Genomic DNA, 113,839 nt, shown 5'->3' with positions numbered 1-113,839 from the left:
GCCGCCGACTTCGCCGCCCGGACACCCGGCTGTCTGCACACGGCGACCCTCCATCCGGAGCAGGACACCGGGACGTACGTCCGACAGGCCCTCGACTCCGGTGCCCGGGTCTTCAAGGTGCACCTCCAGGTCGGCGGGTTCGACCCCAACGACGGGCTGCTGGACGACGCCTGGGGGCTGATCGCCGAGGCAGGCGTGCCCGTCGTCATCCACTGCGGCTCGGGGCCCGCCCCCGGGAAGTTCACCGGGCCGGGGCCCGTCGGACAGCTGCTCTCCCGCCGTCCCCGCCTGCGGCTGATCGTCGCCCACATGGGGATGCCGGAGTACGCCGACTTCCTCGACCTCGCCGAGCGGTACGAAGGCGTCCACCTGGACACCACCATGGCCTTCACCGACTTCAGCGAACGGTTCGCCCCCTTCCCCACCGCCGAACTCCCGCGCCTGCGCGCTCTCGGGCTCGACGGCCGGATCCTCCTCGGGTCCGACTTCCCGAACATTCCCTACCCGTACGTCCACCAGCTCGACGCCCTGGAGCGGCTCGGCCTCGGGGAGGAGTGGCTGCGGCACGTGCTGCACCACAACGCGGCCGAGCTCTTCGGCCTGACCCGGCTTTCTTAGGGAATTCACAGGGAAGGCAAAGGGAGATCTCAGTACGCCGCTCCAGCGTGGCACCATGACCGCGACCACGCCCCGGGGGAGCACGGCCCCGCGTACCGCCGCACCTGCCGCCCAGCACACAGCCCCCGCCCCTCCTGTCCGGCGCACGGCCCCCGCCCCTCGCGCCGCGCGGCGCGGCGACCGGACCCGGACCCGGACGGACATGCTCCGGCCCGACGGAACAGCCGTCCGTGTGCTCGTCGTGGACGACGAGGCGTCGCTCGCCGAACTGCTCTCCATGGCCCTGCGGTACGAGGGATGGCAGGTCCACAGCGCGGGCGACGGGGCCGGGGCCCTGCGTGCGGCGCGGGAGTTCCGGCCCGATGCCGTGATCCTCGACGTGATGCTGCCCGACATGGACGGGCTGACCGTGCTCGGCGGGCTGCGGCGCGAGCTGCCCGAGGTTCCGGTGCTGTTCCTGACCGCCAAGGACGCCGTCGAGGACCGGATCGCCGGCCTCACGGCGGGCGGTGACGACTATGTCACCAAGCCGTTCAGTCTGGAGGAGGTCGTGGCGCGGCTGCGCGGACTGATCCGGCGTTCCGGGGCGGCGCAGGCGCGCAGCGAGTCGCTGCTCGTGGTCGGGGACCTGACCCTGGACGAGGACAGCCACGAGGTGACCCGGGGCGGGGACTCGATCCACCTCACCGCGACCGAGTTCGAACTGCTGCGCTACCTCATGCGCAACCCGCGCCGGGTGCTGAGCAAGGCGCAGATCCTGGACCGGGTGTGGTCGTACGACTTCGGCGGCCAGGCGAACGTCGTCGAGCTCTACATCTCCTACCTGCGGCGGAAGATCGACGCGGGGCGCTCGCCGATGATCCACACCCGGCGTGGGGCCGGCTACCTGATCAAGCCGGGGGAGTAGGAGCGGTGCCTGGTCGGTCCGGAGGGGCGGGGCGGCTCCCGCGTCGCGGCGCCCGGCCCGGGATACGTACCCGTACCCGTACCAGCGCGCGGGGGCGTGCCTTTCGGGTCCGGCCCTGGACTCTGAGGACGCGGCTCGTCGTGTCCGCCCTCGCGCTCATCGCCGTCGTCGCCGCCGTGATCGGGGCGGTGACGACGATCGCGTACCGCTCCTACCTGTACGACCAGGCCGACACGCAGCTGCGACACGTCTCGAACCGGGCCGCCGGGCCCCCGCAGGCGCTGCGGGGCACGGTTCCCGGCGGGAGCGGCTCCGAGCAGCCGCTCGACTTCGTCAACGGTCCCGGGGCGCCGCTCGGCACGCTCGGTGCGGCCGTGGTGGACGGCGAGCCGGCCGAGGCCGCCGTCTCCGCGCAGACGGAACAGGGGGCGTACGGGGCGAAGTACAGGGCCCGGGCGCTGGACGCGGCCCAGCGCGCCGCCCTCGCCGCCGTCCCGCGCGACGGCGAGCCCCGTACGGTCGAGCTGCCCGGCATGGACGACTACCGGGTCGAGTACGCCTCCGGGATCCGCGGGGACTATCTCGTCGGCATCCCGCTGACCGACGTCCAGGACTCCCTCTCCACCCTGGTCCTCGTCGAGGTGAGCGTCACCGGCGCCGGTCTCGCCGCCGCCTCGCTGGCCGGCGGGGCGCTCGTCGGGGTCGCGCTCCGGCCACTGCGCCGCGTCGCCGCGACCGCCACCCAGGTCTCCGAACTCCCGCTGCACAGCGGCGAGGTCGCCCTCCCCCAGCGGGTCCCGGACGCCGAGGCCGATCCGCGCACCGAGGTCGGGCAGGTCGGGGCGGCCATCAACCGGATGCTCGACCACGTCCACTCCGCGCTCCGCGCCCGTCAGCGCAGTGAGACCCGGGTACGGCAGTTCGTCGCGGACGCCAGCCACGAACTGCGCACCCCGCTGGCCTCGATCCGGGGGTACGCGGAGCTCACCCGGCGCGGCCGGGAGGAGTGCGGGCCCGACACCCGGCACGCGCTCGGACGGATCGAGTCCGAGGCGACCCGGATGACGGGCCTCGTGGAGGACCTGCTGCTGCTCGCCCGGCTGGACGCCGGACGCCCGCTCTCGTACGAGAGCACCGATCTCGCGCCCTTGGTGGTGGACGCGCTGAGCGACGCCCGGGCGGCCGGGCCCGATCACCGGTGGCACCTCGAACTGCCCGAGGAGACGGTCAAGGTACGGGCGGACGGCGCCCGTCTCCACCAGGTCCTGGTCAACCTCCTCGCCAACGCCCGTACGCACACGCCGGCCGGCACCACTGTGACGGCGCGCGTGCGGGGCGACGGTGCGGGTGCCGTCGTCGAGATCGAGGACGACGGGCCGGGCGTCCCGGCCGCCCTCCTCCCGTACGTCTTCGAACGCTTCGCCCGCGGCGACGCCTCCCGCGCCCGCCATGCCGGCGGCGGCAGCACGGGACTGGGCCTCGCGATCGTCCGTGCGGTCGCCCGCGCCCACGGCGGCGACGTGAGCGTCCGCAGCGCCCCCGGCCGGACCGTCTTCACGGTCGCCCTTCCGTCCCACCCGTAGCCCGTAATCCGGCCAGCAGCCCGGCCCGTGGCCCGTAGAGCGGGGGCGTTCCGAGCCCGACTCACAGGCAGGGCACAGGCTCATCACACGGCCGTGACAGCGGGCCCGGCGAGGGTCTGTGCCATGCGAACCCAGACGACCGCGGGGCCCACGCCCGGCACCCTCCCCGCCCGGGACCACCTGCCCGCCGGTGCCGCCGGGCGGCCGGTCCTCGACGTGGTGATTCCCGTCCACAACGAGGAGAAGGACCTGGAGCCGTGCGTCCTGCGGCTCCACGACCACCTCTCGCGGACCTTTCCGTACGGCTTCCGCGTCACGGTCGCCGACAACGCCTCCACCGACCGGACCCCCGAGGTGGCGGCGACGCTGGCGTCGAAGCTGCCCGAGGTGCGCTCCGTACGGCTCGAGGAGAAGGGGCGCGGGCGGGCGCTGCGGACCGTCTGGTCGCACTCGGACGCGCCCGTCCTCGCCTACATGGACGTCGACCTGTCCACCGACCTCAACGCCCTGCTGCCGCTCGTGGCGCCGCTCATCTCCGGCCACTCCGACCTGGCGATCGGCTCCCGGCTCGCCCGCTCCTCGCGGGTGGTGCGCGGGCCGAAGCGGGAGTTCATCTCGCGCGCCTACAACCTGATCCTGCGCGGCTCGCTCGCCGCCCGGTTCTCCGACGCGCAGTGCGGGTTCAAGGCGATACGGGGAGAGGTGGCGGAGCGCCTGCTGCCGATGGTCGAGGACACCGGCTGGTTCTTCGACACCGAGATGCTGGTCCTCGCCGAGCGGGCCGGGCTGCGCATCCACGAGGTTCCCGTCGACTGGGTCGACGACCCGGACTCGACGGTCCACATCGTCCGGACCGCGACCGACGACCTGAAGGGCGTCTGGCGGGTGGGCCGGGCGCTCGCCACCGGCTCGCTGCCGCTCGACCGGCTGGCCCGCCCCTTCGGTGACGACCCACGTGACCGGCGACTCGTCGGCGTGCCCGGCGGACTGACCCGCCGGCTGGTCGGCTTCTGTGTCGTCGGGGTGCTGTCGACGCTCTTCTACCTGGCGTTGTACTCGGCCTTCCGGCTCGGCCTCGGACCCCAACTCGCCAACGCGGCCGCCCTGCTGGTCTCCGCGGTCGCCAACACCGCCGCGAACAGGCGGCTCACCTTCGGGGTCCGGGGACGCGACCGTGCGGTCCGCCACCAGGCGCAGGGGCTCGTCGTCTTCGGCATCGGCCTCACCCTGACCAGCGGATCCCTCGTCGCGCTCGCCGCGGCCACCGGCGACCCGGCCCGCTCCACCGAGCTGGCCGTCCTGATCACCGCCAACCTCGCCGCGACCGTCCTGCGCTTCCTCCTCTTCCGGCTCTGGGTCTTCCCGGACTGCCGTCCGGACGCGGGCGGCACGTATTCCGACTCCACCGCAAGGACCTCCCGATGACGGCCGATCCGATGACCCCCGCCCAGGCGACACCCGCCGGCGTGACCTCCGCCCGCGTCACCGCCTCGCACGCCCCACGGCCAGGCACAGGAGCGCCCCTCGCCCGCCTCTGGCGCGGGCGGGCCGACGACGCGCCCTGGGTGCGGCCCGCGTTCCTCGCCCTCCTCCTCGTCACGGCCGGGCTCTATCTCTGGAACCTGAGCGCCTCCGGCTACGCCAATTCCTTCTACTCCGCGGCCGTCCAGGCCGGCGGCGAGAGCTGGAAGGCCTTCTTCTTCGGCTCCCTCGACGCGGCCAACGCCATCACCGTCGACAAGCCGCCGGCCGCGCTCTGGCCGATGGCCCTGTCGGTGCGTCTCTTCGGACTCGGGTCCTGGCAGATCCTCGTCCCCGAGGTGCTGATGGGGGTGGCGACGGTCGCCGTCCTCTACGCGGCGGTACGGCGCCGGTTCGGCGCGGGCGCCGGTCTGCTCGCGGGCACGGTGCTCGCGCTCACACCGGTCGCCGCGCTGATGTTCCGCTTCAACAACCCGGACGCGCTGCTCGCCCTGCTGATGACGGTCGCCGTGCTCTGCGTCCTGCGCGCGCTCGAACCGGCGGGCAGCGGGATGACCTGGCTCGTCGCAGCGGGAGTCGCCTTCGGATTCGCGTTCCTCACCAAGACGCTGCAGGCGTTCCTGATCCTGCCGCCGCTCGCGCTCGTGTACGCGGTGTGCGCACCGGTCGGGTTCGGCCGCCGGATCGGCCGGCTGGCCCTCGCCGGGCTCGCGATGATCGTCTCGGCCGGCTGGTGGGTGGCCCTGGTCGAACTGTGGCCCGCGTCCTCCCGTCCGTACATCGGAGGCTCGCAGCACAACAGCTTCCTCGAGCTCACCTTCGGCTACAACGGGCTCGGCCGGATCAACGGGAACGAGACCGGCAGCGTCGGCGGTGGCGGTGGCCGGGGCGGCGGTCAGGGCGGCGGCTGGGGAGAGACCGGCGTCGGGCGGATGTTCGGCGACGCGGTCGGCGGCCAGATCTCCTGGCTGCTCCCGGCCGCGCTGATCCTGCTCCTCGCCGGGCTCGTCGTCACCCGGCGCGCGCCGAGGACGGACACCGCCAGGTCCGCGTTCCTGGTCTGGGGCGGTTCGCTGCTGACGACCCTGGCCGTGTTCAGCTTCATGGCCGGCATCTTCCACGAGTACTACACGGTGGCCCTGTCCCCGTACATCGCGGCGCTCGTCGGCATGGGCGCGAGCGTCCTGTGGGAGGAGCGCACGCGGTTCCCCGCCTCAGCGGCGCTCGCGGTGACGGTCGCGGCGACGGCGGTCTGGGGGTACGTGCTGCTCGGCCGGACGCCCGACTGGCTGCCGTGGCTGCGCTGGGCGGTCCTGATCGCGGGGTCGCTCGCGGCCCTCGGGCTGCTGCTCGCGGGGCGGGTCGACCGGCGGATCGGACTCGGGATCGCGGGGCTCGGTCTGGCGGCGGGGCTCGCGGGCCCCTTCGCGTACACGCTGGAGACGCTGGGGGTCGGACACCAGGGCTCGATCGTGACGGCGGGGCCCGCGGGTGGTGCGATGCGGGGGGTGCCGGGCGGCGGCCGACTTCCGACGGGCGAGGCCCCGGGCGGTGGTGCTCCGGGCGGTGGAACCGCCGACGGCGGTGCTCCGGGCGGTGGTGGTGCTCGGGCCGGGGGTCCCGGTGACGGGCAGCGCATGGCGCCGTGGGGTGCCGGCCCCGGTACGGGGGCCGGTACCCCGCCGAGGGCCGGCGGCGGGCCGACCCGAGGGTTCGGGGGTCCCGGCGGTCTCCTCGACGGCGCGAACGTCGGGACCAAGGCCAGGGCGGCGCTCCTGGAGAACGCCGACCGCCACACCTGGGTCGCGGCTGCCGTCGGCGCCCAGAACGCGGCCAGTTACCAGCTCGCCACCGGGGAGCCGGTCATGGCGATCGGCGGCTTCAACGGCAGCGACCCGTCCCCGACCCTCGCCCGGTTCAAGCAGTACGTCGCCCAGGGGAAGATCCACTACTTCGTCGCCGGCGGCGGCGCGGGCGGTGGGGAGATGCGCACGGGCCCCGGCGGCGGCTCCAGCTCCGAGATCTCCACCTGGGTCGCGGCCACCTTCGAGAAGGTCACCGTGGACGGCGCCACCTTTTACGACCTGACCCGGAAGAAATAATCCCTATACAGCGTACGAGAGCCCTTGTACGGTGTACGAGACCCAGTCCCGTACACCGTACAAGGAGCCTGTCCCCATGACGGCGACGACCGCCGAGTCCCACCCCGCCCCCACCGGCGGGCACCCGCAGCGCTGGCTGATCCTCGGGGTCATCTGCCTCGCCCAGCTCACCGTGCTGCTCGACAACACCGTCCTGAGCGTCGCGATCCCCTCGCTGACCGCAGAACTCCACGCGACCACCGCCGACATCCAGTGGATGATCAACGCGTACTCGCTGGTCCAGTCCGGCCTGCTCCTCACCGCCGGCAACGCCGCCGACCGCTACGGCCGCAAGAAGCTCCTCGCCACCGGACTCGCGCTCTTCGGCCTCGGCTCGCTCGCCGCCGGACTCGCCGGCTCCACGGCGCAGCTGATCGCCGCCCGCGCGGGCATGGGCGTCGGCGGCGCGCTGCTCATGACCACCACGCTCGCCGTCGTCATGCAGATCTTCGACGACTCCGAGCGGGTCAAGGCCATCGCGCTCTGGTCCACGGTCGCCTCGCTCGGCTTCGCCGGCGGACCGCTGATCGGCGGCGTGATCCTCGACCACTTCTGGTGGGGAATGATCTTCCTCATCAACATCCCGGTCGCGGTCGTCGGCCTGATCGCCGTCCTCAAGCTCGTGCCCGAGTCCAAGAACCCGCAGGGCGCGCGCCCCGACCTGCTCGGCGCGCTGCTCTCCACCATCGGCATGACCGCCGTCGTGTACGCGATCATCACCGGCCCCGAGCACGGCTGGCTCTCCACGGACGTGCTGATCCCGGCCGCGATCGGCGTCCTCGCTCTCGGCGCCTTCGCGCTGTGGGAGCTGCGTATCCCGTACCCGATGCTCGACATGCACTTCTTCCGCAACCAGAAGTTCATCGGCGCCATCGGCGGTTCGATCCTGGTCGTCTTCGGCATGGGCGGATCGCTCTTCCTGCTCACCCAGCACCTGCAGTTCGTGCTGGGCTACGAGCCGCTGGAGGCGGGTCTGCGGATGGCGCCGCTGGCGCTCACGATCGTCGGCCTCAACCTCACCGGCATCGGCCCGCGCATCGTGATGAAGCTCGGCACCCCGCCCACCGTCGTGCTGGGCATGTCCCTGGTCGCCGGCGGCCTCGCCTGCATCTCGTTGCTCGGCGGCGGCACGGACGGCAGCTACTGGGGCATGCTCCTCGGCCTCGTCCTGATGGGCGGCGGCATCGCCGTCTCCTCCCCGGCGATGGCCAACGCGATCATGAGCGCGATCCCGCCGGAGAAGGCCGGAGTGGGCGCCGGTATCAACGGCACCCTCGCCGAGTTCGGCAACGGCCTCGGTGTCGCCGTCCTCGGAGCGGTCCTCAACGCCCGTTTCGCGGCGCTCGTCGCCGTCACCGCGACCTCTCTGCCCGCAGCCCTCGCGGCGGCCGGCGGCAGTGCGGAGCGGCAGGAGATCTCCGACGCCTTCGCCTCGGGGCTCCAGACCAGCCAGCTGGTCGGCGCGATCGCCGTCTTCGCGGGTGGCCTGGTGGCGGCGGCCCTGCTCGCGCGCGCCGAACGGTCCGAGAAGCGGGTGGAGCAGGCCGCGCCCTCGGGGGTGTCGGAGCTGTCCGAGCCGTCCGAGCCGTCGGAGCCGTCCGAGAAGAAGACGGCCGGTGCATAGCATGGGCATCGATCGTTGACGAGGAGGAACGCGATGGTGAAGGCAGCCGACCGGGCGAAGAACCCGGCGCGTTCCAGCGTCTGGCTCGAGAAGAGGGCCGCCCGCGCGGGGGGCGGCCCCGCCGGGCTCGACCGCGACCGGATCGTGGCCGCCTCGATCCGGATGCTGGACGAGGAGGGCCTCGCCAAGTTCTCCATGCGCCGGCTCGCGGCGGAGCTGAACGTCACCGCGATGTCGCTCTACTGGTACGTGGACACCAAGGACGACATCATCGAGTTCGCGCTCGACGCCCTCTACGGCGAGATCGACCTCGCCGCCGTCGACGCCGCCGGGGGGTGGCAGGGGCGCATCCGGGCGCTCGCCCTCGCCTTCCGCCGCATGCTCGTCCGTCACGCCTGGGCCTCGCCGTGCGCCGGCTCGTACCTGAACATCGGACCGAACGCCATCGCCGTCGGCACCAAGATCCAGGAGGCGATCAGGGACACCGGCCTGCCGCTGCACGGCCTGCCGGGCGCGATGTCGGCGGTCTTCCAGTTCGTGTACGGCTACGGGACGCTGGAGTCCCAGTTCGGCCGGCGCGCGGCGGAGGCCGGTATGTCGCAGGACGACTTCTTCACGGAGGCGGTCTCGGCCTTCCGCGACGATCCGGAATTCGCGGTACAGGTCGCGGACATGAAGGAGATCCTGGACGAGCGCGTCTCGCACGGCAGCGTCAGCGACATCTGGGAGCGGGACTTCGCCTACGCCCTCGACATCCTGATCGCGGGCATCGAGGTCATGGCCGCCCGGACCGAATGACGAGGCCGTCAGCCGGCCCGCACCGCCTGGATGTCCAGCGTCACCCGCAGCGTCGTGCCGATCGCCGCGATGCCCGCCGACACCACCTGGTTGTAGTGCATCGCGAAGTCCTCGCGTCGCAGCTCCGTCTCCGCCCGGAAGGCCGCCCGGACCCCGCCCCACGGGTCCGGTCCCGTGCCCAGGTACGACAGGTCGAGCGCCACCTCGCGCGTGACGCCCCGCAGGGACAGCTCGCCCGCCACGGTCCACCGGTCCGGGCCCGCCGCCCGCAGCGCCGTGCTCCGGTACGTGATCTCCGGGAAGCGGTCCACGTCCAGGAAGTCCTCGGAGCGCAGGTGCTTGTCCCGCAAGCCGTTGCCCGTGTCGACGGATCCGGCCGCGATGACCGCCTCCACCCGTGACGCCAGGACGTCGGGCGCGATCTCGATCCGGCCGGTGAACTCGGTGAACCGCCCGTGCACGCTGGAGATCCCGAGGTGCTGGGCCACCGCCCCCACCGAGGAGTGCGCCGCGTCCAGGGTCCAGACGCCGGGCGCGGGTAGTTCCGTACCGCCCGCGCGGGCCAGGACGACGGTCCCCACCTCGGCCCGGCCGGCCGCACCGACCAGCGCGGTGCGCGCGTCCGGCGCGTAGCCGAGGGCGGTCACCACGACCGTGTACGGGCCCGGCGACAGTGCGGGCGCCTGCGTCGGATCGGACCGTACGACCCCGTCCGCGTCCGCCACCGCCCGCAGGGCCTGCCCGCCCGACCCGTCGGTCACGGTCACCACCGCGTGCGGGACCGGCCAGCCGTCCCGCGTCCGCACCTGTGCGTGCAGTCCCATCGCCACTACCACTCTCTCGTTCGGAAAACAGCGGGGCGGCAGGCCGTCCCCTTCCTGGGCCCGGATCTCCTCCGGGGCGCGGATCGCCCGCCCTGCCCGCCGCCCCGGACCCGGTCGCGTCTCCGCTCGACGCGCGGCCGGGGGCCGGGGGCCGGTCACTCGCCCGGGTGGGCGAGTTCGATGTCGTGGCCGTCGACTCCGGCGCCGGTCACGGTCAGCCGCCCCGCCACCGGCGGGTAGCCGGTCGCGATGAGCGTGTACTCGCCCGCGTCCAGGTCGGCGAAGGCGTACGTGCCGTCCGCGTCCGTCGTCGCCGACGCCGTCACGTTCCCCGCCGCGTCGACCAGGGTCACCCGTGCGTCGGCCAGCGGCCGGTGGTCGAGCCCCGCGCGGACCGTGCCGTGGACGACCGCTCCGGCGGCGAGGGCCACGTCGAGCCGGGTCGCGCCCTGGCCGCCGATCTCGACGGGCAGCGCCTGCGGACGGTGTCCGGCTGCGGTGACCGCCACCGTGACCGCGCCGGGAACCAGCTCCGCGAAGGCGAAGCCGCCGTCCGCGTCGGTCTTCCCGGAGGCCAGCACCTCACCCCGTACGTCCGTGACGACGACCGTCGCGCCGTCGACGGGCGCCCCGCCCTCCGCGGCGGTGACGGAGCCCGTGAGCCCGCTGGTGCCGGTCAGGAGCACGTCATGGGTGAGCGGGCCGTCGTGCACGACGACCGTGGAAGCCTGCGGCTGGAAGCCGTCGGCGGAGGCGATCAGGACGTACGACCCGGCGCCGGGCGCGTCGAAGGCGTACCCGCCCGTGTCCCGGACGGTCGCGCGGCCGAGCTGCTGCCCGCCGAGCGAGATCAGCGTGACCGTCGCGCCCGGCACGTCCGAGCCTTCGGCGGTACGAACGGTTCCGCTGACGGTCAGGCCGGTGGCCTGCGCCGTGACCGGTGCCGCTTCGGCGGTCGCCGGGGGGTCGGCCGGGAGCTCCTTGGCCGGCTCGTTCGAGCCGCTCTTCAGCGCCACCTCCTTGATGAACAAGGTCACAAGGAAGGCGAGCAGCGCGAAGGGCGCCGAGTAGAGGAAGACATCGGCGACACCGTGCCCGTACGCGCTCTCCATGACGGTACGGATCGGCGCCGGCAGCTTGTCCATGTCGGGGATGCCGCCGCCCGAACCGCCGCCGGCCGTCCCGGCGGCCTTCGGCCCGAGGTCGGCGAGGCCGTCCTGGACGTAGTGGGTGACCCGGTTGGCCAGCACCGCGCCGAGCGCCGAGACACCGATCGCACCGCCGAGCGAGCGGAAGAAGGTGACGACGGAGGAGGCGGAGCCGAGGTCGGCCGGGTCGACCTGGTTCTGCGTGCACAGGACCAGGTTCTGCATCATCATGCCGAGGCCGAGACCCAGGACGGCCATGAAGACCGCGATGTGCCAGTACTCCGTGTCGTAGCGGATCGTGCCGAGCAGTCCGAGCCCGCCGGTCACCAGGACACCACCGCTGACCAGCCAGGCCTTCCAGCGCCCGGTCTTGGTGATGACCATGCCGGAGACGGTCGAGGAGACGAACAGACCGGCGATCATCGGGATGGTCAGGACGCCGGACATCGTCGGCGACTCGTTCCGGGCCAGCTGGAAGTACTGGCTGAAGAAGACCGTGCCGGCGAACATCGCCACGCCCACGAAGAGCGAGGCGAGCGAGGCGAGCGTGATGGTGCGGTTGCGGAACAGCCGCAGCGGGATGATCGGCTCGCTCGCCCTCGACTCGACGAAGACGAAGAGCGCGCCGAGGACGATCGAGCCGCCCACCATGGCGGCCGTCTGCCAGGACATCCAGTCGTACTTGTCGCCCGCGAAGGTCACCCAGATCAGCAGCAGCGAGACGGCCGCGCTGATCACGAGGGCGCCCGCCCAGTCGACCTTGACCTGACGCTTCACGACGGGGAGCTTCAGGGTCTTCTGGAGCACGAGTAGCGCGATGATCGCGAAGGGCACGCCGACGTAGAAGCACCAGCGCCAGCCGAGCCAGTCGGTGTCGGTGATGACGCCGCCGAGGAGCGGGCCACCGACGGTGGCGACGGCGAAGGTGGCGCCGAGGTAGCCGCTGTACCGGCCGCGCTCGCGCGGGGAGATCATGGCCGCCAGGATGATCTGGGAAAGCGCGGTCAGACCGCCGACGCCGATGCCCTGGACGACCCGGCAGGCGATGAGCATGCCGGTGTTCTGCGAGAGACCGGCGACGACCGAGCCCGCGACGTAGATGATCAGGGCTATCTGGACGAGCAGCTTCTTGGAGAAGAGGTCCGCGAGCTTGCCCCACAGCGGGGTCGTCGCGGTCATCGAGAGGAGCGCCGCGGTGACGACCCAGGTGTAGGCGGACTGGCCGCCGCCCAGGTCGTTGATGATCTCGGGGAGGGCGTTGGAGACGATCGTCGAGGACAGGATGGCGACGAACATCCCGAGCAGCAGCCCGGAGAGCGCCTCCATGATCTGACGGTGCGTCATCGGCGCCCCGTCGGGGACGTGGCCTCCATGCTTGGCGTGGCCGCCCCGCACACCGGAGTCGGGTGTGGTCGTAGCCATGAACTTCCTTTGCTTGCCGGCTTGCTTGCTGCTTGCTGCGTGCGTGCTTGCTATGCGTGGTGGGCCCGGCAGTCCCCGAAGGAGCTGCGGAGACGGGCCAACAGGGTGGTGAGCAGCACGACGTCGTCGTCGGACCACTCCGCGAGGGTGCGGGCGAGCAGGTCGGTCACCCGCCGGTCGAGGTCGGCGAGCATCGCCCCGCCCGCAGGGGTGAGGCGCAGGGTGCGGCAGCGCTTGTCGTCCGGGTCGGGCAGTCGCTCGACCCAGCCGCGCTCCACGGTGTGCGCCACATGACGGCTGCTGACCGACATGTCGACGGCCATCAGCTCGGAGACGCGGCTCATCCGCAGACTCCCGTGGTGGTGGAGGAGGGCGAGGACGATCGCGGAACCGCCCGGGCACTCGGCGGGCAGGGCCCGGGAGAGTCCGCGCTTGACGGCGCCGATGGCACCGACCTGGCGGGCCAGGGCCTCGTACCGGTCGTCACGGTTCCGTGTGTCCATGGGCTCCCCACGCCTCCGCACATCTTGTTGCTTAGGGCAACCATAGAGATGGATGGTTGCTTCAGGCAAACTAAATCGGTCAAACTGCGCTAAAGAATCGGCAAAGGTGGGAGGCGTTGCGGGGGATCGGTGCCGGAACGCCCGGGGGCGGGGGCGGGGCTTGGGGCGGCAACCTCCGGTTCGCTAGGGTCCTGCCCCATGGCACACAACCCCCATGCACCGCACGGTCAGGGCCCCGAGGGCAACTACGACCCCTCCGGCAACACGCAGATGTTCCGCGCCTTCGTCGACGAGGGTGCCCCGCAGGGCCGTCCGCAGGCGGCCGCCTCGACCGGCCCCCGCGTCGGCCTGATCGTGGGCGTGATCGCCGTGATCGCGGTCCTGGCGGGGGTGGCCTGGCTGGCCCTGGGCTGAGGGGGACCCGGGGCTGAGGCCGGCGGGGCTGAGTCCGGGCTCTTGTCGGGTTCTGGCTCCGTGGCCGTGAGCTCCTGGCCCTTGGGGGCTCCTGGCGTGTGACCGCCCTCTCTGCGAGGGCGGCGCCCTCCGCCGGCCCCTCAAGGGGCGCCCCTTCCTCGTCGTGTCGGCTCCGTCGATTCCGCTGCGCTCCACCCCTGACCGCCCGGCTCCGGGCGCCTTTCACACTCGGAGGGCGGCCCGGGGCGGGGTCTCAGGCGCCGGCTCCCTCGCCCCGCAGCGCCGAGGGCGTGTGCGGGTCGGAGCTGGGCGGTGGGCGGCCGCACCAGACGCCGGCCGGAAAAGCTCACTCCTCGAGCCCCGCGACGGTCATCGACCCAGGAAAAGGTCGCCGTACCTGTCACACGTGTGCGGTGCGCTCCGTCAGTCGGGTGTGCGAGCGAGAAACGCTCGGCGGCCACCCGATCCGAGGAGTGTCTCCGATGTCCACCCCCTACGTCGTCGTCACCGCCGTCGCCGCGTTCATGGTCGGCTTCTCGGCTCTCTCGGTCTTCATCAAGGCGCCGTGGGTCGCCGAGCCGCTGACCGAGTACGGCGTCCCCCGCACCTGGTGGACCCGGCTCGGAGTCGCCAAGGCCGCGGGTGCCGCAGGTCTCGTGGTCGGCCTGTGGGTTCCGGCGATCGGCCTCGCGGCCGGGACGGCCACGGTTCTCTACTTCGCCGGAGCCGTCGTCACCGTGATCCGCGCCCGCTCCTATCCGCACGTCGCCTGGCCGCTGATGTACGCGACCCCGGTCGTCGCCGCCCTGGTCCTCGCCTGAGGCTCGGCGGGGCGTCACCGCGCCGGGATCACTCCCAGGTCGCGGTGACCTTCTGGGTGTCGACGTGCATGCCGAGCGGCACCCGCCAGGAATCCACGCAGACGGTGTACGTCCGGGTCCGCACCGCCCCCGCCGCGATCGGCGAGGGCAGCGGCTGCGCGGACTCGATCGTCGCCCAGTCGACGTCGAGCGCGCCGATGACGTGCGTGAAGAAGGTGACGGTGCCCGAACGCGCGGCCGTGCCGCCGGTGTTGCGGAAGGTCACGGTGACTCGCTCGCACCACCGCTTGTCCGCGTCCGCGAGGACGGGCGGGGAGACGGTGAGCGTGGCCGGTCTGGCCGGCGCGGGCGGTGTCGTCCCAGGGGCCGGTGTGGCCGGTGGGGCTGACGTGCGGGGCGGGGTGACCGGGCCCGGGCCGGGCGTGCCGGTAGTGCCAGGGGTTCCGGGAGCCCCTGGAAGGGGCGCGCCGGGTCGCGGGTGCCCGGAGGGTGAGGCGCCCGGGGCCGGCGCCGAGGCCGTGCCCGTACCGGCGCCCGTACCCCCGTCCGTACTCTCGCCCGTGGGTGAGCCCGGCCCTCCTCCCGTACCGTCCGGCGAAGGGCGTGACGTGCTGGGGGTCGTACCGCTTGCCGAAGCGGATGCCGAGGGGCCGTCGAGGGGTACCAGGGTGACCTGGCCCGACGGGGGTACCGCGCCCTTCGGGCCGGTGCCGGCGCCGACCGCCGCGTACCCCTCGCCCTCGCCGCCGCCGCAGGCGGTCAGCGCTCCGCCGAGGCAGAGCGCGACCACTGTCAGAAGTGACCTCTGTCGCCGCATGGCGCCAGTTTTGCTGACGAAGCGTCAGTTCGGAACAGGTGCGACCGACTTCAGTCGTCGATCAGGCCCTGGCGCAGCTGCGCCAAGGTGCGCGTCAGGAGCCGGGAGACGTGCATCTGGGAGATGCCGACCTCCTCGCCGATCTGCGACTGGGTCATGTTGGCGAAGAACCGCAGCATGATGATCTGCCGCTCCCGGGGCGGGAGTTTGGCGAGCAGCGGCTTCAGCGACTCGCGGTACTCGACCCCTTCCAGAGCCGTGTCCTCGTATCCGAGCCGGTCGGCGAGCGAGCCCTCGCCGCCGTCGTCCTCGGGGGAGGGCGAGTCGAGCGAGGATGCGGTGTACGCGTTGCCGACCGCGAGGCCGTCGACGACGTCCTCCTCCGACACGCCCAGCACGGCGGCGAGTTCGGGCACGGTCGGGGAGCGGTCCAGCTTCTGGGCCAGCTCGTCGCTCGCCTTGGTCAGCGCGAGCCGCAGCTCCTGCAGCCGACGCGGCACCCGCACCGACCATGAGGTGTCACGGAAGAAGCGCTTGATCTCGCCGACGACCGTCGGCATCGCGAACGTCGGGAATTCCACGCCGCGTTCGCAATCGAACCGGTCGATGGCCTTGATCAGGCCGATCGTGCCGACCTGGACGATGTCCTCCATCGGCTCGTTGCGCGAGCGGAACCGGGCCGCCGCGTACCGCACGAGCGGGAGGTTGAGCTCGATGAGGGTGTCACGGACGTAGGTCCGCTCCGGGCTGTCCGCCGCCGCGCCCTGGTCGTCCAGGGCACGCAGGCGCAGGAAGAGGGAGCGGGAGAGCGTGCGGGTGTCGATGGCTTCCGGCGAGACGACCAGCGGTGCGGCGGGTGCTTCGCTCTGGGCCTGCGGCTGCGGCTGTGCCGGCATCTGAACCGGCGTCTGCGCGAGCGTGGGCGTGAGCGTGAGCACCTTCGAGCTGCCCTGTTCTGCGGACATGCCACCCCCTTGAGGTCGCGGACGGTCGCGGCGGCCACGACCATCGGAGGAACGCAGCCTCCACCTGAATACCGGAGGCGGGGCTGCGGCAAACGCGGTTCCAGCAGAATGTCACATGTCGGCAACACGCTGTAGTGACTTGTCGACACAGCGGAAGCGCAAATCCGCAGGAAACAAGGGGTGTACGGCATTTGGGGTGCCGAAAAGCCGTCAGGGACTGCTCCGAACCGGTCTACCCGTTCCGGCTACGCCTCGATCCTGTTTGCGGATCTCAAGCGGGCGAAGCTGCGGGCGAGGAGCCTTGACACGTGCATCTGCGAGACCCCGAGTTCCTGACTGATCTGGGACTGCGTCAGATTGCTGTAGTAGCGGAGCATCAGGATCCGTTGCTCGCGCTCCGGCAACTGCACGAGCAGATGGCGTACGAGATCACGGTGTTCGACGCCGGCGAGTGCCGGGTCCTCGTAGCCGAGCCGGTCGAGCAGCCCCGGCAGTCCGTCGCCCTCCTGGGCCGCCTCCAGGGAGGTGGCGTGGTAGGAGCGGCCCGCCTCGATACAGGCCAGCACCTCATCCTCGCCGATCTTCAGGCGCTCGGCGATCTCCGCGGTCGTGGGCGAGCGGCCGTGGGCGGTCGTCAGGTCCTCGGTGGCCCCGTTGACCTGGACCCAGAGTTCGTGCAGCCGGCGCGGCACGTGGACGGTCCGTACGTTGTCGCGGAAGTAGCGCTTGATCTCGCCGACGACGGTGGGCATCGCGAAGGTCGGGAACTGGACGCCACGGTCGGGGTCGAAGCGGTCGATCGCGTTGATGAGGCCGATGGTGCCGACCTGGACGACGTCCTCCATCGGCTCGTTGCGGGAGCGGAACCGGGCGGCGGCGTACCGCACGAGCGGCAGGTTGGCCTCGATGAGCGCACCCCGCACCCGGTCGTGCTCGGGAGTCCCCGGTTCGAGACCTTTGAGCTGCCCGAAGAGCACCTGGGTGAGCGCGCGGGTGTCGGCGCCCCGGGTGCTCTGCGGCCGGGGGCGCGGGGCGTCCGGGCCGCCGGCCTCGTTCTGGGGCGGCACTTGAGGCGCTGTACTGGCCGGCACGTTCACGCCACCCCTTTGGCTGGTCTTGCTTCTTGCTGGTCAACTACGGTCAAACTCATCCATCAAAAGCGGTCATAGCATCACAAGACATGTCCACTGTGTGCAAGCACCGCATAGCTACGTGTTGACGGCATATGGGGGTCAAAGGGATCGTTTATACCCAGAAGGCCCCTCGCCGTAACGGCGAGGGGCCTGGGAAGAAGCGGAACGGGGAGCGGAAGACCCCTAGAACTCGTAGTCCGCGATCACCCACGTGGCGAACTCACGCCACAGGGCGACACCCGCCTGGTGGGCGGGGTGGTCCAGGTAACGCTGCAGCGCGTCCCGGTCCTCGACCGCCGAGTTGATGGCGAAGTCGTACGCGATCGGCCGGTCGGTGATGTTCCAGTCGCACTCCCAGAACGTCAGCTCCGGGATGGTCCCGCCCAGCGCCCTGAAGGCCTCCACGCCGACGACCACGCGCGGGTCGTCCCGCTCGACGCCGTCGTTGAGCTTGAAGAGGACCAGATGGCGGATCACGGGGGACTCCTAGTTGATGAGCTCGGTCATGAACTCGCCGACACCCTGGGCGGCGCTCGATATGCCTTCGAACCCTACCTGGACCAGATCGGCCGCCCGGCTGGGGGAATTGATGATCGTGTACAGCACGAAGACCACGACCGCGTACAGCGCGACCTTCTTCGCTTGCGCCATCTGCCGCGCCCTCCCGTGTCTGCGCCCCTGCGTGGTCGCGTGAGTCTAGCCGAGCCTCTTCACCCGGCCTTCAGGGACCAAGGGCCCCGGAATCCGGGCCCTTTGCCGCCCCCGGAAGGGTGACGGCACAGCAGTACGGCTGTCGAGCCCGGCGGACCCGGCAGGAAACCGCGGGGCGAGGAACCGGCCCTCACCGCGGGGTCCGCGCCGCGAGCTCCCCCGGCCGCGGCGTGGGCTCGCGGGACCGGTTCGCGTCGGGGGAGCGGCTTGTCCCCCCGATGCCGCTCCCCCCGTCCTTACGTGAAGAGGCCCCGGCCGCGCGACACGAGGGCGGCCGGGGCGTCGTGCCGTCCATGCGGCGACGGAGAGGCCGGGGTACGCCGAAGGGCCCGGTGCGATGCACCGGGCCCTTCGATCGAAGCGGTAGCGGAGGGATTTGAACCCTCGGTGACTTGCGCCACACTCGCTTTCGAGGCGAGCTCCTTCGGCCGCTCGGACACGCTACCGAGAGAGAGCTTAGCCCAAAGGTGCCCCTGCGATGAAATCCGTATCGCGGTGCAGGTCGTGGGGGTGTTCAGCGCGTGCGGAAGAAGGCCGTGAGCTGCGCCGCGCACTCCTCGCCGCGGACGCCGGCGATCACCTCGGGACGGTGGTTGAGCCGCCGGTCCCGTACGAGATCCCAGAGCGATCCGGCCGCGCCCGCCTTCTCGTCGTACGCGCCGAACACCACCCGTTCGACCCGCGACTGTACGAGCGCGCCCGCGCACATCACACAGGGCTCCAGGGTCACGACGAGGGTGCAGCCGGTCAGCCGCCACCCGCCGGTGCGCGCCGCGGCCCGGCGCAGGGCGAGCACCTCGGCATGGGCGGTCGGGTCGCCGGTCGCCTCGCGTTCGTTGTGTCCGACGGCGAGGATGCCACCGTCCGCGGCCAGCACGACCGCGCCGACCGGTACGTCACCGGCCAGCGCGGCCCGGTCGGCCTCGGCGAGAGCGAGCCGCATGGCATCCCGCCAGGGGTCCCGTACGGGATCGGCCGCCGACCGCCCGGGCATGGTCGGCTCGGGCGGCTCGGGCGCGGGCCGCGGGAGGTCCTCCCGTACGGGATCGGGCGCGGGCTTCTGTACGTCACCCCGTACGGGATCGGGTCCTGCCTCTGTCACTAGCGAACGGTCTCCAGCACCTCCGCGGCGCCCAGCGCGTCCGCGATCTCTGCCAGCGCGTCGCTCTCCAGCGCCAGCAGCTCCTTCTCCGCCACGCCGAGGTCCGCGAGGATCAGCCTGTCGCCGACCGGCGCGGCCGGTACCGCGTCGGCGGCCGGAACCGTGGCCTCCTCGTCGTCGACCTCCAGGTCGAGAGGCTCGCCGTCCTCCGTGCCGTCGAGGTCCAGTGCGTCCAGGTCGGCCGTGTCGTCGTCCGGGTCGTCACCGAGGAGTTCCTTGGTGAGGATCTCCCCGTACGAGGAGCGGGCGGCGGCCGCCCCGTCCGACACGTAGATGCGAGGGTCGTCCTCGCCCTCGACGCGGAGAAGGCCGAACCAGGCGTCCTCCTGTTCGATGAAGACGATGACCGTGTCGTCGTCGACCGAGGCCTCGCGGGCCAGTTCGATCAGATCCGACAGGGTCTCCACATCGTCGATCTCTGTGTCGCTCGCTTCCCACCCGTCTTCGGTGCGCGCGAGCAGTGCGGCCAAGTACACCGTGACTCTCCCACTGATCAGAGGTGTGACGATTTGGCGGTGCCCTCCTGGCGCCCCGCCCAATCGGCATCGTGGCAGAAACAACGGCTTCAGGAGAGGTCTTCGGCTCTTGCGTCGTGCATCAGTCTGATCGAGTCGGTGAACGGGTGGCGGCAGGGCGGGCGCGAGCCCGGCGCACGGCCCCGGCGCACAGGCGGCGCGCGCGCCGTGCCGCGTCACACCGCGGCCGCCACCGCCCTCCGCCGCCGTCACCAGCGAAAGGTCCGCATCCGCATCGCCTGGCGCATCCGTGCCGCCCGCGCACGCCGGGGCTGGACGCGGTCGCGCAGCGCCTTCGCCTCGTGCAGCTCGCGCAGGAACTGGGCGCGCCGACGACGGCGATCCGCGGCCGTCTCGGGCGGCGGCTCGAACGATTCCGGCGCGCTGCCCGGCGCGTCGGAGAGTCCTTCGGCCGGCGCGCCGGTCCGGTCCTGCCGGTTCTGCCGGTTCTGCGGGTTCTTCGGGTCGGGCATGGGCCACACCACCCCACGACTGGGTCTTTGCCCCCACCTTCCCTCCGCGGCGTGGGTTGATGCCAGTGCGGGCTACTGTTGGATCCATGCGTCTCCACGTCGTCGATCACCCGCTGGTCGCCCACAAGCTCACCACGCTGCGCGACAAGCGCACCGACTCCCCGACCTTCCGCCGTCTCGCGGACGAGCTGGTCACCCTGCTCGCCTACGAGGCCACCAGGGACGTGCGCACCGAGCAGGTCGACATCGAGACCCCCGTCACGCCCACGACCGGCGTGAAGCTCTCGCACCCGCGTCCGCTGGTGGTCCCGATCCTGCGCGCCGGGCTCGGCATGCTCGACGGCATGGTGCGGCTGCTGCCGACGGCCGAGGTCGGCTTCCTCGGCATGATCCGCAACGAGGAGACGCTGGCGGCGTCGACGTACGCGACGCGGATGCCGGAGGACCTCTCGGGCCGCCAGGTGTACGTCCTGGACCCGATGCTGGCGACCGGCGGCACGCTCGTCGCGGCGATCCAGGAGCTGATCAGGCGCGGCGCGGACGATGTGACCGCGGTCGTGCTCCTCGCCGCCCCGGAGGGCGTCGAGGTCATGGAGCGCGAGCTTGCGGGCACGCCGGTGACCGTCGTGACGGCCTCGGTCGACGAGCGCCTCAACGAGAGCGGCTACATCGTCCCGGGCCTCGGCGACGCGGGCGACCGCATGTACGGCACCGCCGACTAGCAGGACCAGGTGCGGAGCAGGTGCGTGCCCGGGCTCCGCACAGCGGCGGCCCTCAGCACTTGCCGACGGGTGCGGCCTTGGGCTTGTTGAGAGCGATCAGGGCCGCGTCCGCAACGGCCTTCGGGTCCAGCGTCTTGAAGGCCGTGCCCAGGATCAGGTCCACGTCCGCCGTCGTGCGCGTGTCCGTCTTGGTCGTGGCGGCCTTGAGCTGGGTGCCGAGGACCGGGAACGCGCCCTTCACGGCCCCCTGGCCGCCGAGCAGCAGGCCGGTGCCGGGCACCTTCTTGTCGTAGGCCGCCGGTGCGTTGCCGACCTTGCCGATGGTGAAGCCGCGCTTCTTGAGCTCGTCGGCCGTCGTCTTGGCGAGACCGCTGCGCGGGGTCGCGTTGTAGACGTTCACCGTGATCTGGCCCGGCTTGGGCAGGGCGGGGGCGGCGGGCGGTGCGCTCGCCTTGGCGACGGGCTTGCAGTCGGCGCCTCGGCCGGCTGTCGTCCTCGTCCCGCCGTCGCCGCCCGAGAAGACGTCGACGAGTTGCAGCGTCCCCCATCCGGCCGCGCCGAGCGCGACCACGGCGGCGGCGGCCGCGAGGACGATCCTGCGACGACGCCGGGGGCGGCGCATGCGCGGGTAGGTGTCACCCGTGATGCGGTACTTTCCGCCCATACCGGGGGGAGTGAGCATGCTCATGGGCGCAGCGTAATGCCGTCCGCCGGGGATGCATACTGGATGATCATGTGATCGCGTCCGGATGGGCGGGAAGAGGCTCCGAAAGGGTCAAGACGGAGGGCCGGGGCGAGAGCGCGACGGCGGAAAGCCGAGGTCGGAGCAGGCGGTCGGGAGCCGCGGCCGCCGCTAGTCCATCTCCAGGACGCGGGCGTGCAGGACCTGCCGCTGCTGGAGCGCCGCGCGCACCGCGCGGTGCAAGCCGTCCTCGAGGTAGAGGTCGCCCCGCCACTTCACGACGTGCGCGAAGAGGTCGCCGTAGAAGGTGGAGTCCTCCGCGAGCAGCGTCTCCAGGTCCAGCTGGCCCTTGGTGGTCACCAGCTGATCGAGGCGGACCGGGCGCGGCGCCACGTCCGCCCACTGCCGGGTGCTTTCCCGGCCGTGGTCGGGATACGGCCGCCCGTTACCGATGCGCTTGAAGATCACACGGAAAGCCTACCGGGCAAGCGGCTCCCGGCGCAGCCACGCGGCGCCGGTGGGATGCTGGGGCAAACCGCGACAAACCCGGAATTGGGGTCCTCCGATGAGCGTGAGCGAAGAGTCTCCGGCCGCCGAGATCGCGGCGGGATACGGGTTCGCCGGACCCGCACTCGAACTGGGGGCGCTGCTCTGGGGCGGCGTTTGTCACCCGGACGCGCGCATCCGCATCCCGCTGGCCATGCTCAACCGCCACGGTCTGGTCGCCGGCGCCACCGGCACGGGCAAGACGAAGACGCTCCAGCTCATCGCCGAGCAGTTGTCGGCGCACGGTGTGCCCGTCTTCCTCGCCGACATCAAGGGGGACCTCGCGGGGATCTCGGCGCCGGGCGAGGTGAGCGAACGGGTCGGGCAGCGGGCGGAGCAGGTCGGGCAGAAGTGGGCGCCGAAGGGCTTCCCGTGCGAGTTCTACGGGCTCGGCGGCGTCGGCCCCGGCGTTCCGGTGCGGGCCACGGTCACCAGCTTCGGCCCCGTTCTGCTCTCGAAGATCCTCCAGCTCAACCGGACGCAGGAGCAGTCACTTGCCCTGATCTTCCACTACGCCGACCAGAAGGGCCTGGAGCTGGTGGACCTGAAGGATCTGCGGGCGGTGGTGGCCTTCCTGGTCTCCGACACCGGGAAGCCCGAGCTGAAGGGGATCGGTGGTCTCTCGACGGCGACGGCCGGCGTGATCCTGCGGGCGCTGACGGCGTTCGAGCAGGAGGGTGCGGGCGGGTTCTTCGGGGAGCCGGAGTTCGACACGGCCGAGTTCCTGCGGACGGCGGGGGACGGGCGCGGGGTGGTGTCCGTACTGGAGCTGCCGGCGGTGCGGGACAAGCCGCGGCTCTTCTCGACGTTCCTGATGTGGATGCTGGCGGACCTCTTCCACGACCTGCCGGAGGCAGGGGACCTGGAGAAGCCGAAGCTGGTCTTCTTCTTCGACGAGGCGCACCTGCTGTTCGACGGGGCCTCGAAGGCGTTCCTGGAGTCGATCACGCAGACCGTGCGGCTGATCCGCTCGAAGGGGGTCGGCGTCTTCTTCGTGACGCAGACGCCGAAGGACGTGCCGGCGGACGTGCTGGGGCAGCTGGGCAACCGGGTGCAGCACACGCTGCGGGCGTTCACGCCGGAGGACGCGAAGGCGCTGAAGGCGACGGTGCGGACGTTCCCGGACTCGCCGTACGACCTGGAGGAACTCCTCACGGGCCTGGGCACGGGTGAGGCGGTCGTCACGGTGCTGAGCGAGACGGGCGCGCCGACGCCGGTGGCGGCGACGCGGCTGCGGGCGCCGGAGTCGCTGATGGGGCCGGTGGAGGCGGAGGCCCTGGAGGCGGCGGTGCAGGGGTCGCCGCTGTACGGGCGGTACGGGGTGGCGGTGGACCGGGAGTCGGCCTACGAAAGGCTGACGGCGCAGGCAGAGGGTCCGGCACAGACGCAGGCGGAGGCTGAACGGGTGCCGGAGGCGCCGAAGAAGCGGGAGGCCGCGCCGCGCGAGGAGAGCCGTGAGGCGCCGTCGCTCGCCGAGCAGGTGGTGGGGAGCGGGATCTTCAAGTCCCTGACGCGCTCGATCGGTACGCAGCTGGGCCGCGAGATCAGCCGGTCGATCTTCGGCACGGCCCGGCGGAGAAGGTAGGGGGCGGGGCGGAGGACAGCCTCCACCCCACCCCTCCCCGAAACCCTGAAGAGACGGGTACTACTCGGTGACCTCGTGGTCGTGGCCGTCGTGGAGACCGCCGCCGCTGCCCGCGTCGCCGTCCGTCGGGACCGAGACGACCGGCTTCTTCAGCGAGCTGATGTCGTGCGCGTAGGTGCCCACGGCGTTGGCGATGATGTCGATGTTGACGTCGAAGGCCGTCATGTTGATGTTCGACAGGTTGTCGCCGGCCGCGTGGTAGTTCACGTCGTACGCGACACCCGCCGTACCGCCGAACTTCGCCGCCTGCGCCGCCGTCTTGATGCCCTCGGCGCCGGTGAACGTACCGCCCGACGGGATGCCGACCTCGATGAACGGGCCGTAGTCCGAGCGGCCCGTGAAGTCGGTGCCCTCGTGCGGAGTGCCCTGCTTGTCGAGGAAGGCGTTGATGTCGCGCTCCAGCTGGGCGGAGCCCTCCGGGCCGGGGCCCGCGCCGACGCCGTCGGAGTTGTCGCCGTCGTAGACGAACAGGCCGTAGTTCGGCGAGGCGATCATGTCGAAGTTGAGGTAGAGCTTGACTTCCTTCTTGTCGAGCTCGCTCATGTTCGCGACGTAGTGCTCCGAGCCCAGCAGGCCGTTCTCCTCGGCCGACCACCAGGCGAAGCGGACCTTGTTGCGGACCTTCGCCTTCGACTCGGCGAGTTCCAGGGCCGACTGGAGCAGACCGGCCGAGCCGGAGCCGTTGTCGTTGATGCCGGGGCCGGCGGTCACCGAGTCGAGGTGCGCGCCGAGCATCACGGTGTTGGCGGCGTTGCCGCCCTTCGTCTCCGCGATGACGTTGTTGGTGGTGCGCTTCTCCTGGAGCTGACGGATCTCGAAGGAGAGGCTGACCGGGCCCTTGGCGAGGTCGGCGGCGAGCTTCTCGCCCTCCGCCTGGGTGATGCCGCCGGTCGGGATCTTGCCGGCCGCCGGGTCGCCGAGGGTGCCGGAGAGCGCGCCCGCGGTGTTGTTGTAGATGATCGCGCCCGCGGCGCCCGCCGCGGCGGCGTTCTCCTGCTTGACGGCGAAGGCGCAGCCGCCGCGCTTGATCAGCGCCACCTTGCCGGTGAAGGTGCCCGAGGCGAAGTCGCCGGGCTCACAGCCGCTGGTGCCGTCGGCGTCGACCGGGACGGCGGCCAGGTCGGCCTTGATGCCGCCGACCGGCGTCGACTTGGTGTAGGTCATCGCCTTGATCTCGACCGCGCGGGGCGCGGGCGAGACGACGGAGAGCTTCTCGGCCAGCGTCTCCGTGTAGATGAATTCGAACTTCTGGTACGAGACGTTGAAGCTGGCCTTCTTGAGCTGCTGGTACACGTACGCCGCCGAGGCGTCGTGTCCGAGTGAGCCGGCCGCGCGGTGACCGCCGGCCGAGTCGGCGATCGCCTGGAACTTCTGCAGGTGTTTGTAGGCGCCTTCGGCGGAGGTCTCACGGACCAGCTTCTTCGCCAGCTTCGCGGCGTCCCTGGCCGGTGCGGCCGTGGGATCCGGAGTGGCGGTGGCGGGGGAAGCGGCGGCCAGCAGGAGCGGGGTCGCGAGTGCGGCTGCGGCCAGTGTGGCCGCGGCTCTGCGATGGGATGCGTTCACAGAGGTCCTTCCCGGTGCGAACGAGGTTGAGGGGAAGTTAGCGATCTCTGGTGTGTTCTGTGAACAGATCGGCCGCAATTCCTTCCGGCTTTAGCATGATTGACATCAGGGGAAGTCAACTTCCGGAGGATTTGGCCGCTTTTGCGGCCCGCTTGGCCTCCTGCTTGAACGCCCGGACCTTCGCCAGCGACTCCGGGCCGGTGATGTCGGCGGCCGACCGGTAGGAGCCGGGCTCTCCGTAGGCTCCGGCGGCCTCGCGCCAGCCGTCCGGCCCTACGCCGTACTGCTTGCCCAGCAGGGCGAGGAAGATCTGTGCCTTCTGCTTGCCGAAACCGGGCAGGTCGAGCAGCCGCTCCAGCAGCTGTTTGCCCGTGGCCGCGTCCGTCCAGACGGCCTCCGCCCGACCGCCGTACTCGTCGACGAGGAACCGGCACAGCTGCTGGATCCGCTTGGCCATGGAGCCGGGATAGCGGTGCACGGCGGGCTTCTCGGAGAGCAGCGCGGCGAAGGCGTCGGGGTCGTACGAGGCGATCATGCCCGCGTCGAGATCGTCGCCGCCGAGGCGCCGGGCGATCGTGTAGGGCCCCGAGAACGCCCACTCCATGGGCACCTGCTGGTCGAGCAGCATGCCGACGAGCGCGGCGAGCGGGGAACGCCCGAGGAGCTCGTCGGCCTCGGGCTGCTGGGCGAGATGGATCTCGGTGCTCATGAGTCGATGATCCCGCGCCGACGGCGGACCCGCGCGGGGGCGGGGCCCTCCGGGCGACTGCCCCGTCGGCAGGTCCGTGACCGGATCATGACCGTCCGCGAGCGCACACACCTCACCGGGGCGACCGGGGCGGCGCGAAGCGTTCCAGCGCGGCCAGGACGCGGTCACGGGTGTCGTCTCCCCCGAGATGGCCCGCGCTCTCGACGACCGAGAGGTCGGCGTCCGGCCAGGCGCGGGCGAGTTCCCAGGCGGTGGTGAGCGGGCCGCCCATGTCGAGCCGGCCGTGGATCAGGACGCCCGGGATGCCGGCCAGCCGGTGCGCGTCGCGGAGCAGGGCGCCCTCCTCGAGCCAGGCGCCGTGGGCGAAGTAGTGGGCGCAGATCCGGACGAAGGCGAGGCGGCGGGCGTCGACCCGGTCGGTGTACGGGGTGCCCATGCCTTCCATCGACAGGACCGCGTCCTCCCAGGCGCACCAGTCGGCCGCCGCCTTCTCCCTTACGGCGGGATCCGGGTCCTCCATCCGCCGGGCGTACGCGGCGACGAGGTCGAGGCCCCGCGCGTCGGCGGCGGCTTCCACACCCGCGCGGAAGCGCTCGTGGGCCTCGGGGAAGAACCGGCCCACGCCCTCGTACAGCCAGGCCGTCTCCGAGCGGCGGGTCGTCGTCACGGCGGCGATCACGATCTCCGAGACCCGCTCGGGGTACGCCTCGGCGTAGGCCAGGATCAGGGTGGAGCCCCAGGAGCCGCCGTACAGCAGCCAGCGCTCGACGCCGAGGTGTGCGCGCAGCCGCTCCATGTCGGCGACCAGGTGGGCCGTGGTGTTCACGCACATGTCGGTGGCCGGGTCGCTCGCGTGCGGGAGCGACCGGCCGCAGCCGCGCTGGTCGAACTGGACGATCCGGTACCGCTCGGGGTCGAAGAGCCGGCGGGCGGACGGGGAGGAGCCGGAGCCGGGGCCGCCGTGGACGACGAGGGCAGGCTTTCCGCCCGGGGAGCCGCTCACCTGCCAATGGACGAGGTTTCCGTCGCCGACGTCCAGGAGGCCCTGGTCGTACGCCTCGATCTGCGGGAACATCCGGACGACCCTACCGGCCGCGCAGCCGCGCCGAGGGGTCTTCGCACCACTCCAGGACCGAGGGCCACGCCCCGTATCCGGCCGCCATGTCCAGATGACCGCCGGAGGCGACGAGGTCGCGGTCGAGGGAGAGCGGGTCGCCGTAGTGGACGGCCGCGCCCTCGGCGCAGTACGGGTCGCCCTCCCCGTACACGAGCCGGGTGGGGACCTTGAGTCGTACGGCGCCGAGGTCGAGGCCGGGATCCGTGCCGAAGCCGGCGATCTCGGGGATCGAGGCGGTGACGGCGGGGGAGGGCGGGGCGACGAGGAGGGCCCGGTCGGCGGTGAGCTCGTCGGGCGTCCGGGCGGCGGCCTGCAGCCAGAGAAGCACGGCGAGGCTGTGGGCGACCACGACGAACTCACCCCCACCGGCCGGCGGCCGCAGCTCACCCCGCAGCGCCGCGAGCCAGTCGCCCAGAACGGGCGCGTCCGGCTCGGGCAGCTGTGGATACCGCACCTCGTGCCCACGCTTCCCGAGCCGCCCGGCGAGCCAGTGCTGCCAGTGCCCTTCAGGGCGGTGGTTCTGGAAACCGTGGAGGATCAGGAACGTCGTCATGGCCCGATCGTGGGCCCTGCGCGAGAGCCGGGGAAGGTCGGTTTCACGGTGTGGATGGCCTCCGCAGCTCCCCGAGCGGTGCGACGGGGCAGGGAGTCCGGCACGGGGACTCAGCCGACGTACCGGCGGAGGTGGCGGGCCGTCAGCGTGTCTCCCTTCTCGACCAGGTCCGACGGTGTGCCCTCGAAGACGATCCGGCCGCCGTCGTGGCCCGCTCCCGGGCCCAGGTCGATGAGCCAGTCCGCGTGGGCCATGACCGCCTGGTGGTGCTCGATGACGACGACCGTGTTGCCCGCGTCGACGAGCCGGTCGAGGAGGGAGAGGAGCTGGTCGACGTCCGCCAGGTGGAGTCCCGTCGTCGGCTCGTCCAGGACGTAGGTCGCGCCCTTCTCCGCCATGTGGATGGCGAGCTTCAGGCGCTGGCGCTCACCGCCGGACAGGGTGTTCAGCGGCTGCCCGAGGCGGAGGTAGCCGAGGCCCACGTCGTTCAGCCGGCCCAGGATCGTCCGCGCCTGGCCCTTCGCCGTGAAGAAGTCGTACGCCTCCTCGATCGACATCGACAGGACCTCGTGGATGTTCTTGCCGTCGAGCGTGTACGTGAGGACCTCCGGCGTGAAGCGCCGGCCCTCGCACTCCTCGCAGACCGAGGCGACGCCCGCCATCATCGCCAGATCGGTGTAGACGAGCCCGATGCCGTTGCACTTGGGGCAGGCGCCCTCCGAATTGGCGCTGAACAGTGCGGCCTTCACACCGTTGGCCTTGGCGAAGGCCGTACGGATCGGGTTCAAAAGCCCCGTGTACGTCGCCGGGTTCGAGCGGCGCGAACCCCGGATCGGGGACTGGTCGGCGACGACGACCCCCTCCCGGCCCGGCAGGTTCCCGTGGATGAGGGACGACTTGCCCGACCCGGCGACCCCGGTGACGACCGTCAGTACCCCGGTCGGGATGTCGACGCTCACGTCCTGGAGGTTGTGCTGCGTGGCGCCCTCGATGGAGAGGAAGCCGGTCGGCCTGCGCACCTCGGCGCGCAGCTTCGCCCGGTGCGCGAGGTGGTTCCCGGTCAGCGTCCCCGAGGCGCGCAGGCCGGGCACGTCGCCGCTGTAACAGATCTCCCCGCCCGCCGTGCCCGCCCGGGGCCCGAGGTCCACCACGTGGTCGGCGATCTCGATGACCTCCGGCTTGTGCTCGACGACGAGGACCGTGTTGCCCTTGTCGCGCAACCGCAGCAGCAGGTCGTTCATCCGTTGGATGTCGTGCGGGTGCAGCCCGGTGGTCGGTTCGTCGAAGACGTACGTGATGTCGGTGAGCGAGGACCCCAGGTGCCGCACCATCTTCACGCGCTGCGCCTCGCCGCCGGAGAGGGTGCCGGACGCCCGGTCCAGGCTGAGGTAGCCGAGGCCGATCTCGACGAGCGAGTCGAGCAGCTCGCGCAGGCCGGCGAGGAGCGGCGCCACGGAGGGGTCCTCGATCCGGCGCACGAAGGCCGCCAGATCGCTGATCTGCATCGCCGAGCAGTCGGCGATGTTGACCCCGTCGATCCTGGAGGAGAGGGCCGCGCGGGTCAGCCGGGTGCCCTCGCACTCCGGGCAGTCGCGGAAGACGACCGCCCGGTCGACGAAGGCCCGGATGTGGGACTGCATGGCGTCCCGGTCCTTGGCGAGCATGGTCCTCTGGACCTTCACCACCAGGCCCTCGTAGGTGAAGTTGTTGCTGCCGACTTTCACCTTGACCTGCGGCTTGTGGAGGAAGTCCGCCCACTCCCGCTCGGTGAAGTCGCGCAGCTTCTTGTCGGGGTCGTAGAAGCCGGAGTGGGCCATGATCTGCCAGTACCAGGAGTCCACGGCGAAGTTGGGGACGGTGATCGCGCCTTCGTTGAGGGACTTGGACCGGTCGACGAGCTGGTCGATGTCGATGTCGGAGATCTGGCCGACGCCCTCGCAGCGCGGGCACATGCCCTCGGGGAGGTTGAAGGAGAAGGCCCCCGAGGTGCCGATGTGCGGGGTGCCGAGGCGGCTGAAGACGATCCGCAGCATCGTGTACGCGTCGGTCGCCGTCCCCACCGTGGAGCGGGAGTTGGCGCCCATCCGCTCCTGGTCGACGACGATCGCGGCGCTGAGGTTGTGCAGCCCGTCCACGTCCGGCCGACCGAGGGACGGCATGAAGGACTGGAGGAAGGCGCTGTAGGTCTCGTTGATCAGGCGCTGCGACTCGGCGGCGATGGTGCCGAAGACGAGCGAGGACTTCCCGGAGCCCGAGACACCGGTGAAGACCGTGAGGCGTCGCTTGGGGAGGTCGACGGAGACGTTCTTGAGGTTGTTCTCCCGGGCCCCTCGGACCTGGATGACGTGGTGGCTGTCCGCCTGCTGGTCCGGTGCGTCGGTGGTCATGCGTACGCCCTCCAAAGGTGGTCCCATTCTCCGTACACGGTACTCTATACAACGTACAAAGTGAGGGCGGATTGGTTCAGTGCGGCTCTGACCTGCGAGAATGGGTGACATGGCCAAGGAGCGAAGCAGCGGCGCCGGTGATCCGGCGCGCACCCTCGAACTGCTGTGGCGGGACGGCGCGACCGTCCCCGCGAGCCGGCGCGGGCCCCGGCAGGGCCTGACCGTCGACGCGGTCGTCGAGGCGGCCGTCGGCCTCGCCGACGAGGGTGGGCTCGACGCGCTCACCATGCGCGCGGTCGCCCAGCGCCTCGGCGTCACCCCGATGACCCTCTACACCTACGTCCCGGGTAAGGCCGAGCTGCTCGACCTCATGCTGGACGCCGTCTTCCTGAAGATGCCGCGCACCGCCTCCGGGGTGGACGCGCCGTGGCGCGAGCGCGTGACGGCGGTCGCCGACGAGAACCGCGCGCTCTACCTGCGCCACCCCTGGCTCGCGGAACTGCGCGTCCACCGGCCGCCGCTCGGGCCGGGCGTGATGACGAAGTACGAGCACGAGCTGGGCGCCTTCGAGGGCCTGGGGCTCGACGACGTCACCATGGACTCGGCGCTGACGCACCTCCTCGGCTTCGTCCAGGTCGCGGCCCGTACGGAGCTGGACGCGCGGGCGGTGGACCGGGAGAGCGCGCTGTCCGACGAGGAGTGGTGGGCGGCTCACGAGCCGCTGCTGGAGCGGATGTTCGACGCGGAGCGGTTCCCGCTCGCCTCACGGGTGGGGGAGGCCTCGGCGGTGGCGTACCAGGGCCTCTACAGCCCGGACCACGCCTACGCCTTCGGTCTCGCTCGCGTACTGGACGGACTGGCGGCGCTGATCCCTGCGGACCCGCCGGGCTCAGTCCCCCAGGGTCAGTAGGGCGTCGAGGCCCGCCTTCAGCTCGTCGGCGGAGAGGTTCCGCTCCACGGACAGGTGATGCATCAGGCTCGGCGAGAACGGCGCGAGCAGGAGGTGGGCCAGCAGCGCGCCGTTCGTCTCGGGCCGGAGCCGCGAGATCAGCAGCGTGACGTGGGTGTGCATGGCGAGGTACGCGCCGCTCGTGTAGCGGGCGCTGGGCGCGGCGGCCTGAGCGGCGAGGAGCAGCTCGCGCTGCTCGATGACCCGGTCGACGAGCGCGTCGAGGAAGGCGCGCAGCCGCTCGTCGGCCGGGGCGCCGGGGCCGAGCGGGGGTGGGCCGCTCATGTACGACTCCTGGAACTGCCGTTCCCGGTCGTCGAGGAGTGCCCAGAGGAGCTGGGCGACATCGCCGAAGCGGCGGTAGACGGTGCCGACGCCGATACCGCTGGCGTGGGCGACCTGGTTCATGGTGACGGCGCCGGGGCCCACCTCGGCGACGATGCGGGCGGCCGCGTCGAGGATCTTGCGCCGGTTGCGGGCGGCGTCGGCCCGCTCGGGGGCGGGCCGGTCGGCGGTCGGCAGGAGGGGGAGTCCGAGGCCGGGGCCAGGGCCGGAGGCGAGGGGGATCGGAGGAGAGCCGGGGCCATCCTGCGAGGCGGCGGAGCCCGGGATCTCCGTACCGCCCGCAGGGCTTTTTCTGGTGCTCATCTCGTCCGCCTGCCCTTCGTCCGCATGCCCCCTCGGTCCGTCCGTGACACGAGCATAACGGAGCGCTATCCGCTTCCCCGTGGCTTCCCCTTGCGAACCGGAACAATATCCGTTTAACCTCGTTCCATCGCTGAACCGGAAAGGAATCCGGTTAGTCCGGTCCGGTCGGATCCAGGTCGGATCAGGTCACGGCCCAAGGCTCAAGGGGAGCTCGTCATGTCCGTCAAGGTCGCCGTCATCTACTACTCCGCCACGGGGAACGTCCACGAGCTCGCCCAGGCCGTCGCCGAGGGCGCGGAGAAGTCCGGAGCCGAGGTCCGGCTGCGCCGCGTGCCGGAGCTCGCCCCCGACGCGGCAATCGACGCGAACCCGGCCTGGCGAGCCCACGTGGACGCCACCGGCGACGTCGAGATCGCCACGCTCGACGACCTGGAGTGGGCCGACGCCTACGCCCTCGGCTCGCCCACCCGGTTCGGCAACGTCGCCGCGCAGCTCAAGCAGTTCATCGACACCACGGGCGGGCTGTGGCAGCGGGGCGTCATGGCCGACAAGCCGGCCACCGCCTTCACCAGCGCCCACAACGTGCACGGCGGCAACGAGTCGACGCTGCTCGCGCTCTACAACTCCTTCCACCACTGGGGCTCGGTCATCGTCTCGCCCGGCTTCACCGACCCGGCCGTCTACGCGGCCGGCGGCAATCCGTACGGCACCGCCCACCCCGGCGCGAACGGCGCCCCGGAGGAGAACGTGCTCCAGGCCGCCCGCTACCAGGGCGAGCGGCTCACGAAGATCGCCAAGCGCCTGAAGGGCCTCGCGGTCGACTGACCTTCTGCCGCGTACTCACGACCTGCCCCCGGGACGCAGTCTCCGGGGGTACCCCATCGGGGGCGCGGGGGAGTAATTACCACCCTCGGCGGGGTTGCTTCCAGGAGCATGCGTCACGTCACGCATGACCAGGGCGACCCCAAGGATTCCTCGCGCATGAACACTCCCCCCTCCCCGAACCCCCCCTCCTCGAATCCCCTCTCCCTCGACGCCGACCAGGCTCGCGCCCGACTGGCCGAACTGACCGTCGTCGACGTCCGTACCCCCGGCGAGTACGCCTCCGGACACGTGCCGGGCGCACTCAACGTCCCCCTCGACCGGCTCGGCCGCGCCCTCCCCGCGCTCCAGGCGGCCGCGGGCCGGGGCGAGCTGCTCGTCGTGTGTCAGTCGGGCGCCCGCTCGGAGAAAGCCCGCGCTCAGCTCTCCGCCCACGGGATCCGCGCGCTGGACCTCGCCGGCGGCACGGCCGGCTGGGCCTCCCGCGGCCACGCGCTCGCCCGCCCCGAGGGCGCCCCGGCGCGCGCCGGCTGGGCCATGGAGCGCCAGGTCCGCCTGGTCGCCGGGTCGCTGGTCCTGATCGGCCTGGCGCTGGGGCTGTTCGCGCACCCGGCCTGGCAGTTGCTGTCGGCGGGCGTCGCGGGCGGGCTCGTCTTCTCGGCGCTCACGAACACCTGCGGGATGGCGGTGGTGCTGGGCCGACTCCCGTACAACCGCGGCCCGGCGGCCGGTCCCGGCCTGGACGCGACGCTGGAGCGCCTGAGCCGAGGCCAGGCGGACGCCCGCTAGGTCCTCGTCACCGGCCGTACCTGCCGAGGAACATGTCCACGCCGTCGACGATCAGCCGCTCCGTCAGGTCCTCGCTCAGCTCGGTGCCGTAGTGGCTGAAGACCATCTGCGGGTAGATCAGGAGGGCGTACAGCTGGATGATCGCGACCTCCAGGTCGGGGATCTCCAGGCGGCCCCGGTCGGCGAGCGCGCGCAGCGCGTCGGCGACGGCCGGGTGGTGGCCGGCGGGCCCGTGGTCGCGCCAGGCGCGGCCGAGTTCGGGGAAGCGGTGGAGCTCGGCGGCGACGAGGGAGCGCAGGGCGCGGACCTCGTCGTTCTCGCGGACGGCCCGGACCCAGGCGCGGGCGGCCTCGACGAAGGCGGCGCGCAGGTCCTCGGCGTCGGCGAGGCGGGCGAGGTCGGGGCCGTTCTCGTGGTCGGCGGCCGCCAGGGGTTCGTCGAGGGCGCCCGCGACGACGGCCGTGAAGAGCGCTTCCTTGCTGCCGAAGTGGTTGTAGACGGTGACCTTGGAGACGCCCGCCTCGGCGGCGATGGCGTCCATGCCGACCCCGAATCCCTCGCGCAGGAACAGGGCGCGGGCGGCCCGCACGATGGCCTGGCGCTTACGGGCGGCTCGGGGGCCGCTGGGGGCCTGCTTCGGCGTCTCGGCGCTCATGATCCGACCCTACCAACAACTGAACTCTTGAGTTCATCTGAACTGAACCGTACAGTTCAGTCATGACACCTTCCTCGCACGCGCACGCCCCGGATCACGCCCGCGCCCCGGACCACGCCCACACGGCTGCCCTTTCGCCCCCGCCCACCCATCCCCGCCGCTGGACGGCCCTCGCCCTCATCTGCGTGGCCCAGTTCATGCTGATCCTCGACGTCACCGTGGTGAACGTCGCGCTGCCGCGGATGGCCGCCGATCTGGGGCTCGCCCGCACCTCCCTGACCTGGGTGGTCACCGCCTACACCCTCTGCTTCGGCGGCCTCATGCTGCTCGGCGGCCGGCTCGCGGACGCCCTCGGCGCCCGCCGCACCCTGCTCGCCGGCTTGGCTCTCTTCACGGCCGCGTCCCTGGTGTCCGGCCTGGCGACGAGCGGTCCGATGCTGATCGGCGGCCGCATCGCACAGGGCGTCGGTGCCGCACTGCTCTCCCCGGCCGCACTCTCGCTGGTCACGACGTCCTTCCACGGGGCCGAACGCGCCAAGGCCCTCGGGGTCTGGGCCGCCATCGGCGGCACCGGTTCCGCCGTCGGTGTCCTGCTCGGCGGCGCGCTGACCGACGGACCGGGCTGGCCCTGGGTCTTCTACGTCAACGTCCCGGTCGGCCTCGCCCTGCTCGCCGCCCTCCCGGCCGTCGTCCCGTCAGTCGTTCCGACCCGCGCCCCGCAGGCCGCCCGAGGTCTCGACGCGCCGGGCGCGCTCCTGGTCACCGCCGCCACCGGATCCCTCATCTACGGCCTGGTCCAGGCGGGCGAAACCGGCTGGACGTCCGCGTCCGCGCTGCTGCCCCTGCTGGGCTCGCTCCTCCTGTACGGGACCTTCGCCGCCGTCGAACGGGCGAGCCGCGCCCCGCTGATGGACCTGCGCATGTTCACCCGGCGCCCGGTCCTCGCGGGCTCGTTCCTGATGCTGGTCGCGACCGGGCTGCTGATCTCCTTCTTCTTCCTCGGCTCCGTCCAGCTCCAGCACCTCAGCGGCTTCAGCGCCCTCAGGACCGGCCTCGTCTTCCTGCCGGTCGCCGTGACCACCGCCGTCGGCGCCCACCTCGGCTCCCGCCTGGTCGGCTCCCTCGGCCCGCGCGCCTGCGCGACCGGCGGCATGGCGATCGCCGCCCTCGGCTGCCTCCCGCTGGCCCTGGTCACCCCCGGCTCCAACCCCTGGACCACACTGATGCCGGCCCTCTCCGTGGCCTCCCTCGGCCTCGGCGCGGTCTTCGTCACCGCCACCACCACCGCCCTCGGCCTGATCGACCCCCACGAGGCGGGCCTCGCCTCGGGCATCGTCAACACCTTCCACGAGGTGGGCGGCTCGATCGGCGTCGCCCTGGTCTCCACGGCCGCGGCCACGAGCCTCTCGACCGGCCCCCACCCCCCGACGGCCACCGGCTTCACAGCCGCCTTCACCCTCTGCGCGGCCACCGCCGCGACAGCGGCCCTCACGGCCCCCGCCCTCATCCCCCGCGGCAAACCCCGCCCGACAGCCGGCCCCCACGCCCACTGATCCGCACGCCCCTCAGCGAGACGGACCGTCTTGCTGGGGCGGCGCGATCCTCGTCGGCCGCCCCAGACACTCCCCAAGCGGTTCTACCTGGATAGCTGGTCCAGCGGGTCTAACGGGTCTAGCTGTTCACCCCGACCGGCTCAGACGCGGTGCGGCCGCGACCGGCGCGACGCTCGAACTGGGCGAGATGCGCGACCACTGCGGCGTAGAAGCGGTCGACAGCCTCGTCGACGCTTCGGATGAACCCCGACTCGGTGCTTCCGCGGCTGCCGCCCATCCCTTTGAAGAGGGACAAACGGAATCCGGCGATGGGTGCGCCGTCCTTCGGCAGCAGATCACCGGGCTCCGGGCGCAAACGCTCCAGAGTGCCACGCGGCCCGTTCCGCCCCTCGACCAAGGTCTCCACATGAAGGTCTGCCGGGGCATCGGCGAGCACGCGGACGAGCCGCTTCGCCACAGAGAGCGGATAGCCGCTGTCGGGCGCCGGGACATCGACCGAGGTCCGGAGCTTCCCCGTCCGGAGATCAGCGGTGATCGCGAGAATGCCGTCGGCCCCGTCGATGCGTACCTCCGCGGACAGTCGACCCTCCTCGCACAACCGGTCGGCGAGTTCGGCCCGCCGGGACTTCGGGTCCGTACCGCGCTTGGCCCGTTGCACCGGGAGGGCCTTCTGGCCGAGTTCACCGCCGAGCCGAAGGCAGACCTGGCGGATCAACCTTTCCCAGTTCTCGACGACCTCGACCGCACGGGGATCTCCCTGGCAGATGGTCTCGGTGTCGATGCCGTTGCGGACGGGGACCCAGGAGGACCCCATGTTCTGGAACCCGTGACAGCCGGAGTTCTCGTGCTGGAGATAGTGCAGAAGCTCCTGCAGGAGCCAGGCGTGCGCGGCGTTCCCCACGCCTTCGTGCCTGATCAGCATCTGCGCCTGATGGGCGACCTCGGCCCAGGAGAGATGCCACAGCGCGACCTTGTGCTTGCGCCTGCCGTCCACCTTGACGTCGACCAGCGGACTGCCTTCCAGCGCGACGTCGTTGGAGAGGGTGATGACCGCCTCGTAGCCCCGACGCGCCGCGATGTCCATGTAGTTCTGGACCTGCTCCGCCTTCAGGGCGTTGCCGTTCGTCTTCGTCTCGACGAGAGCGGTCCAGAGCTTTCCGGCACGCTCCACCCGGATCACGCCGTCGGGACGCTTGGGGCTCTCGCCATGGGGGAGGGAGACCTCGGTGAAGGTCTGCATCCGACCCGCCGGGGCGCCGAAGGCCGCAGTGAGCCGACGGCCGAACTCGGGTACCTCGGCCATGACCGAGAGCAGCACGGACGTGGCCCGTACCTCCCGTTCCCGGTCACTCTTGTACGACGGCACGGGGAAGAGGCGGGCCGGCTTCCAGGAGTCGTTCTCGGCGAGGGACTTCTTCGCTGCCTTGGGCAGCGTGACCTTCTTCTTGGCGGTACGCGGTCCACGGCGGCGCTCCGGTGCCGGGGCCTGTTCCGGCGCCGAGGCGGGTACTGCGGCTGCTTCCTGTGCCGGTGCGCAGGGTTGGGCGGGGACGGCGTTGAGGACGGGGCCGGGTACTGATGCGGGAGCGGAGAGTGCCGGCGGCTGGGGAGCAGTGGTGACCGCCCCGCCGACCACCTCTGATGCCACGTCGGACCCGTCAAGGGAAGCGGCGTGGACCCCGGACTGCTCACCTTCCTCGCCCTCTTGCCCCTCCTCCGTGTCGTCGTCCTCGACGACGTCGATGCCGAAGTCGTTCGCCAGACCGGCGAGCCCCGTGCCGTAACCCTGCCCGACCGCACGGAACTTCCACTCCTCGTTGCGCCGGTACAACTCGCCGAAGATGAACGCGGTCTCCACCGTGGCGTCCGAGATGGAGAAACCGAGCAGTGTCTCGCCCGCGCGATCGGCCAGGGTCAGGCGCAGATCGTCCAGGTCGCCGAAGCGGGTGGCGCCGTGGGCGCTGTACTGGCTCGCGGCGACCACGATGCTGGTCACCTCGTGGGGAACGGCGGTGAGGTCGAGGCTGATGCGGTCCTCGCTGCCGTTCTCCGTCGGGGTCTTGCCCAGTAGTTGCACGCTGCCGTCATCGGCGGCCGGGTGGTTGTAGAAGTAGAAGTCGGAATCGCTGCGGACCTTGCCGCTGCTGTCCAAGAGCAGTACGGACACGTCCGCGTCGCCGTCCCCCGTCGCGCTGCTCCAGCTCAGGCTCACGATGACGGAACCCGTGTCCTCGCTCAGAGCGGCCAGGCCGACATTGGCTCCCTTGACCATTTCGTGCATGTGTCCCCCTGGACATGCGGTCGCCGTAGGCGGATACGGACGGCCGCGAAGAAGGTGATGTCCCGATCTGGGCGCCCCAGGGGAACCGTAGCGTCCGGTGCGGGAGTTCGAGGAGAGGATGTGAAATTCGGACGCGAATTCAGGATTCCCGACGACTCTCACCGTGCCAAACGAGCGGCCTTCGTCTCCAGGTAGTGGCGTTCCGGGACGCTGAGGGTGAGGCGGGCCGCCGTGCGGTAGGCGGTGAGGGCGGCCTCGGTGGCGCCGGTGCGTTCGAGGAGGTGGGCGCGGACCGCCTCAAGGCGGTGGTGGTGGGGGAGGCGGGGTTCGAGGGCGGCGAGGGCGGCGAGGCCGGACTCGGGGCCGTGGACCATGGCGACGGCGACCACGCGGCCGAGTTCCGCCATCGGGTCGGGGGAGTCCGCCGACCGGGCCACCAGCAGGTCGTAGAGGGCCAGGATCTGCGGCCAGTCCGTGTCCCCGGCGCGCCGGGCCTCGTCGTGGAGGGCCGCGATGGCCGCCTGGAGCTGGTACGGGCCGGGCGGGCCCTCCGTCAGGGCCTCCTCCACCAGGGCCGTGCCCTCGGCGATCGCCGCCGCGTCCCAGAGCGTACGGTCCTGCTCGTCGAGGGGGATCAGCTCGCCGTGCGGTCCGGTACGGGCCGCGCTGCGGGCCTCCGTCAGCAGCATCAGGGCCAGCAGGCCGGTCACCGCGCCCTCCCGGGGGAGCAGGCGGCGCACGGCCCGGGTCAGCCGGATCGCCTCACGGGCCAGGTCGGCGCGGTGGAGGTCGGGGCCCGAGGTCGCGGTGTAGCCCTCGTTGAAGATCAGGTAGAGGACCTGGAGCACGGTGGCGAGCCGGGCGTCCCGGTCCCCGGGCCCCGGCTGGTGGAAGCGGCGGTCCTTCAGCTTCTGCTTGGCCCGGCTGATCCGCTGCGCGATCGTCGCCTCCGGTACGAGATGGGCCCGGGCGATCTCCGCCGTGGTCAGGCCACCGACCGCGCGCAGCGTCAGCGCGACCCGCGCGGCGGGCGCCAGCACCGGGTCACAGCAGAGGAAGAGGAGCGTGAGGGTGTCGTCGTCGGACGGAGCGGCCCGGGTCTCGCGGAGTTCCAGGCGTGCGGCCGTCTCCTCGCGCCGGGCCCGCGCCTCGTCCGCCCGCAACAGGTCGGTCAGCCGCCGCGAGGCCACCCGGATCAGCCAGCCGCGCGGGTTGTCGGGCGTCCCGCTCTCCGGCCACTGGCGGGCGGCGGCCAGCAGGGCCTCCTGCACGGCGTCCTCCGCCGCGTCGAAGTGTCCGTACCGGCGCACGAGCGCGCCGAGGACCTGCGGCGCGTGGCGGCGCAGCAGGTCCTCGACGGCCTCCTCCTTGCCCATACCGCTCATGCCGGTCATGTTGCCCGGGATCAGGTGGTGAAGAGCTCGGACTCCGGGCGCTCGTCGATCTGCCGGATCACCACCGGGTACTCCGGCGCCCCGGCCGGCTGCGGACACCGAGCCACGCGCGCCGCGATCTCGGTGACCCTCTCCAGGCTCTCGCAGTCGAGAACCCAGTACCCGGCGAGCAACTCCTTCGTCTCCCCGTACGGCCCGTCCGTGACCACCGGCTTGCCCTCCTTGTCGACGGTCACGAACCGGGTCCGCGCGGGCTCGACGAGCCCCTGCGCGTCGACCAGCTCACCGGACTCGGCCAGATCGTCGTTGATCGCGCTCATGAAGGCGAACATGGCCTGAAGGTCCTGCTCGCTCCAGGCGGGGCTCTGCGCGGTGGCCTTGCCCTTCATGGCTTCGTAGTCGGCCTGTGCGCCCTGCACCATGACGAGGTACTTCATGACGTGCTCCCTGGTATCGATCTCGTGCTCGGTTGTCGCTTCCTTTCACAGGGGACGTCGGATCCGGGCGCCGATTCTCGACACCGCGCGGGGGCGGACGCGGATTCCTTCCGAAATCCACCCGCAGAGCCTCCATCAGCCGCTCATCGCGAGCCTCCGCCCGCCAGTTCCCGCTCCAGCGGCGTGCGGAAGCGCGGTGTGACGCGTACGTCGCCGACCCACCCCGCCAGCCGCGCCGCCTCCGCCTCGATCGCGGCCCGCGCCTCCTTGCCGGACGCCTCGACGGACGCCTGGCCCGACGCCTCACCGGCGCCGTCGAGGAGGCGCCAGACGATCTCGCCGTCCGGGCGCTGGGCCCAGCCGCCGACGATCCGGCCGTTCCACCACACCGTGGGCCCGATGTTCCCGCTGCGGTCGTACAGCGCCGCCTTGTGGGCGGGGTCGGTGTACCAGTCGCGGTACTGCCAGCCCATCGCCGTCGGGTCCAGCGCGGGCAGCAGCGCCGCCCACGGCTCCGGCGCCGGTACGGGTTCGGTGTCGCCCGGCAGGACGTGGCCGATGCCCTCCGCCAGCTCCACGGTCTCCGTGCCGATCGCCGCCAGCGCCTTGCGGACGTCGGTGACCTTCCACCCGGTCCACCACTTCAGGTCGGCCTCCGTCGCGGGTCCCGAGGCCGCGAGCCACCGCCGTACCAGCTCGGCGTGCGCGTCCGTTTCGCTCGGGTCGGGGCGGGCCGGTGTCAGCGTCCAGCGGAAGCGGCTGGAGGTCCAGGCGCCCTGCGGCCGGCCGCGGGCGATCCGGCCCTCCATGCCGAGGACGCGCAGGAGGCGGCTGGAGAGCGGCTGCGGGCCCTCCTGACGGGTACCGACCCCGTAGACGTACTCCGCCCGCAAGCGCGGGACGGCCGCTCCCAGTTCGGCCCCGGTGGCCTCTCCCCGTACCGCCAACTCCGCGAGGAGGAGCCGTTCGGTCTCCGCGAGCCAGTCGGCGTCGTACGCGCTGCCGGCGGTCAGGTGCCTGAGGAGCGAGGCGCGTTCGCGGGTGGCGACGTCACGGGTGGTGGAGGCATGCACGGCGGGGACCAGAGCGGTCGGGAAGACGAAGATCGTGTGCCGCATGCCGTGCATCCGGGTCAGTGTCCGGTCCTCGTACAGGGCCCGTTCGAGATCCGCCACGGGGCCCGCGTCGCGCGAGCCCCGCGCGTCACCCACCTCATGCGCGGCGTGGGCCGCCCCCGCGTCGCCCGCAGCTCCCCGCGCAGCGCCGGCAGCCCCGCCCCTGCACCGCGCGCCCACCGCCAGGAACACGCTGGCCGGGTCGGTCGCGTGCAGCGCCACCAGGGAGTTCACCACCTCCACCGCGCTCGACGCCCGCGCGCCGCCGGCCAGCCGGTGGCGTACGGCCAGCCGGGCCCTGCGTTCGTCCCCTGTGATCACCCGCGTCTTCGCACCCATGCCGACCAGCATGGACCTCACCCGGCGGCGCGGTCACCCACGGGACGTCGGCGCAGCGTCGCGTCCGTCAGATACGGCGGGCGCCAGGCGCCGTCAGGATGGTAGAGATTCGTGCCCGGCGGGACGATCTCGTCGATGCGGTCGAGGACGTCGTCGTCGAGGACGAGCGTGGCCGCCTTCAGCAGCCCGTCCAACTGCTCCCGCGTCCGAGGGCCGATGATCACGGACGTCACGGCAGGGTGCGCGGCGGCGAAGGCGAGCGCCAGCTCGGGCAGCGAGCAGCCGATCTCCTCGGCCAGGGCGACGAGCCGCTCGACGGCGTCGAGCTTGGCGGCGTTGCCGGGGATCGTCGGGTCGAAGCGGTGCGGGGTCAGCGCGGGCCTCCCGCTGGTCAGGTCGACCGACCGCCCCTTGCGGTACTTCCCCGACAGGAACCCGGACGCCAGCGGGCTCCAGGTCAGCACCCCCATCCCGTACCGCTGCGCCACCGGCAGCACCGAGGCCTCCACGCCCCGCGCGAGCAGCGAGTAGGGAGGCTGCTCCGTACGGAACCGGCGCAGCCCGCGCCGCTCGGCGACGGCGTGTGCCTCGACGATCTCCTCGGCGGGGAAGGTGGAGCAGCCGAACGCCCGGATCTTGCCCTGGGCGACGAGGTCGCCGAGGGCGGAGAGGGTCTCCTCGATGTCCGTACGGTGGTCGGGCCGGTGGACCTGGTAGAGGTCGATCCAGTCCGTGCCCAGCCGCTTCAGGCTGTCCTCGACGGCCCGGGTGATCCAACGGCGGGAGTTCCCACTCCGGTTGGGCCCCTCGCCCATCGGAAAGTGGACCTTGGTGGCGAGGACGACACCGTCTCGTCTCCGGGGCTCGCGCAGCGCCTTGCCGACGATCTCCTCGGACTCGCCGGCCGAGTACATGTCGGCGGTGTCGACGAAATTGACGCCGTGGTCGAGCGCGGCATGGATGACCCGTACCGAGTCGTCGTGATCGGGGTTGCCCACGGCGCCGAACATCATGGTGCCGAGGCAGTACGTGCTCACTTCGATGCCGGTTCCGCCGAGTACGCGATAGCGCATGAAGGCACCTCCTCGGCGCGCACTCTAGGAGCTGGAGCGGACTCCAAGGCAAGAGCTGGGGAGAAGATTCGATGTCAGGGGCGGGCGAGGGGAGCGCCACACTGACCCTGGGCGTCACGGTCCGCACCGGTCTCGGCCCGGCCTTCCCCTGGTGGCCGGCCCTTGCCACCGGCCTCCCACCACGGCGGCGGCCCTCACCCTCACTCCCCGCATCACCCGCCGCACTTCCCACACCTTGGCGGCCTGAGGGCCTGAGGGGGACCGGTCCCGGCTGTTCTGGACGACGACGCGGCCGCCGAGGGCGCGGAACTCCTCGGCGGCCGGACGTGCTGTCAGTCCCGTCGGATGTGCTCGGGATCGACGTGGCGACGTACGAGGGGGAGCGAGGCGGCCGCGGCGGCGAGCATGACCCCGAGGCAGCTGACGAGCAGCAGCGGCAGCCCACTCCAGTCCCAGTGCACGGCCCCACCGCCGGTGATCAGATAACTCGACTCGGCGAGCCACCCGGTGACGACAGCCGCCCCCAGCCCGACCGCGAGCGGCAGCACCACCTGCACACACTGCGCGGCCCGCAACGTCGCCCTACGCGCCCCGAGCAGAGCAAGCGCGGTGACCTGCCCCCGCCGCTCCATGGCCCGGTCGACGACAGACACGACGAACGCGGCGACCCCGATGACGAGCCCGAGAACCATGCCGGAGGCGAGGAGACTGCGGATGACGGTGAGTTGGCTCAGGGCGTCGACGTTGATGCCGACGGGTTCGACGGCGACGGTGGGGGCGATGGACCCGATGCCGTCGAGGGCGGTGCGGACGGTCTGTGGGGCGGAGTCGGTGGTGAGGACGAGCTCTCCCTCCTTGGGAACCGTGCCGACGGGCAGAAGCGAAGGCGGGATGAGCACGTCGGCGGCCGCGATGTGAGTCACCGGAAAGTTGTCCACGGTGACCGACTCACGTGGAACGGTGACGGGGAGCTTCTTTCCGTTGCTCAGGAGAAACGGAAAGGTGCTACCCGGCTGAGCTTCGTCATTCAGTGGCCTGCTGGGATCCACGAGCCGGAGGACCTTGCCGTCGACGCAGCCTTGCGTCGTTTTCGCGAAGTCGGCGAGCTGTGCGCATGTGCCGACCGCCGCGGCGATCGAACGGTCGTGGACGTCATCGTCGAGACGGACCCAGGAAGTCGTGCCGATGGCATGGGCGCGTACCCCTTTCAGGCGGCTCAACTTCTCCCGTTGCTGAGGCGTCAGTTCGCCGATGGCGAGGGTGTACTCCTGAACGGGCGAGGCGTTGCGGCTGACCTGGCTGAGTTCCACGAGGACTCCCTGCGTAAGAGAGGTGGCGTAGACGAGCAGGACGAGCCCGGTGACCACCCGCAGGGAACTGCCGGGTTCCACCTCCGTCCGGCGCATCGCGAGGGCCAGTGGGAGGGAACGCACGGAGCCGGCGAGCCGGCGCGCGAGCCAGGAGGTGAGCGGGGCCAGGCCGAAGACGAGCCCGGCCCCCGTCAGCAGCACCGCTGCCGGTACGAGGAAGGTATTGGCGGAGCCACCCGACGGATCCCGCCCCATGATGCTCACGACGCAGTAGCCGCTGATGACGCCGAGTCCCGGGACCAGGAGCAGCGTCCCGAACTTCTTGGGCGGCTTGCGCTGGGCGGTCCGGCGGACGTTGAGCGGTGTGAGGGCGGCTTCCCGGGCGTGGTGGCGACCGACGAACCAGGCCAGGGCGGGACAGGCGATCAGACAGATCGCCAGTGTGAGGGCCGTGGGATATCCGTCGGCTGGATACCAGTGGAGGCCGGGGAGGCCGACCCGGGCCATGATCTCGTTGACGACGAAGTACCCGCCGACGCCCAACAGGGCACCAAGGAAGGCGGCCGCCACGGTCTCCCCGGCGTTGACCCGCAGCGTGTCCTTGACGCTCAGGCCTACGAGCCGGAGCGCGGCGAGCCGGCGGGCGCGGGACTCGGCCGAGAGCCGGGCGCATACGGAGAGGAAGACGGCAAGGGGCAGCAGCACCACGCAGGCGAGGGTGAACCGCAGGATGTCGAGCGTGGACTTCTCCACGACGGTGTCAGCGGGCCAGCGGGAGCCGAAGCGGTGCAGCTGTGAGGCATCCGGAATCTGGGCCTTGGTCGTGCCGATGTAGGCGTAGAGCTCGTCGGGCCCGGCCAGCCCGTCCGGTCCGATGGTGCCGGTCACTCTGCCGGGCAGCAGCCCGGTCAGGCCGGGCTCGCGTGCAAGGATCTCGTGCAGCCGGGGCGAGAGGATCACCTCACCGGCCGCGGGAAGGCGGTCGATGCCTGGGGGTACTCGATGCGCTTCCGAGGCGGGGGCCGCGACGAATACCCGGTTCAGGCGCTGCGATCCGTAGGAATCCTCGCGGGTGAGGTACACGATGCCACTTGTCGGCCTGCCGGGCAGATACTCATGCACTGGACTCGGATGGCGGGCGGCGGACCGGGCGTCGTGGGCGGCGAGGATGGCGGGGATCGTGAGGACGGCGGCGAGGCAGGCCACGCCCAGGGAGCAACCGAAGGCCATCAGCAGGAAACGGGCCCGTCCTCGACGACCGCCGCCCCAGAGCAGGCGCATTCCGAGAAGAAAGGGGTTCATGTCGCCACCCGCTGCGTCAGGACGCCATCGGTCATCGTGTACCGGGTGTCGGCGTGCGCCGCCACGGTCTCGTCATGCGTGACGATGACGACGGCGGTGCCCTGATCGCGGGCGAGCCGCAGGAACTCCTCCAGTACGGCAGAGGCGTTGGCGCTGTCGAGGGCGCCGGTCGGCTCGTCGGCGAACACCACGGAGGGGCGGTGCACGAGCGCCCGCGCGACCGCGACACGCTGACTCTGCCCGCCGGAGAGCTGCGAAGTCCTGCGCTGCAGCAGCTCGGTCATGCCGAGCCGCCCCAGCACTTCGCCGGCCACCGCGTGGGCCGGGGCTTTCCGCTGTCCGGCGAGGCGCAGCGGAAGGGCGGCGTTCTCCTCGACCGTCAGCTCGGGCAGGAGCTCTCCGTACTGGAAGACGAAACCGAAACGCTCCCGTCGTAGCGTGCTCAGCTCGTCGTCGGTGAGGGTCGAGAAGGCGGTTCCGTCGAAGGAGACGGTGCCGTGGGTCGCGGGAAGTACCCCGGCGAGGCAGTAGAGCAGCGAGGACTTCCCTGAACCGCTGCTGCCCATGACGGCGACCACTTCACCGGCTTGCAGGGCGAAGTCCGCACCCGTGACGGCCTGGTGCGTTCCGTAGAAGAGATCCACGCCCTCGGCGCGGAGAATGGCGTCCATGATGGTGCGAACTCCTTTGCGCACGGAGGCCGCACGGGGGCGGCCTCCGGAGCCGTCGGTTTAGCGGCCCTTTCGGCTGAACGTCCTCGGGTCCGAGCAGTTGTCGGGGCGAAGGGTTCCGCGATCGCGACATGCGCGCATCTCCGCGAGAGAGGTGTACTGAGCGGCACCGTCCCAGACGACCTTGTCCAGGGAGACCTTCTTCCTCTGTACGCCCTTGAAGCGGTTCCAGTCGTAGCCCTCCACCTTGACCTCCACGTAAACGTTGTGTCCGTCTCCGTGATCGGTGTCGTTCAGCGTTCCTCGGAAGTGGAATCCGCCGTGGTTCCGCCCCTTCGGCTCCCACAGGTATTTCACCTGCGCGAACTCGACCCCCGGGTCCCTGAAGGCAGGGGTCTTGTGCCACGAATCCGCCACAGCGGCCACAGCGGCCCCCGCCCCGCCCAAGAACAGCCCAGCAACCACAGCCGCCGTCGCCAACTTCCGCACGTTTCCTCCAGCATCAGAGCGCCCCCACGTGGGGCGTAGCGGAGAGTATTCCTGTAGCTACGGACAGCACGGATGGGCGGAACGTCTCTTCCTCCTCGGTCCCGCTCGAACCGGTGAAATCAGCGGAATCGCTGGACAGCCCGCCCCATGGCGAGTGCCTACGGGACCGGGACGACCCGTAGGGGTGATCATCGGTGTGGCCGCGTGAACAGGTGCGGCGCCGTCCCCGACGATGCGCGCATGCCCCTTTCCCCCTCCCTGCCGCGGCGTGCCCTCGTCCCGTTCGTGGCCGTCGTCGCGCTGCTGGCCACCTTCGCCTCTTCCGCGTCCGTGGCCGCGGAGTCCTGCGGCTCGGTCGTCACCGCTCCCCTCTCCCCGCCCGTCTCCGCCGACGACCCCTGCCCCAGTGCGGACCCGGTCGTGTGCCGCATCCGTGTCCTGCCGATGGACGAGAAGGTCGAGGCCCAGAGGACCCGGATGCGCTACCACGGGCTTCTGGAGGACATGCACCGCACCGAGGCCGACATGCGCGAGGCCGGGGCGTCCGAGGAGGATCGCCCGGGAGATGGTCGACATGCGTAACCAGGCCAAGGAGATCACCCGCGCGGGTATGACGCCGCAGGAGGTGCGTGTGCTGGAGGAGCGCAACATGGCCAAGTACGGCAATCCTCTGGGGCCCACCGCCGACCAGCTCCACGCCAAGTACGGCTCCTGGGGGCAGGTCATCGACGCCTCGATGCGCACCAGCCACGCCGTCGACCGCGAGCTGAGCCTCGAGTACCGCCCCTGCCCCGTCCAGGAGCCGAGACGGACGAAAGCCGAAGGGCCCCATCTCGAACGGTGGGGCCCTTCAGCATCATGCCCGGCGCCTGCGGCCACCGCGAGGGTGACCGCTACGGCAGTGGCGAGCCGGTGATGGTGCCGTGCACGGTGATGCGGCTTCTCATGCGACGTTGTTGAACTTGGCGCCCTCGCCCGCGTACAGCGACGTCGCCTGACGGCTGAAGACCGCGGTGGTGGAGCCCGTCGAGCGGTAGACGTACGTGCCGCCCGCCCCGTACGCGATCAGGTCCGGGCGCCCGTCGTTGTCGACGTCACCGGCGCCGACGAGCTGGGTGAAGGCTCCCCAGCCACCGCCGATCCGCACGGGGGCGGAGAAGGCGCCGCGGCCGTTGCCCTGGTACAGCCAGAGGACGCCGTCCTTGTCGCGGGCGACCATGTCCCCGGCGGCCGTACCGGCGATGTTCCCGACGGCCGTGAGCTGGTTGTAGATGTTCCACCCGCCACCGAGGCGGACGCGGGCGGCGAAGGGGGTGGTGGCGGAGCCCGTGCCCTTGTAGAACCACAGCGCGCCGGCGGTGTCCGTGGCGAGGACGTCGGTGCGGCCGTCGCCGTCGAGGTCCGAGCCGCCGGTGATCTTGTTGTAGACGCCCCAGCCGCTGCCGACGCGGGCTCGGCTCGTGAAGGTGCCGTCGCCCTTGCCGAGGTAGTGCCACAGCACACCGGAACCGTCGAGGGCGACCAGGTCGCCGACCTCGTTGCCCGCGATGTTTCCGACGGCCTCGATCTGCTTGTACGTCTGCCAGCCCGACCCGATCCGGGTGCGCTGGGCGGGCTTGACCTGGCCGTTCACCGGCCGGTCCAGCAGGTCGTCGCGCCACAGCACGCCGGTGGCGTCCCGGGCGAGGACGTCGGTGGAGCCGTTGTCGGTGTAGTCGTGCGGGTTGTTCGTCCGGGCGACCGTCATGAGGAAGCCCTGGTAGGCGGGCTCGCCGATGCCGTCGAGCGGCGTCGCCTCGGCCTCCACCGCGTACGTGCCGTTCGGCGCGTCCACCCCGCCGATGATGCCGTCCCAGGTGTAGCCGAAGAGGGTGCCGGTGGCCGGGGCGTTCACGCGCGTGCGGAACTCCTTGCCCGTGGCGACGTGCGTGAGCGTGACGTCCAGCGAGGCGTCGGGGCGCGAAAGCGTCCACCCCAGGCTCACCTTGCCGCCGGTCTTGTCGAGGTACGCCACCTCGGGGATGTGGACCTGCTCGATCCTCAGCTCGACCGGCGCCTGGCCGGCTTCCGCCACCTTGGTGACCGTCGGGGCGCCGCCCTCAGCGGCCTCGATCCGGAAGAGCCCGTCGCCGTCGGCGGCCCGTCCGCCGTTCACCACCGCGCTGCCGTCGCCCGCGGCCGCCGAGCCGGAGGCGTGGTCGGCGAGCTCGTGGGTCTCGCCGCTGGTGAGGGAGACGGCCCGGACGGGCGTCGAGGGGTTGCCGTGCACCAGCCAGCTGCCCACGAGTTCGGTGTACCACTCGCCGTCGCGGGCGCCCAGGAGGGTCTGCTTCTCCTCGTGCGTCTTGCGGTCGACGGACGTGACGAACAGTCCGGTTCCGGACTTCCAGTCGAGCCAGGCCACGTGCGAATCGGAGAACATCAGGTTGCTGAAACCGAACCCGGACTCGGTGGAGGAATACGTCTCGGACACCGTCCCGGCCGCCACGTCGATCAGGGCCCGGCCGCCGGTCCGCGCGTCCGCGGGGCCCGTCTCGTACCCGACGAAGGCGACGCCGTCCCGAACCGGCGCGCTGGTGAAGAAGTCGGTGGCGTCCGCGGGCAGCCCCGACACCTTGCGGGTGGTCGTCGTGGCACCGTCCTTGCTCACGACGTGCAGTTCCGCCGTGCCGTCGTCCTTCGTCAGCTGCGCGAGCACGCTCGTGGGGCTCAGCACGGCCACGTAGTTCCCGTTCAGGGCGCCGAGGTCGATGATGACGCCAGGGGCGGACGGGTCGGCCATGTTCCGCAGCGTGAGCGAACGCATCTGGGCGTTCCAGCTGTCGTCGCCGAGGACGACCACGTCGCTGCCCGCCATGGTCGAACCGCCGTTCTCGGGCGTCTGGAGCGGGGTCGGGGTCCCACCGTCGTACGGCGTCCAGAGCAGCTTCGTGGTCCCGTCAGGGGTGAAGGAGCGGGCCAGGAAGCCGGTGGCGCCGACCCCCGAGAGGTCGGCGCCGGACGGGAAGACGGGAAGGGCGGCGGCTGCCTCGGCCGAGGCCGAGCCCGCCACGGAGCCCGCCCCGGCCGCGAAGGCGGCCGGGGCGGTGGCCAGCGTGCCGGCGCCGAGGGCCGTGACGACGAGGATGGCCGTGGCGAGACGGGTGCCGGTGGAGCGGAATTGCAAGGTGAACCCCCACGAGAAGAGCGGACACGGAAGTGCCGTGCCTGATCAGACTCGTGATCGGGTCGAGTGGTTGTACGGGCTCCGGTGACCCGTTCGACATCGTGCCCCGTGAGGCACGGGCGGAGGACAGGAGAAGCGAACTCGTGAGGGGTTGCCCCCACACGCTTGTCGCGCGTCCACGCACGGGCGCGGGGCTCTGCTTCCGAATCCCCTGCCATTGCAGCGCAAGCCGGCCAGGGGCTTGCCTTGCGCCTCGCGGGTTCCGGCAGAGTGTGCGGTGATCGTGGTCCGCGTTGCCGTCACGACAGGGGAGAAGGACGCGATGACATCTGCCGCTGAGCAGGAAGAGATCGACTACGGCGCCCGGTTGGGGTTCTCCCACGGCCTGGTGGTGCAGGAGCTCGGACAGGACGACGATGTCGACGACAGCCTGCGGGAGTCGGTCGAGGAGGCCATTGGCGAGAGCCTCGTCGGTGAGGATCACCAGGTCACGGTCGATGTCGTGCTCCTCTGGTTCCGGCAGGGAGACGGTGACCTCGTCGACATCCTGACGGAGGCGGCCGACCCGCTGTCGGACGACGGCCACATCTGGGTGCTGACGCCGCAGACCGGCAAGCCCGGCCACGTGGAGCCCGGGGAGATCGGAGAAGCTGCCCCGACGGCCGGCCTGTCGCAGACCGGTACCGTCCCGGCGGGGGCCTGGACCGCCTCCCGGCTGATTCGGCCCAAGACGGCCAGCAGGCCCACGGAGCAGTGGGGCACATCGTCTGTCTGATTCCGGCTGCGGCCGGAGGCGAGCACGCTCCCGGAAACCTGCTGAAGGAGGTTGCCGGAAGATCGGTACGGCGATCGAGGGAGCTGCGGGAACGACCGCTGTGGAAGGACCGGGGGCGACGAGGGCTGACGAACGAAGAAGGGCCCCGCAGCAAGCTGCGGGGCCCTTCGACATCGTGCCCGGTGAGGCACTGGCGGAGGATACGAGATTCGAACTCGTGAGGGGTTGCCCCCAACACGCTTTCCAAGCGTGCGCCCTAGGCCACTAGGCGAATCCTCCGCCGCAAACAATACAAGACGTTGAGGGGTGCTCGCGAACGTGATCCACAACGGTTGTCCGGGACGGGGATCGGGGGACCGGGAGGGGTCTGGAATCAGGTACCCTTGGCGGAGCCCCTCACGTGGCGCTATCTGACTGAACTCCCCCAGGGCCGGAAGGCAGCAAGGGTAGGTCGGCTCTGGCGGGTGCGTGAGGGGCGCTTGCGTTCCCGGGGCGGCCGGGGTTCCGGGCCGGTCCGACGTTCCCGGGTTGTCGGTGGGCGCCTATAACCTCGTATACGTGTCGTCTCTCGCGTTGTACCGCCGCTACCGCCCCGAGTCCTTCGCCGAGGTCATCGGGCAGGAGCATGTCACCGACCCGTTGCAGCAGGCCCTGCGGAACAACCGGGTCAATCACGCGTACCTGTTCAGCGGGCCCCGCGGGTGTGGCAAGACGACCAGCGCGCGCATCCTCGCCCGCTGTCTGAACTGTGAGCAGGGTCCCACTCCCACCCCCTGCGGGGAGTGCCAGTCCTGTCGTGACCTGGCGCGGAACGGGCCGGGGTCCATCGACGTCATCGAGATCGACGCCGCTTCGCACGGTGGTGTGGACGACGCCCGTGACCTGCGGGAAAAGGCGTTCTTCGGGCCCGCCTCGAGCCGGTACAAGATCTACATCATCGACGAGGCGCACATGGTCACCTCGGCGGGCTTCAACGCCCTCCTGAAGGTGGTCGAGGAGCCGCCGGAGCACCTCAAGTTCATTTTCGCCACGACCGAGCCCGAGAAGGTCATCGGGACCATCCGGTCGAGGACCCACCACTACCCCTTCCGGCTCGTCCCCCCGGGCACCCTGAGGGACTACCTGGGCGAGGTCTGCGGTCACGAGGGCATCCCCGTCGAGGACGGGGTGCTGCCGCTCGTCGTGCGCGCCGGTGCCGGCTCCGTGCGTGACTCGATGTCCGTGATGGACCAGCTGCTGGCCGGTGCGGCCGACGACGGTGTGACATACGCCATGGCGACGTCCCTTCTCGGCTACACGGACGGGTCGCTCCTCGACTCCGTCGTGGACGCCTTCGCGGCCGGCGACGGGGCCGCCGCCTTCGAGGTCGTGGACCGTGTCATCGAAGGCGGCAACGATCCGCGCCGCTTCGTCGCCGATCTGCTGGAGCGGCTGCGCGACCTGGTGATCCTCGCCGCCGTGCCCGACGCCGCCGACAAGGGGCTCATCGACGCCCCCGTGGACGTCGTCGAGCGCATGCAGGCCCAGGCCTCCGTCTTCGGGGCCGCCGAACTCAGCCGGGCGGCCGACCTCGTCAACACGGGGCTGACCGAGATGCGCGGGGCCACCTCGCCGCGGCTGCAGCTGGAGCTGATCTGCGCGCGCGTGCTGCTGCCCGCCGCCTTCGACGACGAGCGCTCGCTCCAGGCCCGGATCGACCGCCTCGAGCGTGGTGCCGCCGCCGCGCCCGCGCCCGTCTTCACGACCGGCTCGGCCGCGCCCGCGATGGCGTACGTCCCCGGCCCGGAGGCCCACACCCCCGTCGCCCCGCCCCCGCCGCCGGTCCAGCAGCCTCCGGCGCCCGTGGAAGCCGCACGGCCTGACGCACCGCGCCCCGATGCGCCGCGCCCCGGCGCCTGGCCCGGAGCCGCCGCACCGGGCGGCGGTACGCCCGGTGCCTGGCCCGGAGCGTCCACGCCCGCGCCCCAGGCGCCCGCCGCACCGCAAGCCCCCACGCCCCCGGCGCCTGCCGCCCCCGCGTCAGGAGACATGGCCCAGGGCGCCGCCCAAGTGCGGAACATGTGGCAGCCGATCCTCGACGCCGTCAAGAACCGGCGCCGCTTCACCTGGATCCTGCTCAGCCAGAACGCCCAGGTCGCCGGATTCGACGGCACCACGCTCCAGCTCGGCTTCCTCAACGCCGGCGCGCGCGACAACTTCGCGAGCAGCGGCAGCGAGGAGGTCCTGAAGCAGGTCCTGGCCGAGCAGTTCAACGTGCAGTGGAAGATCGAGGCGATCATCGACCCCTCGGGCGGAGCCAACCCGCCGCCCGCCGCGGCGAACTTCGGTGGCGGACGTCCCGGCCAGGCCCAGGCCCACCAGGCGCAGGCGCAGCCCCCGGCCCCCGCCCAAGCCGCACCCCCGCAGCAGCAGTGGGCGCCCTCCCCGGCCTCCGCCGCCGCCCCCTCCGCCCCCGCCCCGCAGAACGCTCCGACCTCTTCCTCGTCCCCGGCGCAGCAGCACCGGGCGCCGGCGGCCGCGCCCGTACAGACACCGCCCCGGCCGCAGCCCGTCGCGCCCGAGGACGACGTGCCGGAGGAGGACGATCCCGACCTCGTCGACTCGGCGCTCTCCGGCCACGAGCTGATCGTTCGCGAGCTCGGGGCCACGGTTGTGGAGGAATACACGAACGAGTAGGGCCGTCTCGCTCGGTGGCCCGCACAAGGGGCATCCCGCCCCGCGGGCTACCCTGGCTGGCGTGAAGGTCCTCGTCATCGGCGGCGGCGCCCGCGAACACGCCCTGTGCCGCTCTCTCTCCCTCGATCCCGACGTCACCGCTCTGCACTGCGCGCCCGGCAACGCCGGAATCGCGGAGGTCGCCGAGCTGCACCCCGTCGACCAGCTGGACGGCGTAGCCGTCGCGCGGCTCGCCACCGGCCTCCAGGCCGACCTGGTCGTCGTCGGTCCGGAGGCCCCGCTCGTCGCCGGCGTCGCCGACGCCGTCCGCGCGGCCGGCATCTCCTGCTTCGGCCCGTCAGAGCAGGCGGCGCAGCTGGAGGGCTCCAAGGCGTTCGCCAAGGACGTCATGGCCGGGGCCAACGTCCCGACGGCCCGCAGCTACGTCTGCACCACCGCGGAGGAGATCGACGAGGCGCTCGACGCCTTCGGCGCTCCGTACGTCGTCAAGGACGACGGTCTCGCCGCCGGCAAGGGCGTCGTCGTGACCTCCGACCTCGCCGAGGCGCGTGCGCACGCGCTCGCCTGCGACCGGGTCGTCATCGAGGAGTTCCTGGACGGCCCCGAGGTCTCCCTCTTCGCGATCACCGACGGCACCACCGTCCTCCCCCTCACCCCCGCGCAGGACTTCAAGCGCGCGCTCGACGGCGACGAGGGCCCGAACACCGGCGGCATGGGCGCGTACTCCCCGCTGCCCTGGGCCGACCCCAAGCTGGTCGACGAGGTGATGGACACCGTCCTGCAGCCGACCGTCGACGAGCTGCGCCGCCGTGGCACGCCGTTCCAGGGGCTGCTGTACGCGGGTCTGGCGATCACCAGCCGTGGCGTACGGGTCATCGAGTTCAACGCCCGGTTCGGCGACCCGGAGACCCAGGTCGTGCTCGCCCGGCTGAAGACCCCGCTGGCGGGCGTCCTGCTGAACGCGGCCAACGGCACCCTCGACAACGAGCCGCCGCTGAACTGGCGCGAGGACGCCGCCGTGACCGTCGTGATCGCCTCGCACAACTACCCCGGCACCCCGCGCACGGGTGACCCGATCGAGGGCCTCGAAGAGGTGGCGGCGCAGGACGCCCCGCACGCGTACGTCCTGCACGCCGGGACGAAGCGGGACGCCGACGCGATCGTCAGCGCCGGCGGCCGTGTCCTCTCCGTCACCGCGACCGGGAAGGACCTGGCGGAGGCCCGCGAGCGGGCGTACACGGCGGTCGGACGCATCCGTCTGGACGGCTCGCAGCACCGTACGGACATCGCGCGCAAGGCCGCGGGGGCGTGAACCCCTAGGCACGTCCGACCGTCATCACCTTTGCCCAAAGCCATTCCATCGAGTGACGACTGGGCCATCCGGATGACGCCCGCCGAACCCCCAACTAGGGTGCGGCGAAGGCGTTCCGGCACTTGGCCCACCGGCATTGCGATGTCAGTGGCGGGTGCCACAGTGGGGGAGTGACCAACACCGCCACGGGCAGTCCCGACGAGGACAGGAGGGGGTGATGTACGGCGTGTCCGGTATCGGTTCCGTTGTCGGCGAGGAGATGGGTGCGCGCGCCGCGCGCACCCGGGCCCTCGCCGTGCTGCGCGTCCGCGGCAGGGCGCTCGGCGTCGCGCTGCTCCCGGCGGCCGCGGCCGTGATCCTGTACGCGGGAGGGGTCACCGGTCACTTCACGGGTGCGGGCTGGGACGCGGCCCGCTGGGTGACGACCGTGATCGCCCTGGTCGTCCTGCTCGCCGCGGCCGCCGTCGCGCTGGTCGTCGCGCGGGCCCGCCCCGCCGTCACTCCGACCGTCGAGCTCGCCGAGACGGCCGCCCCCGACCTCTACCGGCTGGTCCGGGACCTGGCCGAGCGGCTGGGCGTGCCGGCACCCTCCGCGATAGCCCTGACGCCGGACTGCGACAGCTGGCTGGAGGACCGTACGCACCCGTCGCACGAGCGTACGGCCGGTCTGCGGCGCTCGTCCGACGCGCCCGTGCTCGTCATCGGCTCGCCCTTCCTGTGGTGGATGCGCGTCGGCGAGCTGCGGGCGGTGCTCGCCCCGGTCGTCGCCGGTACGGCTCCGGCCGCCCACCCCGACATAGCCGCGGCCCGCCGCTTCGTGCAGGGCCTGGACGCCGCGGTCGCGGTGCCCCGCCGGCCCGGTCTGGACCCGGTCAGCCGGCTCGGCGCCCACGGGGTCGGGCGGGTCGCCCGGGTCCTGCTGCGCGGCTGTCGCGGGCACGCCGTCGAGATGGAGCGCGGAGTCGCCGTGGCGGGCTCCGAGCGTGCACAGGCTGTGGATTACGGCGTCCGGATCGTCGCCCAGGAGCAGGTGGGCCTCGCCTACGCGGGCTGGGACCGGCTCCTGACCCGGGTCGCACTGCCCGCCTGGCGGATGGGCCGCTGGCCCTCGCGCCTCGACGCGGGTGTGGTCTCCGCCCTCACCGAACTCTCCCGCCGCGACCGCCTCGCCGAGGGCTTCACCTCCCGGCTCGGCGAACGGCCGGCCTGTGACCTGCTCGAGGAGCCCGGCGTGGTCGACGAGGCCGCCTCGCTGCTGGCCGCCCGCCTCTTCCACGGCGGCCCGGCGGAGGCCGGACCCGACTGGTCCCCGGTGGACTGGAGTCAGTATCCGGAGGAGGTCGTGGACCGCAAATGGCGCGCCGACGCGGCCCGGCTCCACCAGGTCCTCGACGAACTCGGCGTCCTCCCCAGCGGCCCCGACACCGGCGCGGGTACGGGCCCGGGCGCCGGGAGCGCGACCGCCGACGGGCCGACCCTGAGCCGTGTCATGTCCCACCTCTCGACGGCCGGGCACGACTCCACCGCGCCGGCCTCGGACCCGGCGCACCCTCTCGATCCCGGCGGTTCTCCGCCGCCCCCCGCGCGCGTCGAGGACAGCGAGCACCCGACCGGCGCCCAGGACCTGCCCGCCCAGGATCCGACCGGCGCCCAGGACCCCACCGGCGACCGGCTCCCGCCGGCCCAGGACCCGCCCAACCCCGCCGCCGACTCCCTCGCCGCCGCCCTCACCGCTCAGGTCGCCCGCGAGGAGGCCGCCCGGCCCACCGTGCCCGTGAGCGGCCCGCACGGAGCCGTCGTGACCATGGGCGGCGCGGACCAGCTGCCGCTCTTCCCGCTGCAGCCGCCCCGCACCGGGCGCGACCTGCTCGCCGACCACGTGACCGCGATGGTGTGCTGCGCCGCCGTCGACACCGCGGGCGCCGCTCCCGGCCTCGACTGGCTCGACGGACCCGCGCTCCTCATCGGTGGCGAGCGCGACACCGACCTGACCGCCCGCGTCCTCGCCCTGGTCGAGGACGGCGACGCCGAGCCGCTGCGGGCCTGGCTCACCGAGACCGGCGTCCGCCCCGAGAAGCCCGTCCGCCTCGTGTAGTGACCGCCCTCTCCCGGCCTCGGAAATCCGGAACTCAGCCTTCCCTTCACGTCAATTCGCGACGAACGGTGACGGAGTGCGTGCGTTATGTGATGTGCTGGGGACCGGCACTGACAGCAGTGCATGACACACCTGACTGACACAGCTGGCAGAGCACGTGGCAGAGCACGTGGCTGAGCACGTGGCTGAGCACACGACAGGCACACGGCAAGGCACTGACACGGGGGAGTCGAGGGAGGGGCGCAGCATGGGGGCGGAGCAGATCAGGCGGTGGGAATCGGGTGCGCTCGCCCATGCCGTCACGGACCCCTTCGGTCAGGGCCCCCTGCCCTGGCTGCGCGGGTCGGAGAACTATTTCGGCGACACCGGGCAGGTCGTCCCCTGGTACGCCGACGACACCCTGGCCCGGGGCGCGGGCGGGGGACCGCGCACCGCCGACGACGTGCGCAGCCAGATCAAGGGTTTCGCGTCCGTCGGTGCGGTCGCCCCCGGCGAGGCGATCGATTTCCACATCACCGTGGACCCGCCACAGCAGTTCTCGGTCGACATCTACCGGATCGGTCACTACGCGGGCGACGGCGCCGCCAAGATCACGACGAGCCCCCGGCTCTCCGGCATCGTCCAGCCGGCCCCGCTCACCGCCGACCGGACGGTCTCCTGCCACCACTGGTGGCAGTCCTGGCGCCTGCAGGTCCCGGCCCTCTGGTCGATCGGCGCGTACGTCGCCGTGCTCACGACCGCCGACGGCTACCGCTCCCACATCCCCTTCACCGTGCGCGACGACCACCCCGCCGACCTCCTCCTCGTCCTCCCGGACGTGACCTGGCAGGCGTACAACCTCTACCCGGAGGACGGCCGGACGGGCGCCAGCCTCTACCACGCCTGGGACGAGCAGGGCCGCCTCCTCGGCGAGGAGGACGCGGCGGTCACCGTCTCCTTCGACCGTCCCTACGCGGGCGCGGGCCTGCCCCTGCACGTCGGGCACGCCTACGACTTCATCCGCTGGGCCGAGCGGTACGGCTACGACCTCGCCTACGCCGAGACCCGGGACCTCCACGCGGGCCGCGTCGACCCCACCCGGTACCGGGGCCTGGTCTTCCCCGGCCACGACGAGTACTGGTCGGTGCCCATGCGCCGGACCGCCGAACTCGCCCGCGAGCAGGGCACCTCCCTCGTCTTCCTCTCCGCGAACACCATGTACTGGCAGGTGGAGCTCGGCCCCTCCCCCTCCGGCGTGCCCGACCGTCTCCTCACCTGCCGCAAGCGCCGCGGCCCGGGCCGGCCCGCGCTCTGGCGCGAGGTCGACCGTCCGGAGCAGCAACTGCTCGGCATCCAGTACGCGGGGCGGGTGCCGGAGCCGCACCCCCTGGTCGTACGGAACGCGGAGCACTGGCTGTGGGAGGCCACCGGCGCGGGCGAGGGGGACGAGATTCCCGGCCTGGTCGCCGGCGAGGCCGACCGCTACTTCCCGCGCACCGCCCTCCCCGAGCACGAGGGCCGCATCCTGCTCGCCCACTCGCCCTACCGGGACAGCGAGGGCGCCCTGCGCCACCAGGAGACCTCCCTCTACCGGGCGCCGTCCGGTGCCTGGGTCTTCGCCTCCGGCACCTTCGCCTGGTCACCCGCCCTGGACCGGCCCGGCCATGTCGACCGCCGCATCCAGCGCGCCACCGCCAACCTCCTGGACCGCATCTGCAAGAGGGACTGAGCGGCAGGAGGGCCTAGAGGCCGTGTCCGGAAAGTCCCACCCGGCCCCGCGGGCAGCAGGCGCCACTTTCCGGACCCGACCTAGTCCCGGAGAGGCTCGCCGGGCCCGGGCACTCGCTCCGCGTCCGGGTGCGAGAGAATCGAAGCGCTCCTGGATCAACCTACGCGGAGGAACCGTGTCCGGATTCGTAGAAAAGCCCGAGCCTGTCCAGGTCCCGGGCCTCACCCATCTCCACACGGGCAAGGTGCGTGACCTCTACCGGAACGAGGCCGGTGACCTCGTCATGGTGGCGAGCGACCGCATGTCCGCGTACGACTGGGTCCTGCCGACCGAGATCCCCGACAAGGGCCGGGTCCTCACCCAGCTCTCCCTGTGGTGGTTCGACCTGCTGACCGACCTGGTCCCGCACCACGTCGTGTCCACCGACCTGCCGGCGGGCGCCCCTGCCGACTGGGAGGGCCGCACGCTGGTCTGCAAGTCGCTGAACATGGTCCCGGTCGAGTGCGTGGCCCGCGGCTATCTGACCGGCTCCGGCCTCGTCGAGTACAACGAGACCCGCACGGTCTGCGGCCTCGCGCTCCCCGAGGGCCTCAGCGACGGCTCCGAGCTGCCCGCCCCGATCTTCACGCCCGCCACCAAGGCCGCGGTCGGCGACCACGACGAGAACGTGAGCTACGAGGAGGTCGCCCGCCAGATCGGCGCCGAGACCGCAGCCATGCTGCGTCAGACGACCCTCGCCGTCTACAGCCGGGCCCGGGGCATCGCCCGCGAGCGGGGCATCATCCTGGCCGACACCAAGTTCGAGTTCGGTTTCGAGGCCACCGAACACGGGCCGAAGCTGGTCATCGCCGACGAGGTGCTGACCCCGGACTCCTCCCGCTTCTGGCCGGCCGCGAGCTGGGAGCCGGGCCGCGCCCAGCCCTCGTACGACAAGCAGTTCGTCCGCGACTGGCTGACCTCGCCGGCCTCCGGCTGGGACCGCAGGAGCGAGCAGCCGCCGCCCGCGCTCCCGCAGGAGATCGTGGACGCGACGCGGGCCAAGTACATCGAGGCGTACGAGCTCCTGACCGGCCACACCTGGTCGTAGGCGGAACACGAAGAAGCCCCCGATCCTAAAGGACCGGGGGCTTCTTCGTATGGAGCGGACGACGAGATTCGAACTCGCGACCCTCACCTTGGCAAGGTGATGCTCTACCAACTGAGCCACGTCCGCATGCGCCGTAGCGCGGAGACCACTATACCCAACCTTTCGCCCGCGCGAGACGCACCGCCGTATGACGGTTCTCGGCGCCGAGCTTCGCGGCCGCCGACGACAGGTAGTTCCGGACCGTTCCCTGCGAGAGGGAGGCCCGCTCGGCGATCTCCGCGACCGGCGCCCCGTCGGCCGCCAGCTCCAGGACCTCGGCCTCCCGCGCGGTCAGCGGGGAATCGCCTGAGGCGATCGCGTCGGCCGCCAACTCCGGGTCCACGTAACGGTTTCCGGCGTGTACGGCACGGATGATCTCGGCCAGTCGCTGGGCGCTGACGGTCTTGGGGACGAAGCCGCGCACCCCCGCCGCGAGCGCCCTTTTGAGGTGCCCGGGGCGGCCGTGACTGGTCACGATCATGGTCCTGCACTCCGGAAGCTCCGCGCGCAGCAGTGTGGCGACCTTCACACCGTCGGCTCCCGGCATCTGCAGATCGAGGACCGCGACGTCGGGCCGGTGGGCGCGTGCCATGGCGAGCGCCTCGGGGCCGGTGGCCGCCTGGGCGACGACCACGAGGTCGTCCTCGAGCGCGAGCAGCGCGGCGAGAGCTCCCCTGATCAGGTGCTCGTCGTCGGCGAGCAGCACCCGCACGGTCCCGCCCACGCCGCTTCCCTCGGTCCCGCCCACGCCGCTTCCCTTCGTCCCGCCCACGCCGATTCCTCCCTCTCCCCCGGCCACGCTGCCGCCTGCCTCTCCCCACGTCATGCGGCCTTCCCTCGCCGCGGTACGGGCACGCGCGCCGTCACCAGGAAGGTGCCGCCGTCACCGGGCCCCGCCGTCAGGGTGCCGTCGACGGCCGAGAGCCGTTCGCGCAGGCCCGCGAGGCCCGAGCCGCCGGCCCGGGGCCCCGGTGTCTCCCGTACGCCGTCGTTCTCCACGGTCAGTACCACCGCGTCGTCCTTCCTCCGCAGCGAGATCGCACAGCGCGAGGGGTCCCCGTGCCGCAGGACGTTCGTCGTGGTCTCCCGGACCACCCAGCCCAGCGCCGACTGCACCTCGGAGGGCAGCCCGTCGTCTCCGGCGCCCAAGCCCGCGCCCAACCCCGAGCACAGGCCCGCATCCATGCCCGACCCCATGTCTGATTCCATGGCGCAGGCGATCCCGGCCGCGCTCAGCACGCCCCGCGCGCCCTCCAGCTCGACCCGCAGATCGGCCTCCCGGTAGCCGCGTACCACGTCGCGTACCTCGCGCTGAGACTCCTGCGCGATCCGCTGCACCTCGATCATCTGGTCGACGGCCTCGGGGCGTTCGCGCCGCGCGAGCTGGACCGCGAGCTCGCTCTTGAGGGCGATGACCGAGAGGTTGCGGCCCATGACGTCATGGAGGTCGCGCCCGAAGCGCAGCCGCTCCTCGGCGACGGCGAGGCGCGCCTTGAGCTCCTTGGTCCGCTCCAGTTCCCAGACCATCTTCATCAGCCAGGCGGAGAACCCGCAGGCGGCCACGAGTCCGCCGCCGCCCAGCAGGATGCCGAGCGTGTAGCCGAGGGCCTCCGGGACGCCGACGTCCGTCGCCGCGACCGCGGTGCCGGTCGTGAGCGCGGCGAGCGGTGCGGCGCAGAGCATGTGCCGCACCCGCTTCAGGCACATGACCAGGCTGCCGAGCGTGAACGTGATCGTGCCGGTGATCACGCCGGCGGCGATCGCCCCGTTGGTGAGGACGCCCGTGGCCCGCAGCGCGATGAGGGTCAGCACACCGGCCGCGGTCAGGGCCACCTGCGCGACCGCGAGCCGGACCGGCCGCTCGCGTCGGTCGAGGACCCAGTCGAGGGCGCGGGAGGAGAGGACGCCGTTCAGGACGGCGTGCGTGCAGACGAACACCGCCAGGCCGGCCGCGAGCGGCAGACCGAGCGGGTCACGGTCGGTCTGCCCGATCGGTACGCCCCCGATGGAGGTGATCTCGACCAGGACGAAGAAGTGGAAGGTCCACCGCGTGTACAACTCGACCTTGCCCGCCGCGCTGCGGCGAACCCACCACCCCGTCAACCTGGACACCGTCCAGCCCCCTCACTAGCGACGCGGTTCCCAGCGGAACCACCGCCGGACAGCAAACACGGTGATCACGCTCCAGGCCAGCGTGTTGAGCGCGGCGGTCAGCAGGTCGCCGGTGTCGACGGCCCCGGCACCCTCGCTCACGCCGAACCAGCCGGCCCGGACGAACTCCATGACCCCGCTCATCGGCAGCAGCGCGCAGACCGAGGCGACGGTGTCCGGCAGCGCCTCGCGCGGTACGAACATCCCCGAACCCATCGACGAGACGAGGAAGAACGGCAGCGTGGTGAGGCCCGCGCTCTCGACGTTGCGGGTGATGGCGGTGGTGACGGCGGCAAGGCCGGTGAGCAGCACCACGGCGGCCACCAGTCCGAGCACCAGCAGGTCCGGTCGCTCGGGCGCCGGCACGTCCAGGACGGCGATCCCGCCGACGGTGAGCACGGCGCACTGGAGGAGCGCGATGGCGGCGGACGGGAGGGCTGCCCCGGCGAGGATCTCCACGTCGCGGGCCTCGCCCGTGCGCAGCCGCTTGAGGACCAGTTCCTCGCGCCGGGCCACGTAGGCGGAGACCAGGCCCATGTAGACGACGAGGACGAGGACCATTCCGGTGCCGCCGACGAGGGTGGCTCCCGCGACGCCCAGGGGGAGCGCGTCCGAGTCCATCTGCGCGACCGAGGACCGCAGCACGAAGATCATCAGCAGCGGCATCAGCAGGGCGATGAAGAGGTTGTTCTTGTTCCGCCCGAGGAGGGTGAGCTCCGCCCGGCCCAGCGAGGTCATCCGCCGCGCCGCCGCGGTGCTGCCGGTGGTCGTGCTCGCGGTGGTACTCGCGGTCGTGGTCGCGGTCGCGGCCGTCTTCATCGGGCCCCTGCTTCCACAGTCGTACGGTCCACGGTCGTGCCGTCCACGGTCGTGCGGGAGGCGATCTCCAGAAAGGCCTCTTCGAGGGAGGCCGAACGGGCGTCCAGCCCCTCCAGCCGTACGCCGGTGTCACGGGCCCAGAGCAGCAGCTCGCCGAGCGCGTCCTGGAGTTCGTGGGTACGGATCTCCACGCGCCGGCCCTCGGCCGCGGCCTTCAGGCCGAGCGGGAGCCGGCCGGGCGCCACGCCCTCGGGGAGGACGAAGCGGATCCGGGCGGGCTGGGCGGCGGTGACCTCGGCCGGGGTGCCGGAGAGGACGATCCGGCCCTGGTGCATGATCGCGAGCCGGTCGGCCAGGGACTCGGCCTCTTCCAGGTAGTGCGTGGTGAGGAGCACGGTCGTCCCGCCGTCCCGAAGCGCGCGGACCAGCGCCCAGGTGTCGCGCCGGCCCTCGGCGTCGAGGCCGGTGGTCGGCTCGTCGAGGAAGAGGACCTCGGGGCGGCCGAGGAGCGCGAGGGCCAGGTCGAGGCGGCGCCGCTCGCCGCCGGAGAGCTGCTTGATCCGCACTCCGCCGCGGGCGCCGAGGCCGACCGCCTCCAGCGCCTCTCCGGTGGGCCGGGCACCGCTGGTGCACCCCGCCCACATGCGTACGGTTTCGGCCACCGTGAGGTCGGAGGGGAAACCACCCTCCTGGAGCATTACGCCGATCCGTGGGCGGACGGCGGCCCGCTCCCGGTACGGGTCGTGGCCGAGGACCCTGACCGTGCCGCCGCTCGGGGCGGCGAGGCCCTCCAGGAGCTCGACGGTGGAGGTCTTGCCGGCCCCGTTGGTCCCGAGGAGGGCGAAGACCTCACCCCGGGGGACGGCGAGGGAGATCCCGTTGACGGCTTCGAAGCCGCCGGAGTACGTCCGGCGGAGGTCCTCCGCCTCGATCACGTTGGTCATGGCTCCAGCCTTCCGCCGGACCGGGGCGGCCGGCAGTGCGCGCTGTCATGACTGGACATGACAAATGTCAGACGGAGGAGACCTGCGGCGCAGGGCACGTGACGGACGCGAAGAAGCCCCCGGTCCCAAAGGACCGGGGGCTTCTTCGTATGGAGCGGACGACGAGATTCGAACTCGCGACCCTCACCTTGGCAAGGTGATGCTCTACCAACTGAGCCACGTCCGCATTGCTGCCGCTCAGCTTTCACTGGGCGGTGCGAGCACCACTCTACCTGATCCACGTGAGTGGCCGGTAATGCGATGCAGAGCGGGTGACAGGAATTGCACACTGCGCCTTCCCCCTGGAAGGGGGATGTTCTACTACTGAACTACACCCGCACGCTGCGTGAGGTCCGGCCCTGCGGCCTCGCCCCTCGGCGTGATCCAGACTCTAGCCGATCAGCGGGGGTGCAATGCAACTCCGTTCCTGGCGGAAGGTCGGGCCGTGTCGCCCGGCCGCCTCAGCCGGCCTCGCGGAACGCCTCGTAGACGTGCTTCGGGATCCGGCCGCGGGCGGGCACGTCCATCTTGTTGGACTGGGCCCAGGCGCGGACCGCCGCCGGGTCGGGTGCGAGGGCGGTGTGCTTGTAGGAAGTGACGGGGCCCGCCGAGCCGCCGACGCGGGCCGCCGCGGCCCTGCCCGGCACCTTCCGCCCGGCCGCGAGGTAGGGGGCGAGCGCCTTGCGCAGTTTCTTTGCATTGGCGGGATTCAGGTCGATCTCGTACATCTTCCCGTCCAGGCCGAACGCAACCGTTTCCGCCGCTTCTCCGCCGTCGATGTCGTCGAAGAGAGTGACCACTACTCGCTGAGCCACGGATATCGGTCCTTTCCTGCGGCCCGCCGTGTCGTACTCGGCGCGTGCAACGCCTCTGACGTGCGGCGACGCCGACTTTACGGCTACCCCGGGGCAATGCTGTTCAACTCTGTATTCCTTTGTACAGCGGTGTGCCTCACATTGTGAAGCCCAGCCAATTGCATCCGCGTGTCCCGCCGCAATGGGCCGCGCGATATTTCACTTGAATTTTCCGTGGAGGTCTTAGGTGCCCTTTGTAGGGTCCTCTAGTTTTCTACCCGCGTAGAATTTGGAGGCAGGTACGCTGAGGGAACCGCCCACGCAACACACCACCGGGAGTGCCAGTGGCACGCGTCGTAGTCGACGTCATGCTCAAGCCGGAGATCCTCGACCCCCAGGGACAGGCGGTGCAGCGTGCGCTGCCCCGCCTCGGGTTCGCGGGGATCGCCGACGTCCGTCAGGGGAAGCGCTTCGAGCTGGAGGTGGAGGGGCCGGTCGACGAGGCCGCCCTCGCCCGCATCCATGAGATGGCCGAAACCTTCCTCGCCAACACCGTGATCGAGGACTTCGTCGTCAAGGTCGAGTCCGAGGTTTCCGCCGAGGTCCAGTCGTGACCACACGCATCGGCGTCGTGACGTTCCCCGGAACGCTCGACGATCAGGACGCGCTGCGGGCCGCCCGTCTGGCGGGCGCCGAGCCCGTCTCGCTCTGGCACCGCGACAAGGACCTCAAGCAGGTCGACGCCGTGGTCCTGGCCGGCGGCTTCTCCTACGGCGACTACCTGCGCGCCGGAGCCATCTCCCGCTTCTCGCCGGTCATGGAGACGATCATCGAGCAGGCGAAGGCGGGCATGCCCGTCCTCGGCATCTGCAACGGCTTCCAGGTCCTCACCGAGGCCCATCTGCTGCCGGGCGCGATGCTGCGCAACAACCACCTGCACTTCATCTGCCGCGACCAGAAGCTGCGGGTGGAGAACGCGGACACCGACTGGACCGTGGACTACGAGCAGGGCCAGGAAATCCAGGTCCCGCTCAAGAACATGGACGGCCGGTACGTCGCCGACGAGCGCGTGCTCGACGAGCTGGAGGCCGAGGGCCGGGTCGCCTTCCGCTACCTGGACGTGAACCCCAACGGCTCGCTCCGCGACATCGCGGGCATCACCAACGCCGCCGGCAACGTCGTCGGCCTGATGCCGCACCCCGAGCACGCCGTCGAGCCGCTGGTCGGTACCGGCCGTACCGACGGGCTCGGATTCTTCACCTCGATCCTGAAGAAGCTGGTCAACGCCTGATGACTCTGGACACCGTCAAGCACGCCGACGAGACCCCTGACGTCGAGCAGCCCTGGCAGGAGCTCGGCCTCAAGGAGGACGAGTACGCGCGCATCCGCGAGATCCTCGGCCGCCGTCCCACCGGCGCCGAGCTCGCCATGTACTCCGTCATGTGGTCCGAGCACTGCTCGTACAAGAGCAGCAAGGTCCACCTGAAGCAGTTCGGCGAGAAGACCCCCGCCAACGACGCCATGCTCGTCGGCATCGGCGAGAACGCGGGCGTCGTCGACGTCGGCCAGGGGTACGCGGTCACCTTCAAGGTCGAATCGCACAACCACCCGTCCTACATCGAGCCCTACCAGGGCGCGGCCACGGGCGTCGGCGGCATCGTGCGCGACATCCTCGCCATGGGCGCCCGCCCGGTCGCGGTCGTCGACCCGCTGCGCTTCGGCGCGGCCGACCACCCCGACACCAAGCGCGTGCTCCCGGGAGTGGTCGCGGGCATCGGCGGCTACGGCAACTGCCTGGGCCTGCCGAACATCGGCGGCGAGGTCGTCTTCGACTCCTGCTACCAGGGCAACCCGCTGGTCAACGCCGGCTGCATCGGTGTGATGAAGCACGAGGACATCCACCTCGCCAAGGCCTCCGGCCCCGGCAACAAGGTGATCCTCTACGGCGCCCGTACCGGCGGCGACGGCATCGGCGGTGTCTCGGTCCTCGCCTCGGAGACCTTCGACGACACCAAGCCCACCAAGCGCCCCGCCGTCCAGGTCGGCGACCCCTTCCAGGAGAAGCTCCTCATCGAGTGCACCCTGGAGATCTTCAAGGAGAAGCTGGTCGCGGGCATCCAGGACCTGGGTGGCGCCGGCCTCTCCTGCGCGACGAGCGAGCTCGCGAGCGCCGGTTCCGGCGGCATGCGCGTCGAGCTCGACCGGGTCCACCTGCGCGACGCCACGCTCTCGCCCGAGGAGATCCTCATGAGCGAGTCGCAGGAGCGCATGTGCGCGATCGTCGAGCCCGAGCACGTCGACCGCTTCCTGGAGATCTGCGAGAAGTGGGACGTCATCGCGGTCGTCATCGGTGAGGTGACCGAGGGCGAGCGGCTGGAGATCTTCTGGCACGGCGAGCAGATCGTCGACGTACCGCCGCGCTCGGTGGCCCACGAGGGCCCGACCTACCACCGGCCGTACGCCCGCCCGGAGTGGCAGGACGCGCTCCAGGCCGACGACGCGAACAAGCTGCCCCGGCCGCAGACCGGTGAGGAGCTGAAGGACCAGGTCCTGAAGCTGGTCTCCTCCCCGAACCAAGCGTCGAAGGCGTGGATCACCGACCAGTACGACCGCTTCGTGCAGGGCAACACCGTCCTCGCGCAGCCCGAGGACGCGGGCATGGTCCGGATCGACGAGGAGACCAACCTCGGCGTGGCCATGGCGACCGACGGCAACGGCCGGTACGCGAAGCTCGACCCGTACACGGGCGCGCAGCTCGCGCTGGCGGAGGCGTACCGCAACGTCGCCGCCTCAGGCGCCAAGCCGCTGGCGATCTCGGACTGCCTGAACTTCGGTTCGCCCGAGGACCCGGCGGTGATGTGGCAGTTCGCCGAGGCCACCCGTGGTCTCGCGGACGGCTGCCTCCAGCTCGGCACCCCGGTCACCGGCGGCAACGTCTCGCTCTACAACCAGACGGGCGAGGTCGCCATCCACCCGACGCCGGTCGTGGCCGTGCTCGGTGTGATCGACGACGTCAACCGCCGCACGCCGATCGCCTTCGCGGAAGAGGGCCAGCTCCTCTACCTGCTGGGCGACACGCGAGAGGAGTTCGGCGGTTCGGCCTGGTCCGAGGTGATCCACCAGCACCTCGGCGGTCTGCCGCCGGCCGTGGATCTCGACCGGGAGAAGCTGCTCGGCGAGATCCTGATCTCGGCCTCCCGCGACGGCATGATCGACGCGGCGCACGACCTGTCCGACGGCGGTCTGGTGCAGGCGGTCGTCGAGTCCTGCCTGCGCGGCGGGACCGGCGCGCGGCTGGTCGTCCCGGACGGCCTGGACGCCTTCACGTTCCTCTTCAGCGAGTCGGCCGGCCGCGCGGTCGTCGCCGTCCCGCGCAGCGAGGAACTCCGCTTCACCGACATGTGCGGTGCGCGGGGTCTGCCCGCCACCCGGATCGGTGTCGTGGACGGCGAAGAGATCGATGTGCAGGGCGAGTTCAGCATCGCGCTGAGCGAGCTGCGCACGGCGCACGAGGCGACGATCCCGGCCCTGCTGGCCTGACGCCCGCGCGTACCGGAGGCGTACGTGAGACAGCCCCCGCCCTCGGGCGGGGGCTGTCCGCGCTCACGGTCCCACGGGCTCGCGGCTCCCGGCCCTCAGGGCTCGGGTTCTACTCCGCCTTGCCCCAGAAGGCGTCCGACTGCTCGATGTCCTCGACGCACTCGTCGATGTCGCTGATCTTCCCGTCGACGATGGTGAAGATGAGGGCGCCCTTCATCTCGATGCCCCGGTCAACGCGCTCGGCGAAGAACTTGTTCGCGGCGACGGCGTGGCCGCGGCCGTCGACGTAGATGCCGTCCAGCTCGACCCGCATCTTTCCACCGGTGAGCTCGAACATCTGCCCATACATGCCGATGATGTTGTCCCGGCCCTTGAAGTGCCCGGAGACCTGGCTCTCACCGGGCGCGTGGTGGGTGCAGTCCGCCGTCATCAGTGAGCCGACGGTCTCCATGTCTCCCCGGTTCCACGCCTCGAAACCCTTGCGGACCAGAGCGCTGTCAGGGTGCTCAGCCATGGCTGTTCGACCCCTCTCGTACGTGATGGTGTACTCGCGGCCCTCCCTTTCCAGTCTCCGACTACCCTCGCCCCCATGCCACCGGCCAAGAAGCGCACCCGCAGTTACGACTCCGCCAAGACCCGGGCCGCCGTGCTCGCCCAGTTCGGGAACGTACGGGAGGCGGTGGTGGCCCTCACTCCCGAGCAGCTCGACGGGCCGACCCGGCTCGGGGACTGGACGGTACGGGAGTTGGCCGCGCACCTCACGACGGCCGTCGGCGCGGTCGCCCGTCACCTCGACGAGCCGGAGCCGGCGAAGCAGGACCTCCTGCTGCCGGCCTGGCCGACGGTGACGGCGACGGCCGCCTCGCGGATCGACGAGGACACCCGGGCGATCGACGCGAGCGACCTGCCGGGACTGTACGAGCGGACGGCGGCGCGCTACGAGGAGCGGATCGCGGGCGTCTCGGACGACCGGCTCGTCCCGACCCGGTTCGGTGCCATGCGGCTGGCCGACTTCCTGGTCACCCGGACCGTCGAACTCGTCGTCCACACCGACGACCTGAACGCGGCGGCCGGTCTCGACATCCCGTACGACCGCCAGGCCCTGGCCGCCTGCACCCGCCTCCTCGCCGACGCGCTCGCCGTGAAGGCCCCGGGGGGCGCGGTGGAGGTGCGGATCCCGCCCTACGCGGTGGTCCAGTGCGTGGAGGGGCCCCGTCACACCCGCGGCACCCCGCCCAACGTCGTCGAGACCGACCCGCTGACCTGGATCCGCCTGGCGACGGGCCGTACCGGCTGGGCGGAGGCCCTGAACGCGGCGAAGGTCGTCGCGAGCGGGGAGCGCGCGGACCTCGCCGGGCTGCTGCCGATCCTCCGCTGAGCGCCCGGCGGAACCGTCCGCGCCGCCCGCCCGTCCCATCTCCATGCAGAAGCCGCGCACGACCACCGCCACCGTCCTTGCCTCGCTCCTCGCCCTCGCCGCCTGCGGCACCGAGAAGGCCGGGACCGATCCCGGTGCCACGGGGTCCGGGGCCGGCACGGTCGCCCCCGACGTGCCCGTCACCGGCGTCCACTGGTCCTTCGACAGCGTGACGGTCGCCGGGAAGACGACCCCCGCGCCGGCCGGCGCGCATGTGGAGATCGAGAAGAACGGCCGGGCGAAGGGCAACAGCGGCTGCAACCACTTCGGTGCGGCCGTCGCCGTCGACGGCGACACGCTCACCGTGTCGGTGGCCGAGACGACCGAGATGGGCTGTCCCGCCGACCTGGCGAGCTTCGAGACCACCCTGCACAAGGCTTTCTCCGGCAGTCTCAAGGCGAAGCTGGACGGGGAGCGGCTCACCCTCACCGCGCCGGACGGCAAGACCACCGTGGCTCTCACCTCCGAGCCGGCCGCCCCCCTGAACGGCACCACCTGGACGGTCGACTCGCTGGTCGCCGGGAAGAGCGCCGCCTCGCTGCCCCAGGGCAGCGAGGGGAAGGCCCACTTCGTCATCGACAAGAACGGCAAGGTCAGGGGCAGCCTCGGCTGCAACAGGTTCTCCACCACCGCGGAGATCTCCGGCCGGACGATCGACTTCGGGGAGATCACCACCACCCGCATGATGTGCTCGGGCCCGGAGATGAAACTGGAGACCGAGCTGTACGAGGTCTTCGGCGGCTCGGCGACGTACGAGCTGCGCCACCGCGGGCTCACCCTCACCACGGCGGACGGCAAGGGCTTCGCGGCGGTCGCGAAGGCCCCGGCCGCGAAGTCCTAGTGTCTCGTGGATCTCGCCGGGCTCGCGGTCATCCCCAAGACACGACCTGGCCCGCGGGCAGAGGCTCCCGGCTCCCTGCTCCTGACTCCCCCCGGCTTCCGTACGGCAGCAGACCGGCGTCCGTCCGCTCCCACGCCGTCCGCAACTCGGCGAGCAGCTCCTTCTCGTACGGAGCCCGGTCGGCCTGCTCGCGGGGGTCCCTGGCGAGGTGGAAGAGCTGGTCGCGGCCGCTCTTGCCCCGGTAGTACTTCCACTCGCCCCGGCGCAGCGCCCGCTCGCCCCGCACCCGCCAGAACAGGTCCCGCTCGCCGATCTCCTCGCCCCGCAGCAGGTGCCCGGCCAGGCTGGTGCCGTCGAGCGGGTACGCCGGGTGGGGGCGGGCGCCGCCGAGTTCGAGCAGGGTCGCCGTCCAGTCGGGGGTGAAGACGGGCAGCCGGCTGACCTGGCCGCCGTCGATCCGGGCGGGCCAGCGCAGGAGGGACGGCACGCGGATGCCGCCCTCCTGGAGGGAGCCCTTGTTGCCGGCGAGCGGCCAGTTGTAGGAGAAGCGTTCGCCGCCGTTGTCGCTGGCGAAGAAGACGAGGGTGTCGCGCTCCTGGCCGGAGCGCTTCAGGGCGCCGAGGACCGCGCCGATCGACCGGTCGAGGTCCTCGACCATCTCCTTGTACTTCTCGATCGAGCCACCGTCCTGGTGCCACAGGGCACCGCGGTCGCCCGCCTTGATCCGCCGGACGATCTCGGCGCTCGCCTCCTCGTCGCCGTCGGCGATCCAGGGCCAGTGCGGGGTGGTGAAGTTCAGGTTGAGGAGCCAGGGCCTCTCGTGCCCGCGGGTCACGTACTCGGCCGCCCGCTCGGTCAGGATGCGGGTGTAGTAGCGCAGGTCCTTGTAGGGCGCGTCGCCTTCGTAGAGGTCGTAGTCGCCGCTGCCGCCGAGCTTCGAGTAGTACTCCAGGGCGCCGCCGAAGTTGCCGAAGAACTCGTCCCAGCCGGACCGGGTGGGGGAGTAGTCGGGGAGGTGGCCGCAGTGCCACTTGCCGATGAGGGCGGTGGCGTAGCCGGCCTCGCGCAGCAGGGAGGCGAGCGTGGGGTGGGTGGGCTCCAGGCCGGCGGACCTGTCGGCGATCGGCTCGGCGAGACCGCCCTCGGTGCGGCCGGGGAAGCGGCCCGTGTAGAGGCTGAACCGGGTGGGGGAGCAGGTCGCGGAGCCGGAGTAGGCGTCGGTGAAGCGGACGCCCTGGCGGGCGAGGCGGTCGAGGTGCGGGGTGCGGATGTGGGGAGAGCCGTACGAGGAGAGGTCGGCCCAGCCGAGGTCGTCGCCGAGGATGAACAGGATGTTCGGGCGCCGCGACGTGCGGCCGGGTGCGGCCCTGAACTCGCGCTCCGCCGCCTGTGCGACGGGTGCGCCGGCCCCGAGCGCGGTGGCGGTGACGGCACCGACGGCGGCCCCGCCGAAGGCGCGTCGGGACAGGGGGTTCCTGGGCGTGGGCATGCGGTCTCCTTGGGCGGGCGGGCACGTGAAGGGGCGCCGGCGCGGACGGCCACGGCGAAGGCGTGGGTGCGACGGCGTGCGAGGACGAGACGAGGGGGGTACGCCCGCGGCGTGCGGGGACGACGGGGGTACGCCGCTGTCACCGCCCGGGACCGGGTCCGGGCGGGACTTCACGGACACGGCCTAGCTAGGGGCGGGGTGGGGTCAGACGCAGACGCAGCGACAGATCGCGCTGGCGACACGGACGAGGTCCACGTGTCGGCGCTCCACGAGCGTGACCGAGCGGTCACGAGATGGCTGCATGCAGCGGAGCCTGACGGAAGTCGCGTGCACCTGTCAACGGCGTCCCGACCCCTGGGACGTCTCTCCATGAGGCCGGTTCATGAGGGCTCCGTCACACCGGGCGGCCCGGAATCACTCGTTACCCACTGGTAAGCCACCGCCCGGCCCGAGCCCCCTGGGCTCCGGAATCCGCCTGCCCCTTGGGTTCGGACCTTCCACCGTCTCCGACGTGCCGCTCCGTGGATCACTTCGTGCGATCACACCATTCGGGGACCCTGTCAGTTTCCTCAATTCGGACCAGTGGTCGACCTCCCCTACACTCGGAGACGTGCCACGTGGTGACGGTCGACTCAATCACGATCTGCTTCCCGGCGAGAAGGGCCCCCAGGACGCTTGCGGCGTCTTCGGTGTCTGGGCTCCGGGTGAAGAGGTCGCAAAGCTCACGTACTTCGGGCTCTACGCCCTCCAGCATCGGGGCCAGGAATCCGCGGGAATCGCGGTCAGCAACGGCTCCCAGATCCTCGTCTTCAAGGACATGGGCCTTGTGTCCCAGGTCTTCGACGAGACCTCTCTCGGTTCCCTCCAGGGTCATATCGCGGTCGGTCACGCCCGCTACTCGACCACCGGTGCCTCCGTGTGGGAGAACGCGCAGCCGACGTTCCGGGCAACCGCCCACGGCTCCATCGCGCTCGGCCACAACGGCAACCTGGTGAACACGGCGCAGCTCGCCGAGATGGTCGCCGACCTTCCCAAGAAGGAAGGCCGCTCCACCCGGGTCGCCGCCACCAACGACACCGACCTCCTGACGGCCCTCCTCGCCGCCCAGGTCGACGAGGACGGCAAGCCGCTCACCATCGAGCAGGCCGCCGCGAAGGTGCTTCCCGATGTCCGGGGCGCCTTCTCCCTCGTCTTCATGGACGAGCACACGCTCTACGCGGCCCGTGACCCCCAGGGCATCCGCCCGCTGGTCCTCGGCCGCCTCGAGCGGGGCTGGGTCGTCGCCTCCGAGTCCGCCGCCCTCGACATCTGCGGCGCCAGCTTCGTCCGCGAGGTCGAGCCGGGCGAGATGATCGCGATCGACGAGAACGGCATCCGTACCTCGCGATTCGCGGAAGCGAAGCCCAAGGGCTGTGTCTTCGAGTACGTGTACCTGGCCCGCCCGGACACCGACATCGCCGGACGGAACGTCTATCTCTCCCGTGTCGAGATGGGCCGGCGCCTCGCCAAGGAGGCCCCGGTCGAGGCGGACCTCGTCATAGCGACGCCGGAGTCCGGCACCCCGGCCGCGATCGGCTACGCCGAGGCCAGCGGCATCCCGTTCGGCGCGGGCCTGGTGAAGAACGCCTATGTCGGCCGTACCTTCATCCAGCCCTCCCAGACCATCCGCCAGCTGGGTATCCGGCTGAAGCTGAACCCCCTGAAGGAAGTCATCAAGGGGAAGAAGCTCGTCGTCGTCGACGACTCGATCGTCCGCGGCAACACCCAGCGCGCCCTCGTCCGGATGCTCCGCGAGGCGGGCGCCGCCGAGGTCCACATCCGGATCTCCTCCCCGCCCGTGAAGTGGCCGTGCTTCTTCGGCATCGACTTCGCCACCCGGGCGGAGCTGATCGCCAACGGCATGAGTGTCGACGAGATCGGCAAGTCGCTCGGCGCGGACTCGCTCTCGTACATCTCCCTCGACGGGATGATCGAGGCGACCACCATCCAGAAGCCGAACCTCTGCCGTGCCTGCTTCGACGGCGAGTACCCGATGGAGCTTCCGGACCCCGAACTGCTCGGCAAGCAGCTCCTGGAGACCGAGCTGGCCGCCGGCCCCGCCGCGACCGCGGCCTCCGACGCCCTGCGTCGCCCGTAAGACCCTGCGTTCTCTGCAGTACGACACGAAAGCTCTGAACCCATGTCTCAGAACCCCAGTGCCGAGGGCGGCGCCAGCTACGCAGCCGCGGGCGTCGACATCGAGGCGGGCGACCGCGCCGTCGAGCTGATGAAGGAGTGGGTGAAGAAGACGCAGCGCCCCGAGGTCCTCGGTGGCCTCGGTGGCTTCGCCGGTCTCTTCGACGCATCCGCCCTCAAGCGCTACGAGCGTCCGCTGCTCGCCTCCGCCACCGACGGTGTCGGCACGAAGGTGGACATCGCCCGCCGGATGGGCGTGTACGACACCATCGGCCACGACCTGGTCGCGATGGTCATGGACGACATCGTCGTCTGCGGCGCCGAGCCGCTCTTCATGACCGACTACATCTGCGTCGGCAAGGTCCACCCCGAGCGGGTCGCCGCCATCGTCAAGGGCATCGCCGAGGGCTGCGTCCTGGCCGGCTGCGCCCTGGTCGGCGGCGAGACCGCCGAGCACCCCGGCCTGCTCGGCCCGGACGACTTCGACGTCGCCGGCGCCGGTACGGGCGTGGTCGAGGCGGACCGGCTGCTCGGACCGGATCGCATCCGTACGGGTGACGCGGTCATCGCGATGGCGTCCTCCGGCCTTCACTCCAACGGGTACTCGCTCGTCCGCCACGTGCTCTTCGACCGGGCCGGCATGAGTCTCGAGCAGCGTGTCGAGGAGCTCGGCCGCACCCTGGGCGAGGAGCTGCTGGAGCCGACCAAGATCTACTCGCTGGACTGTCTGGCGCTCACCCGCACGGCCGAGGTGCACGCCTTCAGCCACATCACGGGTGGCGGTCTGGCCGCCAATCTGGCCCGCGTAATCCCGGACGGGCTGCACGCGACGGTCGACCGTTCGACGTGGACCCCGGGCGGGATCTTCGACCTGGTCGGCAAAGCCGGGCAGGTGGAGCGCCTGGAGCTGGAGAAGACCCTGAACATGGGCGTCGGCATGATGGCCGTCGTCCCGGCCGAGTCCGTGGAGGTGGCCCTCGCCACGTTCGAGGACCGCGGGGTCGAGGCGTGGGTCGCGGGCGAGATCACCGAGCGCGGTGACCGTGCGACGGGCGCCGAGCTGGTCGGGGACTACGCCAAGTAGGACATCCGCGGGCGGTCCGGAGTCTCGTCTCCGGGCCGCCCGCGCTGCTGTTCCGGGTACGGCCCGGTACGGCGGTGTGTGGTCGGCGCCCGCGTACGGGCAGCACAGAAACCCGGTCCAGGTATCCCTGGACCGGGTGTCGGTGTGAGCAGCGCCCTTGTTAAGAGGTCAAGCGCGACGCTGGGAGGACGCCCCGGGACCGGACTCGTCGTCCTCGTCCTCGTCGTCCGTGTTGTAGAGATCCGCGTACTGCGCGTACGGGTCGTCTTCCTCGTCGTCGTCCTCGAACGGCTCGCCATTCGGCGGCTGGCTCGAAGTCGAAGCGCCCAGCTCGCTGGCCAGACGCGACAGGTCAGTCCCGCCGCTGCTGTACTTCAGCTGGCGGGCGACCTTCGTCTGCTTGGCCTTTGCCCGGCCGCGCCCCATGGCTCGACCCCCTCGGTGACGGGGCTCGACGGCCCCAGAGTCTTGACACGCGTTCATGGTTCAGAACGGGCTCTCGGTGGAGAGACCGGTCCGTAGGGCTTCAACGGTACCTGCTTCCGTGGCCATACGGTACGCCGCACGCATCACATGACCCGGTACAGAACCATCGAGGTGCCCTGTCCTCGCTGGTCAATCGCGATTTTAACCTCTTCTGGAGGGCCGACCCGCCGACCGGGGTGAGTCATCTCTCGATTGGGGTGAACCTCCAAAGTCCACCACCGCGAGCGATCACGAGCACTGCCCGCCGGGCCGGCCCTGGTCAAGATTCAGCCGCGGCGAGCCTCGGCCATCCGCTGCTCGGCGAGCCGGTCGGCGGCTGCGGCCGGCGGGATCCCGTCCGCCTTCGCACGTGCGAATATGGCCAGCGTGGTGTCGAAGATCTTCGTGGCCTTCGCCTTGCACCGGTCGAAGTCGAAGCCGTGCAGCTCGTCGGCGACCTGGATCACGCCACCGGCGTTGACGACGTAGTCGGGCGCGTAGAGGATCCCGCGGTCCGAGAGGTCCTTCTCGACACCGGGGTGCGCGAGCTGGTTGTTGGCCGCACCGCAGACGATCTTCGCGGTCAGGGCCGGCACCGTCTCGTCGTTCAGGGCGCCGCCGAGCGCGCAGGGGGCGTAGACGTCGAGCCCCTCGACGCGGATCAGCGCGTCGGTGTCGGGGACGACGGCGACCTGCGGGAACCGGTCGGTGATCCGGCGCACGGACTCCTCGCGGACGTCCGTGACGACGACCTCGGCGCCGTCCTGGAGGAGGTGCTCGACCAGGTAGTGGCCGACCTTGCCGACGCCCGCGACGCCGACCTTGCGGCCGCGCAGGGTCGGGTCGCCCCAGAGGGTCTGCGCGGAGGCGCGCATGCCCTGGAAGACGCCGAAGGCGGTGAGGACCGAGGAGTCGCCGGCGCCGCCGTTCTCGGGCGAACGGCCGGTGGTCCACCGGTTGGTGCGGGCCACGACGTCCATGTCGGCGACGTACGTGCCGACGTCGCAGGCGGTGACGTACCGGCCGCCGAGGGAGGCCACGAAGCGCCCGTAGGCGAGCAGCAGCTCCTCCGTCTTGATCTTCTCGGGGTCGCCGATGATGACGGCCTTGCCGCCGCCGTGGTCGAGGCCGGCCAGGGCGTTCTTGTACGACATCCCCCGGGAGAGGTTCAGCGCGTCGGCGACGGCCTCGGCCTCGGAGGCGTACGGGTAGAACCGGGTGCCGCCGAGGGCGGGGCCCAGGGCGGTGGAGTGGAGGGCGATGACGGCCTTGAGGCCGGTGGCGCGGTCCTGGCAGAGCACGACTTGCTCGTGGCCACCCTGCTCCGAGTGGAACAGGGTGTGCAATACGTCGGCAGGAACGTCAGGAACGCCGGTCACATCGGTCACGGTGGTGACTCCCAAGTACGAAGCGGCGGTGGTCGGGTCCCCCCTGCGGGTGGGGGAGGACCGGTTCGGCAAGAGAGTAAGTCCTACGCGTGCGTAGATCCGCCTCAGTGCTGAGGATCACCCCCCGGGGTGTTACCTCCGTGGAAGGATCGCGGCATGTCGGTCGCCTCCTCGGTCCTCGTTCCGTACGCCACCTACCTGCGGGTGTACGAGCCGCTGGCGGCGTTCCCCGAGCCGGAGCGGGGCCACTGGGCGCGGTACGCGCGCCGGGCGGACACCCGCACCGCACAGGACGAACTGCGCCGCTCGCTCGCCGACTTGCTGCCGACCCCGCCCGTGCCGGTGCCGGTCCACGAGAGCGGTGACGCCTTTGTCGCGGACGTCGACGGGGTGGTCGTGGTCTGCCCGTGGCGGACCCGGATGCGGGGCTGGCTGGCCCTGGAGGAGCTGACCGAGGCGGGGACCGTGCCGCGGCCGGTCCTCGACGCCATGGTGCCGCCGGTGGTGCGGGAGCAGGTGGCGGCGGACCACGAGCGCTGGCGGGAGCGGAACCCGGACGCGAGGCCGTGGATCCGTACGGCGGTCTGGCAGGTCCCCGTGCGCTGGTTCGCGCTGTTCGCGGACGAGGAGCGCGCGTACGTGCCGGGGGAGCCGGAGCGGGGCACGGTGACGGTCCTCCGCTACCGCACGCCGATGGTGCAGGCCCGGCGTCGGCTGGCGCGGGCGCTGCGGACCCTGCGGGAGGCGATCGGCGAGGGGCCGCTCACCGAGGGGCTGGTCGATGTGGGCCGGTGGCTGGAGGAGTTCCACCCTCGGGCGCTGGTCGAGCTGGACTACGGCGGCCTGGTGCACGCCCTGTCCGCGGAGCGGCTGGCGGCGGACCGGTCGGCGGCGGACGTGGCGGAGGCGGTGGCGGCCCTCCGGGACGGTGACGGGGACGGCGCGAGCGAGGCGTACGGCCGGCTCGCGGAGCGGTGGCGCGAGGTCCGCAACCTCCAGTTCTCCAACTGACCGTCGACAGGACACCTCGACCTGATGTAAATGATCTTCAAGCACTGTGAAGATCTTTCGGCGCGACGGGACGTAGGGTCCCGATCCGGGCCTTTGGCTCAAGCGTGACGGACAGCACTTACCGCGCTCTTGCGCCCATCACCCATCCTCGTGCCAAAATAGGACAAGGAGTCCGGGGAGGGTTCCTTCCGTCCATCTTTGGGCGGAACGCTCGACATTGCACTCTATGGGGGGTCTGAGGACTCCTGATCGCTCTGTGACTGATCGTCACAGTGGCGTGACTGTCCGTTATGGCATGGTCCATCGACTTCCGCCCGCTGATGAACACCTGCGAGGGCAATTCCATCGGTTTGGCCGACGTGGCTGGACGGATGGTGTAGTTGTAGTGCCGAGGACAAGCCGTTCGTCCTATAACCGACTCGGCTCGCGTCCGCCATTTCGGGCAACGCGGGTCAAGGTGCAGAATTTAGAGGAAAGAACCGAGAAGGTTCGGTTCTCCCGAGGAGGCCGCTCATGACCGCTCGCACCCCTGATGCCGAGCCGCTGCTGACCCCCGCTGAGGTTGCCACGATGTTCCGTGTGGACCCGAAGACGGTGACCCGTTGGGCGAAGGCAGGAAAGCTCACGTCCATCCGCACGCTGGGTGGACATCGCCGGTACCGCGAGGCTGAGGTCCGCGCCCTGCTGGCGGGCATTCCGCAGCAGCGCAGCGAGGCCTGAGGTACGCGCAACACCCCGCTTCACCGGGCATTTCCGGGTCCCCCAACCTGGACCGCCCACCCCTAGCTCTGCCGACTGGCGCCTGCCCCAACAGGCTCTTCGTCACCGATCGCGCTGGACTCCGCCGGGTCCAGCGCGATCTTTTTTGTGTCGGCCCGTGCGCCCTGAGGTGTGGTGCAATTGCACATATTAAATGGGGCCGGTGTAGGGAGGGTATAAGTGAAGCGGTTTCTCAAACTCGTCCGGTGACACCCGTCACACGGGCGAAGTCTTGCCAAGAGCGGCGTCCCACCCCCGGACGAAGCCCAACCCGCCGTCGTTCATGGGCTGATGGGACCTTCGTCCTGGGTGTCGTCCGGGTCCGGGACGGTCGGGGGGCCCGCGTCCGGGACGTCCGGGAGCTCCATGACGAGCCGCAACAGGCGATGGCAGACGGCGCAGTGGCGCGTGATGTGTCCGTAGCGGGACGCGGCCGCCAGATGGGCGCGCAGCAGCGCGCGTGTCTCATGTCTCGACTCACGTGCTGCGGACGCCGCGGCCATGTGCGACACCTCCGGTGTGGGCCCCCGATTCCCTGATGTCTGGGGTACCGGGCGACGGGCGGCGCCGTCAATACACGCGGAGGAAACGAAGAAGGCCCGCACCTCACGGTGCGGGCCTTCTCTGCGGCGATCCTGACGGGACTTGAACCCGCGACCTCCACCTTGACAGGGTGGCGAGCTAACCAACTGCTCCACAGGACCTCGTTCGCAGCTCCGCGAGGGGGCTGCGAAGAAGACTGTACAGCAGGTCAGAGGGTCTGGTCGAACCGGCGCAAGGCGCCACCCCCGGACAGGGCCCGCAGGCCCCCCGCACGGCCGCCGCCAGGGCGTTTCCAGGGCAGTCCCTACGGTGCCGCCGCGTCGATCGCCTTCACGATCCGCTTGTCGGAGACGGGGTACGCCGTTCCCAGCGCGTGCGCGAAATAGCTGACCCGGAGCTCCTCGATCATCCAGCGGATGTCGGTGACCTCCTTCGGCACCGGCCGCCCCTGCGGGAGCTGTTCGAGCAGCCAGGCGTACTCGTCCTGCATCTCGTGGACCTTCTCCATGCGCGTGGTGTCCCGCTGGACCCCCGTCGGCATCTGCTGCAGCCGGCGGTCCACCGCCACCAGGTAGCGCATCAGGTCCGGCAGCCGCCGCATACCCGTTTTCGTGACGAAGCCCGCCGGCATCAGCCACGCCAGCTGCTCGCGGACATCCGCCAGGTTCTTCATCAGCGCCAGGCTGTTCGTCGCCTTGAGCCGCCGCTCGCACGCCTGCCAGGCCGCGAGGATCTGCTGGACCTGGCCCACCGTCCGCACCGTCGTGTCGACGAGGTCCGCGCGGACCTTGTCGTAGAGCTTCCGGAAGGACTCCTCGTCCCAGACCGGTCCGCCGTGGTCCGCGATCAGCTTGTCCGCCGCCGCGGTGGCGCAGTCGTCGAAGAGGGCCTGGATCGAGCCGTGCGGGTTCCGCGACAGGGCCAGCTTCTGCTGGTTGGTCAGCTTGTCCGAGGCGAACTTCGCCGGATTCACCGGGATGTTCAGCAGGATCAGCTTCCGCGTCCCCCGCCACATCGCCCGCTCCTGCTCGGCCTCCGTGTCGAAGAGTCGTACGGCGACGGTGTCGCCCTCGTCCACGAGCGCCGGGTAGGCCTTGACCGGCTGGCCGGCCCGCCGGGTCTCGAAGATCTTGGTGAGGGTGCCGATCGTCCACTCCGTGAGCCCCGTGCGCTCCAGGGACTGCCCGGAGCCGTCCGGGCCCGCCGTGGCCGCCGCGGCGGCCTTGGAGAGGGCCTGGCGGGCCTTGGGGCGCAGCTTCAGCTTGAGCGCCTCCAGGTCCTTGTCCTCGGCCACCTTGCGGCGTCGCTCGTCGACGATCCGGAAGGTGATCTTGAGGTGGTCGGGGACCCGGGACAGGTCGAAGTCCTCCGCCGTGACGGGGACGCCGACCATCCGCTGCAACTCGCGCGCGAGCGTGACCGGCAGCGGCTCCTGGCGGGGGACGGCCGAGTCGAGGAAGCGGGACGCGTAGTTCGGCGCCGGGACGTAGTGGCGCCGGATCGGCTTGGGGAGGGATCGGATCAGCTCGGTCACGACCTCTTCCCGCAGGCCCGGGATCTGCCAGTCGAAGCCCTCGTCGGTGACCTGGTTGAGGACCTGGAGCGGGATGTGGACGGTGACGCCGTCCGCGTCCGCGCCCGGCTCGAACTGGTACGTCACCCGGAACTTCAGCGGCCCCTGCCGCCAGGAGTCCGGATAGTCGTCCTTGGTGACCGCGCCGGCCTTCTCGTTGATGAGCATCTCGCGCTCGAAGTCGAGGAACTCCGGTTCCTCGCGGCGCTTGTGCTTCCACCAGGAGTCGAAGTGCGCGCCGGACACGACGTGTTCGGGCACCCGCTGGTCGTAGAAGTCGAAGAGCGTCTCGTCGTCGACCAGGATGTCCCGGCGGCGGGCGCGGTGCTCCAACTCCTCGACCTCGGTGAGGAGTCTGCGGTTGTCGGCGAAGAACTTGTGGTGCGTGCGCCAGTCGCCCTCGACGAGCGCGTTGCGGATGAACAGCTCGCGGGAGGCCTCGGGGTCGATCTTCCCGTAGTTCACCTTGCGGTCGGTCACGATCGGGACGCCGTACAGCGTCACCTTCTCGATCGCCATGACCGCCGCCTGGTCCTTCTCCCAGTGCGGCTCGCTGTACGTCTTCTTGATCAGGTGCTGGGCGAGCGGCTCGATCCACTCGGGCTCGATCTTCGCGTTGACCCGGGCCCACAGGCGGGAGGTCTCCACCAGCTCGGCGGACATGATGAAGCGCGGGGGCTTCTTGAAGAGCGCCGAGCCGGGGAAGATCGCGAACTTGGCGCTGCGGGCGCCCAGGTACTCGTTCTTCGCGCCCTCCTTCACGTCCTTCATCCCGATGTGGGACAGGAGGCCGGCGAGGAGCGAGACGTGGACGGACTGCTCCGGGGCGTCCTCGTCGTTGAGGTGGATCCCCATCTGCTTCGCGACCGTGCGCAGCTGCGCGTAGATGTCCTGCCACTCGCGGATCCGCAGGAAGTTCAGGTACTCCTGCTTGCACATCCGGCGGAAGGAGGACGAGCCGCGCTCCTTCTGCTGCTCGCGGACGTACCGCCAGAGGTTGAGGAAGGCGAGGAAGTCGCTCGTCTCGTCCTTGAAGCGGGCGTGCTGCTGGTCGGCCTGGGCCTGCTTCTCGGCGGGGCGCTCGCGCGGGTCCTGGATGGAGAGCGCGGCCGCGATCACCATGACTTCCCGTACACAGCCGTTCCGCTCCGCCTCCAGGACCATCCGGGCCAGGCGGGGGTCGACCGGCAGCTGGGAGAGCTTGCGCCCCTGCTGGGTCAGCCGCTTCTTCGGATCCTTCTCGGCGGGGTCGATGGCCCCCAGCTCCTGGAGGAGCTGCACGCCGTCGCGGATGTTGCGGTGGTCCGGCGGGTCGATGAAGGGGAACTTCTCGATCTCGCCGAGGCCGGCGGCGGTCATCTGCAGGATGACGGACGCCAGGTTCGTACGGAGGATCTCGGCGTCCGTGAACTCCGGTCGGGAGACGAAGTCGTCCTCGGAGTACAGCCGGATGCAGATGCCGTCGGACGTCCGGCCGCAACGGCCCTTGCGCTGGTTGGCGCTGGCCTGCGAGACGGGCTCGATCGGCAGCCGCTGGACCTTGGTGCGGTGGGAGTAGCGAGAGATGCGGGCGGTGCCCGGATCGATCACGTACTTGATGCCGGGAACGGTCAGCGAGGTCTCGGCGACGTTCGTGGCGAGGACGATCCGGCGGCCGGAGTGGGCCTGGAAGACGCGGTGCTGCTCGGCGTGGCTCAGGCGGGCGTAGAGCGGCAGGATCTCGGTCGAGCGCAGCTGCTTCTTGATCAGCGCGTCCGCCGTGTCGCGGATCTCGCGCTCGCCGGAGAGGAAGACGAGGATGTCGCCCGGGCCCTCGGCCTGGAGTTCGTCGACGGCGTCGCAGATCGCCGTGATCTGGTCCCGGTCCGACTCCTCGCTGTCCTCTTCGAGGAGGGGGCGGTAGCGGACCTCGACCGGATAGGTCCGGCCGCTGACCTCGACGATCGGAGCGTCGCCGAAGTGGCGGGAGAAGCGCTCGGGGTCGATGGTCGCGGAGGTGATCACGACCTTGAGGTCGGGCCGCTTGGGCAGCAGCTGGGCCAGATAGCCGAGCAGGAAGTCGATGTTGAGGGACCGCTCGTGGGCCTCGTCGATGATGATCGTGTCGTAGGCGCGCAGCTCGCGGTCCGTCTGGATCTCGGCGAGCAGGATGCCGTCCGTCATCAGCTTCACGAAGGTCGCGTCGGGGTTCACCTGGTCGGTGAAGCGGACCTTCCAGCCGACCGCCTCGCCGAGCGGGGTCTTCAGCTCGTCGGCGACCCGTTCGGCGACGGTGCGGGCCGCGATCCGGCGGGGCTGCGTGTGGCCGATCATGCCCCGCACGCCCCGGCCGAGCTCCAGACAGATCTTGGGGATCTGCGTGGTCTTTCCGGAGCCCGTCTCACCGGCGACGATCACGACCTGGTGGTCACGTATCGCCTCCAGGATCTCGTCCTTCTTCTGGGAGACGGGCAGCTGCTCGGGGTACGTGATCGCGGGCACACGGGCGGCGCGCCCGTCGACGCGCTCCTTGGCCTTGCCGGCCTCGGCGGCGATCTCGTCCAGGACGGCCTCACGGGCCTCGGGCTTGCGGATGCGGCGGGCGCCCTCGAGGCGGCGGCCGAGCCGGTGGGCGTCCCGCAGCGAGACCTCGGCCAGGACGGACTGGAGGGCGGCGAAGGAAGTAGACATACGGAATCCAGGATCGCACCCCGGGCCGAGAACCGGCGAACCGATTTAGCAGAGCGGGGCGGTGGCTCGGTGACGGCCGTTCCGGGGCCCGAGCCGGGCGGCCCGTACTATTTCGGGCAGTCCACCCGAGACAGCCGAGAGGTCCCCATGTCCCGCATCGCCCGCGCGTCGGCGGCGTTCGCCGCGCTGCTGGGCGTGGTGCTGGGACTGCTGGTCTGCGGCGGAACCGTGGCGGCCCCGAGCCCGGCAGCGGTGGTCGTCGACGCCGGAGCGCCGCCGGGCTGTGGCCAGGGGCATCCGAGCGAGGGGGCGGCGAGCCCCGCCGTACCGCCCCGGCCGTACGGCAACGGGGGCGGCGAGCTGCCGCCCGCGCCGGTCCGGGGCGCGGGCGAGGACGTACGGCACCTCCTGACCGGGCCGGATCCGGAGCCCGAGCCGCCCGGACTCGTACCACCGTCACCGATGGAGCTGTCGATCCTGCGGGTCTAGACGGAACGGTCACCTCCGCCGTCCGTCCTTGTCTTCCCTCTCAGGAGCGATTGCGCATGTCCAAGTCCACGTCCACGTCCGGGCCCGCCTCGGGGACCGCCTCCCGGTCCAAGCCGATCATGATCGTCTCCGGGGTGGCGGTCGCCGCCGCGCTGCTCGGGCTCGTCTCGTACACCGCCACCAAGCCGTCCGGTTCCGGCGGCGACGGCGGTGCCTCCGTCGCCGAGGTCTCCGTCGACCCGACCGCCGGCGTCTACCCCGAGCTGGAGGCGTACGCCCGCCGCGACGCCTCCGACAAGCTGGCCCTCGGGCGGGCCGACGCGCCCGTCGTCCTGATCGAGTACGCCGACTTCAAGTGCGGCTACTGCGGGAAGTTCGCCCGGGACACCGAGCCGGCCCTGGTGAAGAAGTACGTCGAGGGCGGCACCCTGCGCATCGAGTGGCGGAACTTCCCGATCTTCGGAGAGGAGTCGGAGGCGGCGGCGCGGGCCTCGTGGGCGGCGGGGCAGCAGGGGAGGTTCTGGGAGTTCCACCGGGCCGCGTACGCGGAGGGCGCCAAGGAGAAGGGCTTCGGCAAGGAGAGGCTGGCGGCCCTGGGCAGGCAGGCGGGGGTGGGGGACCTCGCCCGGTTCGCCCGGGACACGGACAGTGCGGCGGCCCGTGCGGCGGTGAGCGCCGACAAGGAGCAGGGGTACTCGCTCGGAGCGACCTCGACTCCCTCGTTCCTGATCAACGGCCGGCCGATCGCCGGAGCGCAGCCGACGGAGACCTTCACGCGGGCGATCGACGCGGCGGCGAAGGCGGCCGAGGCGACGGGCAGGAAGGCGGCGGGTGGGGAGTCGGGCGAGAAGCCGAAGAGCGGGGAGTCGGGCGGGAAGCCGGCGGCCGGGCGGTGACCGCCGACATCGGCTATCTGGCGGCCTTCCTCGGCGGCCTCCTCGCCCTGCTCAGCCCGTGCAGCGCCCTGCTGCTCCCGGCCTTCTTCGCGTACTCGATCGACTCGGCCGGCCGGCTCCTCGCCCGTACCGGGATCTTCTACGCGGGTCTCGCCACGACGCTCGTCCCGCTCGGCGCGGCCGGGTCCTTCGCCGGGCGGCTGTTCTACGGCCACCGGGACCTGCTCGTGGCGCTCGGCGGCTGGCTGATCATCCTGCTCGGGACGGTCCAGATCCTCGGCATGGGCTTCGCCTCCCGCCGGATCGCCGAGGTCAGCGGCCGGATCCGGCCCACCCGGGCCGTCTCCGTCTACGCCCTCGGCCTCGTCTACGGCCTCGCCGGCTTCTGCGCCGGCCCGATCCTCGGCAGCGTCCTGACGGTGGCGGCCCTGAGCGGCAGCCCGGCGTACGGCGGGCTGCTCCTCGCGGTGTACGCGCTGGGCATGGCGGTCCCGCTGTTCCTGCTCGCGCTGCTCTGGGAGCGGTACGAACTGGGCCGGCGCCGCTGGCTGCGCGGCCGGACCCTCCGTGCCGGCCGCTTCGAGGCGCATTCGACCACCTTGCTGTCCGGCCTCTTCTTCGTCCTCCTGGGGACGGTCTTCCTGGTCTTCGACGGCACCACGGCGTTGCCGGGGCTGCTCTCGGTGGACGACTCGTTCGCGGTGGAGGAGCGGGTGGCGTCGCTGGGCCGGTCGGTGCCGGACGGGGTGCTGCTGATCGCGGTCGTCGCCGTGGTGGCGGTGATCGCGGTGGTGCTCGCGGTCCGGGGCGGGCGCGGCGGACGGCGCGAGGAGGTCTGAGCCGTACGGGAGGGGGCGCCCGCCTCCTCCCGCAGGGGGCCGGGGCGTCGAGACTTTCGTACGTACACACGAAGAAGGCCCCGTCCACCGGACGGGGCCTTCGATGGTGGCTGGGGCCGGGGTCGAACCGGCGACCTATCGCTTTTCAGGCGATCGCTCGTACCAACTGAGCTACCCAGCCACGAGATCATTTCTGACCTCAGCGATCCTGACGGGACTTGAACCCGCGACCTCCACCTTGACAGGGTGGCGAGCTAACCAACTGCTCCACAGGACCTTGCAATGTGCGAGAACAAGTCTCGCACACAGTTGTGCGTGCCCCCAACGGGATTCGAACCCGTGCTACCGCCTTGAAAGGGCGGCGTCCTGGGCCACTAGACGATGAGGGCTAAGGGCCCACCTGGGCGCTTCTCAGCGCGTCGGGGACGTGAGAAGCATATGGGATGCCGACCGCTATCGCCAAAACGGTTTCCGCCGGGGGTGGGGCTGGGCTCCCGGACGGCCCCGGTCTCAGCCCCAGCCCAGCGCGTGGAGGCGTTCGTCGTCGATGCCGAAATGGTGGGCGATCTCGTGGACCACGGTCACGGCGACCTCGTGCACCACGTCGTCCCGGGTCTCGCAGTAGCGCAGGGTGGGGCCCATGTAGATGGAGATGCGGTCCGGCAGGACACCGGCGTACCACTCCCCGCGCTCGGTGAGGGGGGTTCCCTCGTACAGCCCGAGGAGCTCCGGATCCGAGGGGTCGGGTTCGTCCTCCACGAACACGGCCACGTTGTCCATGACCCGCGTGAGTTCCGGCGGGATCGTGTCCAGGGCCTCGGCCACCAGCTCTTCGAACGTGTCGCGTGTCATCTCCAGCACACCGTCATTGTCCTTGACGGCCGCCCGGTTGGGGGCCGCCGGGCGGAACTGCTCCGCCGCGCCCACGCGTGGCGTCGGAGAACCCCGTGTGGCATCGGAGTGGCGATCACGAGCGGACGGTGGCCCCACGCGCGGACCGCCGGTTCCGCGGGGCGTGAACCACGCCTACAGGCGCGCTCGCGCCGGTGCCGCCTCGCAGTCGTGGCCGTGCTCGGGATGTCGGGCAGCGCCCTGCCGAATCCGACACCGTGCACGGCGTGGGCGACCTGATCGACGTGGGCGGCGTACGGACCCTCGAAGACCTCCTCGACGACCTGAGCCTTCTCAGCGGCGACGGGAGCCGGGCAGCCCCACCCCGCCGGGCGACCGCCGGTCCCGGAGCGACTCCGGGGCCGGGGGTTGTGTCGTGGAGGGAGGCGTGTCCCTTGTGGTGCGCGGGGAGTTGGGCAGCGAGACGCGTTCCTTCCCGCCCGTTGTGTCCTGGAGGTGCCCTCCATGCCCCATTTGCCCACCCGTGTGAGATGGGCCGCCGCCGCGCTGGCGGTCGCCGCCTGCGCCGGTATGAGCGGCTGTATGAGTGTCAGTGACGAGGGCGCGAAGCCGGCGCCCAGCAAGTCCGCGGGGAAGCAGGGTGTGGCCGCCGAGGCCGGCGGCGGGGTGGGGCCGGCGGACCGGCGCGGCGCCGGCGCTCACGACGCCTCCGGCAAGGGCGGCCCGGAGGCGGACGGCGCGGGCGAGGAGTCGCCGGTGCCGAGCGGGTCGCCGTCGTCCGGCGGGAAGCCCTCGGCGGGTGCGCCCGCGGGGTCGTCGGGCGGGGGTGGGGGCGGCAAGCCGAATCCCGGCCAGGTGCCCGGCGGGGCGGGCGGGCCAAGTGCCCCCGCCGGCGAGACGTCCGCACCGGTCGAGCCGCCGGAGCCGACCCCGACCCCGGAGCCGACCCCCGAGCCGACGGTGGAGCCCACTCCCGAGCCGACCCCCGAGCCGACCGATCCGCCGACGTCGACCCCCGGCGCGGACACCCACATGGGTGCCATGAAGGCGGCGGACAGCCCCGGCGGGACGGCCGAGCCGGAAGCATCTCCGCAGGTCGGGCCGGTGTGACGCACGCCGGTTTGCCATGAGGCGGGAAGGGTGCGTATGGTTATAGATCGTTTGATCCCATTGCCCGGCGCCGAAACAGAAGAGCGCCGTGTGGCGCGTACTCTCCCTAGCCGTGGCTGACCGCATTGAGGCGGTCGATTTGCGAATTTCACGGAGTTGACGGGCGCGTGCCGAGACTCCGGAAGGTTTCGCATTTCGCATGTCCATTTTCAGTTCTGACCACGCCGTCCTGCCCCAGAGCGACGAGATCGTCGAGGCCCTCGAGGCCACCGAGATCGTCGAGACCGAGGCCGCCGCTCTCGAGTCCCCCCTGAACGAGTCCGCTCAGGACGCGTCCGCCGGGACCGAGTCGGCCGAGGACGAGTCCTCCGAGCCCACCGTCACGTTCGCCGACCTCGGCCTGCCCGAGGGCGTCGTGCGCAAGCTCGCCCAGAACGGCGTGACCACCCCCTTCCCGATCCAGGCGGCGACCATCCCGGACGCCCTGGCCGGCAAGGACATCCTCGGCCGCGGCCGTACCGGCTCCGGCAAGACGCTCTCCTTCGGTCTGCCGACCCTGGCGCAGCTCGCCGGCGGCCACACCGAGAAGAAGAAGCCCCGCGCGGTCATCCTCACCCCGACCCGTGAGCTCGCGATGCAGGTCGCGGACGCCCTCCAGCCGTACGGCGACGTGCTCGGCCTGAAGATCAAGGTCGTCTGCGGCGGTACGTCCATGGGCAACCAGATCTACGCCCTCGAGCGCGGCGTCGACATCCTCGTCGCCACCCCGGGCCGCCTGCGCGACATCATCAACCGTGGCGCCTGCTCCCTCGAGAACGTCCAGGTCGCGGTCCTCGACGAGGCCGACCAGATGTCCGACCTGGGCTTCCTGCCCGAGGTCACCGAGCTGTTCGACCAGATCCCGGTCGGCGGTCAGCGCATGCTCTTCTCCGCGACCATGGAGAACGAGATCGGCACGCTGGTCAAGCGTTACCTGAACAACCCGGTCACGCACGAGGTCGACAGCGCCCAGGGCAACGTCACCACCATGACTCACCACGTCCTCGTCGTGAAGCCGAAGGACAAGGCGCCGGTCACGGCCGCCATCGCCGCCCGCAAGGGCCGCACGATCATCTTCGTACGGACCCAGCTGGGCGCCGACCGTATCGCCGAGCAGCTCGTCGAGTCGGGCGTCAAGGCGGACGCGCTGCACGGCGGCATGACGCAGGGTGCCCGTACCCGCGTCCTCGCCGACTTCAAGGACGGCTACGTCAACGCGCTGGTCGCCACCGACGTCGCCGCCCGCGGTATCCACGTCGACGGCATCGACCTGGTCCTGAACGTGGACCCGGCCGGCGACCACAAGGACTACCTGCACCGCTCGGGCCGTACGGCTCGCGCCGGCCGCTCGGGTGTCGTGGTCTCCCTGGCCCTCCCGCACCAGCGCCGCCAGATCTTCCGTCTGATGGAGGACGCGGGCGTCGACGCCTCGCGCCACATCGTGGGCGGTGCGGGCGCGTTCGACCCGGAGGTCGCCGAGATCACCGGTGCGCGTTCGCTGACCGAGGTCCAGGCCGACTCCGCGAACAACGCGGCCAAGCAGGCCGAGCGTGAGGTCGCCGACCTCACCAAGCAGCTGGAGCGTCTGACGCGCCGCGCCGTCGAGCTCCGCGAGGAGGCCGACCGCCTGGTCGCCCGTTCCGCGCGTGAGCGTGGCGAGGACCCGGAGGCCGCGGTCGCCGAGGTGACGGAGGCCGCCGAGGCCGAGGTCGCCGCCGTGGTGGCCGCTGCCGAGCCGGTGCGCGAGGAGCGCCGCGAGGAGCGCACGCCGGCGTTCCGCGACGAGCGGGGCAACTACGAGCGCCGTGACCGCGGTGGCGACCGCGGCGGTGACCGTGGTGGCTTCCGCGGCGGTGACCGTGGTGGCGACCGTGGCGGCTTCCGCCGCGACGACCGTCGTGACGACCGTGGTGGCCGTTCGTTCGAGCGTCGTGACAACGACCGTCCGTCGGGTGGCGGCTTCCGCCGCGACAACGACCGTCCCTCCGGTGGCTTCCGTCGTGACGACCGCCCGTCGGGCGGCTTCAACCGTGACGACCGTGGTGGCGACCGTGGCGGCTTCCGCCGCGACAACGACCGTCCCTCCGGTGGCTTCCGTCGTGACGACCGCCCGTCGGGTGGCGGCTTCCGCCGCGACAACGACCGTCCCTCCGGTGGCTTCCGTCGTGACGACCGCCCGTCCGGTGGCTTCAACCGCGACGACCGTGGCGGCCGTTCCTTCGACCGCCGTGACGACCGTCCCTCGGGCGGCCACCGCGGCAGCGACCGTCCGTTCAACCGCGACCGTCGTGACGACCGTCCGTCGGGCGGCTTCCGCCCGGGTGGCGGCGACCGCCCCTACGGCCGTCGTGACGACCACCGCGGCGGCGACCACCGCGGCACCGGCTCGAACAGCTCCTCCTTCGCCCGCCGCGACGACAAGCCGCGCTGGAAGCGCAACGGCTGACCTCGCGTAGAGCCTGAACGGCGCAGAGCCTGAACGGCGCAGAGCCTGAACAGGGCCCGTACGACACCTCGGTGCCGTACGGGCCCTGTCTCTTTGCGCGGGTTCGAAAGGGTGACGTCACCGTGCTCGGGGTCGCCCATGGCGAGGGCTCGGGGTTCGCGGACCGCTGCGGGTGCGCTGACGCGCCACGACCGCCGCTGCGGAACGGCGTTCTCGCCGAGCGGCCCCCGGGCCTCCCTCGGCAGCGGCCGGAACTCCAACCCCCTGACTTCCTGGGGCTGTCTGACGGGCGGACGTGCCGGCGCGTACGCCGGCCGGCAAGCTGTGGCTGTACGCCGACAACGAGGCGGGCGGATTCGCGCCGCGCGTCAGGATCGCCACCGGACGGCAGACCTACGCCGCCCTCGTCGGTGTCTGCGATCTGAACGGCGACACGTTCGGTGACGTTCTCGCCAGGGACACGGCCGGTGCCCTGTCGCGGTACTACGGCACGGACGAGGGCACGCTGGGCGCCCGGGTGAAGCCGGTACGGGGTGGCGGATCCACGCCACGCTGACTGCCGTCGGCGGCCTCACCGCCGACGGCAAGGGGGACCTGGTCGCCCGTGAGACGGCCGGTGTCCTGTGGCGGTACAACGGGACGGGTACGGGCGTGTCCGGCGCCCGCGTGAAGCTCGGCGGCGGTCGGCCGACGTAGAAGACCCTGTCCCGACCGCCCCGGTACCCCCGCCCCGGGCCGCCCCGCGACGCTCCGGCCCTTTATGGGGTCGGAGCCGACGGGGGACGGAGGCTATGCTGCGGGTGCGGGCCGTTAGCTCAATTGGCAGAGCAGCGGACTTTTAATCCGTTGGTTGTGGGTTCGAGTCCCACACGGCCTACCGAACGGCCCCAGGTCAGAACGTTTCTGACCTGGGGCCGGATTCGTTTTCGGCGGGCGGAACGGTCAGTGGTCGTCGTCCGCCAGAGCCGCCCCGTCCGCCAGGCCCGCCGGCAGCAGGGGGGCCAGGCGTTCCGGGTCCGCCAGAATCTGGATCTCGACGATGCGGTCGTCCACGACCGTGAAGGCCATGAGGGCCGCCGGGCGGCCGTCCACCACGGAGACGATGCCGGGGGCGCCGTTGACCAGGACCGTGCGGTGGGCGCGGCGGAAGCGGGCGAAGGTGAGAGCCTGGTTGACGACCGCCTCGGCGCCGCGGACCAGCTTCGAGGCCGCCGCCAGCAGTTTGCCGCCGTCCGCGCGCAGGACCACGTCCGGGTCGAGGACCGCGAGCAGGCCCTCGAAGTCGCCGCCCTGGGAGGCCGCCATGAAGGCGTCGACCACCTCGCGCTGGCGGGTGACGTCCGGGGCGGGGGCCGGGGCCGCGCCCTGGACGCGGCGGCGGGCCCGGCTGGCGAGCTGGCGGGTCGCGGCCGGGGTGCGGTCCACGATCGGGGCGATCTCGTCGAAGGACACCGCGAACATGTCGTGCAGGACGAACGCCAGCCGCTCCGCCGGGACCAGCGTCTCCAGGACCACGAGCAGCGCCAGACCCACCGAGTCGGTGAGCAGCGCCTCCTCCTCGGGGTCGCGGACGCCGTCCGTGCCCCGGACGACCGGATCGGGGACGTAGTACTCCAGCGGGTCCTCGCGGCGCGATGAGCGCGAGCGCAGCATGTCCAGGCACACCCGGCCGACGACCGTCGTCAGCCAGCCGCTGAGGTTCCGTACCTCGCTGATGTCCGAGCGGTTGAGCTTGAGCCACGCTTCCTGGACGGCGTCCTCCGCCTCGCTCAGCGAGCCGAGCATCCGGTAGGCGACTGCCTTCAGGTGGGTGCGGTCGGCCTCGAAGCGCTCGGCCAGGAGGTCTTTCTCGTCCATCCGTGCCTCTCCCTCGTTGGTTTCCGCCATCCGGTACGACGGAGGACGGGGTCGCGATGTGACAGATGCGTGGGCGTCGAGGGTCCGGTTCCGGGCCTTCCCTCGCCCCGGAACCGTCCGATGCGTGAGATCCCCGCCGTCCCCCGGTGAACGCCCGCGTTTCCCCGGCTGATCGGCTTCAGGGCCGGGGATCGCCACTTCAGCCTCGTGATCTTCGACCGTAGATTTTCATGCATGACGACAACCGCGCAGGTCAACGCCGTACTTCGCACCCCGCCGGCCTCTCCCGCCGCCGCGGCCGCCTTCTTCTCCGCCAGCCTCGCCTTCCACGCCGACGTCTCCGACGTCGCCGCAGCCATCGCCGCCGACGGCGAGCCCGGTTTCGTGGTCCTCGACTCCCGCTCCACCGCCTCCTGGGACCAGGGCCACGTCCCCGGCGCCGTCCACCTGCCGACCGCGCTCATCCCCGAGCAGGCCGAGCAGCTGCTCGACAAGTCCGTTCCGGTCGTCACGTACTGCTGGGGCCCGGGCTGCAACGGCGCCACCCGCGCCGCGCTCGCCCTCGCGCAGCTCGGCTACCAGGTGAAGGAGATGCTCGGCGGCTTCGAGTACTGGGTGCGTGAGGGCTTCCCGTACGAGACGTGGGAGGGCCCGGAGAAGAAGGCCGCGGACCCGCTGACCGCCCCGGTCGACGCCGAGGACTGCGGCTGCTGACCGGCTGCCGGGGAAACGGATTTCCGGATCCGCCGCCCATGCCGTAAGGTCATGTTCACCGACGCGGGGTGGAGCAGCTCGGTAGCTCGCTGGGCTCATAACCCAGAGGTCGCAGGTTCAAATCCTGTCCCCGCTACTCAGTAGTGAACGAAGGCCCGGATCCAGTCACTGGATCCGGGCCTTCGTTGTGTTCCCCGGGCTCTGGGGATGTCCGGGGGCCCGGATTTCACGCTTGACCTTTACGTCACGTCAAGATTTAGCGTTCTCGACATGGAGTGGTCGATCCAAGAGATCGCCAGGAAGGCCGGCACCACCAGCCGCACCCTCCGGCACTACGGAGAGCGCGGCCTGCTGGAGCCCAGCCGGATCGGCGCCAACGGTTACCGGTACTACGACCAGGCGGCGCTCGTGCGGTTGCAGCGGATTCTGCTGCTGCGCGAGCTCGGGCTCTCCCTGCCCGCCATCGCCGAGGTCCTCGAGGGACAGCGGAACACCTCCGCCGCCCTGCGCACCCATCTCCTCCTGCTCGAACAGGAGCGGGAGCGGATCGGACGGCAGATCGACGCCGTCCGGACCACTCTCCACAAGACCGAGAACGGAGAAGAGCTCATGGCCGACGAAATGTTCGACGGATTCGATCACACGCGGTACGAGAAGGAGGTCACCGAGCGCTGGGGCCGCGACGCGTACGAGAAGGGCGACCGCTGGTGGCGCTCGCTCGACGCCGAGCGGAAGCAGGCGTTCATGGACCAGCAGGCCGGCATCGCCCTCGACTTCGCCGCCGCCGCGGGGCGGGGTCTCGCCGCCGACAGCGACGAGGTCCAGGCGATCACCCGGCGCCACATCGACTGGCTGTCGATCACGACGACGCCGGCGAAGGAGTACGTCATCGGCCTCGGGCAGATGTACGTCGACGACCCGCGCTTCGCCGCCAACTACGACAAGCACGGCGAGGGTACGGCGGTCCTGGTCCGCGACGCGATGAAGGTCTACGCGGAGCGGAACCTGTAGAGGGGGAAGCGGTCCCGGGTTCAGGGGCGCGGGGCCGTTCCGTAGCCCGCTCGGACCAGCGGCGGTCGCCGCGCGGCGCGGCGCCCCCCACCCTGGGAAGGGCGCGGTACCGTCCGTCGCCGTGTACGGACCGGGACCGGGCAGGAGAGCACAGGTGGGGCAGGGGCACGGGCAGGGTCGGCGGGCGACGGGCCCAGGCGCGGCCCGGAGTGCGGGCCCAGGTACGGGCCGGGGCGGGGACCCGGGTACGGGCCGGAGTGCGGGCCAGGGTCCGGGTGCCAATGGGCGTACGCCGGCCCAGGTCGAGCGCGCCCGGCGGTTCCTGAAGGCCCTGCCCCCGCTGATCATCCTCGGGGGCGTCGTCTTCGACCTGGCCACCCCGCCCTCGTACACGGCCGCCCCGATGTTCTCGGCCGCGCCCCTCGTCGCGGCCCCCTTCTTCTCGATGCTGACCACGCTGCTCACCGGGATCGCCGCCGTGCTCGCCGGCGTCGGGCTGCACTTCTACAACGACACCACCACGGACGTCCCCGCCCTCACCGAGACGTTCACCGTCGTCACCGTCTCCGCGCTCGCCCTGCTCATCAACCGGGTCGTGCGGCGCAGCGGCCAACGGCTCGCCTCGGCCCGCGTGATCGCGGAGACCGCGCAGAAGGCCGTGCTGCCCACCCCCGCCGAGCGGATCGGCGGGCTGCAGGTCGCGGCCCGTTACGAGGCGGCGCAGGCCGACGCGTTCATCGGCGGTGACCTGTTCGCCGTCCAGGACACGCCCTATGGGGTACGGCTCGTGGTCGGCGACGTCCGGGGCAAGGGGCTCGACGCCGTCGAGGCCGTCGCCGTCGTCATCGGCGCCTTCCGGGAGGCGGCCGAGCAGGAGTCGACGCTGGAGGGCGTCGCCCAGCGGCTGGAGCGCGCGCTGACCCGGGAGGGAACGCGCCGCGACGGCCTGGACGCGTTCGAGGGGTTCACCACCGCCGTCCTGGCGGAGATCCCGCGCGGCGACGGGCTCGTACGGGTGGTGAACCGCGGTCACCCCGAGCCGCTGCTGCTGTACGCGGACGGAGGACTGGCTCTTCTGGCGCCGAGCGAGGCCGCGCTGCCGCTCGGCATGGGCGAGCTGGCCGCGTGGCCGGACCGGGCCGACGAGTCCCCGTATCCGCCGGGGGCCACGCTGCTCCTGTACACCGACGGGCTCTCCGAGGCGCGCGACGCGCAGGGGGAGTTCTACGATCCCGCCGAGCGTCTCGCCGGGCGGATCTTCCCCGGCCCCCAGGAGCTGCTGGACGCGCTCGTCGACGACGTCCGCAGATACACGGGCGGGGGCGCGACGGACGACATGGCGCTGCTCGCGGTGAGCCGGCCGGCGGCGGGGCAGCCGGAACGGCGCCGGACGATGCCCGTGGTCCCGTGACCCGGGGGGCCGGTCACCATCCGTAGTGGCGAGGTACCGCTGCGATAACAATTGATGCACCGTCAGATAGCGGTCGTTCGCCGCGTGTTTACCCAGGAAAGGTCAAACCGGGCCGTACCGCGTCAATCTCTTGAACGATCAGCCGGAACAGCTTGGAATCAGGCCCTCGTGTCTATTAACGTTCGATAACGCAGCGCGGTCGTCCCAGTCGTCGCAAGAGACGGCACCGTGCGCGTGCGCCGAATCCTGAAGAGGAACCGGGGAACCACCACTTGGGGTGAATCGGGCCCTTCCGCACCCGTGCGGCAGCGCTCGTAGGAGACCTTCCTGCTCCGAACCCGTCAGCTAACCCGGTAGGCGAGAAGGAAGGAAAGGAGTACGCCTCCGTGGCGTCCAACACCCCTGCCCCCGAAGCCCCCTTCCATGCATTCGGTGCCTCGGGTGCCGCCGGGACCGATGACGACGCGACGACGTGGGGGGAGTGGAACCCCACCGAGGAGTCCCTCCGTCAGCAGGCCCGCTCCGGCGGACGTCACCGTGTCGTGAAGCAGCGCTCCAACTTCGCCCGTTCCTCCACCGTCCTCGGCGTCGGTGTCATCGCGGCCGTCGGCGCGGGCGGCATGGCCACCGCGCAGGACAAGCCCGCGGTCTCCATATCCCTTCCCGACCTCGGCCTCCCGGACGCCTCCGAACTCCCGGGCGTCGGCGAGCTGATCTCCGACGGCGACGAGGGCGCGGACTCCGCTACGAACAACCCCCAGCCGCTCACCGCCTCCCTCGCCCTCCCGGCCCAGGCGACCGGCACGGCGGACGGCTCGGTCACCCGCGTGTCCGCCGCCTCGTCCACGGCCGACGCCGGCGAGGCGCTGCGCGCCCGCATCCTCCAGCAGGCCGAGGAGCAGCAGGCCTCCGCCGACGCCACCGAGAAGGCTGCCGCGGAGAAGGCGGCGGCCGAGAAGGCCGCGGCGGAAGCGGCCGCCAAGGCGACCGCCGCCGAGAAGGCGGCGGCCGAGGCCAAGAAGAAGGCCGAGGAGGAGGCGGCGGCGAAGGCCGAGGCGGAGCGTCTGGCCAAGCTCGCCGCGAGCTACGCGCTGCCCACGTCCGGGTACTACATCTCCTCCACGTACGGCCAGTCCGGCTCCATGTGGTCCTCCGGTTACCACACCGGCCTCGACCTCGCGGCCGGCACCGGCACCCCCGTCAAGGCCGTGCACGGCGGCACCATCAAGTCGGCGGGCTGGTCGGGCGCGTACGGCTACCGGATCGTCCTGGAGCTGGAGGACGGCACGGAGATCTGGTACTGCCACCTGTCCTCCATGACGGTCGGCGTGGGCCAGTCGGTGGGCACCGGCGAGACGATCGGCCGCGTGGGGGCGACCGGCAACGTGACCGGCTCGCACCTGCACCTGGAGGTGCACACCGCGGGTGGCGAGGGCGTGGACCCGGCGGCCTGGCTGCGCGACAAGGGCCTCACGGTCTGACCTCCCGAGCTCGGTAGCCCCACGCCCCGACCCGAGTCCCCCGGCGTCGGCGGCCCTGGCGACTCACCCCCGACGCCAGGGCTGCCGGAACAGGCGCCCGGCGGGGGGTGTTGAGCACTCCATGACTTCTCCTCTCCGCCAACTGGGCACCTCGGACCTGCACGTCTTCCCGCTCGCACTGGGCGGCAACGTCTTCGGCTGGACCGCCGACGAGTCGACCTCCTTCGCCGTCCTCGACGCCTACGCCGCCGCGGGCGGCAATTTCGTCGACACCGCCGACTCCTACTCGGCCTGGGCCGAGGGCAACCAGGGCGGCGAGTCCGAGACCGTCGTCGGCAGGTGGCTCGCCTCACGCGGCAACCGCGCGGACGTCGTCCTCGCCACGAAGGTCGGCGCCCATCCCCAGTACAAGGGCCTCTCGCCGGCCACGATCAAGGCGGCTGCCGAGGAGTCGCTGCGCCGGCTCGGCACCGACCACATCGACCTGTACTACACCCACTTCGACGACGAGTCCGTCCCCGTCGAGGAGATCGTCGCCGCGCTCGACCAGCTCGTGAAGGACGGCAAGGTGCGGGCCGTCGCCGCCTCCAACATCTCCCCGGAGCGGCTGCGCGCCTCCCTGGACTTCGCCGAGGCCGAGGGCCTCGCGCGCTACGCGGCGATCCAGCCGCACTACAACCTCGTCTCGAGGGACACCTACGAGGGTGATCTCCAGGACACCGCCGAGCGGGCCGGACTGGCCGCCGTCCCCTACTTCGCGCTGGCCTCAGGCTTCCTGACCGGCAAGTACCGGCCCGGGACCGTCGTCGAGAGCGCGAGGGCCTCCCGGGCCGGTGAACACCTCGCCACCGAGCGGGGCCGCCGGGTCCTCGACGCGCTCGACGCGGTGGCCCGTGCCCACGACGCCGAGGTCGCCACGGTGGCCCTCGCCTGGCTCGCCTCACGGCCGACCGTCGCCGCGCCGATCGCCTCGGCCCGCACTCCCGAGCAGCTTCCCGCCCTGGTCGCGGTCGCCGACCTCACCCTGAGCGCGGCGGAGCTGGCCACGCTCGACGAGGCCTCCGCCTAGGCCGGGTCCGTGAAGTCCCGCCTGGTCCGCGACGCCTGGCCCGCTCGCTCGCTGCGTTGTCGGGATCACCCGAGTACGCCCGGTACGGGGTGACCCTCCGCCTCGCGATCGCACGCACCGGACGCCGCGGGCCCTGCCCTGCGGGCAGACGGCGCTACGCTCCGGACACGACCTAGAGGAAGACGCTAGCTGCGGTACGGGTTGTAGCCGCCGTAGTCGAGGTACTGCGGCGGCGCCCACACCTGGCCCGTGGCGCGCGCCGCGTAGGTGAGCGCGGGTGAGGCGACCGGCTTGCGCTGCCACAGGTGGTGGAGCAGCTCCTGCTCGCGGGCGGTGAAGTCCGCTCCGGCCGCGCCGCGCTGGGCCCGGTGGCGCAGAAAGGCCAGGGTCGTGGCGAACGCTTCGTACTCCCCGACCGCGGTGGCGGCCGGCCTGCCGTACGTACGGGCCGCGAAGTCGCGGGCCAGCGATCGGGCCCGCATCGAGGAGAGGGCGAGCGGCTCGGCGGGGGAGAGCCAGCCGGCCGCCGCGTACGCCGGGAGCTGCCCGGATATCGTGCGCAGCTCCCGCTGCCGGCTCCATATCGCCAGCCAGGTGAGCAGGGCGAAGGCCGGCACCATGAACATGGCGTAGACCACGAGGAAGCCCCATCCGCCGAAGACCGCCGAGCCGTTCCACAGGGCGTGCATGCCCATGGCGAGGATGAGACCGGCCAGCGGCAGCAGGGTCCGGCGCACGCGCCTGCGGCGGGCGGCGAGGGCGGCGAAGCCGAAGCCGAGGCCGGTGAGCACGGTGAAGAGGGGATGCGCGAACGGCGACATCACGATCCGTACGAAGAAGGTCCCCGCGGTCACCGAGCCGAGGCCCGAGGAGCCGAACTCCTGGTCCTCTCCGAAAGCCCGGCCGAGATAGAGGATGTTCTCGGTGAAGGCGAAACCGGTGGCGGTGAAGCCGGCGACGACCACGCCGTCGACCGGTCCGGTGAAGTCCCGTCTGCGGAAGAGGAAGAGCAGCAGCACGGCCGCGGCCTTCGCGCTCTCCTCGACGACCGGCGCGACGACGGTGGCGCCGAGCGTGTCCGCGGAGGCGGGGTCGGCGGTCGAGGTCGCGATCCAGCGGACCGCGAACGTGTTGGCGGTGAGCGCGACGAGGGCGGCGGCGAAGGCACCCCACGCGAAGGCGAAGAGCAGGTTCTTCCACGGGCCCGGCTCGACGCGGTCGAGCCAGCGGAACGCGGCCATGAGGAGCGGCACCGGCAGGACGGCCAGACCGAGGCCGACGAGGAAGCCCTCGGTGCCGGTCTCCTCCCGTACCAGCGCGAGGATCACCAGGGCGCACAGCACAAGGAGCGTGATCACGGCGACGGCCCGGACCACCTTGCTGCGCCAGAAGGCGCGCCGGGGCTTGTAGCGCCACTGCGCGCGGTCGGGCACGCCGGTGAAGACCGGCTCCTCGGTGTCCCGGGCGGGTACGGGTACGGGGTTCGACACGCAAGCGACCCTAACGAGCCGTACTGACACCCCGCGAGGGAGTTCCCTTTCCTGTGGAAAAGACGGGCTACTTCCTGTGGAAAAGGAGGTCGTGGACGACGTGGCCCTTGTCGAGGCCCTGTCCCTCGAAGCGGGTGAGCGGACGGAAGGCGGGGCGGGGCGCGTAGCCGCCGTCGGCCTGGGTGTTCTCGAAGTCGGGGTGGGCGGTGAGCACCTCGAGCATCTGCTCGGCGTACTCCTCCCAGTCGGTGGCGCAGTGCAGGACGGCGCCGGGCTTCATCCGGCTCGCGAGCAGGGTGAGGAAATCGGGCTGGATGAGGCGCCGCTTGTGGTGGCGCTTCTTGGGCCAGGGGTCCGGGAAGTAGACGCGGCAGCCGTCGAGGGCGCCGGGGCTGAGCATCTCGCGCAGCAGGATGATCGCGTCACCGTTGGCGACGCGGACGTTCTCGAGTCCGTTGCGGTCGGCGAGACCGAGGAGGTTGCCCTGGCCTGGGGTGTGGACGTCGACGGCGAGGATGCCGGTGCCGCGGTCGGCGGCGGCCATCTGCGCGGTGGCCTCGCCCATGCCGAAACCGATCTCCAGGACGACGGGCAGTCCGCCGAACATCTCGTCCAGGTCGAGGACCCGCTTGCCGTCGATGTCGAGGCCCCAGGCGGGCCACCGCTTGAGCAGCGCCTCAGCCTGACTGGTGGTGACGCGGCTGCGGCGCGGCTGGAAGCTGCGGATCCGCCGCTCGTAGTGCGACCCGGCGGGATCGGGCAGGGGACCTTCCCCTGCGGCGAACCTGCTGCTGCCCCGCTGGGCGACGACGGGCTCGACGGCGGGGTGCGTGGCGGTTTCTCGAGACTCAGACACAATGACCCGATTCTACGGGGCCTGGCGGAGGCCTGCCGAAGTCACAGCCGCGCCAGGGCCCTCGACGCCACCTCCCGGCCGATCGGGAGACTCGCCGTCGCCGCGGGGGACGGCGCGTTCAGGACGTGGACCGTGCGGGGCGCCTCCCGGATGAGGAAGTCGTCCACCAGCGTCCCGTCCCTCAGGACGGCCTGGGCGCGGACGCCCGCCGGTGCCCGGCGCAGACCGGATTCCTCGACGACCGGAAGCAGCTTGCGCACCGCCTCCGTGAACGCCCGCTTCGACAGCGAGCGCCGCAGCTCACCCGCTCCGTACCGCCAGTGCTCCCGGGCGATCTGCCAGGAGCCGGGCCAGCCCAGGGTCCCGGCGAGCTCGCCGGGACGGACGACCGACCAGCCGTACCCCTCGCGTGCCAGCGCCGGGACCGCGTTCGGACCCACGTGGACGCCGCCGTCGATGCCCCGGGTCAAATGGACGCCGAGGAACGGGAAGGCCGGGTCGGGGACCGGGTACACCAGGCCGCGGACGAGCGACGGGTCGGCCAGCTCGTAGTACTCGCCGCGAAAGGGGACGATCCGCATGCCCGGGTCGTCGCCGGCCAGCCGGGCCACCCGGTCGCAGTGCAGCCCCGCGCAGTTCACCAGGACCCGCCCCCGGACCACCGTCCCGGCCGCTGTGCGGACCGCGACACCCCATGACCGCCGGTCGACCGCCGTGACCTCGGAGCCGTACAGGATCCGGGCGCCGGAGGACTCGGCGAGCTGGGCCGCCACCGCTCCGTAGTCGCAGATCCCGGTGGTGCCGACGTGGATGGCGGCCAGGCCCCGCACCCTCGGTTCGTACGCGCTGATCTGCGCGGGCCCCAGCTCCCGCACCGGGATGCCGTTCTCCCGGCCGCGCTGCACCAGGGCGTGCAGCCGGGGCAGCTCCTCGCGTGCGGTGGCGACGATGAGCTTGCCCGTGACCTCGTACGGAAGGTCGTACTCCGCGCAGAACTTGATCATCTCGGCGGCGCCCGCGACGGCGAACCGTGCCTTCAGGGACCCCGGTCGGTAGTAGATGCCGCTGTGGATCACGCCGCTGTTCCGCCCCGTCTGGTGGCGGGCCGGGCCGGGTTCCTTCTCCAGGACGGTGACGCGGGTGCCGGGCGCGGCGCGGGTCAGGGCGTACGCGGTCGACAGACCGACGATCCCACCGCCGATCACGAGCACGTCACAGTCAAACACCAGCGCCACCTCCCACCCCGATAGTGCACTGGCCCACTGACAATGCCGCTAAACCTGGTGGGACACGCGTCACGCCGGCCGGACACGCGTCACGCCGGAGCCATCAGCAGCGGCCGGGCTCGCTCCCTCAGCTCCATGACCCGCGGCTCGTCGCCGTACGGCTCGAGCCGGTGCAGGAGATCCCGTACGTACTCGGTGGTGCGGGCGGACGAGATCCGGCCCGCCACCTCCACCGCGCGCGTGCCCGCCGCGCAGGCCGCGTCCAGGTTGCCCGACTCCAGCTCGGCGACCGCCGAGACGACGAGCCGCAGTCCGTGCGAGCGGACGAACTCCTCCGTCGGCCGTGACAGCGCCTGCTCGGTGAAGCGGCGCACCTGGCGCGGGGCCTTGAGGTCGCGGTAGCACTCGGCGGCGTCGGCGCAGAACCGGTCGTACGAGTAGAAGCCCAGCCAGGTCGGGTCCGGGTCGCCCTCACGCGAGCGCTCCAGCCAGCCCTCCGCCGCCTTGAGCGCGGCGGCGGCCGCGGCCCCGTCGTTGGCCTTCGCGTGCGCCCGGGCCTCGACGAGCCGGAAGAAGGACATGGTGCGGGCGGTGGCGAGCCCGCGGTTGCGTTCGAGGGCGGCCTGGGCGAGGTCCACGCCCTCGTCGGCGAAGCCGCGGTAGGTGGCCTGGAGAGACATGGAGGCGAGGACGTAACCGCCGAGCGGGACGTCGGCGGCGGCGCGGGCGAGGCGCAGCGCCTGGATGTAGTAGCGCTGGGCGGCCTCCTGCTGGCCGGTGTCGAAGGCCATCCAGCCGGCCAGCCGGGTCAGCTCGGCCGTGGCGCCGAACAGTGCACGGCCGACCTCGTCGGAGTAGGAGCCGAGCAGCAGTGGTGCGGCGTCGACGCGTAAGCACTCCGGCACCATCGAGGAGCGCCAGTCTCCGCCGCCGTACTTGGAGTCCCAGCGGCGGGCGTCCTCGGCGGCCTCGCGGAGCTTGGCGACGTCGCTGTGCCCCACGCGCGCGTGGCTCCCGGTCTCCGGCCCCTCGGCGGGCTCGTCCGGGCCGGCCGCTCCAGGGGCGGCCCCGGCCGCTCCGCCGGATCGCCGCATCAGGCGCTCCACGGAGGAGTCGGCGGGGGTTATCAGCCAGCGGGACGCGGGGGTGGCGTACGCGCTCACCGCGAAGGATCCGGCCAGCGACTGCCATATCCCGCCACCGCCCGCGCGACGGCCCGCGAGATCCAGCCGGTACAGCTCGGTGGCCGAGCGGACCGCCTCGCCCACGTCGCGGGGGAAGGCGAGGCCGACCTCCGGCGCCGGGTCGGCGTCCGCGAGCCCGATCTCGTGCAGCGGCACGGGACGGCCGAGCTTCTGGCCGATGGCGGCGGCGATCAGGTGCGGGGCGGCGCCCTGCGGCACCATGCCCTTCGACACCCAGCGCGCCACCGACGTCTTGTCGTAGCGGAGCGTCAGCCCGCGCTGCGCCCCGAGGTCGTTGACGCGCCGGGCGAGACCGGCGTTGCTGATTCCCGCGAGGGCGAGAACCGTGCCGAGCTTTTCGTTCGGCCCGCGTTGCTCCCTGGACATGACGCCACCCCTCGACAACCCGAACGGCCGCCACGACGCCGGGCATAGGCGTGCGGCATTCGTAAACACAGCGTAGTTCGCCGCATCCCTACCGTTAAGGGGCGGAGTTCCGTATGGCGGGATTGTTGTGGCAACAGACGGATGGGCGACGGATGGCGTAGAGGCGTCGGTCGGAGCGGCCTCGGAGGCGGCCTGGGAGTGGGGTGGCGCACGCCGGTCCCGTCGCCCGGCGCGAAGGCGGGCCGTCCCCTGGTGCACCGCTCAACCGCCGCCCGGCGCACGGCGCGGACCTCGGGTGCGGCCGGTGACGCGTGCTCCGGCCGTGTGGCCGTGCGCCCGGCCGTGCGCTCTCGCCCGGCCGGCCGGGGGAGCGCTTCCATGGGTCCTGCGTGGGTCGGCCCGCCGGCTGTGGACCGGTTGGCTGGGGGACACCGTCGCCCCCCTCCCCGAGGGCGGCGGACGGCTCCGGGAGGCGAAGAGCGCCTCCCGGACTGCCGATGGTCCCGGACGTCGCCGAGATTGGCCGAATGACGACGGTGTTCGTATCGGCTTCAACTGGCCAATGCCAGGGGCGCATTCGCCTTTCGCGTGTGCGACCCCGGAGCCCCGCCTGTGCGCTCTTGTCGTGGCAGCATGTTCCTCCACTGAACTACGTGGAGGCGCCGATGCGATGGCTGGTGGGCTGGAGCAGTGTCGCCGCGAGCTTCGGAACGGCCGGTGCGCGGGGCTCGGCCGGTGCCGCGGGCGGCCTCGCGAGCTCCATGGCCGGCTCCGTCGGCGGGGCGTCCGAAGGGCGCACGGTGCACCCGGTGGGCGCACAACTGCTGTGGGGCGACCCCGATCCGCTGTGGGCGGTCGGCGACTGGCGCCCCGACGAGGTCCGCGTGATCGCCGTCGACGCCCACACCCGCCTTGCCGTCCTGGGGTGTTGCGCCGCGAGCGACGAGGAGCTGCGGGTCGGACTGCTCACCGCGCGCGGTGGCGCCCTGCGCCATCTCACCGCCTGGGCCGGCAGCTACACGGCCGTCGTCCAGGCCGGCCGCCGGATCACCGTCACCGGTGATGTTGCGGGCGCCCGGCCGGTGTTCCACACCCCGTGGGCGAACGGCACGGCGTACGCCACCGCCGCCCTGCCGCTGGCGGACCTCGTCGAGGCCCAGCTCGACATCGGACACCTGGCGGCGCTGCTCGCCTGCCCCGAGACCCCGGAGGCGCTGCGCGACTCCACGCCGTACGAGGGTGTGAAGCGGGTGCCGCCCGGCCACGCGCTGATCCTGCGGGAGGGATCGCGCGAGATCACCGGGTACGAAGCGGTGGCCTCGCTCGCGGTCGCCGCCGCCGAGATCGAGCCGAGGCGGGCGGTGGAAGGCGTACGGGACGCGCTGGTCGACGCCGTACGGGCCCGGCTCACCGCGCCCCGGCACGCGCCGGAGTCGCCGCTGCCGGACCCCGGTCCGGTCCCGGGCATGGGGCCCGCCGAGCGGCGGGCGGCCCGGGGCGGCGGACCGGCCCCCGGCATCGGGGCCGACCTGTCCGGCGGCAGCGCCTCCGGAACGCTCGCCCTGCTGGCGGCCGGCCTTCCCGGCGTTCCCGGGACGATCCTGGGCCATGGCACGGGCGCGGGGGAGCGGCTGCTCGCCGTCACGTTCAACGACCTGGCGACGCAGAGCGGTTCGGGCCGCGAGGAGGAGCTGGAGCGGGCCCGGGCGATCGCGGCGAACCCCCGGCTGCACCACGTGGTCGTCGCCGCGGGCGAGGAGGCGCTCCCGTACGCGGAGCTCGACGGGCCGCTGACCGACGAACCGGGGCCCTCCCTCGTGGTCGCCGACCGGCACCGGCGGCGCCTCGCCGGGGGCAGCGCGGACCACTTCACGGGTCTGGGGGCCCGCCAGGTCCTGGACGCGCACCCGGCGCGCCTCGCGGACCTGTTGATGGACCGGCGGCGCAGGTCGCTGGTGCGTCCGGTGACGGCGCTCGCGAAGGCCAGCGGCCCGTCGGCGGGCTCGCTCCTCGTCCCCCTGACCGTCTACCGTGCGGCGCGCCGCCTCGCCCGTACCCCTTACCGGACGGGTCTGGAGGCGGCCGCGGCCGGGCTTCTGGAGGCGAACCGTCCGGCCCCCGGGGCCTTCGGTCCGCTGGAGGCGTCGCTCTCGGCCCTGACCTGGTCGCGTCCGGGGCCCGCGGCACGCTGGCTGACGGGCGAGGCGCTGGCTGAAGTATCGGTTCGCCTGAACCGGGCGGCGACGCTGCCGGCCTCGGTGCAGCGGCCGGGGGAGGCACGCGCGCGTGCGGCGCTCACCCGGGCGGCGAGCGACCACCGCGTCCTGGAACAGGCGGCGGAGATCCGCAGCCAGCGGCTGCACGCGCCGTTCCTCGACAACCAGGTCGTACGGGCCTGCCGCGCCCTTCCCGAATCGCTGCGGGTCCAGCCGGACGCCCGGGCCAACGTGCTGCGCACGGTCCTCGCGGGCGCGGGCATCCACGACCTGCCGGCGGGGTGGGGCGCCCCGAACACCGCCGTCCCGGCCTCGGCCTCCCGCGCGGGGCTGCGCGCCGCCCTCCCGGACCTCATGGCCCTTTTCGACGCCCCGCTCCTCGCCGACGCGGGCCTGATCGAGGCACGTGTCGTACGCAAGGCCCTGCGGGCGGCCTCCGAGGGGGAACAGGTCCCCCTGGACGGCATCGCCGACCTCGTCTCCACCGAACTCTGGCTCCGCCGCCTCCTCGCCCGCCGCGGCAGCTGCTGGACGGGCACGGCGGCTCCGCGCCGACGGGCCGTCCCGGGCCCGCTGATCCCGTCGCGGCGGTCGCTGCCGGCGTGAGGGCCCGAGGCCCTGCGGGCGTGAGGCCTTGCAGGTCCCGAGGCCGGGAGGTCCCGAGCACCTGAGGCGTGAGGCCCCTGCGGGCCCGAGACCTTGAGCACCTGAGCTCCTGAGGTCCCGAAGCCGTGAGGCCCTGACCGCACGTCCAGGCGGTGATGGCGGGTCTCGAGGCCCGGGTCACGGCGCACGAGGGCGGGGGCGCCGCGGCGGTCGCGGGGGCGGCCGGCGCCCTGCGCGTCGCGTGGGAGGCGCACTGCGCCGACTTCCTCAGCGTGCATCTGGCCGAGGGAGCGGCGTCCGCGCTCGCTCTGGACGGCGAACAGCCGCTCGCGGTCCGGATCCTGTCCGCCGTCGACACCTGGCGCGCCGGGACTCCGCGCGCGGTGCCGGAACAGCACGAGGTGGAGGGGCTGCCGACCCGGACCCGCACGGAACTGGGCGAGGAGGCCGTCACGTCCGCGTACGCCTCCGGCGCCCTCCTCGGCATCGGCGAAGTCATCGCCCTGGCCGAGTCCTACGCGAAGGCCGCCCTGGGAGCGACGACCGTCCCGGAGTCGCCGTTCAGACGCAGCTGATCCGCGACTGTGCCCAGTCGGCGACGGCGACCCGTCCGAACGGTGTGTGCTCCTCCACCACCAGCCGGATCGTCTTACGGCCGGAGAGCGGGACGTGCACGGGGATCGCCGGGTCGCCGCGTCTGACCACCTCGGAGCGCCACAGCCGTTCGTCGTCCCCGAAGACGGAGAAGCGGACGCCGCCGACCCCGAGCGGCGCGCTGAGGTCGTCGATGCCGACGATCGCGTCAAAGGCGGTGCACGGGCGGTTGAGGTCGATGGTGAGCGAGGAAGGCGCCCGCACGCTCACACCGTGCTCGTACGGAGTGCCGCCTGTCGCGAGTCCGTCGCGCGCCCACATCCCACCGCTCTCACCGAGGCGTACCTCGGGCTTGCCGCCGTCGCCGAGGACGCCGTGGTCCAGCCGGTTGACCTGGTAGACGACCGCAGCGGCGGGCGGCCGCTTCGGAACGGTCTTCGGCGGGCCGGGCGTCGGTTTCGGCTCGGGGGCCGGCGGAGGCGGGGCCGGCGTGGGGCTGGGCTTCGGCGTGGGCTCCGCCGTGGGCTCCGGGGGTGGCGGGGTCGGCTTCCGCTCGGGGGCGGGGGCCGGAGCGGGCGAGGCCGGCCGGGCCGGCGGCGACGTGGGTCTCGGCTCCGGCGGCGATGCCGGCTCCGGCGGTACGGAGGGGGCGACGGCCGACGGCGTCGGCGCGGACTTCGCGACCGGCTGCGGGTCCCCGGACAGCGCCCACACCAGACCGGCGGTCGCGGCGACGGCCACCGCGGCGGCGAGGCCCGCCTTGGCGGGGGCGCCCAGCCCCTCGGCCACGGCGGCGGACGACGCACCCGCCGGGCTCGACGAGCCGGCGCCCGTGGCCGCGGCGGCGGCGCCGGCTCCGGCCGCGCCGGCGACTCCGCCGGCCACCGCACCGGCGGCCTTGAGGGAGTAGCCCGCGGCGAGCCAGCCGATGACGGCGATCGGCAGCAGCGCGGGGATTCCGGCGTTGACCTGGGCCAGCTCACCGGCGGCGAGGCGGCACTTGGCGCACTCATCCAGGTGCTTGCGCAACCCGCGCTCGGCCCGCGTCCGCAGGCCGCCGCGCGCGTAGGCGCCGAGCCGGTCGGCGTAGCGGGCGCAGTCCCCGCCGGCGGTCAGGGACTGGCTGACATGGGCCTGGAGGTAGGCCTGCTTGAGACCTTCGCGGGCGCGGCTCGCGAGCACCGCGGTCGCGTTGGCGGTCAGCCCGAACAGCGGGGCGACGTCGCTCGGCGACTCCTCCTCGACGGTGGTGTGCCACAGCACGGCCTGCCACCGCTCGGGCAGCGAGCGGAACGCCTGCAGGGCCAGGGACCGTTCGGCCTCGTGCATCGCCCGGACGTCGGCGCCGAGGTCCAAACCCGCCCCGAACGACACGGTCTGGCCGGAGGCCTCGGAGGTGCGGGCGGCCTGCGCGGCGAAGACCGCGAAGTCCTCGACGAGGTGTTCCCGCTTCTGGGTCCTCGTCCAGTTCGCGGCCACCCGCCGCACCGTGGTCAGCAGGTAGGCGCGGACGGCGTGCTCGGGCCCCGCCCCGCCCCGTACCGCCTGGAGCGTGCGGGCGAACACCTCCGCCGTCAGGTCGTCCGCGGTGTGCGCGTCGCGGCAGCACGTCCTGGCGTACCGCCGCACCGGCTCGGAGTGCCGACGGAACAGCTCCTCGTACGCGCGGTCGTCGCCACCCCGCATCAGCCGGATGAGATCGGCGTCGGAGTGCGGCCGTTCGCGCGGCGGCGGCAGTACGGTGCCGGGCGCGTCGGTGGCGAGGGCGACGTCGGGCTCACGCTGCTGCGGCACGCTCGGGTCCGGCGGCGCGCTCGCGTCGGCGGGTGCGTCCCAAGCGTCTCCGGAGCCGCCCTGGCTCGGTACCTGCTGGAAGGGCAGGCCTCCGGTCCCCGCTCCACCGCCGTCGTTCAGCGGCTCGTCCCGACCGTCACCGCTCATCGCGCAAGCCCCCGTATGCACGCCCGGACCCGAACACCGGCCAAGAGTGCCACAGGGCGATGCCGCGCCGAACCCACGCGTCCATGCACCACTCGTCCGGGGCGACTTCCTGTGTCCGGGCGTAACCGCTCACCCGTGCGTGGCATGCTCAGCGGTCCGCCAGGACCCCTGACCCGCCGCTCCTCCCTGCCCCGGAGCCCCTCGCTACCGCGACCGCAGACCCTCCAGAAGGATGTCGAGGAGCCGGGTCGAGGCCGCCGCCTGCTGCGCCGCGTCCGGCAGCGCGGGCGCCGCCGTGGCGATGACGAGGAGGACGTCCGCCACGGTCACGTCCGTCCGCAGCTCACCCGCCGCACGGGCCCGGTCGACGAGCCGGCCCACGACCTCCAGGAGCTCCGCCGCCCCGGCGTCGTCCTGCTCGGCCACCGGAACCGCGCGAGGTGCGACCACTCGCGGCTCGGACTGGTCGGCGAAGTTCCGCTGGTGCGGCACCCGCGCCTCGTCCTCGCCGCTCCGCGCCGGCGTCACCGCGTCGACGAGGACGCTGTCGTCCACACCCACGCGCAGTATCTGCGGCGGCAGCAGCCGCCCCGCACCCGAGGCCACCGAGGTCCGCAGGAACCGGGAGAGCGCCGACCACGGCTCCTCCTCCTGCCCGAGAGCCGTGCGGGCCTGCTCGGTCAGCCTGGAGGTCTCCTCCTCGGCTATGCGGCGCACCAGCACGTCCTTGCTCGGGAAGCGGCGGTACACCGTTCCCACGCCGACCCGGGCGCGGCGCGCCACGTCCTCCATCGGCGCCCCGTAACCGAGCTCGCCGAAGACCTCGCGCGCGGCGCGAAGAACATGTTCCAGATTGCGCTGCGCGTCCACGCGCAGCGGTGCCGACCGGCCGATCGCCGTCGTCGCTCCCGTACGTCCGTCGACCGAGCCGTCCGCCGTCCCGACGGCGGCCTGCCAACGCGAATCCTGCATGTGCATAAGCGTTCCCCCGCTCATGATGTCTCCCCCCGGAGACTTCCCCGCCCTGACACGGGGCTCCGGTCCGGCCCGCGCTCTGGTCCCACGCGCTGCCATCCGATACCCCGACGAGGTACGAACATAGTTGAGTCGGGGTCAATTCAGAAGGGGGAGTTCCGTACGGTGCGCCCCCCGATCGGAGCAAGGACCGGAACTCTCCCGATTCTCACCCCCCACCTCACCCTCCACACCCGGCCTGAGCTGGTCACTTCTCGCCGCGCCCCCTCATGCGCCACCCCACGCCCCCGTATCCCGCCGGTCACACAATTTGCCGGGCCTGTGGACAAACCCCGGACGGCGTTGCGTCATGGGACAGTGACCGAACCTGCGCGCATTCTCGTTGTCGGCGGTGGCTACGTCGGGATGTACACCGCGCTGCGCCTGCAGCGGCAGCTCAAGGCCGAGCTCAGAAGCGGTGCGGCCGAGATCGTGGTGGTCACGCCCGAGCCGTACATGACGTACCAGCCGTTCCTCCCCGAGGCCGCGGCCGGCTCCATCTCACCGCGCCACGTCGTCGTGCCGCTCCGGCGCGTCCTCGCCAGGTGCCGGATCGTCATCGGCGAGGTCCACGCCGTCGACCACGCGAAGCGCACGGCGACGCTCTCCACCCTCGCCACCGAGGAGGAGGGCACCGGCAACATCCAGCTCACCTACGACGAACTCGTCATCGCGCCCGGCTCGATCTCCCGCGCCCTCCCGGTCCCCGGCCTCGCCGACTACGGCATCGGCTTCAAGACCGTCGAAGAGGCCATCGGACTGCGCAACCACGTCATCGAGCAGATGGACATCGCCTCCTCCACCCGCGACCCGGCCCTGCGCGACGCCGCCCTCACCTTCGTCTTCGTCGGCGGCGGCTACGCCGGCGTCGAGGCGCTCGCCGAACTGGAGGACATGGCCCGCTACACCTCGCGGTACTACCACAACGTCAAACCCCAGGACCTGAAGTGGGTCCTCGTCGAGGCGACGAACCGGATCCTGCCCGAAGTGGGGGAGGAGATGGGCCGGTACGCGATCCGCGAGCTGCGCGCCCGCAACATCGACGTACGGCTGGACACCCGGCTCGACTCCTGCGAGGACCGCGTGGCCGTCCTCAGCGACGGCACCCGCCTGCCCACCCGTACCGTCGTGTGGACGGCCGGCGTCAAGCCCGCGCCCCTCCTCGCCGCCACCGACCTGCCGCTCAACGAACGCGGCCGGCTCAAGTGCACGGCGAAACTCACCGTCGAAGGCGTCGAACACGCCTGGGCGGCGGGAGACGCGGCGGCCGTCCCCGACATCACGGCCGAGGAACCCGGCCGCGAATGCGCCCCCAACGCACAGCACGCCGTACGCCAGACCAAGGTCCTGGCCGAGAACATCACCGCCTCCCTGCGGGGGCAGCCGCTCAAGGACTACGCCCACACCTACGCCGGCTCGGTCGCCTCCCTCGGCCTCCACAAGGGCGTGGCACACGTCTACGGTCGTAAGCTCAAGGGCTACCCGGCCTGGTTCATGCACCGCGCCTACCACCTCAGCCGCGTCCCGACCTTCAACCGGAAGGCCCGCGTCCTGGCCGAGTGGACCCTCGCCGGCCTCTTCAAACGCGAGATCGTCTCGCTCGGATCGCTGGAACACCCGCGCGCCGAGTTCGAACTCGCCGCCGCACCCCCGCCGCCCAAGAACGGCCCGACGTCAGACTGACACCGATGTCAGTGCGGTCCGTCACACTGGACGTGTGACCATAGGTGGGCTCACACCTGCACAGAGTGACTCAGCACGGCCAACGACACCACGAGGCATACAGATCCGTGAACTTCACCCGTTGGAGCGCCCGGCTCCCCGGCACACAGCGCCGCACGGCGGCGCGGGGGACCGAAGGCTCCGTGCCCGCGGCCCGCGGGGAGTACGAGCAGCAGTTGGAGCCCCTGGCCGACGAGATCCCCGTTCTGGAGGACTTCTCCGTACGGGAGATCATCGGCCGCCTCCCCGGCCTGGTCGCGCTCGCCCACGGCCCCGACCACCGCATCGCGTACGTCAACGACGCGTACGCCGCCGCCTTCGGCCCCCGCCCCGCCGGGGCGACCGTCGCCGACGCCTGCCCCGAAGCCCATGAACTGGGCCTGCTGCCGCTCATGGACCAGGTCCTGCGCAGCGGCAAGCCCCGCACGGTCAAGTCCCGCAAGACCCAGGACGGCGGCTCGTACACCGTCACCTGCCTCCCCGTGGACTCCCCGCGCTTCGACGGGGGCGGCGTCCTCGTGCACGCCGCCGACGTCACCGACCACGCCGAGGCCGCCGAGCGGCTGCGCGCGAGCGAGCGCCGGCACCGCGAGACCGCCGTCACCCTCCAGCGCTCCCTGCTCCCGCAGGAACTGGAGCAGCCCGACGACCTGCGGATCGCCGCCACGTACCAGCCCGGCGGCACCGACGCGGCCGTCGGCGGCGACTGGTACGACGTCATCACCCTCGGCGCGGGCCGGACGGCACTCGTCATCGGCGACGTGATGGGGCGTGGCGTGCGCGCCGCCGCCGTCATGGGCCAGCTCCGCACCGCGGTCCGCGCCTACGCCCGCCTCGATCTGCCCCCGCACGAAGTGCTGCAGCTCCTCGACGGCCTCGCCGCCGAGATCGACGCCAGCCAGATCGCCACCTGCGTCTACGCGGTCCACGACCCGAACGAAGGCAAGCTCGTCTACGCCTCCGCCGGGCACCTCCCGATCCTCGTCAGGGACGAGGACGGCTCGGTGCGCCGTGCCGAGGACCCCACGGGGCCCCCGCTCGGCACCGGCGGCTGGCTCCACACCTCCGGCACGATCGCCCTGCCCCCCGGCTCGACCGCCGTCCTCTACACCGACGGCCTGGTCGAACGCCGGCGCGAGGACATCGACGAGGGCGTCGCCGCCCTGGAGCGCGCCCTGTCCGGCGCGCTCGGCACCCCGCAGGTCGTCTGCGACCGGCTGCTGCGCTCGCTCGGCGTCACCGCCGAACACGACGACGACGTGGCGGTCCTCGTCGTCCAGCACCCCGCCCGCACGGGAGCGAACGCCGAGCTCTTCCACAACGCGGCTCTGGAGCTCCTCGGCGGCGTGGAGGCCGCGCCACGCGCGCGGGCCTTCGCGTCCGGGGTGCTGGCCAGCTGGCGGTTCCCCGTCGAACTGTGCGACCTGGGTGTGCTCGCCACCAGCGAGCTGGTCGCCAACTCCCTCAAGCACGGCACCCCGCCGATGCGCCTGCGCCTGCGCCGGACCGACCGCCGCCTGATCATCGAGGTCACGGACGGGGACGACCATCTGCCGCGCCGCCGCAGGGCGGAGACGGAGGACGAGGCGGGCCGCGGGATCTCGATCATCGCGACGATCGCCTCGTCCTGGGGCAGCCGCCGTACGCCGGGAGGCGGCAAGGCGGTCTGGTGCGAGTTCGCCCTGCCGGACTGACCCCGCCGGACTCAGGCGGCAGCGGTCTGCTTCTCCGGCACGTGCTGCGCCACCACCCGGGAGGTCGCGGCCAGGGAGGGCTGGTCCTGCGCCGGGGTGAGCTGCTTGCCGAGCCGCAGCGCCAGGAAGGTGATCCCGAGGGAGAAGAGCACGAAGGTCACGATGTACGGCCCGTGCAGCGCGGCCCCCATGGGTCCGCCCAGGGCGGGACCGACGGCCAGCGCGAGCTGCTTGACCAGGGCGAACGCCGAGTTGTACTGCCCGACCATCGCCTCCGGCGCCAGATCGGCCACCAGCGGCGCCACGGTCGGCGACAGCATCGCCTCGCCGAGCCCGAAGAGGGCGTACGTCGAGACGAAGGCCGCGGTCGCCATGGTCTGGCTGCCGTGCCCGAGCCCCGCGTACCCGGCGATCACCCACGCCACGGTCCAGATCAGACCGACGGCCGCGATCACCCGGCTGCGACGGCGACGCTCTACGAACCTCAGCACCACGAACTGGGCGACGACGATGACGGCCGTGTTGGCGGCCAGCGCGATCCCCAGAGTCGACGGCTCGATCCCGGCAGCCTCGGTGCCGTAGGCCGCGAGACCCGACTCGAACTGTCCGTAGCAGGCGAAGAAGAGCACGAAGCCGAGGACGCACAGCTGCACCATCGCCTTGTGACCGAGCAGCGCCCGGACGCCGCCGCCCTTCGACGCGGCGGGGCGGGCTCCCTGCAGGGCGGGGGAGCCCGGCATCCGCACGGTCAGCACGATCCCGGCGAGCACGAGGAACATCGCCGCTTCGATCGAGAAGAGAAGGAGGAAGCTGCCGGGCCGGCTCTCGTCGACCAGCTGGCCCCCGATCAGTCCACCGACACCGAGCCCGAGGTTCTGCAGGAAGAACTGCATGGCGAAGGAACGGGTCCGGCCGACGGGGTCCGAGCACCACACGATCATCGTCGCGAGCGCCGGCTGCATGACGGCCGTACCGGCACCCAGGAGCGCCGCCGAACCCACGACGGTGGCCACGCTGCCGGAGAGTCCCATGCCGAGAGCGCCGAGAGCGGCGAGTACGGCGGCCACGAGAAGCACGGGAACGGGGCCGCGCCGGTCGACGGCGCGCCCGCTGAACGGCAGGACGGCGAGTGCGGCCATGGCGAAGACGGCCAGCACGCTGCCGGCCGTGGTCGCGCCCAGATCCCGCACCTGAGCGACATACACATAGAGGTACGGAACGGTGAAGCCGAGTCCGAACGCGCTCAGCGCGCTGCCTGCCTGGATCCGGCGCATCGCTGCACCCATCGCCTTGGTCACACTCACCCACTTCGAGAGAAGGGCTTCAGGCTTGTAGCCCTGAACCCTGAAGACTTCAACACTAAAGTTCGATGCTTAACGATACACATGGAAGGACTTCAACGCCAACGACCGCCGTGGGATACTCCCCGCATGTCCGACACCCCCGAGCAGTCCGGCGCGCGCTCCCCGCAGGAGCCGAGCCTCGACGAGCAGATCGCGGCCTATCAGCGCGAGTTCCGCGACCTCGACCCCCAGGTCGAGAAGGTCGTCTCCGCCCTCGGTCGGCTGAACCGCCGGATGAACGTCGCCTACGGCCGCCAGGTCGCCGACCTCGGCATCAGCAACGCCGAGTGGGAGGTCCTCAAGACCCTCGTCCTGGCCGGCGCCCCCTACCGCCTGGGCCCCGGCGAACTGGCCAAGCGCCTCGGCCTCACCCCGGCCGCGATGACCCACCGCATCGACCGCATGGCGGGCGAGGGCCTCGTCACCCGCGACCGCGACGAGAACAACCGCGTCCGGGTGATCGTGGAGCTCACGGACGAAGGCCGCTCGAAGTGGCTCGAGGCGATGCGGATGGCGACGGACTTCGAGGAGGAGCTCCTCCAGGACCTGTCGAGCGAGGAGCGTGGCCTCCTCGGCGAGATGCTGATTCGCCTGCTCCGCCGGGTCGAGCACACCCAGCCGGACGCCGGCGGCCGCCTGACGGACCTGGACTGACGGCCTGGACGGGGGGCAAGGCCGGGGTTGACACGCCCCCGGGTGATCCGTAGTGTTCTCCGAGTTGTCACGGGGCCGGAACGGTTCTGCGACAGCCACTCCCGCCGCTGATGCGGCAACTCAACTCAGCACGACCTCCCAGCCGGGACGAATTTCGGCATGCCGAAATTCATTTCGAAAGACTCGATTATGAGTCGCCGGGAGAACCCGCTAGAGTTTGAGCGTCGGAACGGCCCAACAGCCGCAAAGACAACTCCCGCTGACTGGGAATCAGGCCCGAAAGGATCTGATAGAGTCGGAACCGCCGGAAAGGGAAACGCGAAAGC

At 71.7% G+C, this 113,839-nt stretch carries 96 protein-coding genes, 11 tRNA genes, 1 other RNA gene, 1 pseudogene and 1 riboswitch (1 of these 110 cut by a window edge); of the genes and pseudogenes, 50 read left to right on the top strand and 59 right to left on the bottom strand.

Annotation, left to right across the window (positions count from 1 at the left end; genetic code table 11):
• From IE136_RS03845 to IE136_RS03815, 7 genes are all read left to right on the top strand, one after another.
• A protein-coding gene (locus IE136_RS03845) for an amidohydrolase family protein (RefSeq protein ID WP_229818658.1) crosses the window boundary here: on the top strand, positions 1–618 show its 3' portion. It extends 246 nt beyond the left edge of the window; only the last 618 of its 864 coding nucleotides appear in the window; its start codon lies beyond the left edge, outside the window; its stop codon occupies positions 616–618.
• A gap of 202 nt (positions 619–820) precedes the next feature.
• Positions 821–1,525 carry a response regulator transcription factor gene (locus IE136_RS03840; protein WP_158994498.1) on the top strand — a complete coding sequence of 235 codons (705 nt, stop codon included), beginning with the start codon at positions 821–823 and terminating at the stop codon, positions 1,523–1,525.
• 62 nt (positions 1,526–1,587) lie between these two features.
• Positions 1,588–3,108, top strand: a complete 1,521-nt coding sequence (locus IE136_RS03835; RefSeq protein WP_229818657.1) for a sensor histidine kinase — start codon at positions 1,588–1,590, stop codon at positions 3,106–3,108.
• A gap of 123 nt (positions 3,109–3,231) precedes the next feature.
• The gene (locus tag IE136_RS03830; protein ID WP_189599434.1) at positions 3,232–4,533 is read left to right on the top strand and encodes a bifunctional glycosyltransferase family 2/GtrA family protein; all 1,302 of its coding nucleotides are present in this window, start codon (positions 3,232–3,234) and stop codon (positions 4,531–4,533) included.
• On the top strand, positions 4,530–6,692 hold the full coding sequence (locus IE136_RS03825) for an ArnT family glycosyltransferase (RefSeq protein WP_229818619.1): 2,163 nt from the start codon (positions 4,530–4,532) through the stop codon (positions 6,690–6,692). The genes IE136_RS03830 and IE136_RS03825 overlap by 4 nt, the downstream gene beginning before the upstream one ends.
• Positions 6,693–6,768: 76 nt before the next feature.
• Entirely contained in the window at positions 6,769–8,355 is a 1,587-nt protein-coding gene (locus IE136_RS03820) for an MFS transporter (RefSeq protein WP_189599432.1), read from the top strand.
• A gap of 33 nt (positions 8,356–8,388) precedes the next feature.
• Positions 8,389–9,153 carry a TetR/AcrR family transcriptional regulator gene (locus IE136_RS03815; protein ID WP_189599430.1) on the top strand — a complete coding sequence of 255 codons (765 nt, stop codon included), beginning with the start codon at positions 8,389–8,391 and terminating at the stop codon, positions 9,151–9,153.
• A gap of 8 nt (positions 9,154–9,161) precedes the next feature.
• Here the strand turns inward: IE136_RS03815 and IE136_RS03810 are convergent, their stop codons facing one another.
• The 3 genes from IE136_RS03810 to IE136_RS03800 form a co-directional block, all read right to left on the bottom strand.
• On the bottom strand, positions 9,162–9,977 hold the full coding sequence (locus IE136_RS03810; RefSeq protein WP_158988667.1) for a YceI family protein: 816 nt from the start codon (positions 9,975–9,977) through the stop codon (positions 9,162–9,164).
• A 155-nt stretch (positions 9,978–10,132) separates the two neighbouring features.
• Positions 10,133–12,469, bottom strand: coding sequence for an MFS transporter (locus tag IE136_RS03805; protein WP_506417204.1), 2,337 nt, complete (start codon positions 12,467–12,469; stop codon positions 10,133–10,135).
• 128 nt (positions 12,470–12,597) lie between these two features.
• Entirely contained in the window at positions 12,598–13,050 is a 453-nt protein-coding gene (locus IE136_RS03800) for a MarR family winged helix-turn-helix transcriptional regulator (RefSeq protein WP_158988669.1), read from the bottom strand.
• A 198-nt stretch (positions 13,051–13,248) separates the two neighbouring features.
• Between IE136_RS03800 and IE136_RS03795 the strand changes: the two genes are divergently transcribed.
• Together IE136_RS03795 and IE136_RS03790 are read left to right on the top strand one after the other, a co-directional pair.
• On the top strand, positions 13,249–13,464 hold the full coding sequence (locus IE136_RS03795; RefSeq protein ID WP_158988670.1) for a hypothetical protein: 216 nt from the start codon (positions 13,249–13,251) through the stop codon (positions 13,462–13,464).
• 482 nt (positions 13,465–13,946) lie between these two features.
• On the top strand, positions 13,947–14,285 hold the full coding sequence (locus IE136_RS03790; protein ID WP_189599426.1) for a DoxX family protein: 339 nt from the start codon (positions 13,947–13,949) through the stop codon (positions 14,283–14,285).
• A gap of 28 nt (positions 14,286–14,313) precedes the next feature.
• Here IE136_RS03790 and IE136_RS35315 read toward each other — a convergent pair whose 3' ends face one another.
• The 9 genes from IE136_RS35315 to IE136_RS03745 form a co-directional block, all read right to left on the bottom strand.
• Positions 14,314–14,550, bottom strand: coding sequence for a hypothetical protein (locus tag IE136_RS35315; RefSeq protein ID WP_229818618.1), 237 nt, complete (start codon positions 14,548–14,550; stop codon positions 14,314–14,316).
• Between the two features lie 602 nt (positions 14,551–15,152).
• A complete protein-coding gene (locus IE136_RS03780; protein WP_158988673.1) occupies positions 15,153–16,067 on the bottom strand; it encodes an RNA polymerase sigma factor SigF in 915 nt (304 codons plus the stop codon).
• 245 nt (positions 16,068–16,312) lie between these two features.
• Positions 16,313–17,158, bottom strand: coding sequence for an RNA polymerase sigma factor SigF (locus tag IE136_RS03775; protein WP_158988674.1), 846 nt, complete (start codon positions 17,156–17,158; stop codon positions 16,313–16,315).
• Positions 17,159–17,383: 225 nt separating this feature from the next.
• Positions 17,384–17,677, bottom strand: a complete 294-nt coding sequence (locus IE136_RS03770; protein ID WP_158988675.1) for a Dabb family protein — start codon at positions 17,675–17,677, stop codon at positions 17,384–17,386.
• Between the two features lie 9 nt (positions 17,678–17,686).
• Complete coding sequence (locus tag IE136_RS03765) at positions 17,687–17,851, bottom strand: hypothetical protein (RefSeq protein WP_189599421.1); 165 nt, start codon at positions 17,849–17,851, stop codon at positions 17,687–17,689.
• A gap of 421 nt (positions 17,852–18,272) precedes the next feature.
• Positions 18,273–18,357 (bottom strand) — tRNA-Ser (locus IE136_RS03760).
• Between the two features lie 68 nt (positions 18,358–18,425).
• Positions 18,426–18,905 carry a tRNA adenosine(34) deaminase TadA gene (gene tadA, locus IE136_RS03755; RefSeq protein ID WP_158994500.1) on the bottom strand — a complete coding sequence of 160 codons (480 nt, stop codon included), beginning with the start codon at positions 18,903–18,905 and terminating at the stop codon, positions 18,426–18,428.
• Positions 18,906–19,012: 107 nt separating this feature from the next.
• Positions 19,013–19,549 (bottom strand): tRNA adenosine deaminase-associated protein, encoded by a 537-nt coding sequence (locus tag IE136_RS03750; RefSeq protein ID WP_158988676.1) that lies wholly within the window; start codon positions 19,547–19,549, stop codon positions 19,013–19,015.
• A 248-nt stretch (positions 19,550–19,797) separates the two neighbouring features.
• Positions 19,798–20,061, bottom strand: a complete 264-nt coding sequence (locus IE136_RS03745) for a hypothetical protein (protein WP_158988677.1) — start codon at positions 20,059–20,061, stop codon at positions 19,798–19,800.
• An 86-nt stretch (positions 20,062–20,147) separates the two neighbouring features.
• Between IE136_RS03745 and upp the strand changes: the two genes are divergently transcribed.
• Positions 20,148–20,783 carry a uracil phosphoribosyltransferase gene (upp, locus tag IE136_RS03740; protein ID WP_158988678.1) on the top strand — a complete coding sequence of 212 codons (636 nt, stop codon included), beginning with the start codon at positions 20,148–20,150 and terminating at the stop codon, positions 20,781–20,783.
• A gap of 52 nt (positions 20,784–20,835) precedes the next feature.
• Here upp and IE136_RS03735 read toward each other — a convergent pair whose 3' ends face one another.
• Entirely contained in the window at positions 20,836–21,471 is a 636-nt protein-coding gene (locus tag IE136_RS03735) for a LytR C-terminal domain-containing protein (protein WP_189599420.1), read from the bottom strand.
• Between the two features lie 165 nt (positions 21,472–21,636).
• On the bottom strand, positions 21,637–21,933 hold the full coding sequence (locus IE136_RS03730) for a type II toxin-antitoxin system VapB family antitoxin (RefSeq protein WP_009067182.1): 297 nt from the start codon (positions 21,931–21,933) through the stop codon (positions 21,637–21,639).
• A 97-nt stretch (positions 21,934–22,030) separates the two neighbouring features.
• Here IE136_RS03730 and IE136_RS03725 point away from each other — a divergent pair, with 97 nt between their 5' ends.
• Positions 22,031–23,596 carry a helicase HerA-like domain-containing protein gene (locus IE136_RS03725; protein WP_189599419.1) on the top strand — a complete coding sequence of 522 codons (1,566 nt, stop codon included), beginning with the start codon at positions 22,031–22,033 and terminating at the stop codon, positions 23,594–23,596.
• A 60-nt stretch (positions 23,597–23,656) separates the two neighbouring features.
• Here IE136_RS03725 and IE136_RS03720 read toward each other — a convergent pair whose 3' ends face one another.
• From IE136_RS03720 to IE136_RS03700, 5 genes are all read right to left on the bottom strand, one after another.
• The gene (locus IE136_RS03720; RefSeq protein WP_189599417.1) at positions 23,657–25,219 is read right to left on the bottom strand and encodes a M28 family metallopeptidase; all 1,563 of its coding nucleotides are present in this window, start codon (positions 25,217–25,219) and stop codon (positions 23,657–23,659) included.
• A gap of 115 nt (positions 25,220–25,334) precedes the next feature.
• On the bottom strand, positions 25,335–25,928 hold the full coding sequence (locus IE136_RS03715; protein ID WP_158988682.1) for an HhH-GPD-type base excision DNA repair protein: 594 nt from the start codon (positions 25,926–25,928) through the stop codon (positions 25,335–25,337).
• 112 nt (positions 25,929–26,040) lie between these two features.
• Entirely contained in the window at positions 26,041–27,003 is a 963-nt protein-coding gene (gene pip / locus IE136_RS03710) for a prolyl aminopeptidase (protein ID WP_158988683.1), read from the bottom strand.
• Positions 27,004–27,013: 10 nt separating this feature from the next.
• Positions 27,014–27,598 carry an RBBP9/YdeN family alpha/beta hydrolase gene (locus IE136_RS03705; protein WP_189599416.1) on the bottom strand — a complete coding sequence of 195 codons (585 nt, stop codon included), beginning with the start codon at positions 27,596–27,598 and terminating at the stop codon, positions 27,014–27,016.
• 110 nt (positions 27,599–27,708) lie between these two features.
• Positions 27,709–29,985, bottom strand: a complete 2,277-nt coding sequence (locus IE136_RS03700) for an ATP-binding cassette domain-containing protein (RefSeq protein ID WP_158988685.1) — start codon at positions 29,983–29,985, stop codon at positions 27,709–27,711.
• 109 nt (positions 29,986–30,094) lie between these two features.
• Here IE136_RS03700 and IE136_RS03695 point away from each other — a divergent pair, with 109 nt between their 5' ends.
• Positions 30,095–30,895: a TetR/AcrR family transcriptional regulator gene (locus tag IE136_RS03695; RefSeq protein ID WP_189599410.1), complete on the top strand. Its 801-nt coding sequence runs from the start codon at positions 30,095–30,097 to the stop codon at positions 30,893–30,895.
• Here the strand turns inward: IE136_RS03695 and IE136_RS03690 are convergent.
• Positions 30,875–31,582, bottom strand: a complete 708-nt coding sequence (locus IE136_RS03690; protein WP_189599408.1) for a TetR/AcrR family transcriptional regulator — start codon at positions 31,580–31,582, stop codon at positions 30,875–30,877. The genes IE136_RS03695 and IE136_RS03690 overlap by 21 nt on opposite strands.
• Positions 31,583–31,798: 216 nt before the next feature.
• Here IE136_RS03690 and wrbA point away from each other — a divergent pair, with 216 nt between their 5' ends.
• Positions 31,799–32,407 (top strand): NAD(P)H:quinone oxidoreductase, encoded by a 609-nt coding sequence (gene wrbA, locus IE136_RS03685; protein WP_158988688.1) that lies wholly within the window; start codon positions 31,799–31,801, stop codon positions 32,405–32,407.
• Positions 32,408–32,563: 156 nt separating this feature from the next.
• Positions 32,564–33,193 (top strand): rhodanese-like domain-containing protein, encoded by a 630-nt coding sequence (locus IE136_RS03680; RefSeq protein WP_158988689.1) that lies wholly within the window; start codon positions 32,564–32,566, stop codon positions 33,191–33,193.
• A gap of 7 nt (positions 33,194–33,200) precedes the next feature.
• On the opposite strand, the gene IE136_RS03675 is transcribed toward IE136_RS03680, so the two are convergent.
• On the bottom strand, positions 33,201–33,848 hold the full coding sequence (locus IE136_RS03675; protein ID WP_158988690.1) for a TetR/AcrR family transcriptional regulator: 648 nt from the start codon (positions 33,846–33,848) through the stop codon (positions 33,201–33,203).
• Between the two features lie 62 nt (positions 33,849–33,910).
• On the opposite strand from IE136_RS03675, the gene IE136_RS03670 reads away from it, so the two are divergent.
• Positions 33,911–35,401: an MFS transporter gene (locus IE136_RS03670; RefSeq protein WP_189599407.1), complete on the top strand. Its 1,491-nt coding sequence runs from the start codon at positions 33,911–33,913 to the stop codon at positions 35,399–35,401.
• Between the two features lie 118 nt (positions 35,402–35,519).
• Here the strand turns inward: IE136_RS03670 and IE136_RS03665 are convergent, their stop codons facing one another.
• The 8 genes from IE136_RS03665 to IE136_RS03630 all read right to left on the bottom strand — a co-directional run bounded on the left by IE136_RS03665 (position 35,520) and on the right by IE136_RS03630 (position 45,812).
• Complete coding sequence (locus IE136_RS03665; protein WP_189599404.1) at positions 35,520–37,682, bottom strand: TerD family protein; 2,163 nt, start codon at positions 37,680–37,682, stop codon at positions 35,520–35,522.
• 158 nt (positions 37,683–37,840) lie between these two features.
• Positions 37,841–39,058, bottom strand: coding sequence for an RNA polymerase sigma factor (locus IE136_RS03660; protein WP_158994504.1), 1,218 nt, complete (start codon positions 39,056–39,058; stop codon positions 37,841–37,843).
• A 29-nt stretch (positions 39,059–39,087) separates the two neighbouring features.
• Entirely contained in the window at positions 39,088–39,513 is a 426-nt protein-coding gene (locus tag IE136_RS03655) for a YciI family protein (RefSeq protein WP_189599397.1), read from the bottom strand.
• A gap of 143 nt (positions 39,514–39,656) precedes the next feature.
• Positions 39,657–40,967, bottom strand: coding sequence for a winged helix DNA-binding domain-containing protein (locus tag IE136_RS03650; RefSeq protein WP_308432366.1), 1,311 nt, complete (start codon positions 40,965–40,967; stop codon positions 39,657–39,659).
• Positions 40,968–40,984: 17 nt separating this feature from the next.
• Positions 40,985–42,040 carry an aldo/keto reductase gene (locus tag IE136_RS03645; protein WP_158988694.1) on the bottom strand — a complete coding sequence of 352 codons (1,056 nt, stop codon included), beginning with the start codon at positions 42,038–42,040 and terminating at the stop codon, positions 40,985–40,987.
• Positions 42,041–42,372: 332 nt separating this feature from the next.
• Positions 42,373–44,652, bottom strand: coding sequence for an FtsX-like permease family protein (locus IE136_RS03640; protein WP_189599393.1), 2,280 nt, complete (start codon positions 44,650–44,652; stop codon positions 42,373–42,375).
• The gene (locus IE136_RS03635; RefSeq protein WP_189599390.1) at positions 44,649–45,323 is read right to left on the bottom strand and encodes an ABC transporter ATP-binding protein; all 675 of its coding nucleotides are present in this window, start codon (positions 45,321–45,323) and stop codon (positions 44,649–44,651) included. The genes IE136_RS03640 and IE136_RS03635 overlap by 4 nt, the downstream gene beginning before the upstream one ends.
• 60 nt (positions 45,324–45,383) lie before the next feature.
• Positions 45,384–45,812 (bottom strand): hypothetical protein, encoded by a 429-nt coding sequence (locus IE136_RS03630; protein WP_189599389.1) that lies wholly within the window; start codon positions 45,810–45,812, stop codon positions 45,384–45,386.
• Positions 45,813–46,052: 240 nt separating this feature from the next.
• On the opposite strand from IE136_RS03630, the pseudogene IE136_RS03625 reads away from it, so the two are divergent.
• Positions 46,053–46,608 (top strand): annotated as a pseudogene (locus tag IE136_RS03625) (hypothetical protein); the annotation flags it as partial.
• Between the two features lie 147 nt (positions 46,609–46,755).
• On the opposite strand, the gene IE136_RS03620 reads toward IE136_RS03625, so the two are convergent.
• Positions 46,756–48,978 carry an FG-GAP repeat domain-containing protein gene (locus tag IE136_RS03620; protein WP_189599387.1) on the bottom strand — a complete coding sequence of 741 codons (2,223 nt, stop codon included), beginning with the start codon at positions 48,976–48,978 and terminating at the stop codon, positions 46,756–46,758.
• Positions 48,979–49,300: 322 nt separating this feature from the next.
• Here IE136_RS03620 and IE136_RS03615 point away from each other — a divergent pair, with 322 nt between their 5' ends.
• On the top strand, positions 49,301–49,753 hold the full coding sequence (locus tag IE136_RS03615) for a DUF3052 domain-containing protein (protein WP_158988699.1): 453 nt from the start codon (positions 49,301–49,303) through the stop codon (positions 49,751–49,753).
• Between the two features lie 191 nt (positions 49,754–49,944).
• Here IE136_RS03615 and IE136_RS03610 read toward each other — a convergent pair.
• A tRNA-Ser gene (locus tag IE136_RS03610) sits at positions 49,945–50,032 on the bottom strand.
• A gap of 108 nt (positions 50,033–50,140) precedes the next feature.
• On the opposite strand from IE136_RS03610, the gene ffs reads away from it, so the two are divergent.
• The 6 genes from ffs (at position 50,141) to IE136_RS03580 (ending at position 58,631) form a co-directional block, all read left to right on the top strand.
• An RNA gene (ffs, locus tag IE136_RS03605) (signal recognition particle sRNA small type) lies at positions 50,141–50,239 on the top strand.
• Between the two features lie 72 nt (positions 50,240–50,311).
• Positions 50,312–52,429 (top strand): DNA polymerase III subunit gamma and tau, encoded by a 2,118-nt coding sequence (locus IE136_RS03600; RefSeq protein WP_189599386.1) that lies wholly within the window; start codon positions 50,312–50,314, stop codon positions 52,427–52,429.
• Between the two features lie 61 nt (positions 52,430–52,490).
• Entirely contained in the window at positions 52,491–53,741 is a 1,251-nt protein-coding gene (gene purD / locus IE136_RS03595; protein ID WP_158988700.1) for a phosphoribosylamine--glycine ligase, read from the top strand.
• Positions 53,742–53,958: 217 nt separating this feature from the next.
• The gene (locus tag IE136_RS03590) at positions 53,959–55,836 is read left to right on the top strand and encodes a M48 family metalloprotease (protein ID WP_189599385.1); all 1,878 of its coding nucleotides are present in this window, start codon (positions 53,959–53,961) and stop codon (positions 55,834–55,836) included.
• Between the two features lie 247 nt (positions 55,837–56,083).
• A complete protein-coding gene (locus IE136_RS03585) occupies positions 56,084–57,544 on the top strand; it encodes a N,N-dimethylformamidase beta subunit family domain-containing protein (RefSeq protein WP_158988702.1) in 1,461 nt (486 codons plus the stop codon).
• Positions 57,545–57,719: 175 nt separating this feature from the next.
• The gene (locus tag IE136_RS03580; protein WP_158988703.1) at positions 57,720–58,631 is read left to right on the top strand and encodes a phosphoribosylaminoimidazolesuccinocarboxamide synthase; all 912 of its coding nucleotides are present in this window, start codon (positions 57,720–57,722) and stop codon (positions 58,629–58,631) included.
• Between the two features lie 50 nt (positions 58,632–58,681).
• On the opposite strand, the gene IE136_RS03575 is transcribed toward IE136_RS03580, so the two are convergent.
• From IE136_RS03575 to IE136_RS03540, 8 genes are all read right to left on the bottom strand, one after another.
• Positions 58,682–58,757 (bottom strand) — tRNA-Gly (locus tag IE136_RS03575).
• Between the two features lie 22 nt (positions 58,758–58,779).
• Positions 58,780–59,394 (bottom strand): response regulator transcription factor, encoded by a 615-nt coding sequence (locus IE136_RS03570; protein ID WP_158994506.1) that lies wholly within the window; start codon positions 59,392–59,394, stop codon positions 58,780–58,782.
• A gap of 98 nt (positions 59,395–59,492) precedes the next feature.
• Entirely contained in the window at positions 59,493–60,782 is a 1,290-nt protein-coding gene (locus tag IE136_RS03565; RefSeq protein WP_189599383.1) for a sensor histidine kinase, read from the bottom strand.
• Between the two features lie 15 nt (positions 60,783–60,797).
• Positions 60,798–61,640, bottom strand: a complete 843-nt coding sequence (locus tag IE136_RS03560; RefSeq protein ID WP_189599381.1) for an ABC transporter permease — start codon at positions 61,638–61,640, stop codon at positions 60,798–60,800.
• The gene (locus IE136_RS03555) at positions 61,637–62,584 is read right to left on the bottom strand and encodes an ABC transporter ATP-binding protein (protein ID WP_189599380.1); all 948 of its coding nucleotides are present in this window, start codon (positions 62,582–62,584) and stop codon (positions 61,637–61,639) included. Before IE136_RS03555 ends, IE136_RS03560 begins: the two co-directional genes overlap by 4 nt.
• A gap of 150 nt (positions 62,585–62,734) precedes the next feature.
• Positions 62,735–62,810 (bottom strand) — tRNA-Gly (locus IE136_RS03550).
• 80 nt (positions 62,811–62,890) lie between these two features.
• Positions 62,891–62,962: transfer RNA gene (locus IE136_RS03545), tRNA-Gly, on the bottom strand.
• Positions 62,963–63,084: 122 nt separating this feature from the next.
• Positions 63,085–63,438, bottom strand: a complete 354-nt coding sequence (locus tag IE136_RS03540; protein WP_189599378.1) for a histone-like nucleoid-structuring protein Lsr2 — start codon at positions 63,436–63,438, stop codon at positions 63,085–63,087.
• A gap of 323 nt (positions 63,439–63,761) precedes the next feature.
• Here IE136_RS03540 and purS point away from each other — a divergent pair, with 323 nt between their 5' ends.
• The 3 genes from purS to purL are packed head-to-tail and all read left to right on the top strand — an operon-like array spanning position 63,762 to position 66,957.
• The gene (gene purS, locus IE136_RS03535; protein ID WP_158988707.1) at positions 63,762–64,031 is read left to right on the top strand and encodes a phosphoribosylformylglycinamidine synthase subunit PurS; all 270 of its coding nucleotides are present in this window, start codon (positions 63,762–63,764) and stop codon (positions 64,029–64,031) included.
• Positions 64,028–64,708: a phosphoribosylformylglycinamidine synthase subunit PurQ gene (gene purQ / locus IE136_RS03530; protein WP_158988708.1), complete on the top strand. Its 681-nt coding sequence runs from the start codon at positions 64,028–64,030 to the stop codon at positions 64,706–64,708. Before purS ends, purQ begins: the two co-directional genes overlap by 4 nt.
• Positions 64,708–66,957: a phosphoribosylformylglycinamidine synthase subunit PurL gene (purL, locus tag IE136_RS03525; RefSeq protein ID WP_158988709.1), complete on the top strand. Its 2,250-nt coding sequence runs from the start codon at positions 64,708–64,710 to the stop codon at positions 66,955–66,957. Before purQ ends, purL begins: the two co-directional genes overlap by 1 nt.
• A 109-nt stretch (positions 66,958–67,066) precedes the next feature.
• On the opposite strand, the gene IE136_RS03520 is transcribed toward purL, so the two are convergent.
• Positions 67,067–67,471, bottom strand: a complete 405-nt coding sequence (locus IE136_RS03520) for a nuclear transport factor 2 family protein (RefSeq protein ID WP_189599376.1) — start codon at positions 67,469–67,471, stop codon at positions 67,067–67,069.
• 75 nt (positions 67,472–67,546) lie between these two features.
• Here IE136_RS03520 and IE136_RS03515 point away from each other — a divergent pair, with 75 nt between their 5' ends.
• Positions 67,547–68,335, top strand: a complete 789-nt coding sequence (locus IE136_RS03515) for a maleylpyruvate isomerase family mycothiol-dependent enzyme (RefSeq protein WP_189599374.1) — start codon at positions 67,547–67,549, stop codon at positions 68,333–68,335.
• Between the two features lie 43 nt (positions 68,336–68,378).
• Positions 68,379–69,215 carry an META domain-containing protein gene (locus IE136_RS03510; RefSeq protein WP_189599371.1) on the top strand — a complete coding sequence of 279 codons (837 nt, stop codon included), beginning with the start codon at positions 68,379–68,381 and terminating at the stop codon, positions 69,213–69,215.
• 28 nt (positions 69,216–69,243) lie between these two features.
• On the opposite strand, the gene IE136_RS03505 is transcribed toward IE136_RS03510, so the two are convergent.
• Positions 69,244–70,704: a sulfatase family protein gene (locus IE136_RS03505; RefSeq protein ID WP_189599370.1), complete on the bottom strand. Its 1,461-nt coding sequence runs from the start codon at positions 70,702–70,704 to the stop codon at positions 69,244–69,246.
• Positions 70,705–70,908: 204 nt separating this feature from the next.
• The gene (locus IE136_RS36665; protein ID WP_373308989.1) at positions 70,909–71,007 is read right to left on the bottom strand and encodes a putative leader peptide; all 99 of its coding nucleotides are present in this window, start codon (positions 71,005–71,007) and stop codon (positions 70,909–70,911) included.
• A gap of 307 nt (positions 71,008–71,314) precedes the next feature.
• Here IE136_RS36665 and purF point away from each other — a divergent pair, with 307 nt between their 5' ends.
• Positions 71,315–72,841 carry an amidophosphoribosyltransferase gene (gene purF, locus IE136_RS03500; protein ID WP_158988713.1) on the top strand — a complete coding sequence of 509 codons (1,527 nt, stop codon included), beginning with the start codon at positions 71,315–71,317 and terminating at the stop codon, positions 72,839–72,841.
• Positions 72,842–72,883: 42 nt separating this feature from the next.
• Positions 72,884–73,963 (top strand): phosphoribosylformylglycinamidine cyclo-ligase, encoded by a 1,080-nt coding sequence (purM, locus tag IE136_RS03495; RefSeq protein ID WP_158988714.1) that lies wholly within the window; start codon positions 72,884–72,886, stop codon positions 73,961–73,963.
• Positions 73,964–74,131: 168 nt separating this feature from the next.
• Here purM and IE136_RS03490 read toward each other — a convergent pair whose 3' ends face one another.
• Positions 74,132–74,389 (bottom strand): DUF3073 domain-containing protein, encoded by a 258-nt coding sequence (locus IE136_RS03490; RefSeq protein WP_158988715.1) that lies wholly within the window; start codon positions 74,387–74,389, stop codon positions 74,132–74,134.
• 326 nt (positions 74,390–74,715) lie between these two features.
• Positions 74,716–75,816 (bottom strand): Leu/Phe/Val dehydrogenase, encoded by a 1,101-nt coding sequence (locus IE136_RS03485; protein WP_189599369.1) that lies wholly within the window; start codon positions 75,814–75,816, stop codon positions 74,716–74,718.
• A 156-nt stretch (positions 75,817–75,972) separates the two neighbouring features.
• On the opposite strand from IE136_RS03485, the gene IE136_RS03480 reads away from it, so the two are divergent.
• Positions 75,973–76,827 (top strand): DUF8083 family protein, encoded by an 855-nt coding sequence (locus IE136_RS03480; RefSeq protein WP_189599367.1) that lies wholly within the window; start codon positions 75,973–75,975, stop codon positions 76,825–76,827.
• Between the two features lie 513 nt (positions 76,828–77,340).
• The gene (bldC, locus tag IE136_RS03475; RefSeq protein WP_003949541.1) at positions 77,341–77,547 is read left to right on the top strand and encodes a developmental transcriptional regulator BldC; all 207 of its coding nucleotides are present in this window, start codon (positions 77,341–77,343) and stop codon (positions 77,545–77,547) included.
• A 320-nt stretch (positions 77,548–77,867) separates the two neighbouring features.
• Here bldC and IE136_RS03470 read toward each other — a convergent pair whose 3' ends face one another.
• The 3 genes from IE136_RS03470 to hrpA all read right to left on the bottom strand — a co-directional run bounded on the left by IE136_RS03470 (position 77,868) and on the right by hrpA (position 82,372).
• Positions 77,868–78,089, bottom strand: a complete 222-nt coding sequence (locus tag IE136_RS03470) for a DUF6274 family protein (RefSeq protein ID WP_158988718.1) — start codon at positions 78,087–78,089, stop codon at positions 77,868–77,870.
• Between the two features lie 127 nt (positions 78,090–78,216).
• Positions 78,217–78,290, bottom strand: a tRNA-Asp gene (locus IE136_RS03465).
• Between the two features lie 143 nt (positions 78,291–78,433).
• Entirely contained in the window at positions 78,434–82,372 is a 3,939-nt protein-coding gene (hrpA, locus tag IE136_RS03460; protein ID WP_189599365.1) for an ATP-dependent RNA helicase HrpA, read from the bottom strand.
• Between the two features lie 147 nt (positions 82,373–82,519).
• Between hrpA and IE136_RS03455 the strand changes: the two genes are divergently transcribed.
• Genes IE136_RS03455 through IE136_RS03445 form a run of 3 tightly spaced genes read left to right on the top strand, consistent with a single transcriptional unit; the run spans position 82,520 to position 84,596 of the window.
• Complete coding sequence (locus IE136_RS03455; RefSeq protein ID WP_158988720.1) at positions 82,520–82,861, top strand: hypothetical protein; 342 nt, start codon at positions 82,520–82,522, stop codon at positions 82,859–82,861.
• 56 nt (positions 82,862–82,917) lie between these two features.
• On the top strand, positions 82,918–83,757 hold the full coding sequence (locus tag IE136_RS03450) for a DsbA family protein (RefSeq protein WP_189599363.1): 840 nt from the start codon (positions 82,918–82,920) through the stop codon (positions 83,755–83,757).
• A complete protein-coding gene (locus IE136_RS03445; RefSeq protein ID WP_189599362.1) occupies positions 83,754–84,596 on the top strand; it encodes a cytochrome c biogenesis CcdA family protein in 843 nt (280 codons plus the stop codon). Before IE136_RS03450 ends, IE136_RS03445 begins: the two co-directional genes overlap by 4 nt.
• A 104-nt stretch (positions 84,597–84,700) precedes the next feature.
• Here IE136_RS03445 and IE136_RS03440 read toward each other — a convergent pair.
• From IE136_RS03440 to IE136_RS03425, 4 genes are all read right to left on the bottom strand, one after another.
• Positions 84,701–84,777: transfer RNA gene (locus tag IE136_RS03440), tRNA-Phe, on the bottom strand.
• 22 nt (positions 84,778–84,799) lie between these two features.
• Positions 84,800–84,873: transfer RNA gene (locus IE136_RS03435), tRNA-Asp, on the bottom strand.
• Between the two features lie 39 nt (positions 84,874–84,912).
• Positions 84,913–84,985 (bottom strand) — tRNA-Glu (locus tag IE136_RS03430).
• A gap of 121 nt (positions 84,986–85,106) precedes the next feature.
• Positions 85,107–85,457, bottom strand: a complete 351-nt coding sequence (locus IE136_RS03425; RefSeq protein WP_158994510.1) for a metallopeptidase family protein — start codon at positions 85,455–85,457, stop codon at positions 85,107–85,109.
• A 495-nt stretch (positions 85,458–85,952) separates the two neighbouring features.
• Here IE136_RS03425 and IE136_RS03420 point away from each other — a divergent pair, with 495 nt between their 5' ends.
• From IE136_RS03420 to IE136_RS03405, 4 genes are all read left to right on the top strand, one after another.
• Positions 85,953–86,558, top strand: coding sequence for a hypothetical protein (locus IE136_RS03420; RefSeq protein WP_189599361.1), 606 nt, complete (start codon positions 85,953–85,955; stop codon positions 86,556–86,558).
• A gap of 199 nt (positions 86,559–86,757) precedes the next feature.
• Complete coding sequence (locus tag IE136_RS03415) at positions 86,758–89,043, top strand: DEAD/DEAH box helicase (protein WP_189599360.1); 2,286 nt, start codon at positions 86,758–86,760, stop codon at positions 89,041–89,043.
• 295 nt (positions 89,044–89,338) lie between these two features.
• Positions 89,339–89,599 (top strand): hypothetical protein, encoded by a 261-nt coding sequence (locus IE136_RS03410; protein WP_189599359.1) that lies wholly within the window; start codon positions 89,339–89,341, stop codon positions 89,597–89,599.
• 248 nt (positions 89,600–89,847) lie between these two features.
• Positions 89,848–89,920, top strand: a tRNA-Lys gene (locus IE136_RS03405).
• A gap of 65 nt (positions 89,921–89,985) precedes the next feature.
• On the opposite strand, the gene sigJ is transcribed toward IE136_RS03405, so the two are convergent.
• On the bottom strand, positions 89,986–90,900 hold the full coding sequence (gene sigJ / locus IE136_RS03400; RefSeq protein WP_189599358.1) for an RNA polymerase sigma factor SigJ: 915 nt from the start codon (positions 90,898–90,900) through the stop codon (positions 89,986–89,988).
• A gap of 234 nt (positions 90,901–91,134) precedes the next feature.
• Here sigJ and IE136_RS03395 point away from each other — a divergent pair, with 234 nt between their 5' ends.
• The 6 genes from IE136_RS03395 (at position 91,135) to IE136_RS03370 (ending at position 96,586) form a co-directional block, all read left to right on the top strand.
• Positions 91,135–91,614 carry a rhodanese-like domain-containing protein gene (locus IE136_RS03395; RefSeq protein WP_158988727.1) on the top strand — a complete coding sequence of 160 codons (480 nt, stop codon included), beginning with the start codon at positions 91,135–91,137 and terminating at the stop codon, positions 91,612–91,614.
• 62 nt (positions 91,615–91,676) lie between these two features.
• Positions 91,677–91,750 (top strand) — tRNA-Met (locus tag IE136_RS03390).
• Between the two features lie 134 nt (positions 91,751–91,884).
• Positions 91,885–92,625, top strand: coding sequence for a MerR family transcriptional regulator (locus IE136_RS03385; RefSeq protein ID WP_158988728.1), 741 nt, complete (start codon positions 91,885–91,887; stop codon positions 92,623–92,625).
• 322 nt (positions 92,626–92,947) lie between these two features.
• Entirely contained in the window at positions 92,948–94,036 is a 1,089-nt protein-coding gene (locus IE136_RS03380) for a PP2C family protein-serine/threonine phosphatase (protein ID WP_229818654.1), read from the top strand.
• A 227-nt stretch (positions 94,037–94,263) separates the two neighbouring features.
• Positions 94,264–94,411, top strand: a riboswitch (cyclic di-AMP (ydaO/yuaA leader).
• A gap of 11 nt (positions 94,412–94,422) precedes the next feature.
• On the top strand, positions 94,423–95,517 hold the full coding sequence (locus IE136_RS03375; protein ID WP_158988729.1) for a M23 family metallopeptidase: 1,095 nt from the start codon (positions 94,423–94,425) through the stop codon (positions 95,515–95,517).
• 121 nt (positions 95,518–95,638) lie between these two features.
• Complete coding sequence (locus IE136_RS03370; protein WP_189599356.1) at positions 95,639–96,586, top strand: aldo/keto reductase; 948 nt, start codon at positions 95,639–95,641, stop codon at positions 96,584–96,586.
• Between the two features lie 185 nt (positions 96,587–96,771).
• Here the strand turns inward: IE136_RS03370 and IE136_RS03365 are convergent, their stop codons facing one another.
• From IE136_RS03365 to IE136_RS03350, 4 genes are all read right to left on the bottom strand, one after another.
• Positions 96,772–98,076 carry a PrsW family intramembrane metalloprotease gene (locus IE136_RS03365; RefSeq protein ID WP_189599355.1) on the bottom strand — a complete coding sequence of 435 codons (1,305 nt, stop codon included), beginning with the start codon at positions 98,074–98,076 and terminating at the stop codon, positions 96,772–96,774.
• 67 nt (positions 98,077–98,143) lie between these two features.
• Positions 98,144–98,932, bottom strand: a complete 789-nt coding sequence (gene trmB, locus IE136_RS03360; RefSeq protein ID WP_189599354.1) for a tRNA (guanosine(46)-N7)-methyltransferase TrmB — start codon at positions 98,930–98,932, stop codon at positions 98,144–98,146.
• A 41-nt stretch (positions 98,933–98,973) separates the two neighbouring features.
• Complete coding sequence (gene lhgD, locus IE136_RS03355; RefSeq protein ID WP_158988732.1) at positions 98,974–100,158, bottom strand: L-2-hydroxyglutarate dehydrogenase; 1,185 nt, start codon at positions 100,156–100,158, stop codon at positions 98,974–98,976.
• Positions 100,159–100,247: 89 nt separating this feature from the next.
• A complete protein-coding gene (locus IE136_RS03350; RefSeq protein ID WP_158988733.1) occupies positions 100,248–101,729 on the bottom strand; it encodes an NsdA family TPR-like regulatory protein in 1,482 nt (493 codons plus the stop codon).
• A gap of 665 nt (positions 101,730–102,394) precedes the next feature.
• On the opposite strand from IE136_RS03350, the gene IE136_RS03345 reads away from it, so the two are divergent.
• Complete coding sequence (locus IE136_RS03345) at positions 102,395–104,551, top strand: asparagine synthase-related protein (protein WP_158988734.1); 2,157 nt, start codon at positions 102,395–102,397, stop codon at positions 104,549–104,551.
• Between the two features lie 155 nt (positions 104,552–104,706).
• Entirely contained in the window at positions 104,707–105,126 is a 420-nt protein-coding gene (locus IE136_RS03340; RefSeq protein WP_189599353.1) for a hypothetical protein, read from the top strand.
• Here the strand turns inward: IE136_RS03340 and IE136_RS03335 are convergent.
• Positions 105,113–107,086 carry a sigma-70 family RNA polymerase sigma factor gene (locus tag IE136_RS03335; RefSeq protein ID WP_189599352.1) on the bottom strand — a complete coding sequence of 658 codons (1,974 nt, stop codon included), beginning with the start codon at positions 107,084–107,086 and terminating at the stop codon, positions 105,113–105,115. The two genes, IE136_RS03340 and IE136_RS03335, sit on opposite strands and share 14 nt — an antisense overlap.
• A gap of 204 nt (positions 107,087–107,290) precedes the next feature.
• On the bottom strand, positions 107,291–108,064 hold the full coding sequence (locus tag IE136_RS03330) for a TetR/AcrR family transcriptional regulator (RefSeq protein WP_158994516.1): 774 nt from the start codon (positions 108,062–108,064) through the stop codon (positions 107,291–107,293).
• Between the two features lie 402 nt (positions 108,065–108,466).
• Here IE136_RS03330 and IE136_RS03325 point away from each other — a divergent pair, with 402 nt between their 5' ends.
• Entirely contained in the window at positions 108,467–109,783 is a 1,317-nt protein-coding gene (locus tag IE136_RS03325) for an NAD(P)/FAD-dependent oxidoreductase (protein WP_229818653.1), read from the top strand.
• A 107-nt stretch (positions 109,784–109,890) separates the two neighbouring features.
• A complete protein-coding gene (locus IE136_RS03320) occupies positions 109,891–111,516 on the top strand; it encodes an ATP-binding SpoIIE family protein phosphatase (protein WP_158988738.1) in 1,626 nt (541 codons plus the stop codon).
• An 11-nt stretch (positions 111,517–111,527) separates the two neighbouring features.
• Here IE136_RS03320 and IE136_RS03315 read toward each other — a convergent pair whose 3' ends face one another.
• The gene (locus IE136_RS03315) at positions 111,528–112,802 is read right to left on the bottom strand and encodes an MFS transporter (protein WP_229818652.1); all 1,275 of its coding nucleotides are present in this window, start codon (positions 112,800–112,802) and stop codon (positions 111,528–111,530) included.
• Between the two features lie 144 nt (positions 112,803–112,946).
• On the opposite strand from IE136_RS03315, the gene IE136_RS03310 reads away from it, so the two are divergent.
• Positions 112,947–113,513 (top strand): MarR family winged helix-turn-helix transcriptional regulator, encoded by a 567-nt coding sequence (locus IE136_RS03310; protein ID WP_158988739.1) that lies wholly within the window; start codon positions 112,947–112,949, stop codon positions 113,511–113,513.
• Positions 113,514–113,839 lie beyond the last annotated feature (326 nt).

This window comes from Streptomyces lateritius (genome assembly GCF_014649715.1).
GTDB lineage: Bacteria > Actinomycetota > Actinomycetes > Streptomycetales > Streptomycetaceae > Streptomyces > Streptomyces lateritius.
Note: the sequence above shows the minus strand (reverse complement) of the source record. Positions and strands in the feature narration are given on the sequence as shown.

Excerpts from the sequence above, each read along its gene's own strand:
- IE136_RS03840 (WP_158994498.1), top strand. The coding sequence starts at position 821 with ATGCTCCGGCCCGACGGAACAGCCGTCCGTGTGCTCGTCGTGGACGAC.
- IE136_RS03830 (WP_189599434.1), top strand. The coding sequence starts at position 3,232 with ATGCGAACCCAGACGACCGCGGGGCCCACGCCCGGCACCCTCCCCGCC.
- IE136_RS03825 (WP_229818619.1), top strand. The coding sequence starts at position 4,530 with ATGACGGCCGATCCGATGACCCCCGCCCAGGCGACACCCGCCGGCGTG.
- IE136_RS03820 (WP_189599432.1), top strand. The coding sequence starts at position 6,769 with ATGACGGCGACGACCGCCGAGTCCCACCCCGCCCCCACCGGCGGGCAC.
- IE136_RS03815 (WP_189599430.1), top strand. The coding sequence starts at position 8,389 with ATGGTGAAGGCAGCCGACCGGGCGAAGAACCCGGCGCGTTCCAGCGTC.
- IE136_RS03810 (WP_158988667.1), bottom strand. The coding sequence starts at position 9,977 with ATGGGACTGCACGCACAGGTGCGGACGCGGGACGGCTGGCCGGTCCCG.
- IE136_RS03805 (WP_506417204.1), bottom strand. The coding sequence starts at position 12,469 with ATGACGCACCGTCAGATCATGGAGGCGCTCTCCGGGCTGCTGCTCGGG.
- IE136_RS03800 (WP_158988669.1), bottom strand. The coding sequence starts at position 13,050 with ATGGACACACGGAACCGTGACGACCGGTACGAGGCCCTGGCCCGCCAG.
- IE136_RS03795 (WP_158988670.1), top strand. The coding sequence starts at position 13,249 with ATGGCACACAACCCCCATGCACCGCACGGTCAGGGCCCCGAGGGCAAC.
- IE136_RS03790 (WP_189599426.1), top strand. The coding sequence starts at position 13,947 with ATGTCCACCCCCTACGTCGTCGTCACCGCCGTCGCCGCGTTCATGGTC.
- IE136_RS03780 (WP_158988673.1), bottom strand. The coding sequence starts at position 16,067 with ATGTCCGCAGAACAGGGCAGCTCGAAGGTGCTCACGCTCACGCCCACG.
- IE136_RS03765 (WP_189599421.1), bottom strand. The coding sequence starts at position 17,851 with ATGGCGCAAGCGAAGAAGGTCGCGCTGTACGCGGTCGTGGTCTTCGTG.
- tadA (WP_158994500.1), bottom strand. The coding sequence starts at position 18,905 with ATGCCCGGGCGGTCGGCGGCCGATCCCGTACGGGACCCCTGGCGGGAT.
- IE136_RS03745 (WP_158988677.1), bottom strand. The coding sequence starts at position 20,061 with ATGCCCGACCCGAAGAACCCGCAGAACCGGCAGAACCGGCAGGACCGG.
- upp (WP_158988678.1), top strand. The coding sequence starts at position 20,148 with ATGCGTCTCCACGTCGTCGATCACCCGCTGGTCGCCCACAAGCTCACC.
- IE136_RS03735 (WP_189599420.1), bottom strand. The coding sequence starts at position 21,471 with ATGAGCATGCTCACTCCCCCCGGTATGGGCGGAAAGTACCGCATCACG.
- IE136_RS03725 (WP_189599419.1), top strand. The coding sequence starts at position 22,031 with ATGAGCGTGAGCGAAGAGTCTCCGGCCGCCGAGATCGCGGCGGGATAC.
- IE136_RS03715 (WP_158988682.1), bottom strand. The coding sequence starts at position 25,928 with ATGAGCACCGAGATCCATCTCGCCCAGCAGCCCGAGGCCGACGAGCTC.
- pip (WP_158988683.1), bottom strand. The coding sequence starts at position 27,003 with ATGTTCCCGCAGATCGAGGCGTACGACCAGGGCCTCCTGGACGTCGGC.
- IE136_RS03705 (WP_189599416.1), bottom strand. The coding sequence starts at position 27,598 with ATGACGACGTTCCTGATCCTCCACGGTTTCCAGAACCACCGCCCTGAA.
- IE136_RS03700 (WP_158988685.1), bottom strand. The coding sequence starts at position 29,985 with ATGACCACCGACGCACCGGACCAGCAGGCGGACAGCCACCACGTCATC.
- IE136_RS03695 (WP_189599410.1), top strand. The coding sequence starts at position 30,095 with ATGGCCAAGGAGCGAAGCAGCGGCGCCGGTGATCCGGCGCGCACCCTC.
- IE136_RS03690 (WP_189599408.1), bottom strand. The coding sequence starts at position 31,582 with ATGAGCACCAGAAAAAGCCCTGCGGGCGGTACGGAGATCCCGGGCTCC.
- wrbA (WP_158988688.1), top strand. The coding sequence starts at position 31,799 with ATGTCCGTCAAGGTCGCCGTCATCTACTACTCCGCCACGGGGAACGTC.
- IE136_RS03680 (WP_158988689.1), top strand. The coding sequence starts at position 32,564 with ATGAACACTCCCCCCTCCCCGAACCCCCCCTCCTCGAATCCCCTCTCC.
- IE136_RS03675 (WP_158988690.1), bottom strand. The coding sequence starts at position 33,848 with ATGAGCGCCGAGACGCCGAAGCAGGCCCCCAGCGGCCCCCGAGCCGCC.
- IE136_RS03670 (WP_189599407.1), top strand. The coding sequence starts at position 33,911 with ATGACACCTTCCTCGCACGCGCACGCCCCGGATCACGCCCGCGCCCCG.
- IE136_RS03665 (WP_189599404.1), bottom strand. The coding sequence starts at position 37,682 with ATGCACGAAATGGTCAAGGGAGCCAATGTCGGCCTGGCCGCTCTGAGC.
- IE136_RS03660 (WP_158994504.1), bottom strand. The coding sequence starts at position 39,058 with ATGGGCAAGGAGGAGGCCGTCGAGGACCTGCTGCGCCGCCACGCGCCG.
- IE136_RS03655 (WP_189599397.1), bottom strand. The coding sequence starts at position 39,513 with ATGAAGTACCTCGTCATGGTGCAGGGCGCACAGGCCGACTACGAAGCC.
- IE136_RS03650 (WP_308432366.1), bottom strand. The coding sequence starts at position 40,967 with ATGGGTGCGAAGACGCGGGTGATCACAGGGGACGAACGCAGGGCCCGG.
- IE136_RS03645 (WP_158988694.1), bottom strand. The coding sequence starts at position 42,040 with ATGCGCTATCGCGTACTCGGCGGAACCGGCATCGAAGTGAGCACGTAC.
- IE136_RS03640 (WP_189599393.1), bottom strand. The coding sequence starts at position 44,652 with ATGAACCCCTTTCTTCTCGGAATGCGCCTGCTCTGGGGCGGCGGTCGT.
- IE136_RS03635 (WP_189599390.1), bottom strand. The coding sequence starts at position 45,323 with ATGGACGCCATTCTCCGCGCCGAGGGCGTGGATCTCTTCTACGGAACG.
- IE136_RS03615 (WP_158988699.1), top strand. The coding sequence starts at position 49,301 with ATGACATCTGCCGCTGAGCAGGAAGAGATCGACTACGGCGCCCGGTTG.
- IE136_RS03590 (WP_189599385.1), top strand. The coding sequence starts at position 53,959 with ATGTACGGCGTGTCCGGTATCGGTTCCGTTGTCGGCGAGGAGATGGGT.
- IE136_RS03585 (WP_158988702.1), top strand. The coding sequence starts at position 56,084 with ATGGGGGCGGAGCAGATCAGGCGGTGGGAATCGGGTGCGCTCGCCCAT.
- IE136_RS03560 (WP_189599381.1), bottom strand. The coding sequence starts at position 61,640 with ATGAAGACGGCCGCGACCGCGACCACGACCGCGAGTACCACCGCGAGC.
- IE136_RS03555 (WP_189599380.1), bottom strand. The coding sequence starts at position 62,584 with ATGACCAACGTGATCGAGGCGGAGGACCTCCGCCGGACGTACTCCGGC.
- purL (WP_158988709.1), top strand. The coding sequence starts at position 64,708 with ATGACTCTGGACACCGTCAAGCACGCCGACGAGACCCCTGACGTCGAG.
- IE136_RS03520 (WP_189599376.1), bottom strand. The coding sequence starts at position 67,471 with ATGGCTGAGCACCCTGACAGCGCTCTGGTCCGCAAGGGTTTCGAGGCG.
- IE136_RS03515 (WP_189599374.1), top strand. The coding sequence starts at position 67,547 with ATGCCACCGGCCAAGAAGCGCACCCGCAGTTACGACTCCGCCAAGACC.
- IE136_RS03510 (WP_189599371.1), top strand. The coding sequence starts at position 68,379 with ATGCAGAAGCCGCGCACGACCACCGCCACCGTCCTTGCCTCGCTCCTC.
- IE136_RS03505 (WP_189599370.1), bottom strand. The coding sequence starts at position 70,704 with ATGCCCACGCCCAGGAACCCCCTGTCCCGACGCGCCTTCGGCGGGGCC.
- IE136_RS36665 (WP_373308989.1), bottom strand. The coding sequence starts at position 71,007 with ATGCAGCCATCTCGTGACCGCTCGGTCACGCTCGTGGAGCGCCGACAC.
- purM (WP_158988714.1), top strand. The coding sequence starts at position 72,884 with ATGTCTCAGAACCCCAGTGCCGAGGGCGGCGCCAGCTACGCAGCCGCG.
- IE136_RS03490 (WP_158988715.1), bottom strand. The coding sequence starts at position 74,389 with ATGGGGCGCGGCCGGGCAAAGGCCAAGCAGACGAAGGTCGCCCGCCAG.
- IE136_RS03480 (WP_189599367.1), top strand. The coding sequence starts at position 75,973 with ATGTCGGTCGCCTCCTCGGTCCTCGTTCCGTACGCCACCTACCTGCGG.
- bldC (WP_003949541.1), top strand. The coding sequence starts at position 77,341 with ATGACCGCTCGCACCCCTGATGCCGAGCCGCTGCTGACCCCCGCTGAG.
- IE136_RS03470 (WP_158988718.1), bottom strand. The coding sequence starts at position 78,089 with ATGGCCGCGGCGTCCGCAGCACGTGAGTCGAGACATGAGACACGCGCG.
- hrpA (WP_189599365.1), bottom strand. The coding sequence starts at position 82,372 with ATGTCTACTTCCTTCGCCGCCCTCCAGTCCGTCCTGGCCGAGGTCTCG.
- IE136_RS03455 (WP_158988720.1), top strand. The coding sequence starts at position 82,520 with ATGTCCCGCATCGCCCGCGCGTCGGCGGCGTTCGCCGCGCTGCTGGGC.
- IE136_RS03450 (WP_189599363.1), top strand. The coding sequence starts at position 82,918 with ATGTCCAAGTCCACGTCCACGTCCGGGCCCGCCTCGGGGACCGCCTCC.
- IE136_RS03420 (WP_189599361.1), top strand. The coding sequence starts at position 85,953 with ATGCCCCATTTGCCCACCCGTGTGAGATGGGCCGCCGCCGCGCTGGCG.
- IE136_RS03415 (WP_189599360.1), top strand. The coding sequence starts at position 86,758 with ATGTCCATTTTCAGTTCTGACCACGCCGTCCTGCCCCAGAGCGACGAG.
- sigJ (WP_189599358.1), bottom strand. The coding sequence starts at position 90,900 with ATGGACGAGAAAGACCTCCTGGCCGAGCGCTTCGAGGCCGACCGCACC.
- IE136_RS03395 (WP_158988727.1), top strand. The coding sequence starts at position 91,135 with ATGACGACAACCGCGCAGGTCAACGCCGTACTTCGCACCCCGCCGGCC.
- IE136_RS03385 (WP_158988728.1), top strand. The coding sequence starts at position 91,885 with ATGGAGTGGTCGATCCAAGAGATCGCCAGGAAGGCCGGCACCACCAGC.
- IE136_RS03370 (WP_189599356.1), top strand. The coding sequence starts at position 95,639 with ATGACTTCTCCTCTCCGCCAACTGGGCACCTCGGACCTGCACGTCTTC.
- IE136_RS03350 (WP_158988733.1), bottom strand. The coding sequence starts at position 101,729 with ATGTCCAGGGAGCAACGCGGGCCGAACGAAAAGCTCGGCACGGTTCTC.
- IE136_RS03345 (WP_158988734.1), top strand. The coding sequence starts at position 102,395 with ATGCGATGGCTGGTGGGCTGGAGCAGTGTCGCCGCGAGCTTCGGAACG.
- IE136_RS03340 (WP_189599353.1), top strand. The coding sequence starts at position 104,707 with ATGGCGGGTCTCGAGGCCCGGGTCACGGCGCACGAGGGCGGGGGCGCC.
- IE136_RS03335 (WP_189599352.1), bottom strand. The coding sequence starts at position 107,086 with ATGAGCGGTGACGGTCGGGACGAGCCGCTGAACGACGGCGGTGGAGCG.
- IE136_RS03330 (WP_158994516.1), bottom strand. The coding sequence starts at position 108,064 with ATGCACATGCAGGATTCGCGTTGGCAGGCCGCCGTCGGGACGGCGGAC.
- IE136_RS03325 (WP_229818653.1), top strand. The coding sequence starts at position 108,467 with ATGTACACCGCGCTGCGCCTGCAGCGGCAGCTCAAGGCCGAGCTCAGA.
- IE136_RS03315 (WP_229818652.1), bottom strand. The coding sequence starts at position 112,802 with ATGGGTGCAGCGATGCGCCGGATCCAGGCAGGCAGCGCGCTGAGCGCG.
- IE136_RS03310 (WP_158988739.1), top strand. The coding sequence starts at position 112,947 with ATGTCCGACACCCCCGAGCAGTCCGGCGCGCGCTCCCCGCAGGAGCCG.